The organism is Verrucomicrobia bacterium CG1_02_43_26 (genome assembly GCA_001872735.1).
In the GTDB taxonomy this organism is placed as follows: domain Bacteria; phylum Verrucomicrobiota; class Verrucomicrobiia; order Opitutales; family CG1-02-43-26; genus CG1-02-43-26.
Map to the genome: position 1 here is coordinate 1 of MNWT01000019.1, position 107,890 is coordinate 107,890.

90 protein-coding genes and 2 pseudogenes are annotated in these 107,890 nt (G+C 42.8%); 50 read left to right on the top strand and 42 right to left on the bottom strand.

The genetic code is table 11. The features are described from left to right. A pseudogene (locus tag AUJ82_06830) lies at positions 1 to 194 on the top strand (hypothetical protein). Between the two features lie 173 nt (positions 195 to 367). Next, entirely contained in the window at positions 368 to 1,252 is an 885-nt protein-coding gene (locus AUJ82_06835; GenBank protein ID OIO58978.1) for a hypothetical protein, read from the top strand. Here AUJ82_06835 and AUJ82_06840 read toward each other — a convergent pair. Genes AUJ82_06840 through AUJ82_06855 form a run of 4 tightly spaced genes read right to left on the bottom strand, consistent with a single transcriptional unit; the run spans position 1,217 to position 4,270 of the window. Then, positions 1,217 to 2,413: a hypothetical protein gene (locus tag AUJ82_06840; protein ID OIO58979.1), complete on the bottom strand. Its 1,197-nt coding sequence runs from the start codon at positions 2,411 to 2,413 to the stop codon at positions 1,217 to 1,219. The two genes, AUJ82_06835 and AUJ82_06840, sit on opposite strands and share 36 nt — an antisense overlap. Before the next feature lie 6 nt (positions 2,414 to 2,419). Then, a complete protein-coding gene (locus tag AUJ82_06845) occupies positions 2,420 to 3,400 on the bottom strand; it encodes a quinolinate synthase (GenBank protein OIO58980.1) in 981 nt (326 codons plus the stop codon). A gap of 2 nt (positions 3,401 to 3,402) precedes the next feature. Further along, positions 3,403 to 3,801 carry a hypothetical protein gene (locus AUJ82_06850; GenBank protein ID OIO58981.1) on the bottom strand — a complete coding sequence of 133 codons (399 nt, stop codon included), beginning with the start codon at positions 3,799 to 3,801 and terminating at the stop codon, positions 3,403 to 3,405. Beyond that, positions 3,794 to 4,270, bottom strand: coding sequence for a transcriptional repressor (locus AUJ82_06855; protein ID OIO58982.1), 477 nt, complete (start codon positions 4,268 to 4,270; stop codon positions 3,794 to 3,796). The genes AUJ82_06850 and AUJ82_06855 overlap by 8 nt, the downstream gene beginning before the upstream one ends. A 155-nt stretch (positions 4,271 to 4,425) precedes the next feature. On the opposite strand from AUJ82_06855, the gene AUJ82_06860 reads away from it, so the two are divergent. From AUJ82_06860 to AUJ82_06890, 7 genes are all read left to right on the top strand, one after another. Continuing rightward, the gene (locus AUJ82_06860; protein OIO58983.1) at positions 4,426 to 4,839 is read left to right on the top strand and encodes a hypothetical protein; all 414 of its coding nucleotides are present in this window, start codon (positions 4,426 to 4,428) and stop codon (positions 4,837 to 4,839) included. Positions 4,840 to 4,843: 4 nt separating this feature from the next. Beyond that, positions 4,844 to 5,371, top strand: coding sequence for a hypothetical protein (locus tag AUJ82_06865; protein ID OIO58984.1), 528 nt, complete (start codon positions 4,844 to 4,846; stop codon positions 5,369 to 5,371). Positions 5,372 to 5,376: 5 nt separating this feature from the next. Beyond that, on the top strand, positions 5,377 to 6,096 hold the full coding sequence (locus tag AUJ82_06870; protein ID OIO58985.1) for an LPS export ABC transporter ATP-binding protein: 720 nt from the start codon (positions 5,377 to 5,379) through the stop codon (positions 6,094 to 6,096). A gap of 97 nt (positions 6,097 to 6,193) precedes the next feature. Further along, complete coding sequence (locus AUJ82_06875; protein OIO58986.1) at positions 6,194 to 7,156, top strand: HPr(Ser) kinase/phosphatase; 963 nt, start codon at positions 6,194 to 6,196, stop codon at positions 7,154 to 7,156. Between the two features lie 299 nt (positions 7,157 to 7,455). Beyond that, positions 7,456 to 7,695 (top strand): hypothetical protein, encoded by a 240-nt coding sequence (locus AUJ82_06880; GenBank protein OIO58987.1) that lies wholly within the window; start codon positions 7,456 to 7,458, stop codon positions 7,693 to 7,695. A gap of 21 nt (positions 7,696 to 7,716) precedes the next feature. After that, positions 7,717 to 9,123: a chromosomal replication initiator DnaA gene (locus AUJ82_06885; GenBank protein OIO58988.1), complete on the top strand. Its 1,407-nt coding sequence runs from the start codon at positions 7,717 to 7,719 to the stop codon at positions 9,121 to 9,123. After that, positions 9,120 to 9,599, top strand: coding sequence for a hypothetical protein (locus AUJ82_06890; protein ID OIO58989.1), 480 nt, complete (start codon positions 9,120 to 9,122; stop codon positions 9,597 to 9,599). Before AUJ82_06885 ends, AUJ82_06890 begins: the two co-directional genes overlap by 4 nt. Here the strand turns inward: AUJ82_06890 and AUJ82_06895 are convergent. After that, positions 9,596 to 12,406, bottom strand: coding sequence for a hypothetical protein (locus tag AUJ82_06895; GenBank protein ID OIO58990.1), 2,811 nt, complete (start codon positions 12,404 to 12,406; stop codon positions 9,596 to 9,598). The two genes, AUJ82_06890 and AUJ82_06895, sit on opposite strands and share 4 nt — an antisense overlap. A gap of 13 nt (positions 12,407 to 12,419) precedes the next feature. Next, positions 12,420 to 12,878, bottom strand: a complete 459-nt coding sequence (locus AUJ82_06900) for a hypothetical protein (protein OIO59059.1) — start codon at positions 12,876 to 12,878, stop codon at positions 12,420 to 12,422. Positions 12,879 to 13,483: 605 nt separating this feature from the next. Here AUJ82_06900 and AUJ82_06905 point away from each other — a divergent pair. The 7 genes from AUJ82_06905 to AUJ82_06935 all read left to right on the top strand — a co-directional run bounded on the left by AUJ82_06905 (position 13,484) and on the right by AUJ82_06935 (position 21,347). Then, a complete protein-coding gene (locus AUJ82_06905) occupies positions 13,484 to 14,530 on the top strand; it encodes a type I glyceraldehyde-3-phosphate dehydrogenase (GenBank protein OIO58991.1) in 1,047 nt (348 codons plus the stop codon). A 99-nt stretch (positions 14,531 to 14,629) separates the two neighbouring features. Then, a complete protein-coding gene (locus AUJ82_06910; GenBank protein OIO58992.1) occupies positions 14,630 to 15,208 on the top strand; it encodes a hypothetical protein in 579 nt (192 codons plus the stop codon). 97 nt (positions 15,209 to 15,305) lie between these two features. Then, a complete protein-coding gene (locus AUJ82_06915; GenBank protein ID OIO58993.1) occupies positions 15,306 to 16,853 on the top strand; it encodes a bifunctional phosphoribosylaminoimidazolecarboxamide formyltransferase/IMP cyclohydrolase in 1,548 nt (515 codons plus the stop codon). A 6-nt stretch (positions 16,854 to 16,859) separates the two neighbouring features. Then, a complete protein-coding gene (locus AUJ82_06920) occupies positions 16,860 to 18,239 on the top strand; it encodes a peptidase M20 (protein OIO58994.1) in 1,380 nt (459 codons plus the stop codon). Between the two features lie 6 nt (positions 18,240 to 18,245). Next, positions 18,246 to 19,097: a ribosomal RNA small subunit methyltransferase A gene (locus AUJ82_06925; GenBank protein OIO58995.1), complete on the top strand. Its 852-nt coding sequence runs from the start codon at positions 18,246 to 18,248 to the stop codon at positions 19,095 to 19,097. A 61-nt stretch (positions 19,098 to 19,158) separates the two neighbouring features. Further along, positions 19,159 to 20,403, top strand: a complete 1,245-nt coding sequence (locus AUJ82_06930) for a peptidase M48 (protein OIO58996.1) — start codon at positions 19,159 to 19,161, stop codon at positions 20,401 to 20,403. Positions 20,404 to 20,414: 11 nt separating this feature from the next. Next, a complete protein-coding gene (locus AUJ82_06935; protein OIO58997.1) occupies positions 20,415 to 21,347 on the top strand; it encodes a hypothetical protein in 933 nt (310 codons plus the stop codon). Between the two features lie 66 nt (positions 21,348 to 21,413). On the opposite strand, the gene AUJ82_06940 is transcribed toward AUJ82_06935, so the two are convergent. Then, positions 21,414 to 22,385: a hypothetical protein gene (locus AUJ82_06940; GenBank protein OIO58998.1), complete on the bottom strand. Its 972-nt coding sequence runs from the start codon at positions 22,383 to 22,385 to the stop codon at positions 21,414 to 21,416. A 23-nt stretch (positions 22,386 to 22,408) separates the two neighbouring features. Here AUJ82_06940 and AUJ82_06945 point away from each other — a divergent pair, with 23 nt between their 5' ends. After that, positions 22,409 to 23,569, top strand: coding sequence for a coproporphyrinogen III oxidase (locus tag AUJ82_06945; protein OIO58999.1), 1,161 nt, complete (start codon positions 22,409 to 22,411; stop codon positions 23,567 to 23,569). A gap of 235 nt (positions 23,570 to 23,804) precedes the next feature. Beyond that, complete coding sequence (locus tag AUJ82_06950; GenBank protein OIO59000.1) at positions 23,805 to 25,547, top strand: hypothetical protein; 1,743 nt, start codon at positions 23,805 to 23,807, stop codon at positions 25,545 to 25,547. Positions 25,548 to 25,669: 122 nt separating this feature from the next. Here AUJ82_06950 and AUJ82_06955 read toward each other — a convergent pair whose 3' ends face one another. From AUJ82_06955 to AUJ82_07000, 10 genes are all read right to left on the bottom strand, one after another. Continuing rightward, a complete protein-coding gene (locus AUJ82_06955; GenBank protein OIO59060.1) occupies positions 25,670 to 26,923 on the bottom strand; it encodes a beta-ketoacyl-[acyl-carrier-protein] synthase II in 1,254 nt (417 codons plus the stop codon). Between the two features lie 25 nt (positions 26,924 to 26,948). Then, on the bottom strand, positions 26,949 to 27,212 hold the full coding sequence (locus AUJ82_06960; protein OIO59001.1) for an acyl carrier protein: 264 nt from the start codon (positions 27,210 to 27,212) through the stop codon (positions 26,949 to 26,951). Between the two features lie 47 nt (positions 27,213 to 27,259). Beyond that, positions 27,260 to 28,003: a 3-oxoacyl-[acyl-carrier-protein] reductase gene (locus tag AUJ82_06965; GenBank protein OIO59002.1), complete on the bottom strand. Its 744-nt coding sequence runs from the start codon at positions 28,001 to 28,003 to the stop codon at positions 27,260 to 27,262. Positions 28,004 to 28,048: 45 nt separating this feature from the next. Then, positions 28,049 to 29,227 carry an FAD-binding protein gene (locus AUJ82_06970; protein OIO59003.1) on the bottom strand — a complete coding sequence of 393 codons (1,179 nt, stop codon included), beginning with the start codon at positions 29,225 to 29,227 and terminating at the stop codon, positions 28,049 to 28,051. A gap of 33 nt (positions 29,228 to 29,260) precedes the next feature. Next, a complete protein-coding gene (locus tag AUJ82_06975; protein ID OIO59004.1) occupies positions 29,261 to 31,174 on the bottom strand; it encodes a 1-deoxy-D-xylulose-5-phosphate synthase in 1,914 nt (637 codons plus the stop codon). Next, positions 31,174 to 31,422 carry an exodeoxyribonuclease VII small subunit gene (locus AUJ82_06980; GenBank protein OIO59005.1) on the bottom strand — a complete coding sequence of 83 codons (249 nt, stop codon included), beginning with the start codon at positions 31,420 to 31,422 and terminating at the stop codon, positions 31,174 to 31,176. Before AUJ82_06980 ends, AUJ82_06975 begins: the two co-directional genes overlap by 1 nt. Before the next feature lie 116 nt (positions 31,423 to 31,538). Beyond that, positions 31,539 to 32,219: an ABC transporter gene (locus tag AUJ82_06985; GenBank protein ID OIO59006.1), complete on the bottom strand. Its 681-nt coding sequence runs from the start codon at positions 32,217 to 32,219 to the stop codon at positions 31,539 to 31,541. Then, positions 32,212 to 33,441 carry a hypothetical protein gene (locus tag AUJ82_06990; protein OIO59007.1) on the bottom strand — a complete coding sequence of 410 codons (1,230 nt, stop codon included), beginning with the start codon at positions 33,439 to 33,441 and terminating at the stop codon, positions 32,212 to 32,214. Before AUJ82_06990 ends, AUJ82_06985 begins: the two co-directional genes overlap by 8 nt. Before the next feature lie 8 nt (positions 33,442 to 33,449). Further along, positions 33,450 to 34,946 (bottom strand): lysine--tRNA ligase, encoded by a 1,497-nt coding sequence (locus tag AUJ82_06995; GenBank protein OIO59008.1) that lies wholly within the window; start codon positions 34,944 to 34,946, stop codon positions 33,450 to 33,452. 447 nt (positions 34,947 to 35,393) lie between these two features. Further along, a complete protein-coding gene (locus AUJ82_07000) occupies positions 35,394 to 36,479 on the bottom strand; it encodes a peptide chain release factor 1 (protein OIO59009.1) in 1,086 nt (361 codons plus the stop codon). A 74-nt stretch (positions 36,480 to 36,553) separates the two neighbouring features. Between AUJ82_07000 and AUJ82_07005 the strand changes: the two genes are divergently transcribed. From AUJ82_07005 to AUJ82_07045, 9 genes are all read left to right on the top strand, one after another. After that, positions 36,554 to 37,591 carry a hypothetical protein gene (locus AUJ82_07005; GenBank protein ID OIO59010.1) on the top strand — a complete coding sequence of 346 codons (1,038 nt, stop codon included), beginning with the start codon at positions 36,554 to 36,556 and terminating at the stop codon, positions 37,589 to 37,591. 102 nt (positions 37,592 to 37,693) lie between these two features. Continuing rightward, positions 37,694 to 38,605 (top strand): [acyl-carrier-protein] S-malonyltransferase, encoded by a 912-nt coding sequence (locus AUJ82_07010; GenBank protein ID OIO59011.1) that lies wholly within the window; start codon positions 37,694 to 37,696, stop codon positions 38,603 to 38,605. A gap of 20 nt (positions 38,606 to 38,625) precedes the next feature. Beyond that, positions 38,626 to 40,428: an elongation factor 4 gene (locus tag AUJ82_07015; GenBank protein ID OIO59012.1), complete on the top strand. Its 1,803-nt coding sequence runs from the start codon at positions 38,626 to 38,628 to the stop codon at positions 40,426 to 40,428. Between the two features lies 1 nt (position 40,429). Then, positions 40,430 to 41,692: a signal peptidase I gene (locus AUJ82_07020; protein OIO59013.1), complete on the top strand. Its 1,263-nt coding sequence runs from the start codon at positions 40,430 to 40,432 to the stop codon at positions 41,690 to 41,692. A gap of 547 nt (positions 41,693 to 42,239) precedes the next feature. Continuing rightward, positions 42,240 to 43,466 (top strand): adenylate kinase, encoded by a 1,227-nt coding sequence (locus AUJ82_07025; protein OIO59014.1) that lies wholly within the window; start codon positions 42,240 to 42,242, stop codon positions 43,464 to 43,466. A gap of 79 nt (positions 43,467 to 43,545) precedes the next feature. Next, on the top strand, positions 43,546 to 44,910 hold the full coding sequence (locus AUJ82_07030; protein ID OIO59061.1) for a phosphopyruvate hydratase: 1,365 nt from the start codon (positions 43,546 to 43,548) through the stop codon (positions 44,908 to 44,910). A 66-nt stretch (positions 44,911 to 44,976) separates the two neighbouring features. Further along, on the top strand, positions 44,977 to 46,809 hold the full coding sequence (locus tag AUJ82_07035) for a hypothetical protein (GenBank protein ID OIO59062.1): 1,833 nt from the start codon (positions 44,977 to 44,979) through the stop codon (positions 46,807 to 46,809). Between the two features lie 135 nt (positions 46,810 to 46,944). Continuing rightward, on the top strand, positions 46,945 to 47,670 hold the full coding sequence (locus AUJ82_07040; protein ID OIO59015.1) for a hypothetical protein: 726 nt from the start codon (positions 46,945 to 46,947) through the stop codon (positions 47,668 to 47,670). A 99-nt stretch (positions 47,671 to 47,769) separates the two neighbouring features. Continuing rightward, positions 47,770 to 49,305, top strand: coding sequence for a hypothetical protein (locus tag AUJ82_07045; GenBank protein OIO59016.1), 1,536 nt, complete (start codon positions 47,770 to 47,772; stop codon positions 49,303 to 49,305). Here the strand turns inward: AUJ82_07045 and AUJ82_07050 are convergent. The 5 genes from AUJ82_07050 to AUJ82_07070 form a co-directional block, all read right to left on the bottom strand. Next, positions 49,294 to 50,718, bottom strand: coding sequence for a hypothetical protein (locus AUJ82_07050; protein ID OIO59017.1), 1,425 nt, complete (start codon positions 50,716 to 50,718; stop codon positions 49,294 to 49,296). The genes AUJ82_07045 and AUJ82_07050 overlap by 12 nt on opposite strands. Positions 50,719 to 50,724: 6 nt before the next feature. Then, entirely contained in the window at positions 50,725 to 52,257 is a 1,533-nt protein-coding gene (locus tag AUJ82_07055) for a methionine--tRNA ligase (GenBank protein ID OIO59018.1), read from the bottom strand. A 100-nt stretch (positions 52,258 to 52,357) separates the two neighbouring features. Next, positions 52,358 to 52,531, bottom strand: a complete 174-nt coding sequence (locus AUJ82_07060) for a 50S ribosomal protein L33 (protein OIO59019.1) — start codon at positions 52,529 to 52,531, stop codon at positions 52,358 to 52,360. An 85-nt stretch (positions 52,532 to 52,616) separates the two neighbouring features. Next, entirely contained in the window at positions 52,617 to 53,987 is a 1,371-nt protein-coding gene (locus AUJ82_07065) for a hypothetical protein (GenBank protein ID OIO59020.1), read from the bottom strand. 44 nt (positions 53,988 to 54,031) lie between these two features. Further along, entirely contained in the window at positions 54,032 to 54,406 is a 375-nt protein-coding gene (locus AUJ82_07070) for an NADH-quinone oxidoreductase subunit I (GenBank protein ID OIO59021.1), read from the bottom strand. A 171-nt stretch (positions 54,407 to 54,577) separates the two neighbouring features. Here AUJ82_07070 and AUJ82_07075 point away from each other — a divergent pair, with 171 nt between their 5' ends. Next, entirely contained in the window at positions 54,578 to 56,653 is a 2,076-nt protein-coding gene (locus tag AUJ82_07075; GenBank protein OIO59022.1) for a hypothetical protein, read from the top strand. Between the two features lie 150 nt (positions 56,654 to 56,803). After that, positions 56,804 to 58,531 carry a hypothetical protein gene (locus AUJ82_07080; GenBank protein ID OIO59063.1) on the top strand — a complete coding sequence of 576 codons (1,728 nt, stop codon included), beginning with the start codon at positions 56,804 to 56,806 and terminating at the stop codon, positions 58,529 to 58,531. Between the two features lie 14 nt (positions 58,532 to 58,545). Here the strand turns inward: AUJ82_07080 and AUJ82_07085 are convergent, their stop codons facing one another. Continuing rightward, positions 58,546 to 59,343, bottom strand: a complete 798-nt coding sequence (locus tag AUJ82_07085; protein ID OIO59023.1) for a hydrolase TatD — start codon at positions 59,341 to 59,343, stop codon at positions 58,546 to 58,548. Positions 59,344 to 59,405: 62 nt separating this feature from the next. Between AUJ82_07085 and AUJ82_07090 the strand changes: the two genes are divergently transcribed. From AUJ82_07090 to AUJ82_07100, 3 genes are all read left to right on the top strand, one after another. Next, on the top strand, positions 59,406 to 60,398 hold the full coding sequence (locus AUJ82_07090; protein OIO59064.1) for a UDP-glucose 4-epimerase GalE: 993 nt from the start codon (positions 59,406 to 59,408) through the stop codon (positions 60,396 to 60,398). 13 nt (positions 60,399 to 60,411) lie between these two features. Then, positions 60,412 to 61,161 carry a hypothetical protein gene (locus AUJ82_07095; GenBank protein OIO59024.1) on the top strand — a complete coding sequence of 250 codons (750 nt, stop codon included), beginning with the start codon at positions 60,412 to 60,414 and terminating at the stop codon, positions 61,159 to 61,161. A 68-nt stretch (positions 61,162 to 61,229) separates the two neighbouring features. Continuing rightward, positions 61,230 to 62,063 carry an adenylyltransferase gene (locus tag AUJ82_07100; protein OIO59025.1) on the top strand — a complete coding sequence of 278 codons (834 nt, stop codon included), beginning with the start codon at positions 61,230 to 61,232 and terminating at the stop codon, positions 62,061 to 62,063. Positions 62,064 to 62,108: 45 nt separating this feature from the next. Here AUJ82_07100 and AUJ82_07105 read toward each other — a convergent pair whose 3' ends face one another. Genes AUJ82_07105 through AUJ82_07120 form a run of 4 tightly spaced genes read right to left on the bottom strand, consistent with a single transcriptional unit; the run spans position 62,109 to position 67,220 of the window. Next, positions 62,109 to 62,834, bottom strand: coding sequence for a hypothetical protein (locus AUJ82_07105; GenBank protein ID OIO59065.1), 726 nt, complete (start codon positions 62,832 to 62,834; stop codon positions 62,109 to 62,111). Between the two features lie 39 nt (positions 62,835 to 62,873). Further along, complete coding sequence (locus AUJ82_07110; protein ID OIO59026.1) at positions 62,874 to 63,767, bottom strand: hypothetical protein; 894 nt, start codon at positions 63,765 to 63,767, stop codon at positions 62,874 to 62,876. A 4-nt stretch (positions 63,768 to 63,771) separates the two neighbouring features. Then, positions 63,772 to 65,502, bottom strand: coding sequence for a hypothetical protein (locus AUJ82_07115; protein OIO59027.1), 1,731 nt, complete (start codon positions 65,500 to 65,502; stop codon positions 63,772 to 63,774). Next, entirely contained in the window at positions 65,499 to 67,220 is a 1,722-nt protein-coding gene (locus tag AUJ82_07120) for a hypothetical protein (protein OIO59028.1), read from the bottom strand. Before AUJ82_07120 ends, AUJ82_07115 begins: the two co-directional genes overlap by 4 nt. 287 nt (positions 67,221 to 67,507) lie before the next feature. Between AUJ82_07120 and AUJ82_07125 the strand changes: the two genes are divergently transcribed. Further along, the gene (locus tag AUJ82_07125; GenBank protein OIO59029.1) at positions 67,508 to 68,461 is read left to right on the top strand and encodes a hypothetical protein; all 954 of its coding nucleotides are present in this window, start codon (positions 67,508 to 67,510) and stop codon (positions 68,459 to 68,461) included. Here the strand turns inward: AUJ82_07125 and AUJ82_07130 are convergent. Then, the gene (locus tag AUJ82_07130; protein ID OIO59030.1) at positions 68,458 to 68,991 is read right to left on the bottom strand and encodes a hypothetical protein; all 534 of its coding nucleotides are present in this window, start codon (positions 68,989 to 68,991) and stop codon (positions 68,458 to 68,460) included. The genes AUJ82_07125 and AUJ82_07130 overlap by 4 nt on opposite strands. 515 nt (positions 68,992 to 69,506) lie before the next feature. Here AUJ82_07130 and AUJ82_07135 point away from each other — a divergent pair. The 5 genes from AUJ82_07135 (at position 69,507) to AUJ82_07155 (ending at position 73,408) form a co-directional block, all read left to right on the top strand. Then, a complete protein-coding gene (locus AUJ82_07135) occupies positions 69,507 to 70,409 on the top strand; it encodes a hypothetical protein (GenBank protein ID OIO59031.1) in 903 nt (300 codons plus the stop codon). 106 nt (positions 70,410 to 70,515) lie between these two features. Then, positions 70,516 to 70,803, top strand: coding sequence for a hypothetical protein (locus tag AUJ82_07140; GenBank protein ID OIO59032.1), 288 nt, complete (start codon positions 70,516 to 70,518; stop codon positions 70,801 to 70,803). Next, on the top strand, positions 70,800 to 71,783 hold the full coding sequence (locus AUJ82_07145; protein OIO59033.1) for a hypothetical protein: 984 nt from the start codon (positions 70,800 to 70,802) through the stop codon (positions 71,781 to 71,783). The genes AUJ82_07140 and AUJ82_07145 overlap by 4 nt, the downstream gene beginning before the upstream one ends. A gap of 6 nt (positions 71,784 to 71,789) precedes the next feature. After that, complete coding sequence (locus AUJ82_07150; protein OIO59034.1) at positions 71,790 to 72,644, top strand: ABC transporter permease; 855 nt, start codon at positions 71,790 to 71,792, stop codon at positions 72,642 to 72,644. An 11-nt stretch (positions 72,645 to 72,655) separates the two neighbouring features. Further along, a complete protein-coding gene (locus AUJ82_07155; protein ID OIO59035.1) occupies positions 72,656 to 73,408 on the top strand; it encodes an ABC transporter ATP-binding protein in 753 nt (250 codons plus the stop codon). A gap of 33 nt (positions 73,409 to 73,441) precedes the next feature. Here the strand turns inward: AUJ82_07155 and AUJ82_07160 are convergent, their stop codons facing one another. The 3 genes from AUJ82_07160 to AUJ82_07170 form a co-directional block, all read right to left on the bottom strand. Then, positions 73,442 to 75,391, bottom strand: a complete 1,950-nt coding sequence (locus AUJ82_07160; GenBank protein OIO59036.1) for a hypothetical protein — start codon at positions 75,389 to 75,391, stop codon at positions 73,442 to 73,444. Between the two features lie 110 nt (positions 75,392 to 75,501). Continuing rightward, positions 75,502 to 76,698: a lipid-A-disaccharide synthase gene (locus AUJ82_07165; protein ID OIO59037.1), complete on the bottom strand. Its 1,197-nt coding sequence runs from the start codon at positions 76,696 to 76,698 to the stop codon at positions 75,502 to 75,504. Continuing rightward, on the bottom strand, positions 76,673 to 77,614 hold the full coding sequence (locus AUJ82_07170) for an oxidoreductase (GenBank protein ID OIO59066.1): 942 nt from the start codon (positions 77,612 to 77,614) through the stop codon (positions 76,673 to 76,675). Before AUJ82_07170 ends, AUJ82_07165 begins: the two co-directional genes overlap by 26 nt. Positions 77,615 to 77,833: 219 nt before the next feature. Between AUJ82_07170 and AUJ82_07175 the strand changes: the two genes are divergently transcribed. Further along, on the top strand, positions 77,834 to 78,382 hold the full coding sequence (locus AUJ82_07175) for a hypothetical protein (protein OIO59038.1): 549 nt from the start codon (positions 77,834 to 77,836) through the stop codon (positions 78,380 to 78,382). A 58-nt stretch (positions 78,383 to 78,440) separates the two neighbouring features. On the opposite strand, the gene AUJ82_07180 is transcribed toward AUJ82_07175, so the two are convergent. Further along, positions 78,441 to 79,634: a hypothetical protein gene (locus AUJ82_07180; GenBank protein OIO59039.1), complete on the bottom strand. Its 1,194-nt coding sequence runs from the start codon at positions 79,632 to 79,634 to the stop codon at positions 78,441 to 78,443. Between the two features lie 309 nt (positions 79,635 to 79,943). Here AUJ82_07180 and AUJ82_07185 point away from each other — a divergent pair, with 309 nt between their 5' ends. The 4 genes from AUJ82_07185 to AUJ82_07200 all read left to right on the top strand — a co-directional run bounded on the left by AUJ82_07185 (position 79,944) and on the right by AUJ82_07200 (position 85,688). Further along, positions 79,944 to 80,984, top strand: coding sequence for a ferrochelatase (locus AUJ82_07185; protein OIO59040.1), 1,041 nt, complete (start codon positions 79,944 to 79,946; stop codon positions 80,982 to 80,984). A gap of 236 nt (positions 80,985 to 81,220) precedes the next feature. Further along, the gene (locus tag AUJ82_07190; GenBank protein OIO59041.1) at positions 81,221 to 83,680 is read left to right on the top strand and encodes a hypothetical protein; all 2,460 of its coding nucleotides are present in this window, start codon (positions 81,221 to 81,223) and stop codon (positions 83,678 to 83,680) included. Positions 83,681 to 83,772: 92 nt separating this feature from the next. Further along, positions 83,773 to 84,579: a hypothetical protein gene (locus AUJ82_07195; protein ID OIO59042.1), complete on the top strand. Its 807-nt coding sequence runs from the start codon at positions 83,773 to 83,775 to the stop codon at positions 84,577 to 84,579. Positions 84,580 to 84,596: 17 nt separating this feature from the next. Then, positions 84,597 to 85,688: a glutamyl-tRNA reductase gene (locus AUJ82_07200; GenBank protein OIO59043.1), complete on the top strand. Its 1,092-nt coding sequence runs from the start codon at positions 84,597 to 84,599 to the stop codon at positions 85,686 to 85,688. Here the strand turns inward: AUJ82_07200 and AUJ82_07205 are convergent. From AUJ82_07205 to AUJ82_07215, 3 genes are all read right to left on the bottom strand, one after another. Next, positions 85,681 to 86,418, bottom strand: coding sequence for a ribonuclease III (locus tag AUJ82_07205; GenBank protein ID OIO59044.1), 738 nt, complete (start codon positions 86,416 to 86,418; stop codon positions 85,681 to 85,683). The genes AUJ82_07200 and AUJ82_07205 overlap by 8 nt on opposite strands. Further along, entirely contained in the window at positions 86,419 to 87,210 is a 792-nt protein-coding gene (locus AUJ82_07210) for a sporulation initiation inhibitor Soj (GenBank protein OIO59045.1), read from the bottom strand. 92 nt (positions 87,211 to 87,302) lie between these two features. After that, the gene (locus tag AUJ82_07215; GenBank protein OIO59046.1) at positions 87,303 to 90,311 is read right to left on the bottom strand and encodes a hypothetical protein; all 3,009 of its coding nucleotides are present in this window, start codon (positions 90,309 to 90,311) and stop codon (positions 87,303 to 87,305) included. Between the two features lie 156 nt (positions 90,312 to 90,467). Here AUJ82_07215 and AUJ82_07220 point away from each other — a divergent pair, with 156 nt between their 5' ends. The 7 genes from AUJ82_07220 (at position 90,468) to AUJ82_07250 (ending at position 97,450) form a co-directional block, all read left to right on the top strand. Further along, positions 90,468 to 91,178 carry a hypothetical protein gene (locus tag AUJ82_07220; protein ID OIO59047.1) on the top strand — a complete coding sequence of 237 codons (711 nt, stop codon included), beginning with the start codon at positions 90,468 to 90,470 and terminating at the stop codon, positions 91,176 to 91,178. 82 nt (positions 91,179 to 91,260) lie between these two features. Beyond that, the gene (locus AUJ82_07225; protein ID OIO59067.1) at positions 91,261 to 92,277 is read left to right on the top strand and encodes a rod shape-determining protein; all 1,017 of its coding nucleotides are present in this window, start codon (positions 91,261 to 91,263) and stop codon (positions 92,275 to 92,277) included. 20 nt (positions 92,278 to 92,297) lie between these two features. Next, positions 92,298 to 93,149, top strand: a complete 852-nt coding sequence (locus tag AUJ82_07230; GenBank protein ID OIO59048.1) for a hypothetical protein — start codon at positions 92,298 to 92,300, stop codon at positions 93,147 to 93,149. Further along, the gene (locus AUJ82_07235; GenBank protein ID OIO59049.1) at positions 93,133 to 93,654 is read left to right on the top strand and encodes a hypothetical protein; all 522 of its coding nucleotides are present in this window, start codon (positions 93,133 to 93,135) and stop codon (positions 93,652 to 93,654) included. The genes AUJ82_07230 and AUJ82_07235 overlap by 17 nt, the downstream gene beginning before the upstream one ends. After that, complete coding sequence (locus AUJ82_07240; GenBank protein ID OIO59050.1) at positions 93,647 to 95,515, top strand: hypothetical protein; 1,869 nt, start codon at positions 93,647 to 93,649, stop codon at positions 95,513 to 95,515. The genes AUJ82_07235 and AUJ82_07240 overlap by 8 nt, the downstream gene beginning before the upstream one ends. An 80-nt stretch (positions 95,516 to 95,595) precedes the next feature. Then, positions 95,596 to 96,624, top strand: coding sequence for a hypothetical protein (locus tag AUJ82_07245; protein OIO59051.1), 1,029 nt, complete (start codon positions 95,596 to 95,598; stop codon positions 96,622 to 96,624). Positions 96,625 to 96,691: 67 nt separating this feature from the next. Next, the gene (locus tag AUJ82_07250; protein OIO59052.1) at positions 96,692 to 97,450 is read left to right on the top strand and encodes a hypothetical protein; all 759 of its coding nucleotides are present in this window, start codon (positions 96,692 to 96,694) and stop codon (positions 97,448 to 97,450) included. Positions 97,451 to 97,536: 86 nt separating this feature from the next. Here AUJ82_07250 and AUJ82_07255 read toward each other — a convergent pair whose 3' ends face one another. From AUJ82_07255 to AUJ82_07285, 7 genes and pseudogenes are all read right to left on the bottom strand, one after another. Continuing rightward, complete coding sequence (locus tag AUJ82_07255; GenBank protein ID OIO59053.1) at positions 97,537 to 100,806, bottom strand: ribonucleoside-diphosphate reductase subunit alpha; 3,270 nt, start codon at positions 100,804 to 100,806, stop codon at positions 97,537 to 97,539. A 24-nt stretch (positions 100,807 to 100,830) separates the two neighbouring features. Further along, the gene (locus tag AUJ82_07260) at positions 100,831 to 101,919 is read right to left on the bottom strand and encodes a response regulator SirA (protein ID OIO59054.1); all 1,089 of its coding nucleotides are present in this window, start codon (positions 101,917 to 101,919) and stop codon (positions 100,831 to 100,833) included. 234 nt (positions 101,920 to 102,153) lie between these two features. Continuing rightward, positions 102,154 to 103,161 (bottom strand): hypothetical protein, encoded by a 1,008-nt coding sequence (locus AUJ82_07265; protein ID OIO59055.1) that lies wholly within the window; start codon positions 103,159 to 103,161, stop codon positions 102,154 to 102,156. Between the two features lie 108 nt (positions 103,162 to 103,269). Next, positions 103,270 to 103,926, bottom strand: a complete 657-nt coding sequence (locus tag AUJ82_07270; protein ID OIO59056.1) for a hypothetical protein — start codon at positions 103,924 to 103,926, stop codon at positions 103,270 to 103,272. A 104-nt stretch (positions 103,927 to 104,030) separates the two neighbouring features. Continuing rightward, the gene (locus tag AUJ82_07275; protein ID OIO59057.1) at positions 104,031 to 104,930 is read right to left on the bottom strand and encodes a hypothetical protein; all 900 of its coding nucleotides are present in this window, start codon (positions 104,928 to 104,930) and stop codon (positions 104,031 to 104,033) included. 21 nt (positions 104,931 to 104,951) lie between these two features. Next, complete coding sequence (locus AUJ82_07280; protein OIO59058.1) at positions 104,952 to 107,174, bottom strand: 1,4-alpha-glucan branching enzyme; 2,223 nt, start codon at positions 107,172 to 107,174, stop codon at positions 104,952 to 104,954. A gap of 244 nt (positions 107,175 to 107,418) precedes the next feature. Then, positions 107,419 to 107,890: pseudogene (locus tag AUJ82_07285) on the bottom strand (hypothetical protein).

The window sequence follows — 107,890 nt, forward strand, 5'->3', positions numbered from 1 at the left end:
CCATAGCTTCAGTGATTACTGGAATAGCTATAGAGAAGTGTTCAGCAATCAAACCCACAAAAGCGTGGGTAAAGAAAGTGGTCAAACAGCTCACATTGAGCGTTGGAATAATACGCTTAGACAACGTCTGGGTCGATTTGTTCGCAAAACGCTTTCATTCTCAAAAACTCAACATATGCACGAAATCTGCCTGAAGATCTTCATTTACGAGTATAACCTTTCCCTTAAATCATTCGAGTCGTAAGCATTACCAGTTGTCTTGACCCATTAAGTTTTGTTTTAAATTTACATAAAAAACATAATTTATTGACAATTTTATGTTATTATTCTATAATCCAATAAAATTTAAATTTCAAAAACAAAATATATGAATAATAAAGTTACTATTGGTATAACAAATTATAAAAAACTTGATACACAACCCATATTAGAAAGTAGTCGATCTTCAATCCTTGGGATAAATGCTTATAATGGTCCTACAGAAGATGATTTAAAAGACTACTCAAAAGAAAAACAAGAGTGGCTATTGGCTAATTACCCTGATTTTTTCCTGGATAGCCCGTTAGCCAATCGCTTGATCAATAGCAATCAGCCGATCACTAAGGAAGACGTGCTTGAAATTCGCAAGAAGAGTAACTACATTTGCCAAGAAAACACTATCCGCTTGGAAGTTCTTTTGAATCTAGTAGATTTTCTGGAACCTAAAGATATCTGCAATCTCATGCTGGTCAATAAAACCTTTTACGGCCTCAGAAAAATCCACCTAAAACTGAGAAATGTGTATATAATTGAAGAATTGAAAGCTTTTGCAAACAGCAGGCTGGAGGAAAACTACATCAACAAGCTGATGTATAAAAGTTTTAAAGATCCAAATTTCAAGAATGATATAACTGAAGTGGAAAAACTAATCGAAAACTGCTTTGATACGGAAACACAAGGATTAGATAACGTTCAAAAAGACGCGATTAAGTACCTCAATCTAACGGTTAAGGAGGTTGAAGGCCTGACTACCGACAAACACGTTGAAGCAGTTTATGTTCATGGGTATGACCCGAATTTTGTTAAGGACATGAGTTCTGATGCCATAGATCACATGGTTTATTATGAGGAAAACTATACAATACCATGGTCCAATAATTACAATTCTATTGAAAATCGGATTTGGAGGCAGATAAAGGAATGTCTTAATTTTAAAAATGTCCCCTTTTCACGTTTGCTACCGAATGCGTTCTTGGTTCCAAACGCAGGCTAACATAAGACATGAAAGCGCAAATAAGGCGACACATATGTAGCTGACAACAAGCGGCGTCGTTATATGCAATAAATAGTAACCAATAAAGGGTGCTAGGATTCCCTTAAAGCCGCTCAGCGAAGTGTGAACCGTCATATAGGCCGCTACTTTATGCTTGGGTGCTATTTTTGTTACCCATAGGTGCCACATGACAATATGCCCCGCTACACCAATGCCATTTAATATAGAAGCAACTACCAGCCAGTAAATGTCCTCTGTTGAGAAGAACATGATAAAGCTGGCGATAAAACAGATATTAGAAAGGATGCGCGTGGTGACAAATCTAAGGTAATCGAAGATGAACCCCCACAGTTTGATCGTTAAAATAATCAGAATGGCGGGTACCCCATAGACCAAAAGTGCGATAATTTCATTAGAGGCATCTATGCCATATTTCTCCTGTGCCAAGTATTCAATTCTTACCGGCATGGCAATAGAGTTACCTAAGGTTAGGAGAATAAATGCCAGAAGTAACCATCCAAAAAGTTTATCCTTCCAGGCGAGTTTTAGATTACGCCAGAAATTACTGTCATCGGTCTCTGTTTTAACCAAAGGCTCGGAGGGAATTTTATTCAAGGACCAAGAAGCAATCAGCCCGCAAATGGCCATAATGATAAACAGGATGCGAAAGTTACTGAAATCAGCATCCAACAGTTTGCCACCAAAGTCGGCAAAAATGGCTCCAAAGGTAGTCGAGAGCACAAATATGCTGGAGACTCTGCTGCCTCGCTCCTTCGGTGTGTAGTTTTGCGAGTACACCTGGATCATCATCGGCGGGGGCTGCGCAAAGAAAATGTAGGCCATAAACACACAAATCGCATAGAACCATAGGCTATGCGAAAACGGTACTAAAAACAAAAAGAGTGCCGTTGCTAATAATACCAAAGAGCAGACGCGAGAAGCTGCCAGACAAGAACGATACCCTAAAATCAGGAATAGGGGAGTGATCAAGCGACCACCGTTAATCGACAAAAATGACTTTATCCAAGCCGGTGCGCCAAATTCTCTAATAGCAATCAACAAACCAAAGGTCATAAGCCCCGAGAAAATGACACCCTCAAAGGCCCCGCGAATACAGTCGTATTTGTAGGTTACCCTGGCTTTTTCAGAGTGAGAATACATTGCTGTCTAGCGAGACCACTCCAGCATACGTTGAATCGGCACTAAAGCCTTTTCGCGGATATCCTCGGGAAGGACAATTTCAGGACTGCGATTTTTCATGCAAGCTAAAAGCTTTTCTACGGTATTCATTTTCATGTATTTACACTCACTGCAAGCACAATGCTCTGTGGGACCCGCAACAAATGTCTTATCCGGGATCTCCCTTCTTAGGCGAGTAATCATACCTGATTCAGTTACGATAATAAAAGTATCTGCTTTATTGTTTTTACAAAAGCTGACCATTTTCTCGGTACTACAGACCTCATCCGCCATATCTCGCACGGCTTCCAAGCATTCCGGATGCGCTACCAGCGGAGCATTCGGGTAGAGCGTTCGTACTTTCTCTAACGAACGCGCGGTAAATTGAATATGGGCGTAACAACTGCCTGGCCATAAATGCATAGGGCGACCTGCTTTTTTAGAAACCCATTGGCCTAAATTTTGATCCGGGACAAAAAGAATTTCCCTATCAGCTGGAACTTTTTTAACTAACTCGACCGCATTGCCACTCGTGCAAATAAGATCACTTAAGGCCTTTACTCCGGCGGAGCAATTAATATAAGCAACTACGTACAACTCCGGGTGTTTTTCTTTATAAGCCGCTAGCTTTTCTGCTGGGCAAGATTCAGACAAAGAGCACCCAGCCTCTAAATCCGGTAATAGGACTTGTTTATTTGGATTAATAATCTTGGCGGTTTCAGCCATGAAGTGCACGCCGCAAAATACGATCACATCTGCGTCTGTTTCCGCTGCTTTGTAAGCTAGGCCTAAAGAATCCCCCACAAAGTCTGCTACCTCTTGTATGGCCGGAATTTGGTAATTATGAGCCAGGATAACCGCGTTTAGATCTTTTTTTAGAGCAAGAATTTCCTCCTGTTCCTTTGTAAACGTTTTTGAGTCTACCTTTTCCGGTTTAAACACCAAGGGTTCGAAAGTCTTCTTGAACATGTTTAGTTTTTCTTTTTTTGAAAGCCATCCGTGGACGCTTGAGCCGATATTTGTTTAACAAACTCGATATATTGAGGATAATTGTGCAAATTGGCCAGATCAGAATCATTCAACAGCCAATTTAGATCATCATAACCAAGAGAAAATGCTTTATAAAGATACTCTACCGCCAGCTTTTTGTTACTTTTCAAAGCATAACTACAAGCCAGGTTGTAATGAGCCATTGCATTTTTGGGATCCAGGTGGACTAGTTTTTTATCCATCGCCAAACCATCATCAATTCGACCCACCCTCGTATACAGGTGCCCTAAAAGTTCGATGACAGTCGTATCCTCAGGCAACTTAGCGAGAATAGCTTCGTAAAATTGTATAAAAAAGGCGTTGTCGGTCTTATTATCCATGCTTTTTGGCGCAAAGGCCATTTTTCTGCTTTTCTAAACAATGCGCGGTGATTTGAAGCCGCTGAGACTCCATACCCATCTTTAATTTATCGGAAACAGCCTTGCCATACCACTCCATAAAAGGAGCATCTATCTCAAATATACGCTCACAGTCACTACAGACAATCTGGGTCTGGAAAGTTTTACTTTTGTGGTTAGCAACGTAATATTTATAGTCCTTGCCTATATCAATCTCACGGATAACCGCATTTTCAATTAATAGCGGTAACGTGCGGTAAACCGTTGCCCTAGAAACTGTATTATCGAGGCTCCTCGCTTGGGCAAGTAATTCTTCAGCAGTAAAGTGTTTTTCCTGTTTCACTGATGCCAGAAAGACAGCAATTCGCTGGCTCGTAATCCGTAAGCCCTTGCTTGCCAAGAACTCCCTGAAGAGAGACTCATCTGCTTCTAATATCGTAGGGTTGTTCATCAAAATATTCAATACCGCTTAATGAGACTAAAATGATACTGATTTACCATAATGTCAACGTTTGCTATTCGATTAGGGCTTGTTTTTTCTACTAGATTGTCGATAATTTGAAGCACACTCCCATGATAAAGGCAAAGTATATAACTACGCTCGCTATGATTTGCATATCCACTGGGCTTTTCGCAAAGACGACCAAAATGGAAACGCCGGCTCCGGTGATCGATTTCCAGCTCCCTATGTTTGGCAAAGATGGCTACAAGACCTGGGATCTGCGTGGCAAAGAAGGCTTTTTTAAGGACGAAAACCATATAGACATCCACGGCATGTTCCTAAAAATCTATAGCGGCAACGAAGGCTGTGAACTGGATACGACAATAGAAAGCCTACAGGCTACCCTCAAGCCAAAGGAAAATAAAGCATTCGGGGACGACCTCATCTTCGTTTCCGGTAAAAACTTTAATATCATCGGCAAAGGCTGGCAGTGGAACGGCTTAAACAAAAAGATAGCTATTAAAAAGGATGCCCGAGTAACCTTTAACCAGCGGCTCGTCTCGTTAGCAAAAGATTAATTTTATGCGCAAGCTCATTTCGATAAGTCTCTTTTTGATTTCCCCAGTATTACATGGTGAAGATCAAACCGTCATCACCAGTGATCGCCTAGAATTCGCAGCTCAAGAGGAGAATAATGTTTTCCTTTTTCAGGATAACGTTGAAGTGAACTCAGAGAACCTACGCGTTACCTGCGACAAGCTAGAAGTCTTTTCGGCTAAAACAGGCCAAAGCCCTTCAAAAGAATTGGCTGATATCGGTTCAGTGGATTTGGTGATTGCCGATGGCAATGTACATATTAAACAAGATGACAAAGTTGCCGAAGCTGGACATGCGGAGATTTTCCCTAAAGAAGGTAAAATTATACTGACAGACTCCCCTAAGGTAACAGGCCCAGATGGCGTAGTAGAGGGCTACAGAATGGTCTTGTACAAAAACGACAAAAAAGCTTATGTTGAAGGGGAACCCGGAACAAAACAACGCCCTAAAATTACATTAGGAGCTTTACCTGAGCTTTCTTTTGCAGATACAGATACTAAGGAGAATAGTTAATAGCAATGGGCTTGAGATCTAAAAATCTTGTAAAAAAATACGGCAAAAAACAGGTTGTCTCTGATATCAGCATCGGTGTCGAAGAAGGGGAGATAATCGGTTTGCTCGGGCCAAACGGTGCCGGTAAGACCACGAGCTTTTACATGATCGTTGGCCTTGTGCCCGTTACATCCGGCGAAGTTTTTCTAGATGATAACGCGCTTACCGAAAAGCCCATGCATAAAAGAGCGAGGATGGGAATTGGTTATCTGCCCCAAGAACCTTCTGTTTTTAGAAAGTTAACGGTAAAGCAAAATCTCCAAGCTGTAGCCGAAACCCTGAATGTCAGCAAAAAGGAACAAAAAGCCGTTGTGGAGGAGTGCCTAGAAGAGCTTCATTTAACCTCCCTAGCAGATCAAAAAGCTTATACATTGAGCGGGGGAGAACGCAGACGGCTTGAAATATCCCGCGCACTTGTCAAAAAGCCGAAATACCTCCTCATGGATGAGCCCTTCAGTGGCGTGGACCCTATTAACGTTGCCGATGTCCAAGAAATTATTTTGAAACTAAAAGGAAAAGGGATTGGTATATTAATTACCGATCATAATGTGCGTGAGACGCTTAAAATAGTAGACCGCGCATACCTAATCCATGAAGGTCGCGTGCTCTGCGAGGGTGATAGCACGTTTTTGGTAAATGATGAGAAAAGCCGTCGCTTTTACTTGGGTGACCATTTTAATTTGTAATAAAAAAGCCAATACGCTTTTGTTACCCCTAGAAACAACCCACTAAACAAAATTTCTGGCCTTTTCCTAACTAACGTGTTTAGAATATGGCTGCTATATGACCGTTAGACAACTTGTTACCAAAATTGAAAAAATATCCGTAAAGGAATTTTACGAGACATTTAAGAAAAAGCTGCAGCTAGAACTGGTGCTTCCCCGTACGGATTTAACAAAAATGATTCGTGAAAAAAGTATCAATCGCCCGGCATTGGCGTTAACGGGCTATATGAAGTATTTTGCCCACAAGCGTCTACAATTACTGGGTGCAGGCGAAATGGGTTTCTTGAAGGATATGGGCGAAGTTATGCAAGAACATGTGCTGACGGAGATCGCACGGAAGAAAATTCCCTGCATGATCGTTTCCAGAAATCTTGTTCCGACAAAAGCCATGATCAAAGTGTCTGAAAAGTTTGATATCCCGCTTTTCCGTACAAAAATGAAATCTAAGGACTTCACTGCAGAAGCCACCGTGCTTCTGGAGGAAAAGATGGCACCTAGAACAACGATTCATGGTACATTACTAGACGTTAAGGGTATAGGCGCACTGATTCAGGGCAAGAGCGGTATTGGTAAAAGTGAATGCGCGTTGGCATTGATTAACCGCGGGCATAGTTTAGTAGCAGATGACTTAATTCATGTAAGACTAGTAGGTGAAATGGAACTCTTGGGCACATGCTCTCCCCTGAGTCGAGGGTACATGGAGTCTAGAGGAATTGGTATTATCAACATCGTAGAGTTATTTGGCATACGTGCTGTGCGTTTAGAAAAACGTATCGATATTGTCATTAATTTTGTTGAATGGACTCCTGGAATGGTTGAAGAACGCACTGGCTTAGACCAAAAAACAGCTACCATCTTGGGTATTGAAGTGCCGCGTGTGGAGATACCGGTTCGCCCGGGGAGGGACATGGCTCGGTTAGTAGAAGTAGCAACCATGGTACATGCTTTAAAGATCATGGGCCACGATTCCGCAGCTAATTTCAATGATAAATTGATTCAAAATATGAATCACTCGAAGTAACGTCCATCTAGTAAACCCAAAGCCGTTTTTTTTGAAAAAAATTATGAAGTAAATTTCTTAAATTTACTTTTGGACGTATAAAATAAACGCACTAAAACCATTCCGTTTCACATAAAAAAACTCTCGATGCAAAATCCAGTTTTATAAATTACCTACAGACAGGGTAGTTAGGGATGAGAAAAAATTAGCCCCGCCTGGCAATCAAAATTTATAAAAAGTTATTCGGAAGAACTTGTGAATAACTTGTTAGAAACTTGCGCTTGCATGGAAGGGGGATCTTTCGGTTATGCTTTGCCTCCATGAATCAATCCAAGGATACATTTTCTTTTAATAACCACGTCAGCTCCTCTATCCTTGCTGGCAAAAATGAAAATAAAAGCCCTATCCCGTTAACAGACAATAACTTAGAAATACACAAAAACCTCACCCCTTTGCACGGAAGGCATCTACCCAAGAATACTTTACAAAGAAAATCGTCCGTACTACGGACTATTAACGAAGCTCTTTTCATTAATCCTTTGACCCCGAAACCATTGTGAATAAGATTACTTTTTTTGACTATGCTGAGCGAAACTAAAGATGTTGATACGGATATTTGGTCTATCGTAAAAAACGATTTTCGAGGCCTATTTCCACAAGAAGTATTTAAGACGTGGTTTGATCCCATGGAACTGTGCGAGGAAACGGAGGAATCCATCACGTTGACCGTTGCTAACGACTTTGCTGCCATATGGATAGAGGACAACTATATGGATTTGATCAAAAAGCGTTTTCATATGGCTTTAGGTAGACCTATTAACGTTGTGTTGAAAGTCAATCCACAAGATTTAGATGAACAAAATGCAATTGCGGAAAAGAAATCGGCAAAGCGTCATCCTGAATTTGACAAAGAAACCTATGCAAAACCTGCCAAAATCAATAATCCTAATGGCAAGTTTAAGCTAAATCCTAAAAACACCTTTGAAAACTTTGTAGTAGGCCCGGGTAGCCAATTAGCCCACGCAGCGTGTATCGCAGTTGCCAACGCCCCGGCACAAGCCTATAATCCCTTGTTTCTATACGGGAATACTGGTCTAGGCAAAACTCACTTAATGCATGCTGTCGCTCACCAGGTGCTCAAAAATAAGCCGGATGCTAATGTTGTCTATATCTCTACGGAAAAATTCACAAATGAGTTTATCCACGCTATTCAGGAAAATACCCTGGTTGCTTTTCGTAAGCGTTATCGTAACGTAGATATCTTGCTAATTGACGATATTCATTTCCTGTCCGGTAAGGAACGTATACAGGAGGAGTTTTTTCATACGTTTAATGAGTTATTTGAATCCGGCAAACAGATCTTTTTAGCAAGTGACCGTCCAGCTGCCGAAATCGCAAAATTGGAAAGTCGCCTTTTATCACGTTTTCAATGGGGTCTTGTAACAGATATTCAAGCACCTGATCTTGAAACACGCGTGGCGATTCTTTCCAAAAAGTCTGCGGCTATGGCCCTGGATATCCCCCAAAAGGTCCTTGAGTTTTTAGCAGAACGAGTTTCCCGTAACGTCAGGCGTTTAGAAGGTGCTTTGACAAGAGTTGCTAGCTATTTAGCGATTAACCGTGGTAAAATAGAGGTCTCTACCGTAGAGCGTTTATTACAGGATATTTTAAGAGAAGAGGCTAAATGCCAGATCACAGTGGAAGGTATTCAGAAAAAGGTATGTGATTATTACCACATTCGCCAAGCAGACATGCTCAGTAAGAAAAGGCCGGCTAACATTGCCTTTCCACGGCAAATCGCCATGTACCTGAGTAGACTTCTCACTCGTAAATCTTTTCAAGAAATAGGTGAGCGTTTTGGCGGTCGAGATCACGGCACAGTCATTCACGCTTGCAAAACAGTAGAGAACATGATAGAGCAAGATGAGTCAGTTAAAAGAAATCTGGACTACTTACAGGGCCAATTGACTAGCCTGCATGCCTCATGAACCTAACGAAAAAACAAAAGCAACAGATCGTTGAATGGGTAAAAGAAGGGAATGATGTTTCTTCTATCCAAAACCTCATTCATAAAAATTGGGAAATATCGCTTACACATATGGATGTTAGGTTTATTATCGATGATTTAGACCTGAATCTCGAAGACCATGCGCATAAAAGTGTTCGCGCAGAGGATGTAGAGGATCATTCTGGGCATACACCGATTCCTTTTCCGGGTGTTTCTAAAGAAGAATCTATGGATGTCAGTGGCGGTGTAGAAATTACAGTAGATGATGTTCAACGCCCAGGCACTATTTTGAGTGGTGCAGTAACCTTTACCGATGGCAATACCTGTACTTGGCAGTTGGATGAATTAGGCCGACTGGGGTTAATTCCACCATACACCGGTTATGAACCACACCAAAGTGATATCAACCATTTCCAGCAGCTTATTCAGGCGGAATTGGAAAAAATGGGCTTCTAAGCTTTAGTGAGCTTGCCATTAAGGTCGCTAAAAATCGTTTCAATCATAGCTCTTGTTTCCGAGAGACGTTGTTTGTATTCGATGGAAAACTCCTCAAAACTGCTATAGCCCAAGCTGTAGGCTAGGTTTGATTGTTGATCTAGGGATTCCGGTAAACTAACGATTCCTTTAAATTCATTTCTGCGAATACAATTTTCCAATTTACTTAAATAGTCATAGTTCTCTAAAAGAAGGTGGCCTTGCTCAGGTGTTATTAAATTTAAATTGGCAGCGTGTTTAAAGACCTGGGCTGTCTCCTTTGATCTTATGGCTTTATGTTTGTAGCCGTAAACGAGCTGAATGGATTGAGCTAAAAATTCTATTTCCATAAGCCCTCCAGCTTCTCTTTTAATATTGCAAGCAAGCACTGAGGATTTTTCTTCTCTGATTTTCTCCAACATCTTGGAGATTTCCTCAAGATCTTCACTTGAGATAGGAGTAGTATAGAGAATATCATGAACAATTTGTAAAAAATCACTCCCTATTGTGTTACTTCCGGCAACAAAACGTGCTTTTGTCAAAATTTGCTTTTCCCAAAATCGAGCTTTTGTTTTGTGGTAATCCTTAAAGGCATCCAGTGTTATAATCATTGGTCCATCTTGGCCGTAAGGACGCAAACGAAAATCGATTTCGAAGGTTCGGCCGAGTGGGGTGCTGTAATGAACACATTTTTCCCATTCTAATAGTTGGGCACCAATTTCAGCAGAAGGCAGGGTACGAGCAATCAACAACAAGTCTAAATCCGAACCAAAGGTAATGGCACTTCCGCCGAGTTTCCCTAACGCAACAATCCCGATATCATTTGATAAGCCAAATTTAACCAACGTAAATTGTAAAACTGCCTCCGCCAATAGAGTCAGCTGATGTGTCGTCTCAGAAAAAGTATAGTTGAGCAGAAGCTCTCCAATAGCCACACGAACTTGCTCGGCTTTCACATACAGCCATAGGTATTTTTGGAAATCTTCGTTTTGAGGCAAGAGCTCCAGTTCTCTAATGATGTCTGCAATACTCTTTTCACGCTTTGGCGTAATTTGTAGGAGCTCTTCAATGATTTCTGGATGCTGGCACAGAAGTCTATAAATAAAATCGCTTCTTCCGAATAGCATAGCCAAGGCTCTGAAAAAGTTTGGGTTCTGGGAACAGGTCTGTAGAAACTGGGTACGCGCTCCATAACGCGCAGCAAAGACTCCTATTTTATCTAATATCGCCAGGGGATCCTCGAGCGATGAAAAAACATAATCAAAATGTTCGGTTAACTGTACAAACAGCTGAACATGGTTTTTGCTCAAGGTATGTTGATCAAACCCTAGAACAAAGTCGCGTAATCTTTTATGAATCTGTGTGTCTGACTTAAACCAATGCGTCAAGCTTTCCTCTATATAAGGTGACGGTACTTCCCCGCACAGAAATGAAAACCAATCTTGAATGATCGTATCCAATTCGCTCTTTGGAAAAAATTGCTCGTAAAGATCATGGATTTCTTGGCGAACATGATTCATTTTCGCCAAAAAGTTATCGACAGAATCGTAGCCCAAATTCTCCCCTAAAGTTTGTAGTTCTGTAGCGGCATGTGGCAATACGTGCGTTTGTTTTTCCTCTCGCAATTGTAAATAATTCTCCACCTCCCTCAGGAATGTATAGGATTGGTAAAGAAGAGTACTTTCATCCGGTTGCAAGAGTCTATAACGTGTTAAAAGCCCCAGGCATTCGTAACTCGAGGCATTTTGCAGAAAAGGGTTTTTCCCAGCATTTAATAGCTGTAAGCCCTGCAGGATGAATTCAATTTCGCGTATACCGCCATATCCACTTTTGATATCCCGTTGCAAATTATCTTGGCCGACAACTTCCTTCTCAATCCTGGATTTAACGCTGGCTACCTCTTGCAATACATGTACAGAAGGAGATCTCGGGTAGCGAAATGTATTTAGATTTTCTAATAATTCTTCTCCAAGGTGTTTATCGCCAGCAATCGGCCTAGCTTTCATCAACGCAAGCTGTTCCCAGGTCTGGCCGCGCTCACTGTAATAATTTTCAATCGCCGTTAATGTCTGGGCAATGGAGCCGTGTGCCCCATCTGGGCGTAACCGAAGGTCAATATTATACAGAATAGAATCACCGTTTCTGTAGGATAAGTACTTGGTTAAGTCCTGGCAAACATGGGTAAAAAATTCGCGATTACTGGTGTGGGTTTCTTCTGCATCTCTCCAGCAGTACCCATTGCCTTCATAAATATAAATGAGATCAAGATCGGAAAAAAAATTCAATTCTTTGCCTCCTAATTTTCCTAATCCTAATACACAAAAACGAGCTTTCGTGTGAGTGTTTTCAAGCCAGGGAACCCCCAGCCGCCTTTCCCAAAGTGTGATTATTTGAGATAAAAGGGTTTGTACGCAAAATTCCGCAAGCAATGTAAGCTCCTTAAATAATTCTTCGTTTTTCGCTAAACGATTTACAATTAAAAATGCGATTCGAAGGAGCATCTTTTTTCGAAATTGTAGCATCTTTTCCGTAACAACTTCTAAACTTGCTTCCTTCGGCGCAAACTCGTTCTGCCAGATTTCTTGGTAGGCTTTATGACGAAAATTTTCCAGATTCACGGGTTTCTCTAACCATGCCCAATACTCAGGAAATGTTAACAACAGCTTCTTGTAATAGGGACTCGCGTTTGCTAAACGATCTATGCGTTTGCAAGCCGCTTCTCCTAAAAGGATATTGTCTTCCTTATTAGAAAGTTCTTCTTTTAAAACTTGTGATAGGGGTTTCTCCAAGGGGCAGGAACAATCAAGGTTTGTTATTTAGCCATTCTTTAGCATCATCAAGTGTCTTTTTTTCATCAGCGGTTAAGGCACCAAAACCAACTGAATTGATTTTATCCAAAATACGATCCACTTCCGCGCGTACATGGTCGCGGTCTTTTACGTTTAGTTTAAACTTAACATCCGCTACTTTGTGGGGGCTACTTTTCTTAATCCATTCCTTGAGCTTAGGGTTTGTTCCTTTTCGTTTAAAATGGGCAAATGTACTCCCTGTTAAGCGAAAGATAAGAAAGCCACCAAGCATGCCTCCTAAGTGTGCCGAGCTAGCCATAACCGTCTTCCCAGGTAGCTCATAAAAGAAGAAGGAAAACAACTCTAGGCAAAGTAACCCCCAGGCTAACCATTTTGGCTTAATCGTTACTGGTATAACAAAAAAGAGCAAAACGGTGATTTGTTGGTTGGGGTACTGTAAACAAAAATAGATCAGTATACCAAATCCAGCCGCAGAGGCTCCTAGTAATAGATCAGATCGTCCCATATTCATGGCCAACCAGAATAATCCCCCTAGAATAGCGGAAACCAAGTAAAGCTGTAATAAGCGCTTCTCCCCAAACTGTTGCTGCACAATGCGGCCAACAAAAAAGAGAATAAGCATATTAAATAGTATATGTAGTAAGCTGGCGTGGAGGAAAGAGTAGGTCACTAACGTCCACACATAACCGTGAAGTAGATTTACTATTGATAGTGCTCCATAATGGCTCATAACTCGCGAACCAAACCACACTTCTGTCAGGTTCTGTAGGATGAAAACAGCTATATTAATTATAATAAGCCAGGTGAGCATCGAAAATTGTCCGGGGCGAATATTCATTCCGGATCCGCGCATATAAGGTCGATCATTTTGCATATCTATACATTGTGTTAAATAACAGGCGCTTGGTACCACCTACAATAAACAGTATATGTGCCAATATGGCAAACGAATTTTAAGTCCCTTTAGTTGATCAAACTCATATATAACGCTTGCCAAATACCCGTTAAGTATTTCAGTATTGATTACTAGAAATTTAACTTCAACTCTCAAGAAATATGGCAGTAAAAGTAGCTATAAATGGTTTTGGTCGCATCGGTCGTTTGGTCTTTCGCGCTCTCGTAGATAAGGGCCTCCTCGGCAAGGAAATTAATGTAGTCGCTATCAACGACTTGGTGCCGGCAGATAATTTAGCATATCTTCTCAAATACGATTCCATGCAAGGTCGTTTTAAGGGAACAGTTGAGTGCGTTGATCAACACACAATCAAAGTCAATAATCATTCGATCCAATGTCTCGCCATCAAAGAGGGTCCGTCTGCCATGCCGTGGGCTGCGCTGGATGTAGACATTGTCATGGAGTGTACTGGCCTATTTACTGAGGCTGAAAAGGCACAAGGCCATATCAACGCAGGCGCTAAAAAGGTCATCATCTCTGCTCCTGGAAAGGGTGATGTTAAAACAGTCGTCATCGGCGTCAATTGTGAGAGCATTACACCTGAGGATAATATTATCTCAAACGCTTCATGCACCACTAATTGCTTAGCTCCTGTAGCAAAAGTCTTATTGGAAAATTTTGGCATCGAAGAGGGGCTTATGACAACTGTCCACAGCTATACCGCAACTCAGAAGACGGTTGATGGCCCGTCTCATAAAGACTGGAAGGGTGGTCGTAGCGCGGCTATCAATATCATCCCAGCCTCAACCGGTGCCGCTAAGGCTGTTGGCTTGGTTCTTCCAGAGCTAAAGGGCAAACTCACTGGTATGTCTTTCAGAGTTCCTACCGCTACAGTATCCGTCGTAGACTTAACTGTCCGCACCAGCAAACCGACTTCCTACAAAGAAATTTGCCAGAAGATGAAAGAAGCGTCTAATGGTAACCTTAAGGGTCTTTTGAGTTATACTGAGGATGAGGTTGTCTCGTCTGATTTTATTCACGACTCTTCTTCATCTATTTTCGATGCCGGCTCTGGTATAGAGCTCAATGAACGCTTCTTTAAGCTCGTTAGCTGGTATGACAATGAATGGGGCTACAGCAACCGTTGCGTAGAGCTTATCCAAAAGGTAGCTAAATTGCTCCCCAAGCATGCGCATGCCAATGCTTAGGGTATTATTATAACATTTTAAAAATGTTTCTAGTGGGCAAAACGATGATCGTTTTGCCCATTTTTTTGCATTTTACTAACAATGGGTGTAGGTTAAATCATGAGAAAGGCGTTCTACTTTTTGTTCCCCTTTTTATTCGTTTTTGCCCTCATTTCAAAGAGCTATGCGGATAGAGTTGAATACGTAAAGATTTATGTTGAAATCACTAACCAGTACGCCGGGCATATTTGGAGTGTCTCCTTGGACAATAATAATCCACTCAAGCTAACTCTAAACGGCTTGTCTAATGGCGTAAACAGAAGCCAAACGGTCTCTTTTTTCGGCTATGTCAACGCTACTGGGAATTGGGAAAAACTACCGCTAACCATAGATGATGACAAAAACACAATACAAGTAACCGCAAATAACCCTACAGTGCTCATGTCCGTTACGGGTCTTATTTATAAAACAAACGATATATCTGTTACGGGCTTTGCGGAATGGATAGGCTATACTGCTGCAAAGCCTCAAAAAGAATTTTCGGGTACATTAACCATACCCACATTAACGATCCCGCCTTCGGGTTCGTTAAATTATGAAATCAATTATAATGGGAAAAAGGGCATTGCAAAAGTAGAGCGTTGGGGTAGAGATGTGGTCATAACTTTCAGTTTTCCCGAAGCAAACTTTCTACAATAAACTCCAATAAGCCAGAGTGCTCTTATATCGCTTTTAAAAAACCGGAAATTGACATTTTCCTTGCCTGAAGACGGCCATTTAGCGCATACATGGTTGTATGGAACACTATGCGCTTTTATCAGTGAGTGATAAAACTGGCCTTGCTCAATTTGCGCAAGCTTTGGTAAATGATCACGGTTACAAGTTGATGGCTTCAGGAAATACTGCTGCTGTATTAAAAAAAGCTGGTCTGGTGGTTGAAGAGGTAAGTGATTACACCAACTTTCCAGAAATGATGGATGGCCGTATTAAAACTTTGCATCCTAAAATTCACGGAGGAATTCTCTGCAAACGTTCCGACCCCAAGCACGTTGAGCAAGCCGATGCCCGTGGAATTCGCCTCATTGATCTTGTAATCGTCAACCTATACCCGTTTACGCAAACGATCGAATCCCATGACTGTACTTTAGAAAAAGCGATCGAAAACATAGATATCGGTGGTCCTTCTCTCTTGCGATCGGCAGCCAAAAATTACAGGGATGTCACCGTGGTTTCAGACCCAGCCGACTATGATCGCATTTTAAGCAAGCTGAATAATCCTGAGCAACTCAAACAGCTCAGATGGGAGCTCGCTACCAAGGCTTTTCAGCAAACCGCACGCTACGATCAAGCAATCGCTAAATACCTTGCTACCCAAGGAGATGAGCCAGACTTAGCTTCCATCACTGGCTTTACAGAAACTTACCAAATAGAACTCCCGATCGCTAAGCGGCTTCGGTACGGTGAAAACCCGCATCAGCAAGCTGCTTTGTATGGTCATTTCTTTGATTATTTTAAACAACTCCGGGGTAAGGATCTTAGTTATAACAATATTTTAGACATCACAGCGGCAACATACCTGATCGGTGAGTTTGAAAAAGCAACTATAGCCATCTTAAAACATACTAATCCGTGTGGGGTCGCCACCGCGGATAACATCGAATTGGCTTGGGAAAATGCGCTTGCTACGGATAGACAATCTCCCTTCGGAGGCATCATTGTGGCAAATCGCACCATAGATGATCTTTTGGCTAGTAAAATAGCAGACTTGTTTTGCGAGGTCATAATTGCTCCTTGTTTCACGGATAAGGCATTGGATATTTTTTCTAAAAAGAAAAACCTTCGTCTCATGATTTCTACGGCAGCAATGGGCTCGGAAACGCTTCGTGAGGCGCGTTCCGTTTTAGGAGGCGTCTTACTTCAGGATAGAGACCAAAAAAGGACAAATCCCTCAAATTGGAATTTTGTAACAGAGCGAAAACCGTCAGCAGAAGAAATGGAGGCTATGCTATTTGGCTGGCGTGTTGTAAAACATGTAAAATCAAATGCAATCGTGCTTGCAAAAGGGGAGCAAACGCTAGGAATAGGTGCAGGCCAAATGTCTCGTATCGATAGCACCCATATAGCTATAGATAAGGCTAAGCAATCCGGCTTAAGCTTGAAAAACGCTATCATGGCTTCCGATGCCTTTTTCCCTTTCGCTGATGCCATTATTATCGCTGCCGAAGCAGGCATAACAGCCATCATTCAACCGGGTGGATCTGTGCGTGATCCAGAGGTCGTTCAAGCAGCTAATGAAAATAATATTGCTATGGTATTTACAAACAACCGTCATTTCCGTCATTAATAGAGTATGTTCGATCCTATAGAAGCTCTCAAAGAATACGTTTCGCATTCCAGCGTTTCCACTGACTCTAATCACAAGAAGGGCATGCAGGGCGCGCGTGCGTTTGTCACAAAACATTTGCAGCACTTGAATTTTGAGGTTGAGATTATTGAAACTCCGCTTCATCCCATCATCCTGGCTACCCATAAAACAACAAAGGAAAACGCGCCTCATGTTTTAATTTATGATCATTATGACGTTCAGCCAGCAGATCCATTAGACTTATGGGCATCTGAACCGTTTAAGCCAGAGGTGCGTGGAGACCGTTTATTCGGGAGGGGTGCTGCGGATAACAAAGGCCCTTTTGTGGCTCAATTAGCTGCACTCACAGAGCTTTTGGAAAAGGATAAGGATTTCCCGCTCAATATTACTTTCTTAGTAGAGGGTGAAGAGGAAATTGGCAGCCCAAGTTTTGGTGACTTTTTAGAAAAATACAAAGATCGCCTCAGTGATGCGGATTTTATCATTTTGTCAGACACCGCAAGCCCAGACACCGAACAAGTTGCCATAACAACGGCTCTACGTGGCATCGTTGCTTTCGAAATAGAGGTTACCGGCCCCAATATGGATCTTCATTCGGGTGCCTATGGAGGAGCGGTTTACAACCCTATACAAGCGTTGACGGAAATCTGCGCCTCGCTGCATGATAAGGATGGCCGCGTTAATGTCCCTGATTTTTATGATGATGTCCTCGAGGTCTTCCCTTGGGAAAAGGAGGAGTTAGATAAACTTCCGACAACAAACGATGATCTTAAAGATTTTCTGGGTGTTCCCGCACTTTATAAACAAAAGGGCTTTACCCCGCTCCAAGCAATCCGTTTCTTGCCTACTTTAGAATTAAATGGCATTGGCGGTGGCTACCAAGGGGAGGGCACAAAGACGGTCATACCATCAAAGGCTTTTGCAAAAATCACTTGCCGTCTTGTGCCTAATCAAGAGCCTGATAAGATTAAAAAGCTTGTTATGGATGCTATTAAAGAACGTTGCCCTAAAGGGGTCACGGTCAGAGAAAGCCATAAGGAACACAGCGGCACGCCTTATCTTGTCGTCCCACCTCATCGTCCCAATACTCCTAAGGATCAACCCAAAATTCTTGAGAAAGCCTTCGATGCCATTGATGAAAGCGTTAAAGCAGTGTTTGGCAAAAAGCCTTTGTATATAAGAGAAGGCGGCAGTGTGCCGATCATCCATAAGCTTAAGTGGGCAACAGGGCTAGATTCCATTATGCTAGGGCTCTACACGCCCTCGGATAACCTCCACGCACCAAATGAAAGTTTCCACTTGGATATGATGAAAAAGGGCATAGAGGTCTACAAAAAATTTCTCTGTTCGTTAGCGGGAGTATAAACACATATGTCAGAGGGCTACCTTTCTCCTAGCATCACACAAGGCCTGCTTAAAAAACTTGGCCATACTCCCAAGCGCAAATTAGGGCAAAATTTCCTCATAGATGCCAATATTGTACAAAAATCCCTGGCGCTAGCAGATGTGCACGAGGGCGATAGCGTTGTAGAAATTGGCCCTGGCCTCGGCACCCTCACAGGTGCTTTATTAAATAAAGGTGCTCGTGTTTACGCAGTTGAGTATGATACTAGGCTCTACAATCATTTAGAGGAATCTCTTTTACCAAAATACCCGGAATCCTTGTCACTTATCCACGAAGATGCTTTAAAGGCTCCATTGGCTAGCTTGCCACAAGAAACCGCACTTTATAAAATCGTAGCCAATTTGCCTTACGCCATATCGACACCGTGGTTAGAGAAAGTGCTTTCCGAACCCAATTTGCCGCAGTGTATTGTCGTTATGTTACAAAAGGAAGCGGCAGATCGCTTTACAGCGGAACCAGGCACAAAAAGCATGGGGGCTATCTCCATCTTTTTAAATACTGTTTATGAGCCTGTTGCTACCCACCCGGTCTCTCATAAATGTTTCTACCCCCAGCCGGATGTCGGTTCTGTATTACTGGCATTAAAGTTAAAAGAAAAACCGTTTATTTTTCATAAGGAAACAAAGCAACTCATCCGAGCATTCTTCACGCAACGAAGAAAACAAATCGGTGCCCTTATCCGTCAACATAAGGACGTTCCTCAATTAAGGGATTGGCAGGATTGGTTAGCAGCTAATAATTTAGCAGATAATCTTCGTTCCGAAGCGCTTCCTATAAAAGCTTGGCAGCAGTTGGATATAATCCTCTGCCAAAAATAATCCCGTTTACAAAAAGCGATTAACGGGTACACTGGGTAATTGGTTTAACTCATTATTTTTTATGAATACTGTCTTGTGGATATTTGTCGCCTTACTCGTTGCTAAACTCGGTACCGAGCTTTTTTTAGCAAAACTAAATGCAAACGCTGCCAGAAAGGCTAGGGGCCCAGTGCCGGATACGTTTTCTAGCTTTATCGACCAAAAAAAATACGACAAATCAATCGAGTATACCTTGGCCAAAAACACTTTCGGCCAAAAAGAAATGATCTATGATGCCGCTATCCTAGCCATTGTTGTCCTTTCTGGCATTTTACCTGTGCTCTATAATGCTGTTTCCGGGCTATTTGGCATGTCACTTTGGGCGCAATCAGCCACATTGATCACGGTTTTTTTAATCCTCAGTTTACCGAGCTTACCGTTTGAGTGGTATAACCAATTCAAGCTCGAGGAGCGTTTTGGCTTTAATAAATCTACTAAAAAATTGTGGATTACAGACAAGTTCAAAGGAATTGCATTATCGTATGTCCTAGGCGTTCCTATCATCTGGGTTCTATTGCGGTTCTTCCAAAGCTACCCGCAAACCTGGTGGCTGTGGGGTTTTCTGGCCATCTTCGCTTTCCAGATTTTAATGCTTCTGCTATACCCAAGGCTCATCTTGCCTTTATTTAATAAGCTCACCCCGCTGGAGGAAGGAGAAACTAGAGAGCGCCTTATGAACTTAGCTGACCGCGCTGGCTTTAAGGCTTCCACTATCGAGGTTATGGACGGCAGTAAGCGTTCCGGCCATTCCAATGCTTTTTTCACAGGCTTTGGTCGTTTCCGTCACATTGTTTTGTTTGATACATTAATGAAGCAGCTTTCCATCTCTGAGCTCGAGTCTGTTTTAGCCCACGAAATCGGTCATTATAAAATGGGGCACATTCCTAAGATGCTGGTTTTATCTGCCAGCTCATTGTTAATTACACTAGGGCTGATTGCGTTTCTGGTACAGCAAAACTGGTTCTACGAAAGCTTTGGTTTTGAAGCAGGCAACGGTATCGTCCCGGCTCTCCTTATATTCTCTTTGGTGAGCGGCCTGTTCACCTTTTGGCTCAAACCGTTTATGAGCATGTGGTCTCGTAAACATGAGTACGAAGCGGACGCGTTTGCTAAAAACATTATGGGAGGAGCAGATGACATGGTAAACAGTCTCCACAAACTGCATACAGAAAACCTCAGTAACCTCACGCCGCACCCACTTTTCAGCAAGTTTTATTATTCTCACCCAACACTCATAGAACGCGAGAAAGCGCTTTTAGCAGAATAAGGATTATTGCCATGAAACATTACCCCAAACACCTCGTTATTTCCCTGCTGTTCTTATTGCCTCAAGCACACACGCTCTTTGCAGAAACAGTCCGCCTGGCTACTTACAATGTTCAAAACTACTTGATAACAAGCCGAATGGTCGATGGGGTGTACCGTCAGGATTATCCGAAGCCGGAGGCTGAAAAAACGGCTCTTAGGGCGATTATAAAACGCGTTAACCCGGATGTTCTCGCACTTCAAGAAATGGGCAGTAAATCCTTTCTCTTAGAACTGCAACAGGATCTTGAAATCGATGGGGTCAATTACCCGCATTATGCTGTTTTGGAAGAAGACCCTGCTGGCCGCTATCTTGCTGTTTTGTCTAAAATTCCTTTCAATCACATTATCAAACATCAAAATATCGACTTTAAGTATCAAAACAAAGAGGCCGAAGTAAAAAGGGGTCTTTTGGAAGTTACTTTTTTGGATAACAATGATCAGGAATGGGGGCTCTTCGTTCTCCACCTCAAAAGCCGTTGGGAAAAAAATGATAAGGATCATCAGCATAACAAATTTCGCGCAAAGGAGGCCGCCGCCATCCGTAATCGTATACGAGAGCATTATCCTAAGTTAGAGCAGGGTAGGTTTGTGGTTCTGGGAGATTTTAATGATCATAAAAAAAGCAAAGCCCTCACGCGTTTCTTAAAAATAGGAAATCAACCTTACCTGCACCGCTTGATAGCACGCGACTCACGTAACGAGCTTTGGACATATTTCTACGACCGCGAAGCACGTTACGAAACGATAGACTTTATGCTCGTCTCCCCTGAATTACACACGCTTCTACCAAATCTTTCCGCTAACATAGCAGATACTCCGGATGCTTTAATCGCTAGCGATCACCGCATGCTTTATGTCGATCTCGAATTCCCGGATATTCCACAAGCTCAGCCCGCTCAATAAATAGATAATAAAAAAGACGCGCTCAAAACGAACGCGTCTTAGTTTATTAAAAGCTTCTCTAGAAACTTACAGAATTTCCTGAGGAACGTAATCCATTTCCATGTCTTCGTTAAACTGCTCGGGCACATAGTTATCGGCTACAGTTACAGGAACAACAGTTTCTTTAAATCCTGGAGCTGTGATAAAGAGCTTTCCTGCTCCAGCTTCACCGCCTTCGATGGTTGCGCTCACTGTTCTGGCACCTTCAGGGATGATCACTTCTTGCATAATCACGCTGTCGGGCACATCTGTTGTCACATCAATCATCAAGCCGCGCTTGGGTGCATCGTGGTCGATTTGGAAAAGCAAAATCATTTTTTCACCTTGTGCCACTTCAACTTTCTTTTGGTTCACTTGAATGCTGGAAGGGTCAATTCTTAGCGAACCAATGTGCATATTTCCTGTTCCGGAAATCAGGCTAACAGGATATGACTGATTGGCTTCAAGTGAAGGTACGATAAACATTAATGAATTGGGTGAGGTAAAGAAAGTGTCTGCCTCAACACCATTAATCGCAATCTTGTCGAACTCGGTAAAACCACGCCCCACAATAGAAATACGAGCACCAACAGGAGCACGAGAGGTGTCCATGGTTATAACATAGCGGTTAATAAGCTGCATTTCATACAACTCACTCTTTAATTCCTTTGGCTTGGATTTGCTTCCGTAGAGCACGTCATAATTTATTAAATAGTAATATTTCGCTTCGTTTTGATCCTCCGGCATATCATACTCGTAAACATAAATATTACGAGAACCTGGTTTTAAACTCATCGGGTGCTCCTGGCCATCAATGACAATCCTGGATTCCACAGTCGGGCGTATAACATCCGCGTCAGGTATGTGCGTAGACATACTCATAGCATAAATCCCGGACGGATTTTGTGGTACTTGCTTTGGTGTAAGGTTGGAAACAGTTGTGCCACAACCTGCCAACAAACCCACTGTTGCAAAGAGGGGTAAATTAAGAAATGACTTCCTTTTCATGATTTTTAGCATAGTATTGTTATTAACATTTTTAAATGACAGCGCAAGATCAAGTATTACAAAAAACTACGCTGGGTGTCTACACCCATGTTCCTTTTTGTGCCTCAACCTGCGATTTTTGCGCCTTCTACCAAAAGCAGCCCAATCGCGAGGAAATTAAACGCTATCTGCAGGGCATTCAAACCGAGTCCGATCTTTTTCTCAAAAACATCCCCGTAGATACCATCTTCTGGGGTGGGGGAACACCCGGCCTCCTCATGCCGAAGGACTTAGATGCCCTCGGCCAATCCATACTTAAAAACATTACAAACCGCCCCACGGAATGGACCATTGAGATGGCTCCTTCCACTGTAAAACCTGAAAAGCTAAAGGTACTCAAGGACCTAGGGGTCACCCGCATCTCCATGGGCGTACAAAGTTTTAATGCAAAAACCCTCGAAGGCCTAGGCCGTTTGCATTCCCCTAAGCAAGTCTACAAGGCTTGGGACTACATACAAGAAGCAGGCTTCCAGAATACTAACCTGGACCTCATTTTCGCCATCCCTGGGCAAAGCATCACGGAATGGCTTACCGACCTAAACGAAGCCATACGACTTTCCCCAGCTCATATTTCCACCTACTGCCTGACATTTGAAGAGGATACCAAGCTCTACGTAAAGCTCTCCCAAGGTAAAATAAAGCGCGATATCGACCAAGAAGCCAACCTCTACGAACGTACCTGGGACGTTTTAGAAAACAACGGTTACCGCCAATACGAGATTTCAAATTTCGCCAAGCCAAGCCAAGAATGCCAACACAACGTCCACACCTGGCAAATGCACGAATGGATTGGCATAGGCCCCTCCGCCAGCTCTCAATATCACAATAAGCGTTTTACAAACCCGGCCTCAATAGAAGAGTGGCTAAAAGGCATCGAAACGGGTAACCAAGCCTACATAGACACCGAAACCCTCACCGAAAATACCCTTGCGCTAGACTCTCTGATCTTCGGCCTCCGCATGAATACCGGAGTAAACCTTCCCGTGCTTCAGCAACGTTTCCCTCATTTCAATTGGCAACAATTAGATCATATCATACAAACCCTCACCGAATCCGAGCATTGCAACCTTACTCAAGAGAGCATTCTAAAACTCACCTCCACCGGCCGCCTCATGGCCGATTCTATTGCCAAGTATTTGATGGAAGAAATTGAGTAAGTAGATTGTTTTTGTAAAAATATTTTAGACATATTTAGATCTGTAGTATCAATACCGTTAAGATTTTATTTTGAGAGTAAATATTGACACTTAATACCAAAAGTGTCATTATTCCACGAAATATATCTAAAACATGTATAATTCATTGAATATCAGAAATAGTAACGATCTTAGTAGTAACAGCCAATTGGTTACAGAAACCGTGAGGTGTCACAGCTACCCGCTCAAACTAAGGTTGTCTAAAAATTCTAAAATTAAAAATTACTCCAAAAAAGAGATAGAAAAATTTGAAAATAAAGGTCTGCTCAATCGAAACGTAAGCATAATCAAGGAGCAATCCATTTCCCAACAAGAGGTCACCAATCCACAATCTAAAACATACGAACTCCTCTTAGATTATATCATGGGAGACGCTGAAATAGCCAAGGAGGATATCGTTCGGGAGCTTATTAAGCACTTTGATAATATCGATCTTCTTAAATCAAAGGACTACCAAGGCCACAATCCGCTTCACTGGGCTGCCGAAATTAACTCAAGCAAAGCTTGGATCATTTTTCGTAATATCCTAGATCAAGCAAAATCTCCTGCTCCGCTCCGTGAACAAAACCATTTTGAGGAAACCCCTTGGGATATCGTCCTTCAATCCACCGACCTCGAGTTCTTGGGAGATGTCCTCTTGGATGAACTCGCTCGCAACCCAAACTCCGCTATCATCAATAACCTCATCAAGCAGGATGGTTGCGAGATTAAAGATTATAAAAATAACGTAGAGTTTGTCTTTAAATACATAGAGCATCGTGCCGTTTTAGACGGAAATATATCAGTTATTAAAGACTGCCGGGATGAAGCTTATCAGAATTGGAAATTGCTCAAGGAGAATAAGGAGGCCGGCTGTGATGCTTTTATAAATAGTGCTGAATATAGGTCTATCCTAAAAGGATTTTTTGAATCTGACGAAACCAACGTGTTAGCACAACACTCGACTATCTCGATAAAAGAGCATATCCAAAAAGCACTAAATAACCCCAATTATACCGTAGGAGATGAATCGCTATCGAACCTCATCAACCATTTCCGCGAAGAGTATTCTGATTGGAGAGCCTATAAGCTCAATGACACGAAGGATTCCTACCAAATTGAGTATTTCATGCGCACGCCGGAATACCTCTCTTTGTTAAATAAAGTCATTACAGGAGGAAATGTCCTTGCCTTGAATTGTCTGAATAAAACAAGCAATCGTTGTTCTATCAAAGAACTCCTGGAGGATAAGTACACTGATCAAGCTGGTGTTAAATCCTGCGAGCTGTCGCTGTTTAAGCAAACAGAGGTTTATCGTTGCTTTATTGACCTAGGGTATGGGCACAATGATATTCTCAAGTTGGCAGAAAAGCATGTATTCGACATAGCGAGATCGGGTGCTCTGACAAATGTAACTAATCTCTTCATTGAAAAATTTGGGTATAAATTTAAGCAAATTGAGACGTTTATTTCCGTAGTAGATAATGACGGGCTTACGCCATTATATGTCGCAGAGATGGCAGGACACTTAGCTACATTCATCACTGGTCTCAAGTTAGAGGTTGATCCAATATTTAAATTAATTTCCAAGAAGCTTTGGTCTGGCGGGACAATTTTACATAATGCGGCGAGAAATGGGCACTTGGGTTCGGTCATCATCAGTCTCAAAAAAGTGGGTTTTGAATTCAAGCAATTACATTCATTGCTTTCCCTATTGGAAATTATGGAAACCCCAATGCACCTCTTGGCTAAGAACGAGGAGGAGCTGAAAAAGTTTATTATTGAATGCAAAGAAGCAGACTTCTCGATTGAAGAAATGTTTGAATTGCTTTCCGTGAAGGATATGTTTGGCCAGACACCCTTCCATAATCAAGCAAACAATGGGGAATCAACCAATCAACTAGAAGAAGACCGTTTCTTAAAGCAGCAACTCGGTCTTTTGTTTTCCAACTTGGTATAATGTTTGAGAACCATTAGGTTCTCATCCAAAACTTCGGTACCTCAATCTCGTTTGGGATGCCTACTGTCCTAGGCACTTATACTTGTGTACTCAATTGAATCCACAAACTATACAATACACTATTACCTCTCAAACTTCTTAAACACCAGCGCTGCGTTATGGCCGCCGAAACCGAGGTTATCGGATATCGCCACCTTCACATCGCGTTTCACAGACTTGTTTGGCACGTAATTAAGATCGCACTCAGGATCAGGATTACTGTAATTGATGGTAGGGGGAACATCACCTGTCTGAATCGCCATTGCGCAAGCAGCAGCTTCAATACCACCAGCAGCACCTAACAAATGTCCTGTCATAGACTTTGTGGAGCTGATCAATATATCCCGGGCTTTCTCTTCACCGAATGTCTTCTTAATCGCAAGTGTCTCAAACTTGTCATTATAAGGAGTAGAAGTACCATGGGCGTTGATATAGTCAACATCCTTGGCATCGACATCTCCATGTTTCATCGCAAGTTGTAAACATTTAGCCAGTCCCTTTCCTTCAGGATCCGGGCTGGTAATATGATACGCGTCACAGGTTGCACCATATCCTACAAGCTCACAATAAATGTGGGCTCCACGGGCTTCTGCATGCTCCAAGGTTTCTAAAAGAAGAACACCGGCACCTTCACCCATTACAAAACCATCTCTTGTGGCATCAAACGGCCTGCTCGAAGTATCGGGATTGTCATTATAAGACGTACTCATCGCCTTCATCGCGCAAAAACCGGCAAATCCGAGTTGCGTAATAGCAGCTTCACTGCCACCGGCCAGCATCACATCAACATCCCCGCTGCGCAGAAACTTTAATGCCTCGCCAATAGCGTGTGTACCTCCAGCACAAGCACTGACAACCGAAAAATTCGGTCCTCTCGCACCCATCTCTATCGCAACCACACCAGATGCAATGTTTGCAATCAAACAAGGAATCATGAACGGGGATACCCGCCTGGGCCCACGTTCAAATAATGTCCTGGATTGCTTTTCAATCGTACCCAAGCCACCAATGCCAGAACTAACAAGAACCCCGAAACGCTCAGGATCAACACTGGTCTTGTCTAGTTTCCCATCAGTCATCGCAAGCTTTGCAGCCGCCACCGCAAAATGCGTATAGCGGTCATTGCGTTTGACCTCTTTGGGATCCATATATTGCGCTGGATCAAAATCGTTTACTTCGGATGCAACCCGGCATGGGTAATCTGACGCATCAAATTGCGTCACACTACCTATACCAGATTTTCCTTTTACTAAACTATCCCAGTAAGCATCAATACCTATTCCAATGGACGTTAGGACACCAATGCCAGTCACCACTATTCTTTGTTTTTCAGGCAACACAGGTCAAATTCTTATAAATTAATTAAGCTTTTGTAGATGCTTTTTCATTGATGTACGTAACAACGTCACCAACGGTCTGCAACTTCTCAGCGTCACTCTCAGGAATTTCGCCTTGAATTTCGTCTTTGAACTCTTCCTCAAAAGCCATAACGAGCTCTACTGTGTCTAAAGAATCCGCACCCAGGTCATCCAAAAAGGAAGCTGCAGGAACGACTTGTTCTTCATTCACATTGAGCTGATTCACAATGATTTCTTTTACTCTATCTTCTATGCTTTTATTTGACATAACCAATTTATTGTTTGATTAGAAATTTTTTTTCACTTAAATATCTACTACATATACATCCCGCCGTCAACCGAAAGAACTTGCCCTGTTATATAGCCCGCTTCCTCAGAGGCAAGAAACTTTGCAGACTCTGCAATGTCAGCCGCTGTACCCATTCGTTTAAGGGGGATAATCTTTTTCAATTCATCAGTGATTTTTTCACCTAGGACACTTGTCATGTCTGTTTGAATAAACCCTGGCGCAATCGCATTTACTGTTATCTGCCTTGCCGCTACTTCTCTAGCCAAGGATTTTGTAAAACCGAGCATCCCAGCTTTTGCCGCACAATAGTTCGCCTGCCCGGCATTGCCCATTAGCGCTACAACTGAGGATACATTCACGATACGTCCCCAACGCTTCTGCGTCATAGGGCGTAACAATGCTTTTGTCCAATAAAATACACTGTTTAAGTTTGTCTGTATGACCGCATCCCAATCTTCTTCAGACATACGAACTAACAAACCATCACGAGTAATGCCTGCGTTATTGACTAATATATCAATACACTCGTGCTCTTTTAAAATGTCCGCGCATGCGGCATTAACCGCTGCACTATTGCCTACGTCTACTTTTAGCGCAGCCGCTCGCCCGCCGGATTGCTTAATCTCTTCAGCAACCGCTTCACAGGTAGCAGATTGGCTCACGCAGATCACGTAAACGCCTGCTTTAGCCAATTTAAGCGCGATCTCTTTGCCGATCCCTCGGCCAGCTCCCGTTACTACTGCTTTTCTATCGATAAACGTTAAAGACATATTGAACCTTTTTATATTTTTATGAAAAAAACTCAACTATAAAGTTTAATAAACATCCTTTACGTAGCGTTTTTCCTTCTTCAACTCACGTATGTAGGCTTTTGCCTCATCTTCAGAGAGGTTTCCTTCACGTTCACAAATTTTATGCAATGCAGCATCTACATCCTTAGCCATGCGCTTTGCATCCCCGCAAACATAAAAATAGGCGCCTTTATTTAGCCATTGCCACAATTCCGGAGCACTTTCCAGCATGCGATCCTGTACATATATTTTATGAGCCTGATCCCGAGAAAAAGCCAAATCTAGCCGGTTTAACGTACCTTCTTCTAAGTATTTTCCCCAATCCGCACTATATAAATAGTCGTATTGAGAGGTTCTTTCGCCAAAGAATAGCCAATTGCGCCCGCTCGCTTTCTTATAGGAGCGTTCTTGCATAAACGCTCTAAAGGGCGCAATCCCTGTTCCTGGGCCGACCATAATCACGTCTACGCTGTCGTCTTCAGGGAGTCTAAAATGGTGCGATTTGGATAAAAATATCGGCAGGCTAGGGGAGTTTAATGCTTTCCTATCGGCCAAATAACATGTGGCGACGCCTTCACGATCTCTCTGGTTGGTCTTATAACGTAAAACGGCTACCGTCAAATGCACTTCATTCGGGTAACAATGGGGAGAGGAAGCGATCGAATACATACGGGGAACTAGCCGTCTCATATGATCCACAAGCTCTTGTGGCGTAACTTTTAGAGAGGGGTACTCCTCAAGGAGATCCACATACTCACGTTCTTCCAAGTAGGTTTTTAGCTGCTCTTTATTTTCTGGCAATAAGAGTTCTCTTATCTGTTCTCGTTCAATCAGGCTGCCTTCTTTTTCTTTCAAGAACTCCATAAACTTCCTCGTTGGCTGTGCCAAGGAGAGCTTGTCTAGAAGCGCTGTAAAAATATCTATAGGCTCATCCATTTTAGGGAGCATTACTGGCTCTTTACCTGTAAACCCAAGCGCATCTAAAATCTGCCGAACAATAACAGGGTCATTCTCGCAATAAATACCAATTGAATCACCCGCTTCATATTGCAAGCCGCTTCCTGAAAGATCTATAACGCAGTGTATCGTCTCTTTATCCCCACCGGGCGCATTTAATAAATAACGTTCCGTTATCTTCGCGAGAAACGGATTGTCCTTATCATAACCCTCAACACACTTCGAATCATCCACCATCACTTGCATAATTACCCCTTCAATTTTTTTTTCACAACAATATTAAATCGCATTCACAACAGAAAATGGCAGCGCGTCTATTGATTGCATGCGTTTCATAATCGTATTAAAAATGCTTGCTTCATCTAAGCCGTATTTTGTTCGCAGATCGCCCACGGAGGTCGCGTGCTCAATAAACTTATCCGGCCAACCGATACGTTCCACGGGCACTTGAATGTCTAGCTCTTGCAATGCTTCCATCACTGCTGATCCAAAACCTCCCATAACAACATGGTCTTCCATGGTAACAACAAGGGAGACATCTTGGGCTTTTTCTTTCAAAGTTTCTTTGTCCATCGGCTTCACAAAGCGCGCGTTTACAACACATACACTAATGCCGTATTCCTTATGCAATTTTTCTGCCATCCTTTGGGCAATGCTTACCATCGGGCCTAATGCCCATATCAAAACATGCTTTCCTTCTCGTACAACTTCTGCTTTACCTATTTTTAACACTTCTGGCTCTGCTTTCATGACTACACCTTCTCCTGCACCTCTAGGATAACGTATAAAGGCGGGTCCATTATGCTCAAGACCAGTTTTTACCATATCTTGTAGCTCATCTTCGTCTTTCGGTTGCATAACAACCGCATTGGGCACACAGCGTAAATAGCTTATGTCAAAAAGCCCATGGTGTGTGGGTCCGTCATTCGCGGAAAGCCCGGCACGGTCCATACAAAATAAAACGGGGAGGTTTTGTAAGCAAATATCGTGTATAATTGGGTCAAATGCGCGTTGCAGGAAAGTTGAATAAATCGCGCAAACGGGCTTCATTCCTTGGGTAGCCAGGCCTGCCGCAAATATTGCCGCATGCTCTTCGGCTATACCGACATCAAAAAATTGTTTCGGGCAGCTTTCTTTTAAAAGAGAGAGGCTGGTTCCCGTTGGCATAGCTGCGGTAATCCCAACAATTCTTTCGTTCTCTTTGGCATACCTTGTCAGCGTCCGTCCAAAAACTTCTTGATACGCTGGAGCTTGCTCGCCGGACGACTTCGTCTTCCCTGTCTCTCTATCAAAGGCGCCTGTGCCATGAAACTTCTCAGGGTTATTGATAGCGACATCGTACCCACGGCCCTTTTGTGTTAATACATGTAACACGATCGGCTCAGTGGACTCTTTGCAAAACTCCATATATTGGTGCAATAACTCTATATCATGACCGTCAATTGGCCCTATATAGCGTATGCCGTATTTTTCAAAGAGAGAGGAGGGTACAAAAAAGTCTTTCGTCTCTTTCTTGGCCTTGGAACCAAATTTAATAATCGACTCTCCCCCTGGAATCGTATGCAGGAAGGACTCTAAATCCTTATGCAAACGATTATAAACCGGATTTGTGATCAGTTCATTTAAATACTTCGCAATCGCCCCAACATTCTTTGCGATCGACCACTCATTATCATTTAAAACAATAACCAACCGTTGTGTGGATGTAGCCACATTATTCAAGGCCTCCATCGTTATCCCACAAGTCAACGCCGCATCGCCAATAACAGCAACAACATGCTCATCTGTACCTTTAAGATCACGCGCGCTAGCCATCCCCAAAGCAGCAGAAAGGCAAGTTCCCGCGTGCCCTGCTCCGAAACAATCATGCGGGCTCTCTTCACGGTTCGCAAAACCGGAAACACCTTTCGTCTTTCTTAAATTATCAAAATCAGCACCCTTTCTGCCGGTCAAGAGCTTATGAACATAGCATTGGTGCGATACATCAAATACAAATTTATCTACCGGGCTATTAAAAATACGATGTAATGCGATCGTCAACTCAACAACGCCCAAATTTGGCCCAATATGGCCACCATTCTGCGAGGTAGTCTGAATAATGCGTTCACGTATCTCCTCCGCCAATGTCTCCAATTGACCCATTTCCAGGCTTTTTAACGCTTCAACCGAATCTATTTTTTGCAACAAAGACATTACTTTTCTTCTTCCTTTTCAAAGGGTTCTAAAATGATACCTTGGCCACTTTCCGAAGCCTTTAAAATCTTCAACTCAGCGTCTTTTAGCTGTTCCTGGCAAGTCCCCAGCAGTTTTTTCCCTTTCTCATACTGGCTAACCAACTTCGCCAACGGCACATCTCCTTGCTCCATAGCTTCAATAAGCACCTCTAACTCCTCGAGTGCTTTCTCAAAACTCATCTCCGCCTTAGCTTTCTTTTCTGCCATAAACCTGCTCCTTAACGCACAAAATACTAAGCCATATTTCCCCAAAGGCCAAGAATATTTATAAAAACATATCACAGTAAGAAGATCCAATCGCTTTGTTTAACCTAGCGCCTCGACTACTCCACAATCTTACCATAATGCAACACCAGCTTCTTGTCGGTCATGGCTGCAAATCGTTGATTATGGGTGACTAATAAAAGACTTCTGTTGTCTTTTTTGCACAGGTCTAACAATATCTGCATGATCTCCTCACCGTGGCGTTCATCAATACTGCCGGTGGGTTCGTCTGCAATAATTATTCTGGGCTCGTTAATTAAGGCACGTGCAATCGCTACTCGTTGAGCTTCCCCCCCGGAAAGCTTACCGGTAGAATGGCGCAAACGATCTTTCAGGCCCACGCGTACTAATAGCTCTTCCGCGCGTTCTTTATCTTCCTTGCGTATCCTCCCTAAGATACGACGCGGCATCAGGACATTTCCAAGCACGTCTAACTCGGGTATTAAATAATATAGCTGGAAAACAAATCCTATAAACTCAGCTCGTCTTTTAGCAACTTCCCCACGCGAGCCATTGTTAACTTTTACTCCGTCCCAAAAAACACTTCCGGAGTCCGCCTCTTCTAGCATTGATAATATATACATCAATGTCGTCTTACCCGCGCCGGATTCCCCTGTAATGCTTACGCTCTGGCCACGTTTCACTTTTAGGTGCACGCCGCGTAACACTTCTATTTTTGCATGCGCTGCTGGAAAACTTCGTACAATATCGGTTGTTTCTATAACATTGATATCACTCATTACGTAAGGCCTCCGATGGTTTCATCCGCGCAGCTCTAAGCGCAGGGAGTAAGCCGGCTAACGTGGAAATGATTAATGTAGCTATAATAACTTTTACAAAATCGCCTGTCATATAAACCGCAGGAATATCCGAAAACTCATAATACATCTGAAATGCTGCCTCACTATGCGTGAGATGGGCAAACCACTGAACAATCGCGTTTCTGTAACTAACGGCCAATATCCCCAACCCGATTCCTAAAAATGTTCCTACAAAACCAATAAACAATCCTTGTAAACAAAAGCATGCCGCACATTGCCAGGGCTGACCTCCAATAGCGCCTAATAAACCGATCTCTCTTGTCTTCCTAACAACAGAGGCCATCAGGGTACTTGCGATTGAAAAGGATGCTACTAGTATTATAAACAAGATAATAAAGAACATCACCGTCTTCTCTAGGTTTAATATAAACAACAGGTCGCGGTCGCTTTCCGTCCAGGGGTAAGCATGTAAATTCTCGGGCAATTGAAAGTTAAGCTCCTGCACCGCGTCATTCAAGTCTTCACCGTTTTTAAGCATAACACTGATGCCATGGACAGAATCACCCATGCCGTACAGCTCTTGCATCAAGCGTAAAGAGGTAATCATCGAGTTCCCGTCCACTCGAGACCATCCTGTTTCAAAAATTCCGGCAACGGTTAACTCCCTTGGCAGGAGCACATCATTCTCCTTCATCCGGTACAGCATAAGGGGGGTGTATAAGTCAACGGTAGAGTCGATTGATGCGCCTAATGTATTGGCTAATCCAGAACTTAAAAATACGGACTCGTCATCCAAATTCGCCAAGGCTCCTTGAATCAAAAACTCATCTATCGCTAATACATCGCGTTCACGACTCAAGTCCATCCCGCGTACTTGGGGAAATGTGGGTATGTTACCGTGTTGTACCATCACCATGCCGTAGGCGTAGGGTGATGCCACTTTCACAAAACGCTGCCTTTCAATCAGGTCTAAAAGTAATGGATAATCCTGAATAAATGCTTCGCCTTCAATTCTTATATCCCCATTAAGGTCTTTCATCGCCTTGGTGATTTCGTGCGAAAAGCCGTTCATCACTGTTTGCACTATAATCAATACCATGACACCAAGCGTCACTCCCAAAACAGACACAATCGTAAAAAAGGGTACTCGTTTTCCGGTAGGGAAAAGTTGTTTTAATGCAAGGTAAGAATACCAATTCATGTCTTCAATTACGCAATCGGCTTAAGGGTAGGGAATAGTATAGTATCACGAATATTGCTAGCACCCGTCAACAATATTACTAATCGGTCAATTCCTATGCCCATACCGCCTGCAGGGGGCATGCCGTATTCCATTGCCTCGACAAATTCGTAATCCACTTTCTGTATCTCTTCTCCCGCTTGTGCTTCAAACATCTTTCGCTGTACAAACGGGTCATTCTGCTCCGAGTACGCCGGTGCAATCTCTTGCCCATTAATGCAAAGTTCAAACACGTCAATCACACTTGGGTCTTCTTGGTTGATTTTTGCCAATGGACATACTTCTTTTTCAACATGTGTCACAAAGGTCGGTTGTATCAACTTTGGTTCAATCACTTTTCCGAAAATGGTATTTGAAATCTCGTAATCTTCTAACTTCGGGTCAACGTAAACACCTAGCTGCTCACACACTTTTAGCTTCTCTGCTTTTGTGCGGCTAAACCAGTCCGGATCCTTGACTGTTTCAATAATAATGTCCTTATAACGCACTTCTCTCCATTTGCCGCCCAGCTCGATAACATCGCCATTAGGTTGGGTAATTGAGGTCGTTCCCAATACGTTTTTACAGAGGTGCTGTACAAGGTCATACACCAAAGTCATCATACCGCGGTAATCCGTATACGCTTGGTAGACCTCTAGCATCGTAAACTCCGGATTATGCTTTCTGGAAAGGCCTTCATTGCGGAAATTGCGTCCTATCTCAAACACGCGGTCAAAACCGCCTATCAAGACTCTTTTCAAATAAAGCTCAAGCGATATGCGTAAATAAAAATCGTGGCTAAGCGCATTCATGTGTGTCACAAAGGGTGTTGCCGCTGCCCCACCGGGTACGCTCTGCAAACAGGGTGTCTCGACTTCGACAAACTCTTTATTCCATAAAAACTTGCGTATTTCTTCAATAATACGGCTCCTGGTGATCATCCTCGCTCTTGAATCTTGATTAACAATCAAATCCAAATAACGGTGGCGGTAACACTGCTCACTATCGGTCAGACCATGCCACTTCTCAGGTAATGGTCTCAATCCTTTGGCCACTAATCGGTACTCCGTGGCGCGTATGGTGATCTCACCGGTCTTAGTCTTAAACAAAGGCCCTTTTGCTCCGATAATGTCCCCAATGTCCAGTTTCTTAAAGTCATTGTACGCTTCCTCGCCAATCTCATCGCGTTTTACGTAAAGTTGTATCTGCCCGTCTCTGTCTTGAATTTTTATAAACGAGGCTTTTCCCATCACACGAAATACCAATATCCGCCCAGCTACGGATACAATTGGGCTCTGCTCTTCATCTTCATTATATAAAGCGGTTGCTTGCTCGCTGGTATGCTCTTGATCCCAGTTAGCATAGAAGGGATCAATCCCTTTTGTTCGCATTTCCTCTAGCTTGGCTTTGCGAATGGCATAAAGTTCATTGGTCTCTGCCTCATGCGAGGCTCCGGATGTTGATTCAGCTTGTATATTATCGCTCATAATTTTCCTATATTCTTATAGCCCATTTGCGTACTCTCCCCAAGCAAATTCTTATAAAAAGTAATAACCGTTGAGCTACCAAAAAGCACTTATAACTGTATTCGAAAATCAATTACATCAAAGAGTCATAAGCAAAAAAATACTACTCAAATGATCACTAATTGATCTTTAATACTGCAAGAGGTATTCATAATGAACGTAAGTTCACTAAGAAGGCTGGTGTTTGTTCCAGGTGGAACAAACGGCCGTTTTTATGCATAACATTTAGCGAGATAAATATCAAAAAAGAAGGAAATTAAAAACTCGAAAAACCCTTCACGTAGAATAATTATACCCAGTTGACGTAAAAAGAGATCTTTACTAAGATGAAGTAAAACAACAAAAAGCGCGGCTTAACGAGACAAGCACCAGCTCTTCCAGTGCATAATTTATAACGAGTTAATCCAATTACTCCTGCTCTAGCAACGAAGTCAATTTCGCTTCCTGATCCGCCATTTGCAGCGCTAAGACTAAATCATCAATATTGCCTTCCAAAATGCTGGGCAAATCATGAGAAGAAAACCCTATGCGGTGGTCTGTCAATCGGCTTTGTGGGAAGTTATAGGTTCTAATGCGCTCAGAGCGGTCACCGGAGCCTACTTGGCTCTTGCGGTTCGCGGCATACTTAGCCCTTTCTTCTTCTTCTTTTTGCTTCAACAAGCGAGAGCGTAGCACTTTTAAGGCTTTAGCCCGGTTTTTTATCTGCGAGCGCTCATCAGCACAGAAGACCATTATACCGGTTGGTTTGTGTAACATCTGTACGGCTGAGTCCGTTGTATTAACGCCTTGCCCGCCGGGTCCACTGGCTCGGCATACGCTCACTTCAAGGTCTGAAGGGTCAATATGTATGTCTACTTCTTCAGCTTCAGGCAAAACTGCTACCGTAGCAGTCGAGGTGTGTATTCGTCCTCCTGATTCTGTTACAGGTATGCGTTGCACGCGGTGCACGCCACTTTCAAATTTTAGAGTCTTGTAAACTTCATCACCTTTTACCAAAAAGGAAACTTCTTTAAAACCACCGCATTCGGATGCACTCGAGCTCATCGGCTCTATTGTCCATCCTTTAATTTCAGCGAATCTCGTGTACATGCGGCATAGATCTCCAGCAAACAAGGAGGCTTCGTCCCCGCCAGCTCCGGCTCTTATCTCTATAATGGTATTTCTGGAATCGCTAGGGTCGGGGGGAATCATGGCGAGAAGCACATCTGTCTTCGCTTTTTCAATTCGCTCGGGTAGGGTAGCGATTTCCTCCTGTGCTAATTCTTTTAGCTCTGGGTCAGCGTTGGGGTCATTAATCAGCTCGTTGTTCTCGGCTTCTTCAGCGACTAGTTTTTCTAAATTATGATACAGCCCTATCAAATCCATTAGCTTTTGGTGCTCTCGGCTTACTTCGGCGGCTTTACGCTGGTCTGAATAAAAATCAGATGCTGTCATCAGGTCGTCTAGCTCTTTAAGACGCTTCTTAAATGGCCCTATGTCTGGTATGCCTTTCATGTGTAATGAGAAATTTTGTTGTTTAAATCTTAAAAGTTATCTTAAATATTATTATTAGCCGCTATACATAGCCTATGTCTGATCATATAACACACAGCCTTCATACTCAGAACATCGTTGCCTGCATTTGGGACTTTGATAAAACACTTATTCCCGGATACATGCAAGCGCCTTTGTTTAAGCATTATAACATTGATGTCAAGGCCTTCTGGAAGGAGGTGAATATGTTGCCCGAACTTTATGGAAAAAGGGGCTGCCATGTCTCTAAAGATACCGTCTACTTAAACCATATCCTGAGCTTTGTTCGCAATGGGCCCATGCGGGGGCTCAATAACCAGAAACTGTTTGAGCTGGGCTCAGAACTGGAATTCTACCCGGGCTTACCTACCTTTTTCCAGGATCTTCGTAGCGCTATCGAAGCTAAACCGGAATACGCTAAACATGATATCCGCCTGGAGCACTACATCATCAGTACCGGCCTGGCTCAAATGATCAAGGGGAGCAAAATCGCCCCTTATGTTGATGGTATCTTTGGTTGTGAGTTTATCGAGGATCCTTTTCCTCCTTACTTCTCCCGTCAAAAGGAGTTTGAGCTCGATCACTTTCCTAAGGAAATTTCGCAGATCGGTGTCATGGTAGACAATACCATAAAGACGCGTTTCGCTTTCGAGATCAACAAGGGTACTAACAAAAATCCGATTATCGATGTAAACGCAAAAATGCGCCACGAGGATCGCCGTATTCCCATTTATAACATGATTTATATTGCCGATGGCCCGAGCGATGTCCCTGTCTTCTCGGTCATAAAACATCAGGGAGGTAAGACATTTGCTGTCTACGACCCAGATAACGAGGAGGAATTCGCCCAAAATGACGAACTTCTCCAAACACAACGCATCCATGGCTACGGCCCCGCCGATTATCGCCCTAAAACTTCTACATCTCAGTGGATCACCCGTCACCTAAGTAAAATATGTGATCGCATCGTAAAGGAGCGCGAGGTGGCCCTCCAAAACAGGGTAAATGAGCCACCTAAACATATCCATAAAAAGGAGCTGCTGCCTGAGGAAACAGACTCTCCTCATTCTTCCCATCAGCAAAGTCTATTTTAATCAATTTATTCAGCGCGGCTTACTTCATTTTTCTTAACAGGAAAACGATCTATCGACACAAAGAAGTTGCCAAATTCCGTTTCATGAGCCAATATCACTCGAATGGCAAAAGGTATTTTATTTTCCGGACAAGGCGCACAACAAGTCGGCATGGGGCATGAGGTTTACGAAAAAAACCCTATCGCAAAAAAACTCTGGGATCAGGCAAATGACATCCTGGGTTTCGATCTCAAGCAAATCTGTTTCAACGGCCCAGAGGATCAACTCACCCAAACCAAAATTTGCCAACCAGCTCTCTACGTCCATGGCTATGCCCTCTACCAAGTTCTTAAATTGGAGGACGTTCGTGTTGCTTCAGGTCTCAGCTTGGGGGAACTCACCGCACATGCTGCTGCCGGTACCTACGATTTTGAAACAGGGCTTCGCATAGTAGCCGAGCGTGGTCGCTTAATGCAAGAGGCTTGCGAGGCTTCCAATGGTTCTATGGCCAGTGTTATCGGCGGCAAAATAGAGGATATCGAAATCCTCTGTGAGCGTAACGATGTTCAAATCGCTAACTTAAACAGCCCTGGCCAGGTCGTCATTTCGGGCGACAAACAAAAAATTGAAGCAGCCATTGCAGATGCCGCAAACTTTGAATTCAAACGTGTCATTCCTTTAAATGTTGCCGGTGCCTATCATAGCCGCCTTATGCTGCCAGCGTGCAAACCGTTTGAATCTTTCCTAGCAAATATCGAGTTTAAACAGCCTAGAATGCCCGTTTTTTCAAACACAACCGGTGCCGATATCTCAGAACCTGCCAAAATAAAGGAGGCTCTCGTAAAGCAAATCGTTTCTTCCGTTCGTTGGGAGGAATGTATGCTCAATGCCGCCAAACTTGGTGTAAGTGAATTTTATGAATGCGGACCGGGCAAGGTCCTCAAAGGGCTTGCCAAACGCATTGATCCGAATATATCGGTCCACTCCGTTAATAATTATGAGGACATTTCGTCCATATGCGCTCAAACCGTATAATATAAGTACATCTATTTTTTATGCAAGACACCGACTATATCAGGAATTTTTGCATCATCGCTCATATCGATCATGGCAAAACGACTTTGTCCGATTGCCTTTTGGAAACGACGCAAACGGTCGCCCAGCGCCAAATGAAAGAGCAATTGCTCGACTCTATGGATCTGGAACGAGAAAAGGGGATCACCATCAAGTGCCACCCTGTTTCCATGTACTACACGGCCAAAAATGGCAAAAAGTATTTGCTCAATTTGATAGACACTCCTGGGCACGTGGACTTCTCCTATGAGGTCTCCAGAAGCTTGACAGCTTGTGAGGGTGCCTTGTTGCTCGTTGATGCCGCACAGGGCATCGAAGCACAAACAATCGCAAATGCCCACCTGGCAATAGACCAAGGCTTGGATGTGGTTCCGGTCATTAATAAAATTGACCTCCCAAGCGCTCGCCCAGATGTTATTAAAAAGCAGCTCGAGGATATCTTAGCTATACCAGCAGATGATGCCATCTTGGCCAGCGCTAAAAGTCGCATCGGTATCGATGAAATCCTGGAAATGATCGTCCATAAATTTAAGAAGCCTCGCGGCCTGGACTATCCAGCCACCCGCGCCCTGATCTTCGATTCCAAATTTGATACCTACAAGGGTGTGATCTGTTACGTACGTGTCTTCTCCGGCACCCTCAAAGCAGGTGACGAAGTCCTCATGATGAGCCATAAGCTCAAAACAATCGTTAAAGAGGTCGGTACATTTGCCCCTCACATGCATAAAGAAGATGCGCTCACTCCAGGCATGGTAGGTTATGTTGTGACGAATTTAAGAGAAGTATCCGAGATTAAAACAGGGGATACTATTACCCTTACATCGAACCCTGCCAAGGAGATGTTACCCGGTTATAAAGAAGTGCGCCCCTTAGTATTTAGCGGAATATACCCCCTAGACACCTCTGAATATGTAAAACTTAAAGCGAGTTTAGAGCGACTTCAGCTAAATGACTCCTCTTTGGTCTTCCAGCCCGAAAGTTCTATAGCCCTTGGATTCGGCTTCAGATGCGGCTTCCTAGGCCTCCTGCACATGGAAATCGTTCAAGAACGTATCCGCAGAGAGTACGACATAGATATCATAAATACCTATCCCAGCGTAGTTTACAAAGTAACCACCACAGACGGCAGAACCCTAGAGGTAGACAACCCTGCCCACCTCCCGGAACCCACTCACATAGCGGAAATCCAGGAGCCCGTCATCCGCGCAAACATCCACACGCCCAATACATACATCGGGGACATCCTAGCCCTGATCAGTGAAAAGCGCGGCGTCTGCGACCACACCGAAACCATCGATGACACCCGTATTTTACTGGTCTGCAACCTCCCTCTCAACGAAATCCTAGTCGATTTCAACGACCGACTAAAGAGCATCACTCGAGGCTACGGCTCTATGGACTACGACATGAGCGGGTACCAAACCGCCAACCTAGTTAAAATGGAGATCATGGTCCATGGTGAGCCTGTAGATGCCTTTTCATCTATCGTAGACCGAGACAAAGCAGAGTCCAGGGGTAGAGCTATCTGCGAGCGTCTCAAAGAGCTTCTTCCACGCCAAATGTTCCAAATCCCAATCCAAGCGGTTGTAGGAAGCAAAGTGCTTGCAAGGGAGACACTAAGCGCTGTGCGTAAGGATGTGACCGCCAAATGCTATGGTGGAGACATTACGCGGAAGAAGAAGCTTCTAGAGAAGCAGAAGCGCGGGAAAGAGCGTATGAAGCAGATTGGCAAAGTTTCTATTCCGCAAGATGCGTTTATTAAAATTCTGAAATCTAATACCTAAAATGTTTTTTAAAAGTTCCCCGCGTAAAAAGTTGATTAAGCAGGCAGAGACCACTGTTCACCTGGCCAAGAAGGTTTTGGCTTATAGAAAGGATGTACTCGATCCGGCTGATGTTGAGTCTATCACTCGCCTGAGGGGGGAGTTGTTGAGACTTAAAAAGGATAAGGGGAGTACGGGAAAAGCGCTAGAGCAGGCCAATAGAGAGCTGGATAAGGTTTTAAAAAAATGTGGCGGCACAATCTATCCTGTAACGTTCTGGAGCGAGAATGTGGAAATGATATTGGTCGCCGCGATACTGGCAATCGGGATTAGAGCGTTTTTCTTTCAGCCGTTTGAGATCCCAACGAACTCAATGTACCCCACTTATAATGGCATGACATCCCAGGTATACACCGCTTCTGATGAGGAACCTGGATTAGCAAAGAGATTTATTCGAGCAATTACGCTTGGTTCAAGCCACTATAATGTTACAGCGCAGACTGCAGGCCAAGTTAGCATCCCTATCTTTGATAGAAGTGATGCTCTTAATATTGTGCGTTATGAGAAGGTAGGAGGGCGTAAGTGGTTTGGGCTGTTGCCTGCTGCTATGCGGGAGTATACGCTTTATGTAAACGGCCAGCCGCTAGCTATTAAAGTACCTCTGGAGTTTTCATTGGATGAAACCATCCGCAAGACGTTTTTCCCAAAGGATTTGACGTTATCAAAAGCCATTACAAGAGCAGCAGAAAGAGGTGAAATCGCTTACTCTCCCCAAGGGCTGATGATTAATACGAATCAGGCAGTTGAGGAAGGGAAGACCGTCCTTGCCTTTGATCTCCTCGCAGGAGACAAGCTCTTTGTAGACCGTATTACATATCACTTCAAGCGACCTAAGATCGGGGATCCCTTTGTTTTTCGAACCATAAATGTTCCAGGACTACGAGGAGAGGACAAATACTACATCAAGCGCCTCGTAGGGCTTCCAGGCGACATTCTAGAAGTGAAAGAGCCTGTATTATACCGCAACAGCAGTCCCATAGAGGGCGCTGCAGCCTTCAACTACAACGCCAATCTGGAAGGCGAATACAGGGGCTACGGAGCCGATAGACGCTTAGCTAGTGGACTACAAGAGATCGTGCCAGCGAATAGCTTTTATGCAATGGGCGATAACTCGCACTTCAGCGCAGATAGCCGCTACTGGGGGTTTGTACCCGAACGGGAAGTTGTAGGCAAGGCTGGATTTGTCTTCTACCCGTTCTCGAAACGCTGGGGATTGGCAAAATAGCGTAGGACCCCATTAATGCTTAATTGTAGCTTATATATTTTTTAGGCATATTCATGGACCAATTACCGATGAAATGGCTACAAAATAGGATTTTACACGCTGTTATCACGCCATTTGTTAGGCATTAAAAGGGGTGTTTGTTTCACCTGAAACAAACGTTGGCCGACCAACTGAACATATGAGCACTTAAAAGTCGCCTATAGAGTTGGTTTGATAGTAGCAGAAGGCAATTAATGTTTAACTTCGAGTTATCTATTTTTTGAAAATATCTATAGATAATCGATTCATTAAACAGATAAGAAAACAGCATTTAACACGCCATTTTTTAGCATTAAAAAGGAGGGTTTGTTCCACCTGAAACAAAGAATGGCCGACCAGCTGAACGTAAGATCACTAGATCGCGGACTGAGAAATTATTTTGCTAAATAAAAGGAAACTATTTTTTGCTCGAGCTGCGTAAAAAATAATCTTTTTGTGAGGCCTTGTGTGTGATAATGTAGTTGCTTTGTTTATCTATGTTTGGCAATTTAACAGTTGTGTGGAAGTTATGAGCGGAGAAAGTGACTCTAGCCTTACGAGTGAGCGTGAGGAAAAAAAACCTGTTCAGGACTTAGAAATTAAGGACGCGAGCCTTATTTTTAACTCAATTTGGCAAGAGCTTGCCATGGAAGCAGGCGGGGAGCAGCACCTAAAATTCTCTAAGGAGATATTTTGGCTCAACGGCGCTCCAGGCGCGGGGAAGGGCACCCATACCAAGTTTATCATGAAGTACAAGGAATTGTACGAAGCGCCGATAGTTGTGAGCGAGCTGTTAAAAAGCGAAGAGGCACGCAAGCGTATGGATGCCGGTATTTTGGCGGGGGACAAGGAAGTGATTAATCTTGTGCTGCGTAAACTATTGGATCCGATTTATGAAGATGGTGCGATTGTGGACGGGTATCCAAGGACGATGGTTCAAGTGGAGTGTTTGAAACTGTTTCATAATAAATTAAGCGCTATAAGAGCGCAGAAGTTGGCTAAATCCGGACAGACGGAGATCAAGATGCCACATTTTCATATTGTTGTTTTATTTATTGATGAAGATGAGAGTGTGAAGCGGCAATTGCACCGTGGCCAGCTAGCCAAGGAGCATAACGATAAAGTAAAAAGCTCCGGGATGGGTGAATTGATCAGTGTGCGCAACACAGACATGGATGCCACAGCGGCTAGAAATCGCTACCGGACGTTTAAAGAAGTTACGTACGATTCCCTAAAATCGCTTCAAAAAGTATTTCACTACCACTATATCAACGCGCACGGTTCTATTAAAGAAATTCAAGATAGGATTATTGAAGAGTTGCAATACCAAAGCTCCTTAGAGCTTGCCCAAAAAACGTTTGACAGCCTAACCGTTATTCCCATTGCTACGGATATTGTGAGACACGCGCGCCAACAGTTGGTAAAGCGACTGGACGACTATCAAGCAAACCACAAAGAGTTGTTTGATAAAGTGATTTCTTACATAAAAATGAAGTTTATGCCGATTATCAAACGGCATGCTATTTCTGGGTTCGCGTCCGTGAATACAGAAGATACCTTGTTTGACGAATCGATTGCGTTGGCGATGTTGATTGATATTTTCTCTGAGCGCGGGTACCATGTTTCGGTCGATGTGAGACGCGAAGAAGTACCAACGAATGTGGATCTCAAGACAGGTAAGATCACCTGCACACTAAAAAAGGTATATCGTGTGAATGTAAAATTTGGCGGATCCGTTATTCGTAGAGGCCGGTAAGGTAGTAGAGAAAGCAGATTAAGCTTTTGCCGATATTTTTAGCTTCTCAGATGAAAAAGAATGCTTCATGATACTAATCATGACAGCGATAGTAGAGATTTTTGCCCGTGAGATTTTGGATTCAAGAGGAATGCCCACTGTTGAGGCAGAAGTGCTGTTGGACAATGGGATGTCTGGGAGAGCCTCTGTGCCCTCCGGGGCGAGTACGGGGGAACATGAAGCGCTTGAGTTACGCGATGATGCGTTTTCTATAGATCAATTTTCAGGTGGTTTTGACCCTCAGAAGCGTTATTACGGGAAAGGGGTGACTAAAGCGGTTGAGAATGTAAACGGTATTATAGCGCCCCATTTGATTGGGTTTGATGCGTTGAACCAGGTTTTATTGGATAGAACGATGGTCGAACTTGACGGAACAGCGAATAAAGCTGAGCTAGGGGCAAACGCAATTTTGGCCGTCTCCCTGGCAAACGCGAGGGCCGCTGCTCTATCTTTGGGTCTTCCGTTATACAGTTATTTGGGTGGTCCTAACGCTAAGGTGATACCGGTGCCGATGATGAATATTTTAAACGGGGGAGCGCATTCGGATGCTCCCATTGATATTCAGGAGTTCATGATCATGCCTGTTGGCGCTAACTCTATTAAAGAAGCGCTTTGTATGGGGTCTGAGATTTTTTACGCGCTGAAGCATGTTTTAAAATCAAAACATTTAACCACTTCCGTAGGGGATGAAGGCGGGTTTGCGCCGTATCTGGAATCTAATGAGCATGCGCTTGAAGTGATCGCTGATGCGATAGGCAAGGCGGGGTATATGCTCGGAGGTGATGTATTTATCGCCCTAGATGTGGCCTCTTCTGAATTTTTTGATGAAAAGAAACAGCGTTATGTTTTTTCGAAATCAACCCAAGTAGAATATAGTGCGGCGGAGTTAATTGATTATTACAAAGGATTGATTTCAAAGTACTCGATTATATCCATTGAAGACGGTTGCGCGGAGAGTGACTGGGACGGCTGGAAGTTAATGACGGAAGCGCTGGATACGGAAATACAGCTTGTCGGAGATGATTTATTTGTGACGAATTGCAAGTTTTTGGAACGCGGAATAAATGAAGCTGTCGCTAATTCCATTCTCATTAAGTTAAACCAAATAGGCACGTTAACGGAGACGTTAGACACGATTGGGATGGCTAAGGAGGCTGGTTATACAACGATTATATCCCATCGTTCCGGTGAAACGGAAGATACGACGATTGCGGATTTAGCGGTTGCTGTTAATTCAGGACAAATTAAGACGGGCTCGCTTTGCCGATCTGATAGAATTTGCAAGTACAACCAGTTGATTCGTATAGAAGAGCAACTGGGGTCATCCGCTGTCTATGGTGGAAAACTCCAACACGTGCCAAAGGGTGCTGCTTCTTGTGCAAACAAAGGTTTAGTGAGCCGGTAGGCTATTGCGGGCAAGGTAAAATAATTCTGCCTTGGAATTTATAAGCGGAAGGTCATAATGCAGGTAATGGGCATCCTCTTAAAACTGAAAGAAAATTTTGGCCAGATTTGGAAAACAGGTGCCTCGGACGCCCGCGTTCTGAAACAAGTTTTCCCCTTTTTCTTTTTAGATGACAGGAAGTTGCGCTTTCGCTACTTGATTTCATTTATATTAGTAATCGCAACGATGCTACTGAATGCCGGTACGCCCTTGGTGTTAAAAGTCGCTGTCGAAAAACTGACCTCGATTGATAATAGTACGGGAGTATCAATCCTTTCCGTATTGTTAGCTTACGGGATAATATGGACGTTGAGCCGGGTAGTGGTGTATTTACGTGAAATGGTATCTGAGCGTGCGATTGCCAGAAGTATGCGGCTATTGAGCATACGGATTTTCGAACATTTGCATGAACTTTCCATGCGGTTCCATTTAGAGAGAAGAACCGGGGGGATTGTCAGTGCCATTGATAAAGCACAAGCGGCGGTGCCAGAAATCATATGGGGCCTATTTTTCACCGTCATACCAACGTTAATAGAAGTATTCATTGCGATGTCGATATTGACGTATTTATACGGTTTTACCTATGGGTGGTTGCTGTTGGTGGTGATCCTGACCTATATACTGTTTAGCCTGTATGGGATGGAGTGGGCGTTGAAGGCGCAGAATGAGTTTAACAAACATCACTTGGCGGCGAGTTCGCGAATCGTTGATAGTTTGTTGAATTTTGAGACGGTAAAATACTTTACGAACCAAGAGCACGAGTATGCTGTCTGCGATAATGTTTTACATAAAAGAGAATTAGCTGAAGCGAGTTACAGTATACGAGCAGAAATGATTCATGCCATACAAGGCCTTATTATAGGTACGGGACTAACGATTTTCACGGTGATGACCGGCCTAGGGGTCATGCGCGGAACGCTTAATATATCTGACTTTGTATTAGTAAACGGATATGTATTACAATTTGTACGCCCGCTAGACTTTTTTGGGTGGATTTTCAGGAATTTGAGAAAGCAACTGACCGACCTAAAACTTGTTATGAAGTTGATGGATGTTGAGCCGGAAATTATCGATAAACCCGGAGCTAAAGAGCTAATAATAGACGAAGCTAAAATTGAGTTTAAGGATGTTTATTTTGGTTATGATAAACGGAGGCCGATTTTAAAAGGCGTAAGCTTTGCGGTGCCAGAAAACCATACCATTGCGATTGTGGGACCGACAGGAGCCGGGAAGTCAACGATATCGAGGTTGCTCTTTCGCTTCTATGATTGTACGGCCGGAAGTGTGCTGGTGGGCGGCGAAGACGTAAGAGACGTGACGCAACAGTCGTTACAAAGGCTTATCGGGATTGTGCCACAAGACACGGTTTTGTTTAATAATACGTTACGCTATAATATTGGCTACGGTAAGCCAAACGCGACTGCAGAAGAAATTGAAAAAGCAGCAGAGCTCGCGCATTTAATACCCTTTATCAACACACTACCGGACGGCTTTGATACGATTGTCGGCGAACGGGGATTGAAGCTTTCCGGCGGGGAAAAGCAACGGGTATCCATTGCGCGCGTTCTTCTGAAACAGCCCAAGATATATATATTTGACGAAGCGACCTCCGCCCTCGATACGAAGACGGAGCAGCTCATTCAAGAGAACATATGGGAAATTGCCCATGGTACGACTACTTTGATTATTGCGCACCGGCTATCCACAATTGTCCACGCTAACGAGATTTTGGTATTGGACGATGGGCTTGTTGCGGAACGCGGTACCCATAATGAGTTGATACAGCAAGGCGGCCTCTATGCAAACCTGTGGGAAAAGCAGATACAAGGGGAAGTGATCGAGGAAGAGCTCGAGAGTTAGTTCCCTGGTTGAATCATTTTCCGAGTCTAAAAAAGCATAAGGATACGACTTGCTTTATTTTGGCTATCTATTATTATTTTTATGAAAATAGTACATGTCTTCAATTGGGACATAAAAAAGTAATAAAATATAACCATGAATAAAATCACATTTAATCAAAAAAAATACGTTCAAAACGGCAATGAGAATAAAAAGGGAAATCAGTTCTGCAATAAAAGCATAGAGAGAGTTGAGAAGCCTGGGATTAAAAAAGAAATTTCACCCAAGAGCAATAATCCATTCACCGATCTTGGCTGCCGCAATATAAATAAGGAAGAACTGGTAACGTTTAGCACAACAACACGCGTGGACGGTGTTGTAGAAAGTTCCGAAACGGTATGTGTAATAGGCAATCGTATTGTAAGCCACGAAAAAGCAGGTGAAGCTGTAAAAAAGAGCCTAGGATTTAAAGTAAAAGATGACGTAACGATTGCTTGGGTCTGCCCTGGGGTAGATAGTAGAGAACTCCCTAAATTGAAATTCAAGTATGTCGTGACTAGAATTGAGGATAATCAAAAGACCATATATCTTTACGAGAAAGACATTAATGAAGTGATAAAAGGAAAAAGGTACGCGTTTGTTGAACATTTTTCCAAGAAGACAAATGACGACAAGAGTGAGGAGACCGTCTTTGATTTCGAAAAGAAATTCAACCTAGAAAAGGGCGTACAATCCGAGGAACAGTTTAAAAAATTACTGGATGATGCTGTTGTAAAAGTTAAAAAGGAAGAAGACGCTCTAAATATCCGTAAAGAGGATCTTAAAAAGGAAGAGTTAGAAAATCTTGTTAATTCAATGATAAATTTGGTTTTAGAGAATTAAGATACCCTGATCCAAAAAATCAATGTCCATTACTTAAAAAGATAGGACTTGCAAGACTCCTATCTTTTCTCTCATACTTGTTGCATTGTTTTATATAAAATGGCTCAAGCACAATCATCTGAATTGGAATTGGATACACAACTCCACGCTGCTATACAGGAAGCCTTTGAGGAGGTTTATAACGGGGGTAAAAAGAGCCCTATTGATAAAATCAAGTTAGCGGATCTAGGAACCACGGTTTATTTAAAACGTGAGGACCTAAATGAAGCGCATTGTTATAAATGGCGGGGAGCGTATAACCGCATTAGAGTACTTTCCGAAAAAGAGCGGATGAAAGGGGTTGTGGCTGCATCTGCCGGTAATCACGCGCAAGGGGTTGCGTTGGCGGCAAAACGTTTCGGCATTCATGCTACTGTATTTATGCCCAAGTTCTCCCCCTATTTAAAACAACACGATGCCAAAGTGATTGGTGGGGAAAACGTAGAGATTATCATGGTTGGCGAGACCTTCCAGGAGGCGATGCAGGAGGCTTTGAAAGCAGCAAAAAAAGACGGTAAGACGTTGATACACGCGTATGATGATTTACAGGTAATGGCGGGCCAGGGAACTATTGGAGAAGAAATCAATGAATACCCGGAAGGCCCTTTTGATGCTATTTTCATACAAATAGGCGGTGGCGGTATAGCTTCTGGAATAGCTTGCGCGGTAAAGCATAAATATCCCGATACCAAAATCATTGGCGTGGAGTGCGCCGGGCAATTGTGTATGAAAGCTGCGTTACAAGAACACAAACCTGTCTTACTGGATTCCGTAGACTCCTTTTGCGATGGTACGGCCATGAGCCGGGCAGGCGAGCTTACCTGGCAAATTTGCAGCAAATACCTGGATGAACACGTAACCGTTACCAATGAAGATGTTTGCCTAGCGATTAAAACACTATGGGAAAACCATCGTTGCATTTTGGAACCCTCCGGTGCGTTAGGATTCGCGGGTTATTTGGATCAATTGGATCATTGGAAAAACAAAAAGGTGCTCTGTATTGCTACAGGCTCAAACGTTGATTTTGATAAATTGGCCTGGATTGCTCGACACGCGAGTGTTTCTAACCATCGATTACACGGTGTGCGTATTGAGCTTAAGGAAGAGCCGAGAAGTCTTTTGCACTTATTGTCTACCGGACTTGATCATTTTGATATACGCAATATACAGTATGGTAAATCGCATAGCGAGCAGGCTACTGTAATCATTGGCTTTGAAGCAAAAGGTTTGGAGTTTGATTCCCTAATGAGTAATTGGGACGAGCATCAACTGAATTGGGAAGAGCTTGTTGCGGATGAAATTGACGAGTATCACAAGATTGCCCTAGATAATGAATTATTGAGTAATCCCGTTTTTGTAACGGTTAAACTCAAAGGCATAAAAGAATCATTTAGTAAGCTTTTGGAAAAGATCCCGGAAGATTGTAATATTTGCTATCTTAATTATAGTTATGATGGCCATGGGGATGCGCACGCAACGTTGGGCATAGAGTTCTCTGATACAAAGCAACGTTCGGAGTTTACGAAACAGAAGTTCCCTAAAGACAAATATTGCCTGGCCTCAAAGCTAGTATCGATAGACTCTCTAAATATTTAACAAGAGTGCTTGAAGCTTCATATCCGTCTCTGCCTTTTCTTTGTAGGGATCGGAGCCTTGTACAATGCCGGCGCCCGCAAATAGCCTAGCTCTATGCTCTTCCATTAAAGCGGAACGAATTGCGACGAGCATTTGCCCGTTGTTTTTATAATCAAACCAACCGATTACGCCGGCGTACAGACCTCGATCAAAGTTTTCGATTTCCTTTATGGAATTACGAGCCACATCTACGGGCGTACCGCCTACTGCGGGGGTAGGGTGTAAAGCAGAAACAAGATCCAGGATATGCTGCCCGTTTATTAAATACGCGGAAATAGAAGTTTTAATGTGCTGGACGTTGCGCAACTTCAGTAAGACCGGTTGCTCACTTTTTTCAGCAGATACATTTATGTTAGCTAAGTTTTGAAGAATAGCATCTACGACTAATTGATGCTCGTGGATATCCTTTTTGCTGTTAAGAAGAGCGATCCCGTATGCTTCATCCTCTACTCCTGTTTTACCACGAGGTGCGGAACCCGCCAATGCGTGTGTCGTAAACTCGTTATCGGAGACGGTAAGTAATTTTTCCGGAGTAGCTGCAATAAAGTTTTTGCCCTGCTCGTTTGAAAAAGAAAGTGTATAGCAGTTGGTAAAGTTCTTACGAAGACGGTTTAATGAAACCAAAGGATTAAAGGGTTTCTTGGGCTTTAAATCGACTGCCCGGGCCAGGACGATCTTGCTATATTTGGCCTTTTCTATATCGATAATCGCGGTGCGAACAGCGTTTTCAAAATAGGCTTCCCCACCGACCTCTTCGGGTTGAAAAACCTCTGCTTGCTCCGGGACGGCAAGAGGAAATGTATCCTGATTCATTGCTGAAAGTTTCTTGTGCGCAGCCCATACCTTTTCTACTAACTGCGGGATATCAGAATCTTTATCCACCACAATGTTCACGACAACGGAACAACTATCAGGCGTCTTAGATGCTTGCCAGAGCGGAACAAAGACGGTTGCGGGGGCAAAGCTATTTTCTTTACGCGATTCTAGATCATCAAAAAACGTAAAAGCTGTGAAAAAATGAGGCCCGGTAAACGCAGCTGTTAAATCCCCAAATGCGATTGTATTTTCGATAATATTTTCCGCAAATGCCTTTACCTTAGCGAAGCGATCTTTACTCGCAAAAGTGGCCGACAACGCGGATTCGGCTCCAATAGTAGCCTTGCCTTCTTCAGGGTGCTCAATGTAGCAATGAAGGGCATTTTTTTCATGAATGGAAGCGAGGACGAGTAGGGGATCAATATGAGGAACTTGCAGGGAAATGCTCACGAGCTGGAAGTTGTTTTTTTGAAGCGCCACGGAGTGACAATACCGCAAAAAGGCTTCCAATGAAGCTTTATCTTTATTGGGAAACAGGGTACTACTTACAACTTCCATCTTTTTTTACTCTAAATCAATTCGGGGGAACAAAATTTCTTTTTCGCCAATGGTCTTACCCGTGAGAACCTCAGACCATTCTAAGTGGTTATCAAATGTTTTAATATCCTGAGTACCTAAAGCCTCTAAGATACGCCGCGAAGTGCGCGGGATAATGGGTTTTAAAATAATAGACGCAAGGCGCAAAGCTTCACCCACAGAAGCCAGAGAAGTCAGAAGCCTTGACTGATCCTCCATGCTTTCTGATTTTGCTAGCTTCCAAGGCGCACGAATTTCTACGTAACGATTTGTTGCGCGAATGAACATGAAAATCTGCTCAATTGCCTTATGGAACTGAAATGTATCAAACAATTCAAGGACTTCCTTCTTGGTACTTTCCCAAAGCGCCTTGAGGGCTTCCTCCGGTTTTTCCTCTAATTGAGCTGCGGGTACTTTGCCTTCGCAGTATCGAGTAGTCATGTTCATGAAACGACTTAAGAGATTACCTAAGTCATTCCCCAAATCGCTGTTATAACGGCTTGTGAACAGAGCTATAGAGAAGTCACTATCCTGGCCCACATTCATTTCCCGAATCAAGAAATAACGAAAAGCGTCTGCCCCAAAAGCCTCAATCAACTCCAAAGGATCAATCACATTGCCAGTACTCTTGGACATTTTGCTTCCGGAAGCTAGCCACCAACCATGTACGATAAAGGACTTCGGCAAAGGAATATCCATTGCTTTCAGGATAATGGGCCAATAAACGGCATGCGGGGGGACGAGAATATCCTTACCGATTACGTGGTAATCCGCGGGCCAATATTTTTCAAATTCGTCTGTACCATAGCCCACTGCCGAAATGTAGTTAATCAAAGCATCAAACCACACATAGGAAACATAATCGTCATCGAAGGGCAGGCTAATACCCCATTGTAAGCGTTCCTTAGGACGAGAAATGCAGAGGTCGTTGATCGGCTCTTTCAGGAATTCGAGAACCTGTTTGGCACGATATTTTGGGAAAATAAAATCTTCATTCTTTTGAATATGGTCGATCAACCAGTCCTGATATTGGCTTAGATTGAAAAAGTAGTTTGATTCGCTGATTTCGGTAACTTCGCCGTAGGACTCTGGCCACTTACCATCTACCTTATCCTTCTCTTGTAAAAACTGTTCTTCCTTGGTGCTGTAGTAGCCCTTGTACTCGGATTTGTAAATTTCACCCTTTGCAAAGAGGTTAAGCAGGATTTTATTAACAACATCCTTGTGCCTACGCTCGGTGGTACGTATATAATCATCGTAAGTAATATCTAAACGCCCGCAAAGCGCCTTATATTCCTCGGCGACACCATCGCAAAGCTCTTGAGGCGTTACCCCTCGTTTTTCCGCGGTTTGCTGCACCTTTTGGCCATGCTCATCCAGACCGGTAACGAAGTAGACATCCTTGCCCTTAAGACGATTATAACGCGCGATCACATCTGTTAAAACCTTTTCGTAGGCATGACCAATGTGAGGGCTTCCATTGGCGTAATCGATAGCTGTAGTGATATAAAAAGACTTCATGCCAAAATATATAGTAAAATAAAATAAGGCCTACCTTTGAAAAAGTAAACCTTAATAATGAAAGATTGTTTGTAAAAGCCTTAAGGGCTCAGCACCAATGTTACTTGGATTTGATTTCGCGGTGTATGGTATGACGCTTGAGATGTTTGTTAAACTTCTTTTTCTCAACGCGCTCCGTCTGTAACTTTTTGTTACGGGAGGTCATATAACGGGAAACAGGTTTTCCTTCTTTCCGGGCTTCTGTGCATTCAATAATAACGTGTTCTCTTGCCATAACTTTTCTAAATTATTGACCTAGTGTATGGGTTTTGTAGCCAGAATCAAGCAAAAATAACGAATAAAAAAATAACTCCTTATTTTCAAGGTGCCCCGCGTATAGATTTCTCGATAATAGGGAGTAATTGGCCACGCCTAAAGAGAGTTACTTGCCCGGTACTAGCGGATACAATAATGGAAATACAATCTGCTGCTAAGGATATGGCGGCGCCGGCAGCATGACGTGTACCCAGACCGCTTGGAAGCTCATGCTGGTAGTCTGGGGCGTGGATCAAACTTCCTGCAGAAAGGAGCACGCCGTCTCCACGGACAATAAAAGCGCCATCGATACTCGAGTATTCCTTAACGGTTTCATCCATGAAAGGGTTAAGAATGTTGCGATCCTCATCACGGTAGCCGTAGAAAGGATTTAGGATAAGAGGTTTGATAAAAGGCTTTAAATCATCCGCATCCCCCAAAACAAATATGCAGCCAACGGGTTTGCCTTCTCTTCCTTCAACAGCGAGCTCGGTAGCAATGGCGAGGACGCGTTCCATGACCTCCGGTTTCACACAACTAGGCAACATATCCGATTGCTTATTAAAAACGGCCTGGAATTCTTCCTTGATGTCTACGACCACAATACTATCAAACCGTTCACTTTTAGCGAGACCCCCGATACAGCAAACACGTTCATCATATTGAAGAATACCCCGTGTTAAACCAATCAATATGGCGCTACGCATTTGAGACAAGCGGTTACCCGAGAAAGATTTTACCTGGATAAAAGAATCAGGAAAACCCTCTTGTGTAGGGGACTCTGAAGCAGACTGCGTTACTAAAATGGTATTAAATTCTTCGGTTGTCTCGGAATCCAGCTCAACACCCTTAGGAAAGACGTCCCCAAAGACCATGAGCGAAGTGCACCTTACCCCTTTGGCGATTTTAATCGATTCACGAAGAACGAGTTGATTAAAGTTATCAGGTTTTGGCTCCAGTTCCTGTTTTCTACCGATCACTCCGCCGAAGCACATCTTTGTTTGATCACGAAAAGATTCGAGCGTCGTGGTAGCTGTCAGTTTATCAACCAGAACGTTATCATGAAAAATTCTACCCAACGCAGCCAAGACGTTGAGATAAGAGTCTTCCTCTTCGGATGCGAGCAGGAGGAAAATCAAACGAATTTCTCGGTACTCCTTGAGCCCCTCGTATTCCAAACCGTCCGCGCATCTTCCCACCGCAAAAATGTAAGAACGCTTTATAGGGAGCTTCAAGTGGGGTAAAAGAATACCGTTACCCAAGCAAGTGGTCATACTGGATTCCCGTTCCAGAAGCATATTTAGCAGGTTTTTACGAGAAAGGGGGCCTTCTTCTTCCAATGGGGATACCGCGAGCAATTCCGACAAAGCGCCCTCAAGGCTACTGCTCTGGATATCTATAATTCTGGAACGGGCTATAAAGCGGTCTAAACGCATTTACATGTATTATTAAAACAGGGGAGGGAGGAATGAGAAAACGCCTAGGATTCCCATTTCAAGGCATTTTTTTTCATTTCGTAAACAAAACCTGCCAAGAGGAGGAGGAAGAAAAAGAGCATCGGCAATAGTATGGGAATAGAAGCTGCCAAAAACTCACGATAGACCATCACCCAAGGGATAATGAAGACGACTTCGATATCGAACAGGATAAACAGCATAGCGATCACATAAAACTTGATCGCGAATTTGGGATGCGCTTGGCTAGGGTTAGGGATACCGCACTCATAAGCTGAATCCTTGAATTTATTATGCAAAGCGCGTTGCCCAAAGACATAACTTGCTCCCAATATGATAATGGCAAACGCTACCGCCAATAAAATTTGAATTAAAACAGGTAAATAAGCCGCCAATGTCATGAAGATTATATTATTGCTTACCTACGCGGAATGGCAAGATTGTTTTTGGTGAAAAGATTAGCTTGGTGAAGTCAATGCTTGCAATAAATAACGGGATAGCAGTGAGGGATCTGTCTTACGAAAAAGCCGGTCATGCTTTAGTAAATATTTCCTCGAGCCCTGGCTCGATTTATGATAAACATTTTCCAGCATCCAGGAAAGAAAATGATAAGTTATAGAGATTATAACACGGAAGATTCGTTTAAAATAACCGAAATTAACGAGAAAAAAACTTACACTTATTTCGGCAAGTATTCCATTACCGTTTCAATAGATTTGTCAGATAATCGCGTAAAATTAACCTATCCGAAAAAGGATGATGGAAAAGAAAAAATTTCTTTTAATGATAAAAGGATCAAAGACTGGGTTATCGATGTATGTGAAAACCATATAGATAGTGAAACTTGTCGATGGATTGGAAAAAAGCACCTGAATGATTGGTATGCATCGAGCGACTGCATGGAAGATTACACTGCGGAGGAATTTCTAAAATACACATTCAGGATACTTAAACCTGATTATAGCGCCCCTTTGGGCAGACTGCTCGTATACTGCTGGTTAGAGAAAACGTTTGAAAACAGGAAGTTTAAACCGATTCTTAAACAGGAGAATCTAGCGACACGCCTCATTATTGAATTACCGCGATTAACGGACAACATCTATGGCAATCTGTCTGGGGAAGATTTTGTACAATTTCCTGTAATCAACTTCAACACAACGTGCAATTTGTTTAATGAACCATTTCCTCATAAGCTCATCCGCCTTTCCATAGGGTATCGCAAGTGTTATAGCTTTTTGGATGCCGTAATAAATAAGGGCGTTGAACGAGGATATTACGATCGTAAATCCCTCTTTAAAAGGAGTGATGTAAAAAATTTTGTACGCTACGCAGCCAAGTGTTTAGCTCCAGATATGTTTATTTGGTTATACAGGAACTGTTGGGACTCTTATGCCATAAATGACAGCGATTGGATGATTACAGCCCTTAATTCCAATCTTAAAGGTGATAAAGAAGATTTTTTCTCATGGGTTTTAATCTGGTTGGACGAGAAAATTATTATTGAAAATTATAATAACAAGAATTTTGTAAAGAATTGGAAAAAAATTTTCCAGGTATATCCTCAGCTTGTTGAATATTTAGAACGGAAACTGTGCAACTATGATCTGGTCCACCATTTAGGCTTAGTGTTGGATATTTCGGAAGCAGAGGGTTTGAGTGAAGGAAGCGAGAGATTAGCATCATCACTTGAAGGCTATATAGAAGAGATTGCTAAAAAATCAGGCAAAAACAGCGAGGATTACCTCGTCACTAAGGCAGTGTTAGTGTTATTTAAAAATAACGGTGCATTTTATGAAGTGCAATTAGGCAATGGTAAAAATATCAGCATGTGTACTTATTTTGAACGTCAAGATGCTGGTGATGCAAGTCACGTGCGGGGCTATCTGTTTATTAAAGACTTAGAAAATGATCGCTATTGGGCTCTTGTTTGCGATGGCGGCCATAGAGGGTTTCAGACAAAGCATTTCTTGGGCATTCTTCCAAAATGGGGAATCATGTTGTGTGAAATGAGCAAAGAGGATTTTAAGAAATTGCCATTAGAGAATAACGGTATACTTGTAAATAAAGATCAAGAAATAGAAAACCTGTTTAATCTAGAATATATTGATCATTTAATAGAAGATCATCAAACCGTAGGTAATTGCAGTGTCTTTAGCATGATGTTGCTATTACAAGCCCTCTTTCCTCTACTAACGCTCCATTACCAGAATGAGTTACTTAACACGAAACGCTGGAAAAAGGAGATTCTTAATAGTGAACGTTTTACCTTATTTAAAGCATTTCACGTCAAACGCTACGAAGGCAGAATTTCTTTGTTCAAAAAATTAACAGAGAAAAAAAATGTTAAATCATTAGATAACGGTGAAAAAAATGAATTAGAAACAGTACTGAAGGCCGCAAAAGAATTTAAGCCGTTCCCCAGCATAAAAGCACAGCTAAATAATCGAAATATGATGAAGCTCGGCAAAGAAGTTCTTGCTTATGAAGTTACCGGTGTAATAGCGGGGTTATTGGCTGCGTTTTCAGATTACGTACGATATGGGGCCGTTTACCTGGATCTTTATGAGTTAAAACGCCTGTTTATCTTATTGCAAAGTTTCATTGTAGTAATTGCGTTAATAAGCTGGCTATTGCGGAAGGATGATTGAGGTGACATGCCTATTTCCGTGAAAACTAAAAGAAATACATGATTACTGGTTGACTTTTACCTATTTTCCTTGAAAATCATTTAGCCTAAAGCAGTAAAGAACAAATTTATCTAAAACTACATGCAGAATTTTGCAGATCAGTGCCTCGACATGGCCCGCTCAATATTGGGTCATAACCTGGAATCAATACAAGAGGATGGTACCGTCCTCCCCGTCGGTGAAGAAAATAGCCGTGTGGATGAACCCGGCCATGCCGCTCTTGCCATTGGTGAATACCATAGAGCTACCGGCGAAACGGAGCTCAATGGCATAGATCTTATTGATCTTTCCGCTCGTTGCATAACGGCACAAGCTTTCACTGATATCGAGAACGAAAATGGGATCGCTTATAGTGCCTTGGGTTTACTCTCTTTTGGTCCCTCTAAGGACAGAAACCTTGTTTGGGAAAGGTTGGTAGAACAAACACACGAACAGCTGGACAAGCTTTTGCTTGAGCGTTCTGATTACACTAACCACGAACAAGCCTTTAATATAGCAAAAGCCGTAACGCGCTTTAGCATGGGTCTTTCTAAAAAGGATGAGACGGGTAAGTTAATCGACCGTTTTATCGAGCGCATTAACAGTAACAGCGCCGGTGGTTTTTGTGATGACCATCCGGAAGGTTTTGGTGGAGCGTTTGATTTGTACGGCATTATGTCCTTTGTATTCATTAGACAAGCGTTACAATTACATTCAAATGTTCATTTGAAAGATCGTAAGCTGCCGAGCTTACGTACCTATGCTGAAAAATATTTGCGTATGTTGCCCGATATTACTCGTAAGGACGGTCTTGGCTGGTGTGTCGGCCGTGGCGTAGGTGCTTATGGACAAATGCACTGCATCAGTATGATTCTCCAAGCGATGCGCGATGAGTGGATCGGTGAGGATAAGAAGGCAATTTATATGGACACGCTTAGGCGCTTGTTCCAATTTTTCTTTGTAACTTATCTGGACCAAGAACACGGCTACCTCGTCATCCGTGATGAGGAGAGGACAACAATTCCTCGCCATACGACTCGTATGGCTAATTTAGATGCGGCAAGATATCTTTGCCAATGGTCACGTTTAGCACGTTCGGTAGGTGGTTCTATGGCTGTTCCGCCAATTCCTTCCAAAACAATTGGTCGATTTGTCATGTTTGACAAGTCACACAAGAAGGAGCAGGGGATGTTTATCTACCAAGATGGCGAAAGTGGTTTGAATCTTCAAATACCGCTTATCAGCTCTGGATCAAATCGTACCTCTGATTCTTTAGCATTTCCTCACTGCCCGGGTGTATTTGATTGGCCGGCAAATAAGTATATGCCTGTCCTCTTGCCTGAGCTTACTTTTGGCGAACATGTCATCATCCCTTCATTTTACGGTAAAAATTGCACAACGGGACTAGGCCTACGTAAGTCTTTCTATTTCCGATATGATCAACCTGAGTTGATTACCAAGGATGAAAAGATCATCCCTGATCTTGGTTCCTGTAAGGTAAATTGGACGTTTTCCGGCAAAAAGATAACAGGCGAATTTACCTTTACGGTAAAGAACCAGGTACAGTTAGACAAAATGCGATACCAGATTGCTTTGGGGCTTCCTCATAGTCAATATAGGAACGCTAGCTCTTTCACCTTGGGGCCTGATAGCCTACGCGCTGAAGTCATCAAGGATGATTTTCATGCTACTTGGGTAGATACAGAAATCGTGAGCGAGGATCCTACTTTCTGCAGTTATTATGGTAAAATCCATTATATACAGACCTTGGTAAGAGAGCATCCGTTGATCATGCGTCCTGGGCAACAATATAACCTAACGATATCGTTTGAGCCGGATGTTATCGCTATAGAAGAGTAGTATTTGTAGTCTAACTACAGGCTAAAGAACTCAACGGCATTACGTGTTGTAGCTTCAGCCAATTCTTCTAGCGAGATTTTAAATAATTTTGCGCAGAATTGTGCTGTGTGCTGTAGATAAGCTGGCTCGTTTGGCTTGCCACGGCAGGGTTCCGGCGAGAGGTAAGGCGCATCCGTTTCCAACATGAGCAAGTCTAAGCCCTGTTGAAGGGCAGCTTGCCTGATATTTTCAGACTTCTTGTATGTGATGATACCTGTAAAGGATGCTCGGCCGCCCCGTTCATTGAGGATTTTCACTTCCTCGGGTCCGTCTGGAAAACAATGAAAAACAACCTGCTTCCAATCTACCGGAGAGGCATCGATCAGATCTACACAATCTTTAAAAGCCTTTCTGGAATGAATAATTACGGGTAGGTTATACTTGCTAGCAAGTTCAAGCTGTAGGCGAAAGGATTGCTTTTGATGAGTAATGGTTTGTTTGATCTGTTCCTGATCTTGAGGCAGGTGAAAGTAGTCCAGCCCAATTTCCCCAATCGCAACCGGGCGAGGAGAAGATTCAACATAATGCGCAATCTGTTCGATGGCATCAACATAGTTTTCTTTTACGTAGCAGGGGTGCAGGCCAATGGAATAGTAAATTTTATCAGGATATTCACTCGCCAACTTTTGGTAAACCGGCCAGTCCTCGGGATCTGTTCCTACAGCGATCATGCGTTTTACGCTTGTGAAGTCTGCTTGGGTAAGGACGGTCGACAATGTACCCTTCGTCACAAAAGGCTCTAGATGGCAATGCGTATCAATCAACTCACTCATACCTTACATTGTAATGTTTTAATTAACTTGGCAAAACATATAAAATGCTGAAAATGGAGGCAATGAAAGTATTAGTTGTTGGTGGGGCAGGCTACATAGGAAGCCATTGCGTAAGGCAGTTAGAAAAGCACGGCCACGAACCTATTGTGGTAGACAATCTTGTTTACGGGCACAAGCAATCGCTCGCAAAACATATCCCATTTTATGAGACCGACATCTCGGATGAAATGTATATCCGAAAGATTCTCAAAGAGGAAAAAATTGAAATGGTGATGCACTTTGCGGCCTACGCCTATGTGGGAGAATCCGTAACAGACCCGATGAAATACTATTCTAATAATGTAGTTGGTACCTTTAAACTGCTGCAAGCTATGTTGGCCACCGATGTTAAAAAAATGGTATTTTCATCTACCTGCGCGACGTATGGTGTTCCCCATAAATTACCGATCACAGAAGACGAACCGCAAAAGCCAATCAACCCCTATGGCCAAACGAAGCTCGATGTCGAAAATATATTAAAAGCCTTGGCACAAGCAGAAGGCCTTAGTTTTGCCGCACTACGTTATTTTAATGCTGCCGGTGCCGCAGAAGATGGAAGTATCGGGGAAGACCATAAACCGGAATCTCATTTAATCCCATTAGCGATTCAAACCGCTCTTGGCCAGCGGCCTTTGTTAAACGTCTACGGGACAGATTACGATACCCCGGACGGTACTTGCCTGCGTGACTACATACATGTTGATGATCTCTCAAGAGCTCATATAGCAACTTTTGATAAACTACAAGAACCAGGCACCGCGCTTTGTTATAACCTGGGCACAGGACAGCCGACATCGGTAAAAGAGATTATAGACGCGGTTGAATCTGTATCCGGCAAAAAAGTACCCACACAAGAAGTCGAACGCCGCGCGGGAGACCCACCTGTATTGTACGCGGACGCTTCGAAAGCCGAAAAGGAACTGAATTGGGTTGTAAAATTCAACGATATTGGGAAAATTATAGAAACAGCATGGCGCTGGCACAAAAACAACCCCAAAGGCTACTCCGACAAGTGAGGACTAAAAACGCATGCAAAATTTCTGGTCTATAAAGGTATTTAAACTATTCGGCATACAGGTAGAACTACACTTTACCTTCATTTTATTGCTTTTGCTTTTTGCATGGGTTGGATTCTCAAACGATGGGCTACTGGGATCATTGCTGTATATAGAGATGATTTTACTGTTATTCTCATGCGTCTTGTTACACGAATTCGGGCATTGCTTTGTTGCTAAACATTATAAAATAATTGTGCCTCGCATAATACTTCTTCCCATTGGAGGAATGGCTCAATTCCAACGCATCCCGCGCGCACCCAAAAAGGAATTATTTATCACCCTTGCCGGACCACTTGTTAATATCGTTATTTTTGCAATCATTTACTTTTTCGTGGGATGGCCAAGTAAAGAATCTTTCGCCTCAAGCAACCTTGTTTCGTTCAAAGGAACTATGTATTTCTTAATGATCATAAACCTCCTTATGGGTACTTTTAACCTTTTGCCCGTCTTTCCTATGGACGGAGGCCGCATTTTGAGAGCCCTCATGGCGCTTAAGATGCCTTACCTCAAAGCTACCTACATAGCCGTTGTCGTTGGTAAAATATTGGCGTTAGTTGGCATTTTTATAGCCATTTTCTCATTATTCAACTGGTTACTCGCCGCGCTGTTTGCGTTTATCTATTTAGGAGCAGATGCTGAGTACGCCTACGTCAAGGCAGATGAGGCTCAGCGAAAAAAATTGCAAAACCTGGGTCGCCCGATGGAAGATGATGAAATTTGAAAATGAAAGGGGCTGAAAATGAAGTTAAATAAGTTGTATAGTGCATTACTTTAAGTGAAGGGGTATTTATGGCAACTTATTCCCGTCAAGATACACAGAAACAAATAAAAGACTGCCTGAGCCTATTAAAAATGGTTTTAGGGCCAGATCTTTTGGGAGTTTATCTCTACGGATCATCGATTAATGGTGGATTACAAAAGTATAGTGATCTTGACCTGTTGATTGTTTCTGAACGTGCAACAACGTATGAGGAGAAAACCAAATTAGTAACTAATCTTCTGCAAATTTCAGGTATCTACATGAAAAGTTCAAGATTGCCGATTGAGATGACAATTGTTGTGAAATCATCGGTTAATCCTTGGCGCTATCCTCCTTGTTTTGATTTTCAATATGGTGATTGGCTTCTTAAAGAATTTGAGGGCGGCAATATTGAGCCTTGGCCTACCAAAGAAATGCCAGATCTTGCCTTGCTTATCACACAAGTTTTATTAGCGAGTAAAACATTATGCGGATTAGATCCAGATCAATTGCTATGTAATGTGCCACATCGAGATTTTATGATGGCGCTGGTACATGAGTTGAAAGGTCTCATGGATAATCTTGATCATGATACCAGAAACGCCCTATTAACGTATGCTCGAATTTGGAATACTGTAGAAACGAATACTATTCAATCTAAACCTGCAGCTGCAGATTGGGTAATGAACCTGTTGCCGGATGTGTATCAGCCTGTTATGAAGCGTGCCAAAAGGATTTGCATCGGAGAAGAAAATGAATATTGGGATGATATCAATGCATTAATTAAACCTTGCGCTGATTTTATGATAAATAAAATTAACGAACAAATTTCTCTAACAAAAGATTTTGATTCTCAAAAGAGTTTAATAAAAATAGCTAAGTAATAAGTGCCATGAAAATCGATTACTGCACTGTTCGGTGGATGATGATTAGGCTAATTGATGCTGTTTGCAAAACTGGATCATATCCTCTGCTAGAGGCGCAGAGAAAGTCTCCTTAAAACTTTCGGCCTCAAATAACATTTCAGCCGAATGAAGAGCTTGGCGTTTCAGGGGAAGCTGATTTTCAAGGCGAGGCGTCCAGCCCTTTTCAATGAATTCTAAATAAAGGGTTTCGTCAGGTCCGTAAAGTTTGTCACCAATTACGTAATGTCCTAACCATAAAGCGTGGGTGCGAATCTGGTGTTTACGACCTGTTGTGGGTATGACTTTGGCGAATGTGTAGTCGTTGTTTGAAGAAATGGGCTCAAAACGAGTTTTGGCAGATTGGGCAGTTGGGTCTTCTCGCACAATTTGCTTCACGTAAACAGGACTGTTTATGTCTTTTGCTAGGGGTTGGTCTACATCAACAGGTGCTTCGAGTTTACCTTTTAGAATGGTGTAATATAGTTTATGAACCTTGCGATGCTCGACGGCTGATTGCAGGATGCTCGCCATTTCCTTGTGTTTGGCGAGGATAACAAGCCCACTGGTTTCTCGGTCTAAGCGGCTAACGAGATGAAGCCTTTCCAGCCCGACATATTCCCGGCAAGCACCTACCAGGCTAGACCAAGGGCCATTTTTTGAAGGATGGCAAACCACCCAGCCAGGCTTGTTAATGACTAAAAGATCATCATCATTGCGAATGATCCAAGAGGCTAACAGCTCAGGTGTAATCAAAGGAGCATCCTCACCCCATTTATCAAAATTTTGCATTTATAAGACCTTGTCCCAAACTTTTCTGATCGGGAAAAATAAACGCTTTTTAGCAGGGTAAGTAAATACACGATCAAAAAAGGAGGCTACACGCTCTGCGGATAAATACTCATTGGGTTCGTTATTATAAAAATAGGGCTCCTTAGCATATTCTAAATAAAGGTCATCATGCCGGTCGACATCTAGTATATGGGCGATAGCAGCATCCGTGTTGGCGAATTTTTGTACGTTTATAAAACTCTTAGGATTAAATTCATCATTGATTGCGAGGTTTCCCCAATAAATAGGGATACTTCTGGCTTGCATGGCGTGGAGAATTTTTTCTGTCGTGTAGCCCACTCTGGATTTATTTTCCATGGCTATTGTAAACTTATAGTCTTTGCAAAAAGCTACTTTATCCTCTACTAACTTATCCATGTTATTCAAGATCTTTCCGCCACAGTCTACATGCTTTTTTTGTAGGAGTTCTTTCAAAAAAGTTACTCTAAACTGGGCGCGCCTAGAACTGTTTGAAAACACAAAGTTACAGAATTTTTTCTTTTCGGCTAAAATTTTCTCCGGCTTTTCGTTTTTGATGAGATCGGAACCGTCTGTAAAATAAAAATAGTAGGGGAGGCGTAAGTGCCGAGGATCATCTAAATATGAAAAGGTCATGGCATAATCGCAGAGAGCAAAATTTGGTTCCTCGTACTCATTTTCAAAGACGATACGCGTGCAATTATAATCCAGGTAGCGCTTATTATTGCTCCCTAAATAAATAATAAAATCCGGCGAATTTGAGATCTCTATATTAAAAAACTTATTAAGGATCTGATAAAAGCGATTTTCCTCCAAGGGGCATTTTTCGAAACCGCCATCAAAATTGACGAAATTTAATTTAATTTTATGATTCATCAGATCAAGATTGTTTTGCGTATAGTTCTTCGTAAAGGCCTTTCCCTTCGCATAGTAAGTCATGCGTGCCTTCTTCTATAATCTCACCACTTTTAAAGACAAAGATGCGGTCAGCGTGCTTGATCGTGCTAAATCGATGGGCAATAATGATAACGGTTTTCCCTTTAAAGAGTTCCTCTAAAGCCTGTTGGATGAGTTGCTCGCTGTTGGCATCCAAGGCAGATGTCGCTTCATCGAGTATCAATATTGGAGCATCCTTCAAAAAGGCACGCGCGAGAGCAATGCGTTGTTTCTGGCCTCCGGAAAGCATCGAGCCGTTTTCGCCTACCAGGGTATCATAACCATTCTCTAGCTCTAGGATGAAATGGTGCGCAAAGGCTCGTTTAGCCGCAGTCATCAATTCCTCATGAGAGGCGCTTGGTTTACCTACCAGAATGTTGTTATAAATCGTATCGTTAAATAAAACAGGATCTTGAGAAACCAAGGCGATATTTTGCCTTAAGTCTTTTAACCGCATGTCTTTTATATTTATACCATCAATTGTAATGGAGCCATTTCCTTCCGCTAAATCGTAAAAGCGGGGAATGAGATGGGCAAAAGTCGTCTTACCCGCGCCACTGGGGCCGACAAGGGCATAGGTCTTTTTAGCCGTTAAATGCACTGTAACGTCTCGCAACACAGGTGCCATCTCATAGGCAAAAGAGACATTCTTAAATTGAATATTGCCCTCCAGTTTGCCCACAGGGTGGGGGACGGCAGGGTCATGAATCGTAATCGGTTCTTCTAAAATATTTTCTAGACGCTCCAAGCTGGCTAGACCTTGCTGCATCTCGCTATTTAACCGACCAAGTTTCTTGATGGGTTCATAGCTTAAATATAAAGCGCCCACAATGGATATAAAAACATCCGGCTCGATCTTGCTTTTGTAGGAATACCAAAAGGCCATGGCTACTCCAAAGGAAGCGATCACTTCAATGGAGGGAGATAAAATTGAAGTGTACTTTACAACTTTAAGAAAGCGTTCTCTTAATACATGGCATACGGCTTCGTAACGGCTGAGCTCGTATTCCTCTAAACAAAAGGATCTTATTTCTTTTACCGCACTTAGGTTTTGAGCCAGTCGGTGAGTCAACTCACTTGTCTGTTCTTGCATGGCTCGCGCTTTATTGCGCATTTTTATTCCTATGTAACGGATCGGTACAATGCAAAGGGGAATCGCTAATATAAAAATAATCAAAAAGACGACATCAGACTGTTGAAAACACATGTATACGATATAGCTGACCGCTCCCAACAGTGTAATGGGTTGCTTTAGGATCTCTTGTGAGGCGTTAATAATCGTCTGTTGCAGGATGGTTGTATCATTAGAAACACGTGATATCAAATCTCCCGGCTGTCTTTTATGGAAAAACGCAATCGGTAAATTTTGTATCTTTGCGAATACCTTTATCCTCAACTGCTGTAGGATGTATTGCCCGCAATACGATAAATAATAGCTGTTTAAGAAATTCCCACCGGCTCTGAAAGCGCTGACGATAACCGGCAGGGTGCAAATCAAAGTCAACGTCATTACGCTGATCGCTTCGTTGCTAAATATTTTTGGGTAAAGGTAACGAATCAAAACCGGTATGCCTAAGCCGGTAGACGCGCCATAAAAAATGCCAGCTAAAATGGCCAATATAAACGCCATTTTCACATCTTTGAGATAAACTAAGTAAGGAAATAATTTTTTCATTCTATGGAAGCAAGCTTTTCTAAAAGTGATAAAGTGGAATGAAACACACGTTCGCATGTTACATAATGGATCGGCATTCCACCACTTAGAGGGCAGTGATAGGGCTGCAAAATTATTTTCGGTGCATTAAAAACGGGACCTGTCCGCAGGGGATTAGTCGGGCCAAAAATCGCTATCACAGGTACACCTAAAGCGTTTGCTATATGCATTCCGCCAGTATCGTTACACACAACTACTTCGCAGGCTTGCATATACTTGGCAAACTGGAGCATGTTAGTCTCGCCTGCCAAGTCCTTTACGTTATGGGTGGGAAAACCGGTTGCTACATCTTTTGTGATGATAGCGTCTCGTATCGTTCCAAAAAGAAATATTCGGACACTTGGGTTATGCTCGATTAATTTGTGTATTAAGGAACGCCAATACTCTACTGGCCAACGCTTTGAGGGATTGTTTTCCGTTCCACAGATGAGGCCTATATTCTCTCTTCCGCTATCCAAGGGTATTATATCAGGGATGTCTTCCAAGGATAGTTGCAGTGGGGATAATTCTAACTTTTCATCAAAACCAAAGTAATCAAAGCACTGCCGCCACACATCTGTCTGGTGCTCCATTGTTTCGTCTAACCCCTTGGGTATTTTCCAGGTATGGGTTAATAAAGGTCTGAGCTTTTTAGCACGCAGCATCCCGAAACGTTGAGGGCAACGCGTTAAAAAGGCTTCCATATCGCCGCGAAAGGAATTTGTAAATAAGAAGTAGGTATCAGGATATTGATTCCTTAACTGCCAGAAGGAGCGCCAGTAATTATTCTTATTTGGTAAAGAAATATAGTTTTCAGCAATCCCAAGCCGCTTTAGGAAAGGCATAAAGGCATCTTTTGCTATAAGGGTTATTTCTGCGTCCGGCCTGCTCTTGCGCACCGCTCTTATTAACGGAATTGCCATGAGCACGTCACCTAACCAATTTGGCATCCGGAACCAAAAGCGTGTGGTTCGGGGGAGTTCTGTTTGGTTATAAAAGGCCTTTGTCTCCTCCAGCGCATTGCGTTTTATCTTTATCCCAAAGCGCTTACTCCACTCATTTTGTGTTCCCCAGCGATTATGTAGCCATAGCCAATCTCCACAATTTACTTCAGAGCTTCTCAATTTCTCCTCTAACCACTTGCCGGCCGCAAAAACAACGTTGTGAGACTCACTGGAATCACAGTCAATTTTCTCAATATCAATCTCTGCCTGCCAAAAGCCTTTTCTATTGGTATAAGCTGCGTAAACATCAGCATTGAATTTTTTAGCCAATAGCCCTGGCAGCTCTGTTGAAGATGCTAACCGGCCCATAAAAGTTGTCAATATACCTTGATAGCCGGCATTTTGATCAAATAATACTGCCACAGCACCACCGCTACGCAGGATCTCTATGGCTTCCGAAAACCCTTCTTTTCGGGACAACATCTTAACGCCGAATTTCGAGCGCGTCTCTCGAACCCATTGTTCTATTGCCGCATTTTTCAAGGGGCGATAAATAGTACCCGTCTCTGGTATGGCAGCATCGGTCAAACAGGGGATCATCGATATAGCATCTGCGTGTGTAAAGTGGGGGATAACCACAACAATCGGTTTTTTACGCTCTGCTATATCCCTGAATGTAGTATAGAAACGATCTGCGAGGCTAAAGCTCTCTCGCATTCTTTTCTTACTGAAGTAGGGGGACGCGAGCAAAAACATCCCAAGCTCTACAACAGATTGGCAGCTTCTTCTAGCTATTTTACGCCGCCAAGAGCTTTTCTTTTCCGGGAACGCGTGATGCAAGTTAGATAGAACCAAGCGTTTACGGCTACCTGGAATAGTATAGAGCAACCACCCGATTATTCCCGCTAATGCATGCGCTACAAATCGAGGCAAGTAGGCCAGTAAACTACCAAGAAATACTATTATATACTTCACCACTATCAATTTTAGTTGAAAGGAGTATAAAAGGGAACTATCTTTTTTGGAAGCATTATTGTCGTTAAATGATACGCGTTTTAGTCATCAAACCATCATCTCTTGGAGATATTATCCACGGGCTACAGGTTATCCAAAGCCTGAGAAACCAGTTAGGAAATGATGCACATGTCACGTGGGTCGCTCGAGATTGTTTTGCTGATTTTGTTGACGCCTGCGATACGGTAGACAAAACGCTCGTTTTCGAACGCAAGGGTGGTTTATTCGCCTTTATTTCTCTTATAAAACAAATTCGAAAAAACCCCTTCGATTACGTGCTCGACCTGCAAGGCTTGGCGCGTAGCGGTTTACTAACCTTTTTTGCTAAAGGAAAACGTAAGCTTGTGCGCTCCGACGCGCGTGAATTTGCTCGTTTTGCATCGACTGAACGAGTTCTATTGCCGACTCAACAGCCAGCCCATGCGGTTGATATTCTTTTAGGCTTCCTGCAAAAACTGGATCTCAAGCCCGAGCTCTCTGCCTCCCTTTCTTTTTCTAAACTAGATTTACCCAAACCACATCAGCCGGATTTAGAGATTAAAAACCCCATCCTCATCTTTCCAGATAGCCGCCGCGCAGAAAAGGAATGGCCTTATTTCTCTGAATTAACGAGACTCTTGCTGGAAAACTGCCCCAATCAACACATTATCTGGCTAGGACAAAAAAAAATCCCTGCCGATCCAAACTGGCCCAAACCCCATTTTCTTAACTGGATCGGTAAAACAGATCTCCTTGATATCATCCCCCTGATTAACCAATCGGCCTTAGTGATCTGTAATGATAGCGGCCCAATGCACCTCGCTGCTGCTATGGGAAAAACTGTTTTGACCCTCTTTGGCCCAACTTCGCCCAAACAATACGGCCCCTATCCCTTGAATAACCCGAATCACCACATACTGACCGCAGAAAATGGTAACCTGGCCCGCCTAGGGCCCGATACGGTATTCGAAAAGGTTGCAGAAATCATTAAGTGTTGCCCCTAATTATCCCAAAAATCAGGAATTTTCCCTTCTTTACGCAAGTCATCCAGAACATCTCCAGGTGGCTTTTTATAGGTAATTTTTCCATCTTTCACGATTTTATTCTGTTTTAATGCTATTCGCTCTATTCGCCTTATCTTACGTTGCTTTTCAGAAGTCTCCATTCGATTCCGATGAAGCCCTATTGCTTGGGTCTGCATATTCTCATCCGACAAGTCTTCCATCGGAATCATCTGTTTTCTTTCTTTGCGGATATAATTGGCTAATTTGGGCTCATTTTTGCAAACCTTCTCCCACGGCGTCATTTTTTTATCAAACTCCTCTTTAGAAATAATTTTAATTTCTTTTTCGATTTTGAATTCAAATAATTTTTTGCCTTCGTTAAGCTCTTTAAAATCTAACGATTTCTTTTTTCCTCCCTTTTTATGCTGAATGTCTCTTTTATCCTTAAGTGCATTCTCTTTATTAACAATTATTTGAGAATTAAATGTCTGTTGATTTAAGGGGTTAATGTCCTTTGGGATCTTGTTCATAACGGGAATAAGATAATCTCTAAAATCAAGCAAATCAAGTATGAATCTGTTACGCGGCTCATTTCATGGTTTAGATATAAGATAATCTAACAAACGTTACTTTCTTGTCTTACACCAAATTTATAACAATAAACCTCTGTAAATCCTCATCAGCCGGATCAATTTTTCATTCTTTTCAACACACGCTGAACCGCCACTTTGAAATCGGTAAACCAGCCCTGTATCCCAGAAATAAAACCTATAGAGCAAACGAATCTTCCAATTATCCAGGAAGTAACGCAAGAGAGCATAAAAAATCATCTCCAAAAGACGGCCGAGACACTAGAGGATTTTTTAGTTAACGGTAATTTTTAAAGTACTTAAAACTGCTTTTTTAGAAGAACCCCTTTTTTGATCAAGAAAGAGGTTCTTGCATTTTGGGTTCTCCCATATCGACAGTATTGTACTATACTGTGGCCGCTTCGTTTTTGCATTTAGATTGAGATTTGCTTAAAATTTCTTTTTTATAGGCTTACATGGAATTAACGCTCGTCATCATGGCCGCCGGTGTTGGAAGTCGTTACGGTGGTTTAAAACAATTAGATGCCATCGGCTCTTGCGGCGAAACGATCCTCGAATACTCGCTCTATGATGCCTACAAGGCTGGTTTTAACCATGTTGTATTTGTTATTCGTAAGGAAACGGAAGACCTTTTTAAAACAAAAGTGCTCCCTAGGCTCCCTAAAGCACTTACGGTTCAATTTGCGCATCAAGAGCTTCATTCTTGTATGCCAGAGGGGCTTAGCGTCCCTGTTGATCGTACTAAACCATGGGGGACAGGCCACGCACTTTTGGTAGCAAAGGATAAGGTGCAAGGCTCCTTTGCTGTTATTAATGCTGACGACTATTACGGCCCTCAAGCTTTCCAACTATTGGCAACGTTTCTCAAGGCCAACCACACCGATTATGCCATGGTTGGTTACCCGCTAAAAAATACGCTTTCAAAAAATGGTTACGTCTCCCGTGGCCTTTGCCAGATATCAGAAGAGAGTAATCTCTTGTCTGTAAAAGAGCTCACGCACATAGAATCCATTGCAACAGGCGCGATTCTTTATACGGATGAAAATAAAAAAAAGCACCCCCTCACGGGCAACGAATTGGTCTCTATGAACTGTTGGGGCTTTCAAAGCAAAGTATTCCAGGCTCTTCAAGAAGGCTTCACTCATTTTCTGAAAACAGCAGAGCATCCCGAAAAAGACGAATTTTACCTACCATTTCTCGTAGACCAGCTTATACAGAAGGGCCAAGCCTCGGTATCCGTTCTCAAAAGCACAGATCCTTGGTATGGGGTGACTTACCCCGAAGATAAGCATTGGGTATGCTCAGAAATCAAAAAGCTCTCTCAGTCCAACCTGTACCCACAGCCACTTTGGCCCTAGGCAGTTAGATTCCTTTTTGAGAGAAAGTAAAAATAATACTTTACTTTTCAGTGAATCACTGAGATAATGTAATAACAAACTATTACAGTAGTATTCTATTACAGTTATGAAAAACCTTGAAAAAGATCTCTATAAAGCAATTACCAAACTTGATTCCGTTGAGGAGTGTTTTGCATTTTTTCGCGATCTCTGCACACCTGCAGAAATAGAAGCTATGAAGGGGCGTTGGCAGGTTGCCCAGATACTTGAGGAGGGCAAGCTTTCGTATCGAGACATACATCATGAGACCGGCGTCAGTATCGCCACCATCGGCCGTGTCGCTCGCTTCCTTAATCAGGAAAACTATAAGGGCTACCGAACTGTTCTCGATAAAATAAAAAACAAGCCATCATGAAACAATATATCATTTTCTTTTCTTTCCTATTAACGCTGTCTGTCTCTCTTTTTGGTAACACAAATGAACAAAAAAAACAGGTTACGATTGCTATCAGTCAAATTGTGGAGCACCCGGCGCTTGATGCTACGCGTGCGGGCATAGTAGATGAGTTGAGTGAATTTGCGGAACGTGAGGGTGTTGAGTATCGTTTCTTTTTTGAATCGGCTCAGGGGCAGACGTTGATCTCATCCCAAATTGCTCAAAAGTTTGCGGGCATGCGCCCGGATGTCATTGTAGCGATTCCCACGACAGCTGCCCAAGCCGCTGCTGCTGCTACTTCTCGAAACAAGGTGCCTGTTGTATTTAGTTCTGTAACCGATCCGTTAAAAGCGGGGCTCGTGAAATCGATTGAAAATCCGGGGCGTAACATCACAGGTGTATCAAACTTCATTCCTGCAGAGCCGCAGATTGAATTTTTCAAAACAGTGCTGCCAAATTTAAAGTCTATTGGTATTGTTTATAATCCAAGTGAAGTAAATTCTGTTGAACTCGTGAATATTTTTAAGGAATCTGCAAAAAAATATGGTATAATTGTCGAAACAGCTCCGGCAATGTTAACAACAGAGGTAGGTTTAGCAGCATCCGCTTTAACAAGCAAGGTAGACGCACTCTTTGTCACTAATGACAATACGGCGTTGTCTGCATTTGATTCTGTTGTACGCGAGGGCAACAAGGCAGGTATACCTGTATTCGTGAGTGATGTAGATGTTGTAGAGCGTGGAGCTTTGGCAGCATATGGTCCAAATCAATACGAGTTGGGTCGCCAAACCGCTAAAATGATTCTAAAAGTTATTAATGGCAACGATCCCGCCGGCATACCGGTTGAGTTTCCTGATGCTGCCGAAATATGGATCAATCTGGATGCGGCTAAAAAAATCAATCTTACACTTCCACAAGAGGTTATTCAAAACGCTGATGTTGTCCTTGGGCAAAGTTAACTAATTATCATGAATGTCTTACAACTCTTTGGCGCATTAGAACTCGGGCTTATTTATGGGATCGTTGCCCTGGCGGTTTATTTAACGTTTCGGGTGATCGATTTTAGGGATCTTACCGTAGATGGCTCACTGCCACTGGGAGCAGCGGTCTCTGCCATACTCATTATAAATGGTTATAACCCTTGGCTAGCATTGATCGCTTCGGGTATTGCCGGGGGAGTCGCCGGGTGGATAACGGGCGTTCTCAGCACACGTTTCAAAATAATGCCGCTGCTGGCGGGTATATTGACAATGACGGCTCTCTATTCCGTTAACATACGCATCATGGGGCGCCCTAACATCGCTTTACTCAACGATGAAACCATTTTTACGCATTCGAGTAACCCGATTATTATAACGCTCATAATCGTCTTAGTCGTCAAGGCTGCGATCATCTATTTAATGAACACGCAATACGCGCTTGGTCTACGCGCCATTGGTAAAAACCCACGGGTTTCTAGAGCCATGGGAGTGCGTGTAGGCTTTGGTATCAAAACTGTTCTTGCTGTCAGTAATGGTCTTGTTGCCTTAGCGGGTGGGCTGCTAGCACAGTTACAAGGGTTTGCAGATGTTTCCATGGGATTAGGCACACTGGTCGTTGGCTTGGTAGCAATTATCCTAGGGGAAAAGATTTTTAGAAATTTTTCCATCTCGGGTCTGCTTGTTAGCTGTCTTGTAGGTTCCATAATATATCGCTTGGCAATTTCATTTGCGTTAAACACACACCTGTTTGGCATGAAGGCATCAGACCTCAATCTCATAACGGCCGTCATTATCATTGTAACGATGATCCTCCCGGGTCTTAAAAAAAGAAAATCTTAATAGGTACACCCATGCTTGAAATTCACGATATACATGTCACGTTAAACGAGAGAACCCCTATTCAGAAAAAGATCCTCAATGGGATCACCCTCACCGTCAATCCCAATGAGGCCATCGCGGTTATTGGGGCTAATGGGAGCGGTAAAACCACTTTTATGAATGCGATTGCCGGCGAAGTTAAGATCAAATCCGGTAGCATTAAGATTGATAAAAAAAATGTCACCAAGTGGGATACTCAACAGCGTTCCGCAAGTGTCGCACGCGTCTTTCAAGACCCACTGGCGGGAACTTGCGGGGAGCTCACCATTGAAGAGAATCTGGCACTGGCTTATAACAGAGGCAAACCACGTAACTTTCTTCCCGCAATTACAAAAAGCATGAGAGAGCTTTTTAAGGAAAGCCTATCTGAGCTGAAGATGGGCTTGGAAAAACGATTGAAGGACCCCATGGAGCTCCTCTCCGGCGGCCAACGTCAAGCGATCAGCCTCGTCATGGCCACGCTACAACCCAGCCAGATCCTTTTATTAGACGAACCCACAGCCGCACTGGATCCCAAGATATCCACTAAAGTTCTTAATTTAGCCGATAAGCTCATCGAAAAATATTCGCTGACAACGCTTATGATCACCCACAGCATGCAGCAGGCTCTCACCTTTGGCTCACGTACGATTGTGCTTAGCCAGGGCAAAATCATCCGCAGTATATTAGCTGAAGAGCGCTCGAATATGACCGTTGCTGATTTGATGGCTATATTTGAAGAGTAAGGAACCAGCCTAGGAATAGCCCAAAAACTGTGCTTAAGTGCCCTGTGGCTTTAGTTTGTTGAGCTCATCTACCTTGATAGCAATCTCATCGCAGAGGCTTCCTATTAGCTTGATTAATAATGAGATCTTTTCTTCTTTATCATCACGCTTGAATGGTGATAAACCCAACGCTACAAGTTCTTTATAACTGCGAAGATCCCTTAAAACAACAGCTGCATAGCGTAATTCCTGTTCAGTGTATTTTGAAGCGAGTAGACTATATAAAAGGCTTTGAACATTTTCCAAAGAAAATGCATATCCATCTTCGACATCACGCAAGATCGTTTTCCTCACTACTATAAAAAGATTGTCATCGGCATCCTCTATCCAAGTTTCATTAAAATATAACTGGTGTAGTTTGGCTTGCTGGTTGAGGGGTAATAAACCGTAAAGGTTTACCTCTTTTTTTAATAAATTATAATTGAGCAGCATTTCCTTTAATGAATCATCTGTCTGCCTGGGCACAATAGGCTGATAAACCTCGACCAGTAGCTCATCCGTAGCTGGGCCTGCGAAATAATCTAAACATTTATTTATGCCACCCAAAATACTAGGAGGTTGTTGTTCATTATTATAATGGACTTGCACGTCATAGATTTCTTCTTTCTGTAAAAGGGTACAGTAATAAGCAAAATAGCTCATAACATCCGAATCCATGTTTTCCGCAATATTGGCCATCGCTTTTACCTGTAGGTTCATGCCCATTTCTTGCTTTGTATACTCCTCCATAAGGGGCATGATCGAGCAGATAGACGCGCGACAAAATTCAAGCAAAAATAAATCCGTTGCATTGCATCTATTTTTAATAACACACTCCAGAAGCCCGTGAGCCTTGCTCGATTGTTCTCTATTTTCAAATCCATTTTTCCAATTCATAAAGAACTTTTTTAAGGAATCGGATGTGATGGCCTGTTTTAAATCATGCTCAAGGAAAAGCATCACAATCTCTAAGATATCTTCTGGAGGTGTTACACAGGAGATCTCACTCCCAAAACAATAGACAATAGAGCCTTCAGGAAAATAGGATTTTTCACTATACGCTTCTCTTAAAGTAGCTAACCGCTCTTCACTCACAGTATTGCAAAAGGCGGTAGTGCCATCGTTTGCAATAACGGCTTCTTGATCTTCAATAACCAGGCTTTCTGCGTAACGAGAATCAAGCTTTTTCAATAAATTTTGCTGTTCTTTTGTTAGAACAACAAACCCTTCAATAGGGTCATCTCCTTCAAACATTGACCAATGGCCATAGGAATTAGATAAAAGGTTATAGAGAACATAGGCGGAAAGTATTGCATCGTAATTCGTCAAGGTGTCCTCCGTGGGATTCAAAAACAAATAAAGGCTGTTTAACGTACGCGTATAGAGATAAGCAAATATGCCTAACTCTTTGTCGGTTGATTGCTTTTCCTTGGGAAGCGCCTGGTTTATTTTTTTGATTTCAGAGAATACCTTGCCATAAATACTTTCATTATATTTTAAGCCGTAATAATTTTTAAGAGCAGGAAATTCAATTCCATGGAACAAGTCCGATAATTTTAGATTCTTTTCACCTGTGCCTAGCTTGCTTGAAATGAGGTCACATTTTCTATTGGCAAAATCGTATTTACAGTTTACTAAAGCGTCCTCGTAGGGTTTGATGACCGATGTACCTAAGGCAGCCTTATAAAAATCGCTATTTACGGGATTACGCAGAATTTCCAATATTTCATCGTAAGTCAGGTAGTTTAGTATGTTTGTTAAGCAATCAGGATCTCTGTCTGCAAGCGTCTTAAAGGTTGTCAGACCTCTGTTTTTTTCTAAACACACGGAAGCATCCCCTTTGGGTACGGCTACCGGCTTAACCTTCTTAAAGAGGGGCTTCCCGTTTACATCATAGGCCAAATCTTCTCTTTCTTTTCGCTTCTTTGTCGGCTGACTTCCAATATTGCTTGTATTATTTTCCATATAAATTAATTAAAGTAGGCAATTACCATATATTGTAATTAAATTCATTGCAATATATAATTATGCTAACTTCCCCACCTTACCTTAGAAATTTTTCAACGAAGGCCAATTTACCCAATAAACACTTTATTCAACTGATCGAGAACCCATTGATGCACGGAGAATTTTGCTTTTTTGCAGGCTAACAGTTCTTTAATTTGATCTGAAAGGCCTTTTACGCGTAGATTATTTTTGGCATCTTTAATAGCCTTTTCCAGTTCCGTTGAAAGAGCTTTTGTTGTGGCCTTGCCTTGTATGTACTCGGGGTACATTCCTTTATTTAAGAGGATGTTGGCAATACCAAGGTAGGGGATCTTGATAAGCATACGCCCTAAGAGGTAGGTAAATAAATTTGCTTTGTAAACCACCACGCCAGGCACACCTTCTATCGAACATTGTAGGGAAATAGTTCCGGAACTCATCAGAACGGCTTTAGCAGTCACCATCTCATCACTGCGAAGGAAGGATACCTGGTCTACTAATGTCGGAAAATCGGTCTCTAAAATATCTTTTAAAATATTATGTAAAAAGGGAGTAGGGTAGAGCACAACGGCTTTCTCGTCCGGCATCGTTCTTTTCAACCTTAAGAATGCATCCAGCATGAGGGGAAAGATGCGCTTTACGGCAGCTTTACGGCTTCCGGGAAGTAACAGCACGCGACCGTTTTTATCATACAATATGTTATTATGAAAGTGCTTGTCTATAAAAGGGTGGCCAACGAATTGAACGTCCAAATCAGTATCCTTGTAGCAAGCCACTTCGAAAGGGAAAATGACGGCCAGGGAGTCCAAATACTTTGCCATTGCAAATCGTCTCTTTGCTTTCCAGGCCCATATCTGTGGGCTAATGTAGTACAATAGACGAATAGCTCCACCGGCTTTGTGCGCCAGCTTTTCTTCATAGAGGGCTTTGGCTAGGCGTAGATTAAATCCCGGATAATCTACAAAACAGACCGCCTTGGGTTTGTGTTCTCTAATCCAATTGAGCGTTTCGGAGAATATTCGTTTAAAGAAGCCATAATGTTTTAAGACTTCGAAGAATCCCACAACAGAGGCTTCGGTAAGATCGAACAATAGCTTAGCACCGGCTGCTTTAAGTTCTCCTCCTCCGATTGCGTAAATGTTTAAGCTCGGGTTTGCCGCTCTCAAATTTCGCACCATAGCGGCTGCGTGCTCATCTCCGGAATGCTCTCCGGCAATAATCAGTAGATCTACACTTCCCTCTACGGGTGCGTTAAAAGCGCTATGCAAATTTGTTATCTTGCTCACGTATTTGTTGTGTTATTTCAATAGCTACTTCGAGGGCAGAGGTACCTAATGTCACGCCGACTTTAGGATCTGTTCCTTTTTCAACACAATCAATAAAAGCTGCGAGCTCTATTTTCAAGGCTTCACCGCGCTCAATGGGAACATCTTCGCGCGTCAAATTATCGTTATCTTTATATAAAATATGACCCTTTTGGTTCATAAAATCTAAGGACAAATACTTGTGCGCTTGGAATACCCGAATTTCGCGGATCTTCTTTAAACTCACGCGACTTGTATTCAAATTAGCCACACAACCGTTTTGAAACGTAATACGAGCATTGGCAATATCTTCATGCTGAGATAATACATTCACGCCGATGGACTCAATTCTGGCAATAGGAGAGTTCACTAACTGCAAGATCACCCCAATGTCATGGATCATCAAATCTAATACTACGCCTACTTCTGTTCCTCTTGGATTAAACGGTGCGAGGCGATCTGCCGTTATAAAACGTGGCTCGTTTACAAATTCCTCCAGAAAGTTCATTACCGGGTTGTAGTGCTCTATATGGCCTACTTGTACCATACATTTATTGCGTTTGGCCAATTGTAGTATGCAACTAGCTTCTTCTAGCGATACACATAAAGGCTTTTCAATTAACAGATGGCAACCGGCTTCCAGTAAGGGCATCGCTACTTCGCAATGCTTGTCTGTAGGCACAACGACACTGACGGCATCACAGGCTTTCCCCAGCTCTTTAATACTGGCGAAGCGTTGGCAATTGTAGAGGGAACAGATTTCATTCGCCTTTTCGTCATCGACTTCGCAAATTCCAACCAGCTCACACTGTTCCAAATCGTTATAAATACGAGCATGCTGCTTGCCTAGATAACCTACGCCAGCCACACCACATTTGATTTTTGCTTCTTTACCCATTTTTTTAAAACAAGATAACGATTTTCTCACAAACATGCTCACTTAATCAAGCATGCATTTGCAATTCATACACATTATACCCAGAGGAATTTTCTTAGACAAAGCGTCCTCTCCCTAAAGCATTATGAATTAAGCGTATACAATAAAATAATATCATACAATTATTTTAATTAAAATTAATGCTTGATTTAATATTAAATTAATATATTATTTAATTCTATGAAAACAAAACTATTATCAATATTAATTGTAGTCGGTTGTGCCCTAACGGGACTCCTCAATGCAGCAATGCACCCCCTAACAATAACCTCAAACATAGATGAACCGCTAACGGCTAAAGTCGAACTGCAGGAATGCGTCGGCAGAGACATTTGTCTTCTCATGCATATCGAGAACGATAAAGGCGTTATCACCGAAATCCCGGTTGAAAAATATTTAAAAGGACCTCTTTTAGAATATACAGATGTGTATACACAAAAGGGTGTTTTTGTTTTTTATGATCAAAACAACAATGCTCTAGCTGCGATTCACTTGAAGGATAAACAAGATCGCAAGGAAGCACAGTTGAAAAATGGCAAATATGTCGTCTTCGAATTCTCTTCTGCGCCTAGTACGACACTGCTCGGTAAGCAACAAGGAGAAGTGGATATTCTAGGTATTGAAGATTACATGATCTACACGATCAATATCAGATATCTAAATGATGCGGAAAACTTGAACAACCGCAGCAATGACCCTTCTGAAGTAGGCTTGCCATCAAATTCTTAAACAAATAAACAACAATATGAAAAGGGGAGATACTAAAAATATCTCCCCCTTTTTTTTATTATTCAATTTCTTTCAATTCGACAGGATCTTTTGGATGCTTTGGCTCTTTAATAAAGAGACACACGACGGCCGCAATCGCTAACATAACGGGGATCACTATCAAGGCACTTCGGAAATCAGTAGCCGTGTTATAGAAGCAGTTAATTGGGCCTAAACTCAAATCCATACGAGATTTTGTTTGCAGGATGTAGCCCACAACCGGTTGAAAAACCCCACCCAAAAGCATTACAATCATATTGGTAACACCGATTGCTGTTCCTTTGGCGTAATCCGGGTTGGCTTCAATGTTAGCCACAAAACACGCTACCTGGGTGGATGCAACTAGACCGGCGCAAAAGAGAAGCACCTTAAGGACACCAATCGGCAGGCTAGGGAATAAAATGAGCCCCCAGAAAAGGATCGCAGAAATAACCGATCCCCAAAACATAGGCATCTTGCGCTTACCCACTTTATCTGAAAACCAGCCCGCAAAAGGTGCGCCAATCATCCATCCCCAATATAATAGAGCAACAGCATTGGCTGCAACAGACTTAGGAACATCAGACACATGCATAATGTACTGAACCCCCCACAGGTCTCCAAACACGGAAAGGGAAAGATATAGGCAGCTACCTACGATGCCGATGTACCAGGTTTGCCTGTTCTTGAGGACAACTTTTAGGCTATGGAAAAACTTATGCTCAACATTGTACTCCCTTCTCTCCTCTTCCCAATAGGGTGTTTTGGGAATCGTCATCAGCAAAAGCAAGGCCACTCCTAGACCGATAATGCCGGACCAGAAAAAGGCATCTTGCCACCCTAGGCTGTCCACAAAAGGTGCTAAAACTGCCCCTCCCATAATAGCGCCTAACATACCTAAAGTAGTCGTCAAGCCGGAGAAGAAGGCCACGTGGCGCGATGGATGCCACACCGTCACTAAATACATAACGCCCACAAATGCAAACGCCGAGCCCAAGCCCATGAAGAACCTGGCCAATGTCAAAACGGCTATATGATTACCCATGTAGGCCGGCAAGATACAACCGAGCGCGACAATTAGGGTTGCGGGGACAAGCAGGCGTTTTCCGCCATAACGGTCAAATAAAACCCCCACAAACAACTGTAAAGGTGCGTATATATAGTAATAAGTAGCGAGTGATGCTGATAGATCTCCTACATTAACATTGTAGAATTCGCTTAACTCACTCTTCATCACACTTGGAGCGACTCGTACTAAGTATTCGTACAGATAGAACAGTGCCGCTACAATCCAGATGATCCATCCCTTAAACCTTATATTCGGTATTGGGCTATGCCTAGGGTGGAAGTGTTTTTCTTTCATGCTCGCTTATCGTTTGCCTAAAGTTTGAGTCGATTGTGGTAAATTTAAGAAGAAACGTCAATTTTTTATTCCCAAAAACCCTTACAAAGCCGGCTGTGGAAGCAATGACAACATCAATTTACCTTAGACAGTGTAAAGAAGGTTGCCAGCAATGGGTTTATGTATTACACACATTATCTTATGCAAGAAAAACGTGCTGTATTGCTATTAAATTTGGGTTCCCCTGCATCAACAAGTGTACCCGATGTACGGGCTTATTTAAAACAGTTTCTGTGGGATGAACGTGTTCTAAACAGCTCGGCACTTGTCCGTTGGCTTGTTCTTAACGTGTTTATTTTACCGAGACGGCCAGCAAAGTCTGCTGAAGCTTATGAAAAGATTTGGACAAAAGAGGGCTCCCCGTTGATCACTGAAAGCAAACGGCTTCAAGAGAACTTGCAGAAAATTTTAGACCTACCTATCCTGCTGGGTATGCGCTACGGAAAGCCTTCTACAGGGGAAGCCATTGAGCGGCTAAAACAACAGGGCATTGAGGAAGTTTTTGTAATGCCCTTATACCCGCATTACGCTATGTCCAGCTACGAAACGGCAGTAGTCCATACCAGAGAAGAGATTGGCCGCATCTACCCACAGCTAAAGGCAAATTTTTTACAACCCTTTTATCAAGATGCAGGCTATATTGATGCGCTTGTTGAAAATGCAAAGCCTTTTATGGAAGAGGATTTTGACCATTTACTCTTTTCCTTTCACGGAATTCCGGAAAGCCATTTACGCACCGCAGATTCCTCTAAGGCACATTGTTTAATGGTCAACGACTGCTGCAAGACCTGTAGCCCAGTACAATCCACCTGCTACAAACACCAATGCCTGATGACCGTAAAGCGGTTCATAGAAAAGACAGGATTAGATGAAAGCAAGTACAGTATTTCTTTTCAATCCCGTTTGGGGAGAGAACCTTGGCTAAAACCATACACGGATCATGTCCTTGAGGAATTGCCGAAAAGGGGAGTGAAGAAGCTCCTAGTAATGTGCCCTTCTTTTGTGGCAGATTGTTTGGAAACGCTTGAGGAGATTACTATGTCTGGTCGCGATTCCTTCATAGGAGCAGGCGGTGAAGAATTCGCACAAATTCCTTGTCTCAATAACCACCCAAAATGGATTGAGTATTTGGCGGAAGAAATCAGGCAGTGGCATGAGAAAGAAGTACCGGAATTAGTCTAAAGCTAGACTATATCCAAATTCACCATCTTAGCGCTTCGAGATACGGGCAAACATGCCTGTAACGAGATAAGTCGCTAAGCGTGTAAACTATTGCCTTGATGTAGACAGGTCTAACCGCCGACCTCCAAAATGCATACACCTGTATTATTACAAGTCTACAACAATAAAAATCTTGCAAGAATTTAAGGCGTAAAACAAAATACTACATCTTAATAAATACAAATAATAATAATTAAATGAATAATAGTAGAATTGGAAACCTTTTAAATTACAATAAATCAGAAAAAGAATGCCTTCTAAAAAATCATGAGATTAATAATTCCAGGTTAAAAGCTAAGACAAGCCCTCGCGAAACTGATCTCGTAATATTTTTGGGGCATAAAAAATATGTTTTTCAAAGCAGGTATTTGAAGAGTATGCTAAAGGAGGTCATGGATGGAAAAATATCAGCTAAAAGCGCACTTTTTTCTATCAAAAAACATTACCTTGATGACAGCGGACAAACTAAAAAGGCACAAGAAGCTCTTGTAGACGTTTTTCCCGAAATAGAGTTTTTCGAAGATATCATCCAGAATCAGGAAAATATATCTATTGGACAAAATTCGTATTCGGGATTTAAATACGATTTCGAGAACTATAATGGCAAAGATTTATTTGATGAAATCGTAATTGATTGCTTGCAATGCATAGCTAATTGCGATGATGACACCGAGGCGTCAGCGGTTCAAATCATTGGTCTACTCGAAGATCGCATAACCGATATAAGAAAGCTTAATACGCAACAGCAAGCGAGGATAAACGACTTGATCGGCTCGTTACTGCAGGACTACAAGAAGAGTAAACTGGAAGACATTTTTCATTATGATACCCATCTGTCTACTGTGGGTATATATCTAGCCGTTACACAGGATTCATACCTAGCTCTGAAATATTTTCTAGAAACAGAAGAGGGTACTTACGACCTAAATTTCCAGGACAAGACAAGCGGTGATAATCTTTTGATCACTGCGGTTTGCCACAAAAGTGAAGATTGTTTGGAAATACTTATAAATGAAAGGAAAAAGCACGGCAAAAGCGTTGATATGCCCATTAATAAGAATGGAGAAACAGCATTCTTATTAAGCGCTAAACTAGGTTTTTTTAATGCTTTTGAACTGCTTTGCAAAGCAGGGGCAGATACGACTAAATTGACTAACTCTGGCATGGATTGGCTTTACCTAGCACTGTCTAGTAAAGACAACAGCTTTATCGAAAAAATTTTGCAGGAAAACGAACACCTTCCTGACCCCCTTTGTTCTAAGGTAATTCAACAGTCCAAGGGCATCTTGGAATATGCCTCTATATTTTCATGCGATGATCTTGTGATAAAAAATTTGCCTAAGGAGAAATTGCAGATCTCTCAACTCATCTTCAAGTTGCATTTTTTAGGACTTATATTGTCTAAAGCCAGTGGTTCTATCGGTAGCGTCAGCAGGGCTGTTCTTTCGGACTATCTAAAAAAATATGCTGATTTAAGGCAGAATGCTATCGCGAAAAACCTTAAAGTGGTTATTGAAAACGAAGGTCATTGGGTGAATTTAACAACGCATCCGAAAAACAACCCCATAAAGGAAAAATGCCGATGCGTTAACCTCATGTTTAACGACCTTAATCGACACACCAAAGCGTATATAGCACTCGATAATAATCCGAACTCGAATGATGAAAAATTTATCATAGATTGTAACGGGGGCGCTGAACCCGTGAAATTAGAAAGTACAACAAAAATAACCGGTTTTTTAACTGAAAAAAAGAAATCCATCGGAAAAGAGTGTTCGGGTGTGACTGTTTTCAAAGTTGTACAATTGAATGAAGAAGATAATTCCTTTAAGGAAAAAATTAAAGCGGCTAGGGAGAAAAGTCATTATATTGAAAAAAACTTACAGTTGATTTTCAAGAAACATGTCGTAGAAAAACGTCAAGCAACCGGTAATTGTACTTATTTTAGCCCGATGTTGGCCTTAAGCACACTGTGGGGAGTAATAGACTTAGAGCAAAGGGGTGTTTCATGGGAAGCCAATTCCGCTTATTTTCAAAAACTTAAAGCAGCATGTGCTAAACAAGAAAATTATCAAGCATTTGAATCATGGCTATCTAAAACTGTCTTAAAAGAGGCCATGGAGATCTACAGCAAAATGGATGTGGAGCAATTTAAGGAAAAATATCCTCAGCTGTATATTGAAAAGATTGATATATTAACCCGCTCTTTAGCGCAACTTATAATAGACAGTAAAAACCAAAAGGACTTAGCCGAAATTGTAGCCTTAATTCCGGGTAATTTATTCCAAGCTGTTTTTTCTCGAATGTACAGCCATTCGGATCAAAAACTGCCAGAGCCATTTCTTATTTACCTAGCTTATAACCATTCAAAAAAGTTTAGCAAAATACTGCAAATCGTCAGCCAAGAGCAGGTAGAAAAGCTACTTTCCATAGAGGATATATTGGGAATAAGCCTTTTGGATCATATTTCTATGGATGCAGATCTGCTAGGCAAATTCTCCAATAAGGCACAGGCCATAATCGAAAAACTACTACAGGAAGAAGTGCCTACAAATTTGATTACGTTTAATCTTAAGAAAAGGAAACAATCATTCGGGGATTCAAGCATAACCAAAAAGAGCAAGTGCGAATTACCATTCTTTAATGATTTTAAATAATATAAAGCCATCGGATAGCATATATTTTATACAAATTACTGCAAACGGTTTTCTTGACAGTTTCGTATCTTGCCTTAAGTATATAGGCTAATATGGCAAATTACCTTGAAGAAACCCGCACACTCCTATGGATGGGCACCGTGCTTTATGGGCTAGCTTTTATTTTCGCGTTAGCTTCGCTTATTTTAGAGCGGCATTATAGCAGAATGATCTTTTACACGCTGCTCGTTGGTGGGTTCTTCTTTCAAGGAATAGGCCTTTACCTGCGTGGGTTGACGTTCTTTGCGTTGCCGTTGACAAATCCCATGGAAATCGTGCAGGTCATCTCCTGGTCTTCGATGCTACTCATTCTAATGGTTCAGATGTCCTTTAGGCTCGTGTTGCTGGGCTTTTTTGGAACAGCTATGTCTACCATCCTCGGGCTCCTTTCTCTTTCCATTGCAGGCTGGGATTACCCAAACCTGGCATCCTCTTTCGCAAACCCCTGGATAGAGTTTCACGCAGCGCTGGCTATTTTTGCTTATGGTGTTTTCGGAATCTTAGCAATCAATGCCCTGATGTACTTACTGCAACATTACGGCCTAACTCATAAACGCTTTGGAGGGCTTTTCGCTTTATTACCTTCGTTGCAGCAACTAGATGACTTAATGACTCGTCTGTTATTAATGGGGGTAACTGTTTTTACCGTAGCGTTATTCTTGGGAACGCTGACTTGGGTGAGCGACTATAAAAGTGTCAGTTTCCACACATTGGTGTACTCATGGGTCTTATGGATATCCTATTTCTCCATTCTTATTCTTAAGGAAAAGAAACGCTGGATGAGCCGTAACGTGGGCTGGGCTTGCTTGATATTATTTTTATTCGTACTGGTTTCACTTTGGCCGATTCATACGTACTAGATTGATTTTTAGGGAAAATGGAAGAACATTTATTGCTACTAGGTTGTTCGCATAAGTCTGCTCCCTTGCACGTGAGAGAAAAGTTTTCTATCTCACCTCAAGGGGTTCCTGCTCTTTATAATGAGATGAAGCGTTGCCCGGATATCTTAGAGAGCGTTGTGCTAAACACCTGCAATCGTGTGGAACTTTATTCTGTCATACGACCCGGCTTTTGCTTTGAGGGGCTTGCCAAATTTTTTTGTGCCGTAAACAACGTTAACCAAGCCCTTTTCAAAGAGCATAGCTTTGAGCAACGCGGTAAGAACGTAATTATGCACGCCTTTTCCGTGGCTTCAGGAATCGAATCTCAAATGGTGGGGGAAACCGAGATCTTTGGTCAATTCAAAGAAGCCTATATGACCGCAAAGCAGCACACGGCTGTTGGACCGACTTTAAATCGCATCTTTCAAAAATCCTTTCAAGCGGCAAAGTTAACCCGCACCCATACAGACATTTCACGTGGCCAGATCAGTATAGGAAATGTAGCTACGGCCTTAGCTGAGAGAATTTTTGCTAAACTAAGCAAGGTGCGCATCCTCATCATTGGCGGGGGCGAAGCCGCGGAAAAGACCTTACAGGCTTTATATAGCAGGGGAGCCCAGGATATTAATATAACGAATCGTACTTTTGAGAAAGCTCAAGAATTGGCGAGGAAATTTCACGCGCGCGCAATCGGCTATGAGGACTATCCCTATTTACTAGATCAGTTTGACGTGATTATTTCGTCCATTTCAACAGAGAAGCCGATCCTGGAGCCTGAAATATTTTATCCTGTCATGAAAAAGCGTAAGGATGCCCCTATGTTTTTAATCGATCTCGGCGTACCTAGAAATTTTGACGCCGGAGTAGCGGACGTACCCGATGTTTATCTCTACAACATAAATGATTTGGCAAATATTGCGAACGAAAACCTGAAATCCAGACAATTCGAGATTGAAAAATGCAAAGCCCTTTTAGCAGAACGTGTTGATCACCTCTGGAATACAATCGTTCAAAAAGGTGCTGAACAAGAAGACTTTTCTGAAGATGATATTAAAAAAGAAGATCTAGCGCCCGCGCCTGCTAATTAGTAAGATCTTCGCCCTTAGGCCGTTCCTTTTCAATCGCTATGAGTGCCTCTCTGGCTGCTGCCTCCTCTGCTTTTCGCAGTGATGAGCCAAAACCTTTTCCGTAAGGCTTGTCATCAATAAATACTTCGACTTCGAATTCCTTGCGGTGGTCCGGGCCTGTGGTCTTTAGTAAGCAGTAATTGATGGTATGCTCCTGGCGCGCCATTTGAAATAAACGTTCCTGCAGGTTGCCTTTAGGGTTATCCTGCTTCATAAGCTCGGTAAGGGCTTTCTCTACATCCCCATACCAGGTGAGTACGATCCGCTTCGTTGCTTCAAAAGAAGCATCCAGATAGATGGCCCCAATGATCGCTTCCATCACATCCTCAAGCGTAGAAATACGGCTTTGCCCCTCTGCCTTCAGTTCTGCTTCGTTCATGCGAATAAAGGAAGCAATGCCTAGGCGATTCCCTATATTGGCTAAAAAGGAACCTCTCACCAGTACAGAACGATATTTGGTAAGCTCGCCTTCACGCGCGTATGGGAAGAGGTTAAATAAATGCTCTACAATAATATGGCCCAAAATAGCATCCCCCAGGAATTCAAGTCGCTGGTAGTGCTTCGAGGGATCAGGAGACTCGATTGCGAAAGAGGGGTGCGTTAAGGCAACTTCAAGTAACGATTTATCCTTAAAGGTGTAGCCTAAAGCATTTTCTAAATCAGAAAAGTCAGAAGAGAATGAAGAGATCATTTACTTTTTACTCTTAGACAACTCAAAGCGCTTGATCACTTCGTTTGCAAGGCGTTTATAGGCCGTGGCTCCGTTACTCGTAGGGGAGTATTCCAGAATAGACTGGCCGAAGCTGGGGGCTTCACTCAACCGAACCGAACGAGGAATGATAGACTTGAATAATAGTTGCGGAAAATGCTGCTTAACTTCACCAAGAACCTGCTGGGAAAGGTTTGTGCGTACATCAAACATAGTCATCAAAATACCGCCGACTTCAAGAGACGGGTTAACGCCGGCATCCTTAAGCTCTTGCACAACGTTTAAAATCTGAGAAAGCCCTTCCATAGCTAAATATTCGCATTGTAGAGTGATCAGCAAATAATCCGCCGCAGCCAACCCGTTCATGGAAATAAGCCCCAAAGCCGGCGGGCAATCCAATATAATCGCTCCATATTTGGAAGAGCTTTTTATATTCTTCAAACAACGCTTCAATTGCCCTAAATAATTATCCCGGCGACTGAGCTCTATCTCAACCGCAGCCAGGTCTACTTCAGATGGAATCACGTACAGGTTTTCTTCCTCTGTTTCAATAATTTTATCCAACGCATTTTCATCCTGCAATAAAGGCCCATAGAGGCTGCCCCCTTCAAGACGCTCAAGGCCCAGGCCGCTCGTGGCATTCCCCTGAGGATCCATGTCCACGAGAACGGTCTTAATACCGTTACGAGCAAGGCCTACAGCAAGGTTAATAGCAGTAGTTGTCTTTCCGACTCCTCCTTTTTGGTTTGCTATGGTAATTATTTTCGCAGGCATAGGATTAAAAATGTAATCATATCCATGAATGCCGTAGAATCAAGAAAATGGCAAGGAACAATGAAAATAGAGTGAATATCTTCACAAATGCCTCACTTCACCTGCGTTTTCTCTAAAATAGCTCTCAGCTCATTAATAACATTAGTTAGAAGCGGGCGAGCCGTATTATAGAGGGCTTCAACGTCTTCAAGATCTTCCAGCCTGCCCTTTTTCTCAATTTCAGCAACAACACGGGCTAACCGATCAGCACCCATTTGCTGGCTAGACGATTTTAGCGTATGGCTAGATCGAACTAAGCGATCTATATTGGATTCCTGAATAGCGCTTTTGATTTCCTGCATAAGGCTATCGGCACTATCAATATATTTGTTAACAATATGCTCGAATTTATCTTTTAATAAATCCTGTAGGCCAGTGACCGTTGCTATATTGATATCATGTTTTTGCGAATCGGAGGACTCACCGGTGGGTTCGATCTTTTGTTGCATAATGGTTGAGGTAGTGTTGGTTAAAACTTGCTTTTCTTTGCGTACCCACTTGAGAAGTATCTTCACAATATCATCTTGTTGGACGGGTTTTGCTATATAATCATCCATACCGGCATCATAGCACTGTTGGTCATCTCCCTTCATCGCATTTGCAGTAAAGGCAATGATCGGAGTATGCACTAAATCGGCTCTATCTTCAATCACACGGATCTTTTTAGTAGACGAAAATCCGTCCATTTCAGGCATATGGCAATCCATAAAAACGAGATCAAATGATCGCTGCATGAAGCAATTGACCGCTTCGACTCCATTATTTGCAGCGGTAACATGGCAACCGCATTTTTCAAGCATCGTGACTGCTATTTCCTGGTTTACAAAGTTATCTTCCGCTAAGAGCACATGGGTGTGTTTAAAGTATATTTCTTGTGCTTCATTTACATGACTAGGCAAGATGGATTGGCGCATTGAAATAAAATTAACAGGTGTATGCTTGCTGTTTTTGTATAAAATTTCAGTAAGCACCTCGATCAAATCGTTGTTCCTAAGCGGCTTTATCAGGCAGCCACAAATATCCAGCTCTTGAATTTCGCTGAGCAATTTACTATCTGCCGTGTAATTTACGAGCACAGAAGGCGTGGCTGAAAAAGCAGGCATTTGCAGGCGCAACTCACGAATAAACTCAACCCCACTCATTTCCGGCATTTGGTAATCAACGATAATAGCATCAATTTTATTTACATTTTGCGCAAGCACCCCAAACGCTTCTTTAGCTGAATGGGCTGTTATCACCTTGGCATCCGCCGCCTGAAGTTGCTCAACCGCAATCCTGCAAGCGAATTCGTTATCATCTATATAGACGATATGTTTGCCACTAATGGCAGTGCTATCTTGTTGTTGGCGAGATTCTGCCCAGGCCTTCTGATCAAATTTCAAGGCTAGCGTAAACCAAAAGATCGAACCCATATCAACATAACTGTTAACGCCAATACTGCCTCCCATAGCAGTTACTAGATCCTTACAAATCGCAAGACCAAGCCCGGTGCCGCCAAATTTTCTCGTAGTCGTACTATCCGCTTGTTCGAATTTGTGAAAAATGTTTTCAATCTTGTTTTCGGGTATACCAACACCGGTATCTTCAATACGCACATGAAATTTTATCTTATCGATCAATATTTGGCCTTCTATGTTAATTAACACATGGCCTTTCTGGGTAAACTTTATGGCATTGCTTATCAAGTTGACGAAAACTTGCTTTACTCTTGAAGCATCTCCGATGACCTTCGTTGGCAGATTGGGGCTGAAGCGAATCAGTAACTCGATGGATTGTTCGTTAGCCTTTGTACAAAACATATCCACCGCATCTTCCACCACTTTTTTAAAATCGAAGGCAACGGATTCCAATTCAAGCTTACCGGCCTCTATTTTAGAGTAATCCAGGATGTCATTAACGAGGTGAAGTAATGTCGTAGAGGAATTGAGTACTGAATTAATATAATGTAATTGCTGTTTTGTCAGGCTCGTATCCCGCAATAAATTTGACATACCAATAATACCGTTCATCGGGGTGCGTATCTCATGACTCATGTTTGCCAGAAATGCCGATTTCATTTCAGTAGCGTGCTCCGCAATTTGCTTGGCTTTTTCCAGCTCTTGCGTTTTCACTTCGAGGTTGTGCGCGTACTCCTGAAGCTTTATTTCAGCCTTTTCTCGTTCCCCTATCTCTATGTTGTGCCGAGTATTTACGTGTACGTAGTCTATAACAAGGCCAACAAAGGGAACAAAATACGCAACCGCTTTCAAGAAATGTGCTATATTGAAATTATTATCAAACAATTCTCTTGAACCAAACAGCATATGCATTTGAGCAAACACATACGGAATAATGCTCACGACCAAAGCAGTGGAAATGATCGTTGCTTTTTGCCTATTGGATTTTGCTAATACGAAAAAGGCTATCAGAAATAAACCCAGGGGAATCGTATCGTAAGGGCGTGCAATAAAGTTTTTCGGAAAAATAGCCTGCGGTAGGCTTTTGCTGGTAGCCAGGTAATGAATAATCAGATAAGCCGCAATTGCTATTACGATCCCTATCATCAAGACGCATTTTTTCGAAACAAGACTACATCTTTTGCTATTTAAATAATAAATGCCAATAGCCGGCCCCAAGATGAGGAAAAGGGCATTAAACGCGCGCGCGGTGGACCAACTGATGGGCAAAAATTGATCCGCGGGTGCCGTTAATGTCATCAAATGCGAGGATGATAGAATATGAAAAGCGTCCATCAATCCCGTAAAGAGAAGGGTAGTCCCAATCAGGGGAATACTGATATCCTTGGTGATTCTATAGTGAGCAAAGGTGAGGACGAGTGTCAGAATCGCAATCGTAACGGCGCTCCATTCCAATATATTGTGAACGATGTCTCCCGAAATAGCATGGTATAAAGCATTAGCTTTTTGAGTAACACCTTCGCTCAATGCGATTTGGGAGATGCTGTGGTAATCAGTTTCAATACTTCTCCCGGATAGTCCAAAATCTATATTAAAAACAAGATTAAGTGTAATGGGGGAAATGCACACCAAAAACAACAAGCCGACCAGGAGACGCTGAAGCATTATTGGCCTACTACAAGGGGTTTCCGTCATTGTTTTAACTCGTAAACATTAATATGTGGGGTAATGTAAAACAGATTAATATTTTATACCGTAAGCGTAGATAGGAGTTGATCTTAGGTCAATCCCTATTAATAATTTACCCTGCATGAAAAAAGCTTGTTTGCTTGTGAAAAACTCATGGATATACAGGGAATAGATAATGGCTGGATGGCATTTTTAGCCGGGGTAATTAGTAGTCCTCACTGCGTGGTGATGTGTGGGCCAATAGCTTTTATGTTATTAAGCACAGAGCCCGGTAGCAAGCCGCGTCATACTTATCAGGCAATATATCATACTTCCCGCATATTATCGTTCGCCATATTTGGTATGCTAGCCGGTGGGCTTGGCTTAGGCTTAGTCGCTATTTTGCAGTTTCCCCCGGTAAAGGTATTTCCCTGGGTTCTTGTAGCTTTCTTTTTCCTGTTTGGAGTAGGGGCAGATAAGTGGCTCCCCAAGCCGAAGTGGTTGAGTAAATTCTTCCAACGCATCTCGCGTTTTGCGTTTAAAATAAAAAAACCTTACGCGGCGCTTACCTTAGGGCTGGCTACCCCCATACTGCCTTGTGGCCCCTTGTATATGATCTTTTGGGTTGCTTTGCTTTCCGGATCCCCGCTAATCGGCGGTGAAATTGCATTGGGGTATGGATTAGGAACCTTGCCGTTGATGTGGCTGGCTCAATACCCCATTTTTGCGCTCAAGAAAAACGTCTCTTGGGTGATCATTTCTTTTTTAAAGCGTTTTTTGGCTTTGGCGGGAGCTTTTTTAATCACATGGCGGGTTTTATCTGTCAATGGCCCGCTTTCAGCAGAATTTTGCTGCCCTTTCTAAATTTCTAGTAATATAGCTTTGACTTCTTTCAGTTTTATAAAATTATCTTAATAGGAGGTTAACCACACAAATAATGCAATATATGCGTAGAAGAGCCCTAGGATTTTTATCAAATGATATAGGAATTGATCTCGGAACTGCCAATACCCTGGTATTCAGTAAGGAGAAAGGTATCGTGCTGCGAGAACCCAGTGTTGTAGCAGTATACAATAATACGAAGAAGGTGCGTGCCGTTGGTTTAGAAGCCAAAATGATGTTAGGGCGCACACCCGGCAACATCACTGCCATACGTCCTATGAAGGATGGCGTTATCGCTGATTTTGAGATCACGGAGGCTATGTTGCGCTATTTTATAGGCAAAGTTTCCAAGAATGCTAAATTTGTCCCTCCTCGTGTGGTCATAGCCGTTCCTTCAGGCATCACAGAGGTGGAAAGACGCGCAGTAAAAGAATCTGCCATCCACGCAGGTGCTCGCGAAGTGCTTCTTCTTCAAGAACCTATGGCCGCAGCGATTGGCGTTGGTTTACCAATTGACGAACCTGCCGCAAACATGATTGTGGACATCGGGGGTGGTACCACAGAGGTGGCTATCATTTCCTTAACGGGTATTGTATTTTCAAGAAGTATCCGTGTCGGGGGCGACCAAATGGACTTAGCGATTATCAATTACATGAAGCGGGCTTACAATCTCATGATCGGAGAGCGTACCGCTGAAGAAATTAAGATAAAAATAGGTTCTGCTTTCCCGCTAGATGAAGAACTTTCTCTAGAAGTGAAGGGTCGTGACTCTGTTGCTGGCTTACCAAAAACAATTCGTATCACCTCTCAGGAAATTCGCGATGCTTTGGATGAAACCTTTAACGCTATCACGGAAACGGTACGAGGCGCTTTAGAGCGTTGTCCACCAGAACTGTCTGCTGACTTAGTAGACCGTGGTATTGTTTTAGCCGGTGGAGGTTCCATGATTCGCAATCTGCATATACGTTTAAGTGCGGCTACGGGATTACCAGTCTTTGTTGCAGAAGATCCTTTAAGTGCGGTTGCCAAAGGTACGGGAGCGGTCCTGGAGAATCTTTCTTTCTGGCTGCGTGAGTCTTAACATTCATCACTTACCTTGTTTTGGCCAAGAAGAACATCTTTCTACTTAAGCCTTGGTTTGTATTAGGAATTTTTATCCTTATCTGGGCAACCTTGCCCTATTTTGTAAAAACGTTTACGCGTAAAGCCTTCTATGAATTTCAGGCGCCTTTCTGGCAGGTAAATTCGCACGCCTCAGATCTGCAAAGCTTCTGGGCCATGCGCAGCCATACGAAAAATGAGTTAATCGAGGTTTGCCGAGATCTGGCTAGGCTTAATAGCGCCTACGAGCTCAAATTACAGGAAAACGCTTCATTAAAACATGAGATTATGCGACTGGAGCACTCCCTGGAGCTCCCTCCGCTAGTAGACTTCCGTTATGAGATCGCTCGCGTGTGTCGTCGAGATGTTTCTCTATGGTGGCAGCAAATCGTTATCCGCAAGGGGAAACGGGATGGTATCTTTCCTGGTGCTGCCGTAGTCTACTCTGGCGGCGTTGTCGGCAAAGTGAAAGAAGTATTTAATAGCACATCTACCGTAGAACTTGTCAGTAGCCCAAAATTCCGGGTAGCAACGCATTTTGAGGGGGATGACCGCCCGGTGACTTATCAAGGTGAAATCAACACTTCTTTTAGTAATCCCATTGGTTCCATTCAGAACGTACCCGAGGACATCGTGGTCTCGGTGGACAGTCCCAAGAAACTCGTTTCTTCGCGTTTGGGGGGCGTTTTTCCGGATGGCCTGTTTGTGGGTTGGGTAGACTCTCTGGAACGCGGCTTTGATGGCATGTTTATGCGGGGTAATGTTACCCTAGAGAACAATCTTTTAAAACTGGATGAAGTTGCGGTATTAATCCCCATGGATAAGGAGCTCATAGATGAAGTACGACTATAGATGGCTTGTTATCGTTTTCGGCAATGTGATCTTAATGCTCCTGTGCCAACTATTAAACAGTGGTTTAACAAACCTTTCGCTCTATCTTTTTTTGGGTGCCTTGTTTGTCATCACGCCGATGTTTTTCTTAAACTTTTTTCAGGGTTTTTTATGCGTCTTGTTAACGGGTCTGCTCCTGGATGCCTCCTCCCCGGTTGTTTTTGGCCTTCACACATTCTTGTTCGGTGCCACTTACGCAACCCTATATTTTTTAGTGGAGAACTACCATTTATCGTTAACGCAAAACCGTTCTCTCATTATACAAATAACCAATATCGTCCTCTACTTGGCGATGGGGATCATTTTAGGGGGTAGCCACATGCTCAAACTCTGGTACTGGGGTGTTTTGTTTTATAACATAGCGGTCTCTTCATTTGTACTATTTGTGGTAGGCGCTTGGTTCTTGAGTTTACAAGAGTCTATATATAACTGGGCCAGCAAAGAAAAATCCGTGCTGCATGACTAACAAGCCGTTCGAGTCTTATGAGAAAAGTGGCGCCCGGTTATACTCCATCATCGGCGTATTTATTGTATTATTCCTGGTTCTCATTTCCGGCTTTGTGTGGCGGCAACTCATACTGGGCAGCAAATACGAGCGGCAGGAAAAGCTACAAAGCTTAAGAAGAATCATTCAACCCGGCCCGCGGGGGAATATCTACGATCGAAATGGTAAACTACTCGTAGGTAACCGACCTGTCTTTTATGCCGCCATTTATTTAGGCGAAATTAGAGAAGAGTTTAAACAAGAATACTTTCTAAGAATACGAAGAGCACGAGATCGGGGCGAAAACATAGACCGCGAGCGTTTCCGTAGCGAGACAAGGGCAATGATCGTGCAACGCTACCTCAACCAGGTTAACCGTATTCTGGGCCGCTCGGATAAGGTTGATCTAAACGCCCTCGAGCGCCACTTTAAGCAACGCATCCTCTTGCCTATGCCGTTGATCAACGATCTATCTGCAGAGGAGTACGCTCGTCTGGTGGATCAATTGTCGGTAGAATCCCCTATACAGGTGCTTACGGATAGCTCTCGTTATTATCCCTATGGAGCAACCGCCTCCCACCTATTGGGCTATGTAGCAGCTTCGGAAGAGGTTCCTGATGAAGATCTTCCGGGTAACGATCTCACAACGTTTAGCTTTAAGGGTAAAACCGGTCGCGCGGGAATTGAAAGGCGTTTCAATGAGCATTTGCAGGGCCTTTGTGGGGGAGAAATCTGGCTGGTGGATCCGGTAGGCTTTCAGTACGAGCGTGTTGTTCAAAAAAACTCTGAGCAGGGGAAACCATTAACGCTTAGTATAGACCTCAATCTCCAAGTAGTCGCGGAACAAGCCATGGGCAACCATTACGGCGCAGCCATTCTCATCGATATCAAAAAGGGTGAAATACTGGCCATAGTCAGTAAACCGGATTACGATCTCAATCGCCTAACACCGTTCATCCCTACGGCTGTCTATAAAGAGATTAATGAAGATGGTGCCTGGATAAATCGTGCTTTACAGGGGCTTTACCCGCCTGCCTCTCCGTTTAAGCTGATCACCTCCATCGCGTTGTTGCGAAACAAGGTCGTTGACCCATCTGACATCGTCATAGGGGGGCCTACGTACCAAGTGGGTAATAGAATATTTCGAGAAAATAATCGTACCGGCCATGGTCCGGTAGACATGAAAAAGGCCCTTCAAGTAAGTTGCAATGTCTACTTCTATGACCTTTCGCTCAAACTCGGCGCAACGCATCTAGTCAACGAGGCCAGGCGCTTTGGTTTTGATGAACCCATTGACTTCGAGCTCAGCACTACAAAAAGAATTCTTGTCGCGGATCCGGACTGGAAGCTCTCTAAAATAGGGGAGCCCTGGCGCCCCGGTGATACCGTAAACATGAGCGTTGGCCAGGGTTTTTTAAGAATTACGCCCATGCACATGGCCTGTTTCGCAGCTGCGCTGGCAAAGCGTCAAACTCGTTTCCAACCTTCTGTTTTATTGGATGGGCAAAAAAATTTCCCGCAAAAAGAAATGCCGGCACTGGATCTTTCAGACGATGATTACGCAACAATCATCGAAGGGATGCGTCTCTCCGCGGATATCGGTTCCTCGCGCTATGTCAGAGTTCCTGGGGTAAATATCGCTGCAAAAACGGGTACCGGTCAAATTCGCCAAAATGGCAAAAAGCTGACAACTCCATGGGTCATGGGCTTCGCCCCGATCGAAGATCCTCAAATCGCTTTCGTTGTATTAGTCGAGGGTAGGGTAGACGACAGTTTGTGGGGCGGCACAACTGCCGGCCCGATCGCCCATAATATCCTGGCGCATTATTTTAAAAACCAGTAATGCAGGCTTTTTCATACTAAAAACTCCTATTCACTCATTTTTTTGTAATTCTTTACCCCCCCTTTAACTATATTTGTTTTATGGACAGAATCTCCCCCCGCTCAAAAAAGTCTTTCAATTTATTTCAGCTAAATAAAAAAAAGAAAAATCTTTCTCCAGAACTCATTAAAAACCAGAAAAATGATATCCTGGTAAAAATACTTTCGTTTGTAGAGATCGACAGTCTCTACAAGATCTATCAATTCATCTGTACGGAATGGCAAGAAAGTATCTTTGGAATAAATGTTTATGACAAAAATTGTGTTCTTCAGACAACTTGGAACCTCCGTTTTAAAGAAATTTCCAGTAGAAACGTCATCCTTATTGATGAAAAAGAAATTCCTAATTATATAACCGTAAACGGCCTTCTAGGATTAAGGTTCGGGGAAAATTTCATTTTCAAATACAAGGGAAAAGACATTTACCCGATTAACCAGGTTGCACAAAAGAACACAAAGCACGAAAAGGACCTTTCTTTTGTGGCTCTTAAGCAGGCACTGCAAGTAAAAGATAAATACGATTATGCCATCTGCTGTGCTATCATGGCAGGTATATATAAACTTGTCGATGATCGTGAAAAATCGGACAAACACTTTGCTAAAATTGTCACGATCCATATCCTCACAAAGGATCGAGCCATGCTGCAACTTCCCGCCATCGCGCTTGCTAGAATGCAACTATTTTCCATGGCCTTGAAACTGGTTTCCATGGAATTGGACAGTACAACTCGAAATAATATTCTAAAGGCTTGTGCAAAATTCTTCCTCGAAAAAAAGCAACCCAATATAAGTTGGTTAATCATTGAAAAAATCCAAGGGATTGATCCCATAGACGCTCTTTATATACCACTTGTCCCTATGTGTGCCGAATATGGCAATACCGACATTGCGATAAAAATTTTAAACAAACTGGAAACGAATTCTTCCAAGGCAAAGGCCTGCCAACTAGCTATTCTAACTTGCCAAAAGAAGAAGAATACTAACGGGGAAAATCGTTTTCACGAATTAAAGGAAAACTATAGCAACCTATTTCATAAAAAAAATCTTTCCTCAATGCAGCAGGAAAAATAATCCCAGTAATAACATTCCTTATTTTTCATGAATCAAATACACTCAAATCGAAAAAAAAAATTCCGGTTTGTTTCAAATCAATAGTGCCACTGAAGAAAATGGGCGTGTTTATATCAAAAAACATAAAAATGATTTCCTCATTCAGTTCTTCTTATTCCTAGACATCAAAGAACTCTATATAAAGCGAAGAGTCTGCCACGAATGGCTACAATCAATCTTTGGCAAAAACGGTGTCATTGATATCACCCTGGACTTACGCCTGAGAGAAATTATTCAAATGGAGAGCCACAAAATCAAAGCAATAACACTCTCTTTTCCTCATAAGGTAATAGTCCATAGTTTAGAAAGCATCCCCGCTATAGCGTGTAACCAAAACTATTATTTCAAATACACTCATAAAATCATTCTGCCCATTGCGTCACTCAATAAGGAAATTAACCCTTCTTACACAGCTTTTAAAGCGCTATATACCGAAACTCATGCCTCCCTATCACCTGATAATGAAACTGATCAAGAAACCCATAATCTCTACTTGAATACTATGCAGGATGCCATCATGTGTGGCCTTTACAAAAAAATTGGCAGTTCTTCAGAGTCTCAAAAATATTCCCAACAGATAGTCACAAATTATAAAAAAGCGAAGGATAAGAACGTCCTTATTATAGCCGCCATTGAACTTGGAAACTTAGAGCTTTGTACAAGGGCTACAAACCTCATCAAGAACAACGCTGATTCCAATGAACAATCTTCTATCTTTTCCTACTGCAGTAAATATTTCTTGAAAATGGGAAGATATGAACCTTTCATACGTTTCTGGAAAGAGTAAGCAAAGTAACATCCAGGATAAACAATGTGCAAAAAAAAGAGGCCTGTTATTGCAAGGCCTCTTTTAAAAATACACTGTTTATAACATCACTGGCAGGCTTCGCAGGTACCGCCATTCATCATGGCTTCCAGACTACAAGCTTGCCGCTCGGTTTCCGTATATTCTTTTTTGAGAACTTCTTCTTCCGATTGTCCTATAAGCCCACGGGTCTCTTTCTTACGATTAACAGTTGCCTTCTCAATATTAGAAGCACCCATCGTACGCAGGTAATAGGTTGTCTTTAGCCCGGCATGCCACGCCATACGGTACATATGCGATAACGTCTTCAAGCTCGCTTGTGGCAGGAACAGGTTAACCGATTGCGCTTGGTCGATCCATTTCTGGCGTCGCGCCGCAGCTTCTATAAAATATTTATAGTCAACCGCGAATGCCGTCAGGTACCTCGCTTTAATCTCATCCGGAATGTCTGTAATATCCGCAAGCTCCCCGTCAAAGTATTTCAGCTGCTCAACCATACTGTCATTCCACAGCCCTATGGCTTTCAGATCTTTAACAAGATATGAGTTTAGAACAATAAAGTCCCCTGAAAGATTGCTCTTAACGTAAAGGTTCTTGTAGGCCGGCTCAATACAAGGAGTCGTGCCCATAATATTAGAGATCGTTGCCGTAGGCGCAATTGCCATAACATTACTATTACGCATGCCCTGTGCTGCAATTTTCTCACGCAATGGCTTCCAATCCATACGACCTCCCCGAGGCGTATCAATCTTCATGCCGCGCTCAGCTTCTAGAAGATCAATGGTGTCTTGAGGAAGAAGTCCTCTATCCCACTTGGAGCCTTTATAGCTGGAGTACTTACCGTTCTCTTTAGCAAGATCAGAGGAGGCCTCAATTGCATAGTAAGCAATTGCTTCCATAAACTCATCGTTAAACTCAACGGCTTCCGGTGACGCAAATGAGATGCCGCGCTTATAAAGCGCATTTTGTAGGCCCATAACACCTAAACCAATCGGGCGATGTCGTGTATTAGAACAACGCGCCGCTTCTGTTGGGTAGAAATTGATATCAATGACGTTATCCAACGCGCGTATAGCTACTTGTATGGTCTCGCGCAATTTCTTGTGGTCAAGCTCGCCTTTCTCGTTTACGTGAGATTCCAGTATAACAGACCCCAGGTTACAAACCGCTGTTTCTTCATGGCTTGTATTAAGGGTTATCTCTGTGCACAAATTAGAGCTGTGGATAACGCCAACGTGATCCTGAGGACTACGTATGTTACACGGGTCTTTGAATGTGATCCAGGGGTGGCCTGTCTCAAACAACATCGCAAGCATCTTTTTCCAAAGCTCAATCGCCGGAACTTTTTCACCTTGTATCTTGCCCGCTTCAGCTAGTTTTTCATACTCAGCATATTTTTCTTCAAATGCTTTACCATAGAGTTCATGCAGCTCTGGTGTTTCGTTGGAACGGAAAAGCGTCCAATCCTCGCGGGCTTCCATGCGTTTCATGAAAAGATCCGGAATCCAGTTCGCTGTATTCATATCATGGGTACGGCGACGATCGTCACCGGTATTTCTACGTAATTCCAAGAAATCGTAGAAATCATTATGCCAGGGCTCCAGGTAAGCCACGCCGGATCCTCGGCGTTTGCCTCCTTGATTAACCGCAACCAACTGGTCATTGTGAAGCTTAAGGAAAGGAATAACCCCTTGGCTCTCCCCGTTTGTTCCTTGAATATAGCTACCTGTGCCACGAACTGCTGTCCAGGAGCCTCCAAGACCGCCCGCCCATTTGGAAAGGTACGCATTCTCCGCGATACCACGGATCATGATGCTTTCAATACTATCGTCTACTTTATATAGATAGCAGGATGATAGCTGTGAGTGGTTGGTGCCTGAGTTAAACAGGGTAGGGGTGGAAGAGCAGAAGCGTCGGCTCTTGTATAGTTGATACAAGCGAATTGCCCAATCTTCTTTATCCTTCTTTTCTTCAATAAAGAGTCCCATAGAAACACGCATCCAGAAGAATTGCGGCGTCTCAATACGGCGTTGGCGTGTCTGCGTTTTGTCAATAATCAGATAACGGTCGTAGAGCGTCTGAACCCCTAAGTAATCAAAATCCAAATCCGCGGAATAATCCAATGCCTCTGATAGTTGATCCAGATCATATTTCAAAAGTTTCTTAGATAAGCGACCTATCTTCACCCCGTGCTTCACATAATCCTTAAAACCTCTGCGGTGGAAGGATTTGAGGGACTCAACCCCGTCTTTCATAATACTCCAACCCAATACTTCTTCGTAAATATAGGATAGCAATATGCGGCCGGCAAATTTAGCAAAATCGGCATCTTTTTCAATCAAGGACTTTGCGTTTAAGATGATCGTTTTTTTGAGATCCTTCGCATTCATCTCAGGATACAAGGATCGGCGCAGTTCCGCTTCGATATCCTCGTTGTCCATTTGTAAGTCCAAACCAATAATAGCAAAATCAATTCGCTTGCGTAAGTCAGCAGAATCCCAGAAATAAGTATCCCCGGTCTCTTCGTCTTTGACCATGATCAAAGATTCCTGGCGAGCATCAGCCTGCGTCTCCGCTTCTTCCGCCTCGGCCGTTCTTACATGAGAACGATACGCGCGGTACAAAATATAATTTTCCGCGATCTTGTAAAAGCCCATACGCATCAGCGTCTCTTGCACAATATCCTGCACATCTTCAATATGTACAAAGGCTTGCCCAAGCTCTTTTACGCGTTCTGTCACAACATTGCCTATCTCGACTGCCGTTTCAGAATCTTGGTGAAGGCTCAGGAAGGCTTTTCTAATAGCGACTTCTATTTTATTCTGGTTCCAAGGAACGACTTGGCCGTTACGGCGAATTAATCTGAGTTGCTCCATACCTTTTGGCTGATTATGTTTTCTCTCTTTGTTTGAAAAAAACTTGGCTCTTTTAAGAACAAGGCTTTTGGCAACATCATGCGCGTTGCGTTGTATCAATATTTTCTCTACAAAGAGATAAATGTCCTCTGTACTGAAGGCAGATTTGCCTTCTTGCTTGATCTGCGCGCCTATGTATTCAACAACTTCATTGACAACGTTGGTGACAAATTCCCGATTCGCGTCGTTATAAATATCTTCATCTTCACGTGATAAAAAGAGGTCTGTCAGCGCCTCACCGATCATATCGGCCAGCTCGTTCAGATTAAAATCACGGTGTTCATTATCATCCTTAATCGTGATCCCGGGATAGTCCATCTCGTTATCAATAATGGTCTGCCAATCAAAACGTGGCTTTTGGTCTGCCGGCATATAGGCAAACCGTTTTAACGCCAATTCTTCATCAAAGCTTATCTTTCTCATATCTCTTATTTCTCCACCAATTTTTTAAAGTTCGTCATCATGCACGGTTTCCAATGCGGATGATTTTTGATATTCAGTAACGCGTCCTTCAAAGAAATTTTGTTCTTTTTTAATGTCCATCATTTCTGCCAACCAGGGGAATGGGTTCGTCACACCGGGGTTTAAGGGCTTTAAGCCAACGCCTTCTAGTCTTCTGTCACCAATGTAATCAATGTACTGCATGAATTCATCCGGGCTTAAGCCAACGGCATTAACCGGCAAACAGTCTTTGATAAATTTCTTTTCCAAGGTAACTGCTTCTCTCATAGCGCCTCTCAATTCCTCGCGGAAGGCTTCTGTCCACACATCCGGGTTCTCTTCAACCAAGTCCATAAGTAGGTTACGCAAGAGCTCAATGTGGTTAGACTCATCGCGCAGGGTGTAGCGGAACATCTGCCCAATTCCTGGAAACTTATTCTGGCGATAAAGCGAAAGGATCATCCCAAAAAGGCCATAGAATTGAGTTCCTTCCATACACTGGCCAAATACAAAAATGTTTTTAGCAAACAATTGCTTGTTTTCGGTCTTGGTCATATCCAGGTCACGTCTCAGGTTCCTGGAGGTCTTGCAAACAAATTCATTCTTCTCGCGAACCGTTTCAATATCTTCAAAAATAGCTTCGCACTCGTGCGGGTTGAGGCCAAGGGAGCTGAGCATATAAACGAGAGAATCCGCGTGCACGTTCTCTTCATGCGCATGGCGTCCCAATACCAATTTAAGCTCAGGTGCCGTCACAACTTCGCGTATCACGTGCAGAACATTATCGCCCACAATACCTTCCGCGGCAGAAAAATAGCCCACGCCCATTTTAATAATCCAACGCTCAATATCGCTTATTTCTTTAGACTTCCATTGTTCGCAGTCCTTTTGCATCGGGATATCTTCCGGCTCCCAATGGTTTGCTTTCATCGTTTTATAAAGTTCGTACGCCCAGTTGTACTTCAAGGGCAATATGTTAAAATAGTATGTCTCTTTACCGTTGATAACCTTTTTTGCATGGTAAGCTGCCTCTGCTTTTGTCTTGTTGAGTGCAAATTTCTTTCCGCCGATTTCGTAAGTTGTTATCTCTTCCATAGTTGTATCATTAAATGTTTATCTTTTAGAGTGTTGGGGTAGTCTTGTCTGTGTTTAACACACATTTATGAGCGTAAAGCTCACCTAAGAAAGGTCAATGCAAATTCCCTAAAAAAACACAAAATGTAGTGTATTTTTCTGAAAATAACACTACATTTTGTGTTGCAATCATTCGCAGGCGAGACAGGTAAACTTCTGTAACGTCTTTAAAATGAGGATCTCTTTTTTAAAGCCTTATAAGCGCACTCCAAGCTCCTGAAGCGCTGCATTTAACTTGTCATCCATCGGGTGGCCATTAAACAGGATTTCTTCATTCTTGTCTATCAAGACCATTCGGGGAATCGAATTTACTTTAAATAGCTTTGAGTAGACATGGTCAGCGGGTTCTACGAGCCAAGGCATTCTCATGTCTAGCTTCTTACGAACCACCTCAGCCTTCTGTACTGTCTCAGTATTCATGCCGACAACAATGACGCCTTGAGGTGCCAATATTTCCGCCTTATGTGAAAGCGAGGGCATAAGCGCCATGCAAGGGCTACACCATGAAGCCCAGAAATCAATTAAGATCGCTTTCTGGCCTTTTAATAACTGTCCCAAAGTTGTTGCGTTGCCCTGAGAATCACTCAGCTCTACGTCCATCGGGATCATCGCTCTATTCATCGCCTTTTTAAAACGATACTCTTGAATCCATTCGCCTAACAGGTGCGCGTGGTCTGGTTCCGCCCAAAACGCATTCTTGGCATTTTTTTCAAACGCTTTTTCATCATTATTTAAGAAGGCAATACGGGCTTTTAATAAATAGCGCATCGCAGGAATATCACTTGGCTCGCGGAACAATAAAGATTCTTGGGTAAAATCCCACTTCGGGCCGAGGTCATTCAATTGCTCTAATATCTCTTTATATCCGCTCTTGCCTCCCACGATCAGGTGGTAATAAATCTCTGTCTCTAATACTTCTTGTGCGCTCATGCCGGATTCGCGCGCTTGTTTAATCGTCTCTTGATACTTCTCAGCATTATCAGGGCCAACAGCAATCAGGTTTTCCAGCAAGCTCTCTTGAGCCGAAAGGGGCATCTCTTTATCTACAAACTGATCGAATTCTTCAACATTGTCGATTTCGCCTCCGTAAATTTTGTCAAAAACAACTTCATTTTCGGCAAAGGAAGGAGAGATAAAAAGCGCACAGGCTGCAAAAGCGGGCGTTATCGTTTTTTTAATCAGATCAGATATACTTGTATTCATAGCGTAAATTCCTGGGTTAATGAGTTAGGTATGTTATATGGAACGTCTGGATCATACCAAGGAACCGTTCATCATATCGAGAAAAATGCGTCTCGCAAAACAGGTTTTTTAATAGATCCAATCTACGCTTCCAAGCGCGATATCGTAAACCCCGCCTTTAATGAGTAACGCGCCTGCCTCGACATATTGCTCAATCACCGGGCTAGAGGAAATTAATTTATTAATGGTCGCGTGAACATTTTTCTGAACAGCCTTATTGAGTAGCAAATCTTTTTGAACCTGCGTACATTGGCTTAAACCTTTTTCTACCAAAGGGGACATGTAATCCAGGACGTTATCGAATTTATTACCAAAGCGTACTCCTTCAAGCGCTGCTGTTACCGCTCCACACTGCGTATGCCCCAACACAATGCAAAGGGGTGTCTTTAAAAAGGATACTCCAAATTCAACGCTCCCAATGATATCGTCTGTGGGAACATTACCAGGTATTCTGATCGTAAAGAGATCTCCAATACCCATGTCGAAAATAAGCTCCACGGGTTGGCGCGAATCTGAGCATGCAAGCACGGTCGCAATAGGGGATTGTCCTAATCGTGACAATATCTCCCTGGATTCTTGTGCAAGGGCGTTGTGGGCAGTCTGTCCATGCAAATAACGGGATTGCCCCTCATTCAGTAATTGAAGGGCATCATCTGCAGTGATTACATTGGTTACCAGAGCCGGATCAACTTTCCCGTTGGTTAAATTTTGAAAACGTTTACTCATAACTTAGGCAATATAGTGCATTATTGTCTGCTATAAAGAAGCGGTCAAAGTTATATCAGAGAAGTAACTCCCTGATCGAGAAAAATCAGTTCCTGGGCTCTTTTTCAATCAATCCACTCTACCTGGCCGGTAGCAATGTCATACACACCGCCTTTCACCAATACGGTACCGTTCTGAACAGATTGAGCAATAAGGCTGCTAGAGCTCACAATCGCCTTAATCGTAGCTTTCACATTTTCGCGTATAGCTTCAGCTACCAAAGCATCTTTACTGGCATGTATCGATTGTTCCACTTGCTTGACCACCGGGGTAATATAAGCCAACACGATATCAAACTTGTTGCCAAACATTGCATGACCGAGCGCTGCTTTTACCGCTCCGCATTCCGTATGGCCCAATACCACACAAAGCGGTGTCTTTAAATAATCTACACCAAATTCAACACTCCCAATAACATCTTCCGTAGCTACATTACCGGGTATTCTGATGGTAAAAATATCGCCAACACCCATATCAAAGATGAGCTCCACAGGTTGGCGAGAATCAGAACACGCCACTACCGTTGCGAGAGGAAATTGCCCAAATTGTGAGGTCACTTCTCGAGCTTCTTCTGCCAACGAGTTGTGCATCGTTTCCCCCTTTAAGTAACGTGCTTGACCTTCTTGTAGTAACTGAAGGGCATCTTTGCCGCTTATTCTGTTTGCCGATAAATAATCTGCCTGGCCGTCTGTTATATAATAATAATAGACCGTAGCTTCCATGATAGCATCATCACTGACACCCTTGGCGCGCGCTTCACTAATAGCCTGCCGGTAGCTCTCAAGATCTCTAGACTCCATAGCCATTAGCTTTCGTAGAAATATTTCTTGCTCAGGCGTAAAATGTAGGCTCTTTAAGACTTTCTCCGTTGAGGAAGTTGCTGCTGGAGCTTCATTTTTTGCAAACGTAACAGGTGCTAATAGCAACAAGGTTGCTGCAATCAGGATTTGGGGTATTTTTCTCATAGTCTTTTTTGTGTGCTTTGTTTATTCTTTCTCAGGTGAATACTGGAAAATAATCGTGGAAAGGGGAGGGAGGTAGGCTAAAAGTGACTGCTCGCGGCCGTCCCAAGCAATATCTTCGCTCACAAGGCCGCCTAAATTACCGTCTCCATTACCGCCGTAAACCGTGGCGTTTGTATTGATGCATTCCTTCCATTTGCCTTTGTAGGGGACACCTAAGCGATACTGGTTACGCCCTACCGGAGTAAAATTACCCACAATCAAGAGGGTTTCCTCAGGTTTTTCACCCATGCGAAGGAAGCTTAGTACACTATTCTCGCCATCATTGCCGTTTATCCACTGGAAGCCTTCCGGTGAATTGTCAAACTTGGCAAGCGCCGGGCTATTTTGGTATAACCAATTCAAATCCTGCACAACCTTCTGCACGCCTTCGTGGTCTTTATACTGCAATAAGTGCCAATCCAAGCTGGTATCGTAATACCATTCGTTGGACTGCCCAAATTCACATCCCATAAACAGGGTCTTCTTCCCCGGCCAGCTCCACATATAAGCATATAAAGAGCGCAGGGTCTGTGCTTTTTCTGGCATACTCCACGCACTCATCTTGGAGATCAAAGATCCCTTGCCGTGCACCACTTCATCATGAGAAAATACCGTAATAAAATTCTCCGAATACTGGTACAACATCCCAAAGGTAAGATTATTGTGGTGCCACTTGCGGTAAATGGGATCCTTGCTGAAATAGAGCAAATTATCATGCATCCAGCCCATGTTCCACTTAAAGTCATAGCCTAGGCCATACTCGCTCGTTGGTTTGGTAACACCGCCAAATGCCGTAGACTCTTCCGCAATCATCAGTGATCCGGGATAATACTTGTGCACCAGGTCATTCGAGGAGCGTAAAAACTCCATCGCTTCTATGTTTTCTTTACCGCCGTACTGGTTAGGAATCCACTGTCCATCATCCCTGGAATAATCCAGATAAAGCATAGAGGCAACCGCGTCTACCCGCATTCCATCTATATGAAAACGATCAAACCAAGCCAACGCACTACAAATAAGGAAATTTCTTACCTCATGTCGTCCATAGTTAAAAATCAACGTACCCCAATCCTGATGATGGCCTTGGCGGGGATCCGAATGCTCATAAAGATTTGTACCGTCAAAGTCAGCCAACGCAAATGCATCCTTCGGAAAATGCCCGGGCACCCAGTCAACAATCACGCCTATATCATTTTGGTGCAACTTGTCTACCAAGTACATAAAACCTTGTGGCGTTCCAAACCGGTGCGTGGGCGCAAAAAATCCGGTCACTTGGTACCCCCAGGATCCTGCAAAGGGGTGCTCTGCCAAGGGCATAAACTCAACATGCGTAAAGCCCATTCGTTTCACATAGGTCACGAGCTCATCCGCCATTTCCTCGTAGCTCAGCGACCTGTTCCCATCATCTACAATGCGTTTCCATGAACCATGGTGCACTTCGTAAACCGAAATAGGTTTCTCTTGCCAGTTCGTCTTTTCGCGTTTTTTGATCCAATTGGCGTCATGCCACGTGTGTCCGCCCAAATCCCAGGTAACAGAGGCATTGTGGGGTGCAGATTCATAATACACCGCGTAAGGATCAGATTTCAGCAAAACGTTTTCATTACGATCAATAATTTCGTACTTATACTTCAGGCCAGATTCAATCCCCGGAATAAATATTTCCCATATCCCGGAAGATCCCATCGTACGCATCGTATGGCAACGGCCATCCCAGTGGTTAAAGTCACCCACAACAGATACGCGATAAGCTGCCGGTGCCCAAACCGCAAACGAAAATCCTTTTATCCCGCTAATTTCTCTCGGGTGAGCACCCAATTTTTCATACACACGGTGGTGGTTGCCTTCATTAAAGAGGTGTAAATCCTCATCTGTCAAGGTAGGCAAAAAGCTATAGGGATCATAATATTGGCGAATCTCCCCATTGTCTTGCTCTACTCGTATCCGATAGGGGAAAACGTCTGTTTTTTCAGGTATAACAACTTCGAATAACCCTTGCTCATCCAGGCATTCCATCTTGTAACGTTTTTCTGGGCTGGCTTTATACTCAACAATTTCACAACACTTCACCCCAGGGACAAATGTTCTTATCACAATGCCTTTTTTCCCTTCAGCAACTACCGGATGCATTCCTAACACGCTATGGGGTTGGTTATGACGGGCACGGACAATTAAGTCATGTTCTTTCTCTTCTAATAAATTCACGTTGTAACAAAATTGAGTTATTCAGGAAACAATATCTGTTTTGGTCTACTTTTGCCCCGCTGTCAACCCTGACCGCTAAAAGGAATATTCTATTCTTTCGAAAATAGGCTACTTTCACGCCCATTGACGCCAGCCCAAAAAATCCCTACTCCCCTTGGCTTAAAAGGGGAGTAGGGAGCGCTAATGGCTTCATCTTAGATCGTTACGCCGCTAAAGGATCTCCTGAAATGATTTTTTCCGCTTCTCAAATTAAAAGCTTCATCGCTTCTAATCTCGACTGGCCGTCAGCATTACCTTGGTTTGCAGACTCCGCATACAGCTTAACCGCTTGCTCTAGAGACTTCTCCACGCCTATGCCTAATTGATAGCAAACTCCCAATCGCCACTGGCCGTCAGAATTACCCTGCTTTGCAGACTCCGCATACATCGCAAACGCTTTCTTTAGATCCTTTTCCACTCCTATGCCTAATTGATAGCAAACTCCCAATCGCCACTGGCCGTCAGAATTACCCTGCTTTGCAGACTCCGCATACATCGCAAACGCTTTCTTTAGATCCTTTTCCACTCCTATGCCTAATTGATAGCAAACTCCCAATCGCCACTGGCCTTCAGAATTACCCTGCTTTGCAGACTCCGCATACAGCTTAACCGCTTGCTCTAGAGACTTCTCCACTCCTATGCCTTTTTCATAGCAATATCCCAATCGCCACTGGCCG

What these genes read in the sequence shown, in the direction of transcription:
- AUJ82_06855 (OIO58982.1), bottom strand. Translation starts at nt 4,270, where the DNA reads ATGAACAACCCTACGATATTAGAAGCAGATGAGTCTCTCTTCAGGGAG.
- AUJ82_07115 (OIO59027.1), bottom strand. Translation starts at nt 65,502, where the DNA reads ATGAAAAAATTATTTCCTTACTTAGTTTATCTCAAAGATGTGAAAATG.
- AUJ82_07140 (OIO59032.1), top strand. Translation starts at nt 70,516, where the DNA reads ATGAAAAACCTTGAAAAAGATCTCTATAAAGCAATTACCAAACTTGAT.
- AUJ82_07075 (OIO59022.1), top strand. Translation starts at nt 54,578, where the DNA reads ATGATAAACATTTTCCAGCATCCAGGAAAGAAAATGATAAGTTATAGA.
- AUJ82_07275 (OIO59057.1), bottom strand. Translation starts at nt 104,930, where the DNA reads ATGAGAAAAATACCCCAAATCCTGATTGCAGCAACCTTGTTGCTATTA.
- AUJ82_07155 (OIO59035.1), top strand. Translation starts at nt 72,656, where the DNA reads ATGCTTGAAATTCACGATATACATGTCACGTTAAACGAGAGAACCCCT.
- AUJ82_07130 (OIO59030.1), bottom strand. Translation starts at nt 68,991, where the DNA reads ATGAACAAGATCCCAAAGGACATTAACCCCTTAAATCAACAGACATTT.
- AUJ82_07245 (OIO59051.1), top strand. Translation starts at nt 95,596, where the DNA reads ATGGACAGAATCTCCCCCCGCTCAAAAAAGTCTTTCAATTTATTTCAG.
- AUJ82_07025 (OIO59014.1), top strand. Translation starts at nt 42,240, where the DNA reads ATGAGCGGAGAAAGTGACTCTAGCCTTACGAGTGAGCGTGAGGAAAAA.
- AUJ82_07270 (OIO59056.1), bottom strand. Translation starts at nt 103,926, where the DNA reads ATGAGTAAACGTTTTCAAAATTTAACCAACGGGAAAGTTGATCCGGCT.
- AUJ82_06865 (OIO58984.1), top strand. Translation starts at nt 4,844, where the DNA reads ATGCGCAAGCTCATTTCGATAAGTCTCTTTTTGATTTCCCCAGTATTA.
- AUJ82_07000 (OIO59009.1), bottom strand. Translation starts at nt 36,479, where the DNA reads ATGAAAGGCATACCAGACATAGGGCCATTTAAGAAGCGTCTTAAAGAG.
- AUJ82_06905 (OIO58991.1), top strand. Translation starts at nt 13,484, where the DNA reads ATGGCAGTAAAAGTAGCTATAAATGGTTTTGGTCGCATCGGTCGTTTG.
- AUJ82_06960 (OIO59001.1), bottom strand. Translation starts at nt 27,212, where the DNA reads ATGTCAAATAAAAGCATAGAAGATAGAGTAAAAGAAATCATTGTGAAT.
- AUJ82_06885 (OIO58988.1), top strand. Translation starts at nt 7,717, where the DNA reads ATGCTGAGCGAAACTAAAGATGTTGATACGGATATTTGGTCTATCGTA.
- AUJ82_07040 (OIO59015.1), top strand. Translation starts at nt 46,945, where the DNA reads ATGAATAAAATCACATTTAATCAAAAAAAATACGTTCAAAACGGCAAT.
- AUJ82_07005 (OIO59010.1), top strand. Translation starts at nt 36,554, where the DNA reads ATGTCTGATCATATAACACACAGCCTTCATACTCAGAACATCGTTGCC.
- AUJ82_07170 (OIO59066.1), bottom strand. Translation starts at nt 77,614, where the DNA reads ATGGGTAAAGAAGCAAAAATCAAATGTGGTGTGGCTGGCGTAGGTTAT.
- AUJ82_07175 (OIO59038.1), top strand. Translation starts at nt 77,834, where the DNA reads ATGAAAACAAAACTATTATCAATATTAATTGTAGTCGGTTGTGCCCTA.
- AUJ82_06850 (OIO58981.1), bottom strand. Translation starts at nt 3,801, where the DNA reads ATGGATAATAAGACCGACAACGCCTTTTTTATACAATTTTACGAAGCT.
- AUJ82_06875 (OIO58986.1), top strand. Translation starts at nt 6,194, where the DNA reads ATGACCGTTAGACAACTTGTTACCAAAATTGAAAAAATATCCGTAAAG.
- AUJ82_07240 (OIO59050.1), top strand. Translation starts at nt 93,647, where the DNA reads ATGACTAACAAGCCGTTCGAGTCTTATGAGAAAAGTGGCGCCCGGTTA.
- AUJ82_07085 (OIO59023.1), bottom strand. Translation starts at nt 59,343, where the DNA reads ATGAGTGAGTTGATTGATACGCATTGCCATCTAGAGCCTTTTGTGACG.
- AUJ82_07110 (OIO59026.1), bottom strand. Translation starts at nt 63,767, where the DNA reads ATGAATCATAAAATTAAATTAAATTTCGTCAATTTTGATGGCGGTTTC.
- AUJ82_06975 (OIO59004.1), bottom strand. Translation starts at nt 31,174, where the DNA reads ATGTCTTTGTTGCAAAAAATAGATTCGGTTGAAGCGTTAAAAAGCCTG.
- AUJ82_07095 (OIO59024.1), top strand. Translation starts at nt 60,412, where the DNA reads ATGCAAAATTTCTGGTCTATAAAGGTATTTAAACTATTCGGCATACAG.
- AUJ82_07200 (OIO59043.1), top strand. Translation starts at nt 84,597, where the DNA reads ATGGAAGAACATTTATTGCTACTAGGTTGTTCGCATAAGTCTGCTCCC.
- AUJ82_07050 (OIO59017.1), bottom strand. Translation starts at nt 50,718, where the DNA reads ATGGAAGTTGTAAGTAGTACCCTGTTTCCCAATAAAGATAAAGCTTCA.
- AUJ82_07070 (OIO59021.1), bottom strand. Translation starts at nt 54,406, where the DNA reads ATGACATTGGCGGCTTATTTACCTGTTTTAATTCAAATTTTATTGGCG.
- AUJ82_07080 (OIO59063.1), top strand. Translation starts at nt 56,804, where the DNA reads ATGGCCCGCTCAATATTGGGTCATAACCTGGAATCAATACAAGAGGAT.
- AUJ82_07215 (OIO59046.1), bottom strand. Translation starts at nt 90,311, where the DNA reads ATGCTTCAGCGTCTCCTGGTCGGCTTGTTGTTTTTGGTGTGCATTTCC.
- AUJ82_06990 (OIO59007.1), bottom strand. Translation starts at nt 33,441, where the DNA reads ATGAATTGGTATTCTTACCTTGCATTAAAACAACTTTTCCCTACCGGA.
- AUJ82_07145 (OIO59033.1), top strand. Translation starts at nt 70,800, where the DNA reads ATGAAACAATATATCATTTTCTTTTCTTTCCTATTAACGCTGTCTGTC.
- AUJ82_07125 (OIO59029.1), top strand. Translation starts at nt 67,508, where the DNA reads ATGATACGCGTTTTAGTCATCAAACCATCATCTCTTGGAGATATTATC.
- AUJ82_06920 (OIO58994.1), top strand. Translation starts at nt 16,860, where the DNA reads ATGTTCGATCCTATAGAAGCTCTCAAAGAATACGTTTCGCATTCCAGC.
- AUJ82_07190 (OIO59041.1), top strand. Translation starts at nt 81,221, where the DNA reads ATGAATAATAGTAGAATTGGAAACCTTTTAAATTACAATAAATCAGAA.
- AUJ82_06925 (OIO58995.1), top strand. Translation starts at nt 18,246, where the DNA reads ATGTCAGAGGGCTACCTTTCTCCTAGCATCACACAAGGCCTGCTTAAA.
- AUJ82_06860 (OIO58983.1), top strand. Translation starts at nt 4,426, where the DNA reads ATGATTTGCATATCCACTGGGCTTTTCGCAAAGACGACCAAAATGGAA.
- AUJ82_07210 (OIO59045.1), bottom strand. Translation starts at nt 87,210, where the DNA reads ATGCCTGCGAAAATAATTACCATAGCAAACCAAAAAGGAGGAGTCGGA.
- AUJ82_06985 (OIO59006.1), bottom strand. Translation starts at nt 32,219, where the DNA reads ATGAGTGATATCAATGTTATAGAAACAACCGATATTGTACGAAGTTTT.
- AUJ82_06965 (OIO59002.1), bottom strand. Translation starts at nt 28,003, where the DNA reads ATGTCTTTAACGTTTATCGATAGAAAAGCAGTAGTAACGGGAGCTGGC.
- AUJ82_07135 (OIO59031.1), top strand. Translation starts at nt 69,507, where the DNA reads ATGGAATTAACGCTCGTCATCATGGCCGCCGGTGTTGGAAGTCGTTAC.
- AUJ82_06935 (OIO58997.1), top strand. Translation starts at nt 20,415, where the DNA reads ATGAAACATTACCCCAAACACCTCGTTATTTCCCTGCTGTTCTTATTG.
- AUJ82_07055 (OIO59018.1), bottom strand. Translation starts at nt 52,257, where the DNA reads ATGAAGTCTTTTTATATCACTACAGCTATCGATTACGCCAATGGAAGC.
- AUJ82_06980 (OIO59005.1), bottom strand. Translation starts at nt 31,422, where the DNA reads ATGGCAGAAAAGAAAGCTAAGGCGGAGATGAGTTTTGAGAAAGCACTC.
- AUJ82_06945 (OIO58999.1), top strand. Translation starts at nt 22,409, where the DNA reads ATGACAGCGCAAGATCAAGTATTACAAAAAACTACGCTGGGTGTCTAC.
- AUJ82_06940 (OIO58998.1), bottom strand. Translation starts at nt 22,385, where the DNA reads ATGCTAAAAATCATGAAAAGGAAGTCATTTCTTAATTTACCCCTCTTT.
- AUJ82_07160 (OIO59036.1), bottom strand. Translation starts at nt 75,391, where the DNA reads ATGGAAAATAATACAAGCAATATTGGAAGTCAGCCGACAAAGAAGCGA.
- AUJ82_07195 (OIO59042.1), top strand. Translation starts at nt 83,773, where the DNA reads ATGGCAAATTACCTTGAAGAAACCCGCACACTCCTATGGATGGGCACC.
- AUJ82_06915 (OIO58993.1), top strand. Translation starts at nt 15,306, where the DNA reads ATGGAACACTATGCGCTTTTATCAGTGAGTGATAAAACTGGCCTTGCT.
- AUJ82_06845 (OIO58980.1), bottom strand. Translation starts at nt 3,400, where the DNA reads ATGTTCAAGAAGACTTTCGAACCCTTGGTGTTTAAACCGGAAAAGGTA.
- AUJ82_07235 (OIO59049.1), top strand. Translation starts at nt 93,133, where the DNA reads ATGAAGTACGACTATAGATGGCTTGTTATCGTTTTCGGCAATGTGATC.
- AUJ82_07255 (OIO59053.1), bottom strand. Translation starts at nt 100,806, where the DNA reads ATGAGAAAGATAAGCTTTGATGAAGAATTGGCGTTAAAACGGTTTGCC.
- AUJ82_06970 (OIO59003.1), bottom strand. Translation starts at nt 29,227, where the DNA reads ATGCAAGTGATGGTGGATGATTCGAAGTGTGTTGAGGGTTATGATAAG.
- AUJ82_07020 (OIO59013.1), top strand. Translation starts at nt 40,430, where the DNA reads ATGTTTTTTAAAAGTTCCCCGCGTAAAAAGTTGATTAAGCAGGCAGAG.
- AUJ82_06995 (OIO59008.1), bottom strand. Translation starts at nt 34,946, where the DNA reads ATGAGCGATAATATACAAGCTGAATCAACATCCGGAGCCTCGCATGAG.
- AUJ82_07015 (OIO59012.1), top strand. Translation starts at nt 38,626, where the DNA reads ATGCAAGACACCGACTATATCAGGAATTTTTGCATCATCGCTCATATC.
- AUJ82_06880 (OIO58987.1), top strand. Translation starts at nt 7,456, where the DNA reads ATGAATCAATCCAAGGATACATTTTCTTTTAATAACCACGTCAGCTCC.
- AUJ82_06930 (OIO58996.1), top strand. Translation starts at nt 19,159, where the DNA reads ATGAATACTGTCTTGTGGATATTTGTCGCCTTACTCGTTGCTAAACTC.
- AUJ82_06835 (OIO58978.1), top strand. Translation starts at nt 368, where the DNA reads ATGAATAATAAAGTTACTATTGGTATAACAAATTATAAAAAACTTGAT.
- AUJ82_07265 (OIO59055.1), bottom strand. Translation starts at nt 103,161, where the DNA reads ATGAATACAAGTATATCTGATCTGATTAAAAAAACGATAACGCCCGCT.
- AUJ82_06890 (OIO58989.1), top strand. Translation starts at nt 9,120, where the DNA reads ATGAACCTAACGAAAAAACAAAAGCAACAGATCGTTGAATGGGTAAAA.
- AUJ82_07180 (OIO59039.1), bottom strand. Translation starts at nt 79,634, where the DNA reads ATGAAGAGTGAGTTAAGCGAATTCTACAATGTTAATGTAGGAGATCTA.
- AUJ82_07035 (OIO59062.1), top strand. Translation starts at nt 44,977, where the DNA reads ATGGGCATCCTCTTAAAACTGAAAGAAAATTTTGGCCAGATTTGGAAA.
- AUJ82_07225 (OIO59067.1), top strand. Translation starts at nt 91,261, where the DNA reads ATGCGTAGAAGAGCCCTAGGATTTTTATCAAATGATATAGGAATTGAT.
- AUJ82_07090 (OIO59064.1), top strand. Translation starts at nt 59,406, where the DNA reads ATGAAAGTATTAGTTGTTGGTGGGGCAGGCTACATAGGAAGCCATTGC.
- AUJ82_07100 (OIO59025.1), top strand. Translation starts at nt 61,230, where the DNA reads ATGGCAACTTATTCCCGTCAAGATACACAGAAACAAATAAAAGACTGC.
- AUJ82_07185 (OIO59040.1), top strand. Translation starts at nt 79,944, where the DNA reads ATGCAAGAAAAACGTGCTGTATTGCTATTAAATTTGGGTTCCCCTGCA.
- AUJ82_07030 (OIO59061.1), top strand. Translation starts at nt 43,546, where the DNA reads ATGACAGCGATAGTAGAGATTTTTGCCCGTGAGATTTTGGATTCAAGA.
- AUJ82_07045 (OIO59016.1), top strand. Translation starts at nt 47,770, where the DNA reads ATGGCTCAAGCACAATCATCTGAATTGGAATTGGATACACAACTCCAC.
- AUJ82_07010 (OIO59011.1), top strand. Translation starts at nt 37,694, where the DNA reads ATGGCAAAAGGTATTTTATTTTCCGGACAAGGCGCACAACAAGTCGGC.
- AUJ82_07260 (OIO59054.1), bottom strand. Translation starts at nt 101,919, where the DNA reads ATGGAAGAGATAACAACTTACGAAATCGGCGGAAAGAAATTTGCACTC.
- AUJ82_06840 (OIO58979.1), bottom strand. Translation starts at nt 2,413, where the DNA reads ATGTATTCTCACTCTGAAAAAGCCAGGGTAACCTACAAATACGACTGT.
- AUJ82_07120 (OIO59028.1), bottom strand. Translation starts at nt 67,220, where the DNA reads ATGTTTTTGCTCGCGTCCCCCTACTTCAGTAAGAAAAGAATGCGAGAG.
- AUJ82_07065 (OIO59020.1), bottom strand. Translation starts at nt 53,987, where the DNA reads ATGCGTTTAGACCGCTTTATAGCCCGTTCCAGAATTATAGATATCCAG.
- AUJ82_07205 (OIO59044.1), bottom strand. Translation starts at nt 86,418, where the DNA reads ATGATCTCTTCATTCTCTTCTGACTTTTCTGATTTAGAAAATGCTTTA.
- AUJ82_07060 (OIO59019.1), bottom strand. Translation starts at nt 52,531, where the DNA reads ATGGCAAGAGAACACGTTATTATTGAATGCACAGAAGCCCGGAAAGAA.
- AUJ82_06870 (OIO58985.1), top strand. Translation starts at nt 5,377, where the DNA reads ATGGGCTTGAGATCTAAAAATCTTGTAAAAAAATACGGCAAAAAACAG.
- AUJ82_06910 (OIO58992.1), top strand. Translation starts at nt 14,630, where the DNA reads ATGAGAAAGGCGTTCTACTTTTTGTTCCCCTTTTTATTCGTTTTTGCC.